This is a genomic window from Bacillus haynesii (assembly GCF_014042035.1).
GTDB classification, from domain to species: domain Bacteria; phylum Bacillota; class Bacilli; order Bacillales; family Bacillaceae; genus Bacillus; species Bacillus haynesii.
Window position 1 is genome coordinate 1,153,432 of the sequence record NZ_CP059494.1, and the last position, 115,343, is coordinate 1,268,774.

The following is a 115,343-nucleotide window of genomic DNA, read 5'->3' on the forward strand; positions in this document are numbered from 1 at the left end:
ATGAAGTTGAAGTGTTTACTGATTTGGTTAAATACCTTTAGGAAGATTGAATAAATGGAAAGAATTCTGTCTCAAGAAGAATCAGAACTGATTGAGACAGAATTTTAATATGACGATTTATTTACTTATACACATAGCAAGCACACGTACATGTCCTGTGATAAGATTTGCCTTGGCTGTCTCTAAAGAAAACAGTTACATTATTGTTCCCACTCCATTTTTACAGCATTTTACTTCCTCCGCTGTGCTCTTTCGCCTTCCGCTATAGTCTTTTCAATTTTAATATTGTTATCTTTCGTAATAATAAGCTTTGACCCAATAATAGTTTCTACCCTTATTTTCACACCATTCAACAAATCCCTTTGATCGTTCTTTTTTAAACGTCACCCAGTCATTCAAAAGCTCTTGATAATAGTTAAGTACTTCGTTATTGTTTTTCCTTGTTTGTTCACATCCTACTTTGTTGTTTAACAGCCGGGACTTAGCAAGAAGTGCTGTATCTTCTTTAATATCACCAAGATACAAATCTTCGGATATATGATGAAATGAATACCAAAGGGCGTTCAAGTTAATATCGATTAGCGTTAATAAGGATAGTTGTTCATTGCTGCCACCAAGTCTAAGTGCATTGTTTAAGTAATCGACACAGTTTTCAGTATTTAAAAACAAACCATACCACCTATGTGGTCTTGGATCTTCGGGATTATTCTTCATCCATCTCTCAAGTAAAGGCTTTAAAAGTTCCTTTTCCAATGGATGAACGAGTACATAGTGAATATCATCTGATGTTTCAAATAAAGCAAACAGCCAACAAGCAAAATTCTGTTGTGCATTATCACCCCACATCTTTGCTTCTTTAATAAAGGAAGATAATGCTTTAAAAGATTCCTTACGTAACCCTTTTTCTTTGAGGGAACAAAACTTTTTAAATAACGGATATACATCCAATCTGTCATTTTTCAAGATATTAGTTAAGACATTTACCATTTTTACATCTCTCTTTGCTCAGAATATATTCAAAAATCTCACTTTTTTGTTCGAAAATGAACAATAATTAATATTACACCTAAGATAATTAACAATACAGGATAAAATAACACAGATGATTGAAAATAAACTGAAGTCTCTTCATCACTAATCCCATCAATCACATAATTAGGAAAAGCAACAGATAACAACTGTACAGAAAATAACATTGATAGCCCCAGCAAACACGAAATAAATCCCGATATAAAGTACATAATAACCTCCAAAAAATTAGTTAATCTTATAACCAACAATTCCCATCACTAGAATGCTATCTTCCCCAAAGTATTCGTTAGTCTCTCCCCTGATACCGACTAGTGTTTCAAGTTCACGTTTAGCGCTATTAAATTCAGCATCAGAAGATCCTTTTTCATATTTATTTCCCTATTTTCTCGAAGATCGTGATTTATACTCTCTTCTAATAGATGATTTTTTCACCCGCCATTGAGTGCCCTTATCAGACCCGCTTAACACTTCTATTAATGCCAAGTTATCTTCTTCTAAAGTTTTTACAATTTTTATTCTCTGATGCTTTGATATAGTAATTGTATCCCCTCCAACGTTGAATATATTACCGGAGTTTTTCTCTAAATTCTCAATAGAATTAGCACCTGTAATAGACTCCCCAAGCCGTAGTTCATCTCCTGTTTTATAGTCTCCACCACTCCCAATCACGTATAGAGCTGCCATTACTCCAAAAACCAAAAGGACGCCAGCTATTCTATAAAACGCTTTTTTTATGAGTTCTATTAATTTATCCACGAATTTGATTATTGGATTATCTATATATTGGTGTTGTCTTCTTTTTACTCGTGATTGCCTTCTTGTGCATCTCTTTCTTATTTTAAATTTTCTTTATCGTGTCCTGGTGATTATTAGGGTACTCAATATAGCTTCCGTCATCCCAAATGTCTTTTCAACAATCATCTTCAGTTCCGCTTTAGTCTCATTTTCATCACCAAACCATGTAACCCGATTCCCTTTAAAAAACACCTCCAAGGCTTATTTCGGATAACAACTATCCGCTTTTAAACTTGAAGGTGTTTTTTATTTGTCTCATCTTATGAAGCGGTCCCTCGTTGTTTATTTAACAATAAGGGCACGTTTCGTTTTTTGAACGCGAGCGTGAATATCCGCGCGTTCTCCCTGTATTATATTTGGGCCCCTTATCTTATGTACGTGACATTCGTTTTTCTGCCTAGATGAGTATAGACGCCCCCTTTATTCCTTCTACACTGATATAACACAGAAAGGGAAAATTTAATTTCTTATCTTTTATTAGATTTAAAACCTTTTGACACCATGTTTTTTCTTCTTTAGCCAGTCTGAATTTGCGATCAATCAAGCTGCATCGGCCGTTTTTAAAAGTGAACATAACCGGTTTGCATTTTTATCAGGGATCATTTCAGCTTGTCTGACAGTGCCTATAACAGCAGGACTCAGCACGTATCTCTTGCCATATGGACTCCCTGTCCTAACAATGCCGTTTGTTCTTTGTTCATGGCTATTTTTAGGTGCAAGAAAGGTTCTGTCAAACTTATAGCATTGCCTATTGAAGATGTAAATCAGCCGACTTAGTGACAACATTGGTATGTAATAAGATTTGAGCTGGTAGAGCAGAAGAAATGCGAAAAGAGGTTATTCAAGAAATAAAAGTCATGGAAGAAAACCATGATGTCTTACTATACTAATCTACTCGCGTTTAGACATACATGAATGATAACTTGAGAAAAACGATGGTGAGCTAGAAGAGTACATAGGCCAAAAAATTTAACAGGAATGCCGGGATTTTTATAGGAATGTTCCATTTCATACAAAAAGAGTTGACACTCTCCCTTCCTCACAATAAACAAGCAGAGAAATATCCGGGCTCAATCGAGAGAGCAGAAGTGCATTACCACATGAAAAACAATAATGATGCCAGTCAGTCTGAAGATGTGCTGCGGGCGCTGCTCAGCTCTCCCCTGTTCCACTTTTATCTTCATGTTCTGTTACTGAACCAATTGTAATAATACGCAAACAGGGATAAACCCATAGCATACTGTTCCAGTTTTGCCTTCATTGATCATCAAGAGGAGCATAAATGAAAAAATAAAGAGGGATTGGACACAGGGAAGGCATCAAAAGTGAAGTTGAAAGTAACTGATTTGGTTAATGACCTTTTGAAGACATGAAAAAAATTCTGTCTCAGGAAGAATAAGAATACAAACCGATTGAGACAGAATTTTATATTACGGTTTACTTATACACGTAGCAAGTTCCTTGTATAACCGTAACACATGTATATGTTTCATGATAAGATTTACCTTGGCTGTCTCTAAAGAAAACAGTTACAGTATTGTTGCCATTCCATTGGAATTGGTAGGCATCTGGATACTTGTCTCTAATCGGAGTTAAATCCGGTGCAGCGCTTGCAGGTAATCCAGATACCAACAGAGCACCCGCAACTGCAACCGCTCCCGCTACTTTTTTGAGTTTGTTTTTAAACATAAACACATCCCCTTTTCGTTTTGTTTACCTATTAAATGCTTGTCCATTTAATAGACACCTTGACTTTAACACCTAAAGGATGAAAAAATTGTCAAACGGTGTAGAATTGAGAAATAATTCAAAAATAATACACATTTTTACAATTGATTAAACATAACTTTAATCACTTTTCACTCAAGATTCACTTTAATTCCATTCCTAGTATTTCAGATCTGTTTTATTTTAAGCTCCTTAAAAACATCGTTAGCTTCTTAAACCTTCCCATTTATACGCTTACCATATTGACCATTTAGCATCAATTTTTCCATTTTTTCGAGAGGCAAATCTGGTGCTGAAATGCTTGTGGGAATATATTTGAAAGTCGCTTCTTTACTGGCTTAAATATCTTGGTGAAATCCGGAAACCTTATCGATATTTCAGAAATGAAAAAGACCAGCCATAAACTCACGGAGAGTTTCACGACCTGGTCTCTAATAAAAGTTATTATATATGTTAATTTAGCAGTCTCAGATTTAAATTGCTACCCTGTCAGCAACATGATATGTTGTATTTGTTGATTGATCGTAGGAAGTGCCCACTAAACCAACTGCACCCAATAACAGAATAGAGCAAATTAGCACCTTAGCTTTCATGTACTGTCCCACTCCTTTGTATTTGTCTTCTTGCCTCAACTACTCTGCGGTAAAACTCAAGTGAATCATGTAGCATTTCTTTTCCTTGTAGAAGTTCGGCCACGATGACTCCATACTCTTCTATGTCTGCATACATACCTTTTTCACTGAAGAACTCAAAGGATTCTCGAACTGCGTCAAGGTCAAATGATAAATACAACCCGTAAATCATTTTCAGCTTTGTAAGGAATTCTTGGTCCTCAAACTTTTGAGCCCACTCCTTCCCCTCGAAGTACCGATCTTCTGCTTCAATCCATTTCTCTTGCTTCGCTTTAACGTGCGAAATATTAAAGAGGGCTTTTGGCAAAAAGCTGTGCTTTTCATTTTTATAAAGTTCAGCAGCCATTTGAAAATGATTCTCTGCTTTGTAAAGTTCTTCAAGTTGATTATAACATATTCCAATATTCAAGTGTGAAGAACCAATTAAATAATCAACTTGCAATTCCTTTGCATCTGACAGTGCTTTGCTGGTATGCTCCAGGGCTTTTTCAGGATTCATTTTATCCAGCCAGTTACCAGTCATTAAAAATTGGCATTGTACTCTACGCTGGCCGTATGTTGGCTGTTTTAAATAAATCTTATATGCATGATTAGCATAATACATAGAAAAATATGTTTGTTTCATATAGTAATAAATTTCTGACAATTTGAAATAAAATTCTGCCTTTTCAACATCATCGCTTTCAAATGAATTCAACTGATTTTCAGCATTCTGGTAGTAAGCCAAAGCATGAAGAAGTTCTTTTTGTCTAAAATGATACATTGCTGTGAAGAAATAGTAATAATATTCGAGCATACCATTCAAATTTTTCCCGCCTTTAGTCTTTTCCCTTAACTCTTCATAATGAACCTGTATATCTTTTGCTGCTTCTGGACAAAGGTAATCCAACATCAGCTTATGACGGAATTCAAGCAATGAAAAATATATAAGAACATCCTGATTTTCTTCCATTATAGCGATCTCTTGTTTAACCTCAGATTTCATTTTTTCAGCTTCATCAACCCAGTCATTTTTAAGGGCTACATACCAATAATTCATTTTCGTTGCAACTAGATCATAGGGTATTACGCTTTTATCCACCAAAATTAAAACCCCTTTCTTCTCTATTTTTTCTGATACTTGACTCTTGGAAGCTTATTTAATTGTGTTGAAATATTCAGTATTTAAACGTGTGAATTTTCTTACATTTTTAAGCTTTCTTCTTTACCCCTTATCATGTCTGAACGATTGGTTTTACTTAGTTTCGTAAGAGTTAATATCGCAATTCCAGCTAGAATTTCAATCAGTCCGCCGAAAGCGATAACTTTTCCTGCACCAAAGGCAGCAGCTGCATAGCCGCTAATTAAAGCCCCTAATGGTACCATCACATGAGAGATCATTCTAATAACAGCAAATACTTGTGGCTGATCTTCATCTGCAACTGAGGTTTGAATAATGGTGTGTTCAGGTACGTTTATGGCACTGATGGTAGCCCCCAAAACAAATGCTGCGAGAAGAAGTAGTAATAAAACTGAATTCATTCCTGTAATGAAAAGTGCAATTCCTTCTATAATTCCAGCGGAGACAAACAATAGTCCGTATCGGTTCACTCTCACTTTAGTTAAGATAAACCCCATTAAAAAGGCTCCGGTAGCTGTTGCTACTCTTATGAAAGAATGAATGACCGAACCGCCGCCTAAATCTTCTGAAAGATAGATCGCTGAAAGCGCCTCCCAAGGAGCTGAACCGATATTTAACAAAACGCAGTATACGGCTAGCGGAAGCAAAATATGATGATTTCGAACAAGTACAAAACCTCTTTTTAGCTTTTTGAAATATGCGCCTTTTGGTTTCTGTTCCTGAGACCCTTCTTCTTTCAAGCTATATTTAATACACAAAACTAAACAGGCTGAAGCGATGTAAAATGGAAATATAATAAGCATTGTATAAGCGGCACCTATTACGGCAATCAATATACCGCAAATCATTAACGAGACCAATTTTACAATTTGGGCTGAAGATTCTATGGTGGCATTAGCTTTTTGAATAAGTTCATTCTTAACAATTTGCGGAATCATGGAAATGGATGCAGGATCATAAGAAGCCCCAGTTGCCGAATGTATCAGCATTAGTGAAATAATGAACCATAATGGTGAAAATCCACTAAAATAAAAAATTGGGATGATCAGCATCAATGAAGCCCTTGTTATATCTGCGGAGAACATCCAGAACTTAAGAGTTTTTGGCTTCATAAAAGGTGAAATCAACGGTGCTATTAAAGCTTGTGGAAGAAGGGTGACAGCTATTAGCATACCCGTTCCGACAGCTCCTTTTCCATCTAAAATGAGAAACCACAAAATAGAAGTAAAAGCAAAGCTGTCTGCGGTTATTTTCACCATTTTAGAGACAAACAGAAAGGAAAAATTTCTTTGCCACACAGTGGAGCCACTATTCATTCCTCAAAAAATCCCCCTTGCAAAAATCCCTCATTTTTACAGACTCTCACCAAAGCATATCCTATATTTGGTTTCTTGGTCAATGTAGGAAAGGAATAATTTAAGAAACATTAAGGTAAAAAAGGGAAAGATTTCATCACCCTTCTAGCATTCTGTTCATATGGAGCTTTAAAGCTGCTTTCCAGTTCCAAGAGGTTCTTTCTTTTATTCCCCCTTCTTTGGTTTTTATATTAAGGATACTCAACAAACATGTCATCACATGTGACAGCTTGTTGATTGATTTCCTTTAAGGCTTTCTGACCCTGTTTGTGAAAATCACTATCATTCAAATCTGGAAAATCAACGATATGCCTGACTTTAGCAATGGTGGCGTTGGCTTTAGATACCAAATGTTTCGTTGTTCGACTGAAAGATTCAAAGAACTGTAGAAAAGGAATATGACATTCCTTTTAAATTCACGATTTGTGTCACCGACTTTCCCTTTTAAAGCATCACCAAGTGATGCAATGCCCTCAACATTTTTTTGACTTGAGCAAATTCGTCTGACTGCTGTTTTAATTGTGCCATCGTTTGATCAATGGCTTTGTGTAACGCCTGAACACCCAGAGTCTTCATGGCACTCTCCTCTAATACTAAAGTTGCAAACATTTTAGAGCTTATCAATAAATAGAAGAGGATTGGTGAATAAATCCTGCTTATCCAACAAAATGAATCCTTTGAATTGGAACAAATACCCTATTCGAATTCAAAAAAGACGACCAGAAATCCGGTCGTCAAGTTCTATAATAATTCTCCGCTGTGTAATATCTCCACTCCCAAAATGGCTGCCCATGACACATAACATATCGGTCTAAAAATATCTCAAAATTTAAATCAAGAGGCTTATACTCCAGACCATCCTCAAGTAAATAAAGGTAGTTGGGATCTCCTTCCTTGAGCCTTTCTCTGTCAATAATAAGGTCGCACTCTTCCAACAAATGGCCAACTGGAATACCGCTAACATCCTCATACAATTCTTCATCTTTCAGTTCTGTATCAATTTCCTTGAGGTTAAATAAATGCAGACCTCCGCCAATATTCACTCCATCTAAAAGAATATCAAAAATTCTAGCTCCATTATGTAGAGTTAAAAATTTTTTATAATCAGCAGGAAGAGATAATTGATGATGTGATTCGAAAGCGCGTATATCGCTTTGAGAGGCTCCGCTGTCAGAGAATGTGACAAGAGCAACTGTAATTTCACCTTCAGAGCCAAGGCTCCTAATGACTCCATTTTGATCTAATAAACTCTTTAAACCATTCACGGTATTCTGAACAAAACTTGTCAAGTGCATCCCCTCACATTTACAGATTATTTATTTCTCCACCAACGTGAGACTTTCTTATGTACATCTATTTGAAGAGGAAACAAATTGCTCAGGATTTCGTAATCATTTGTCTTTTAAGGATATCCTATTCCCGGGTTATCTCAGTTTGGAATAATTAAGGTGATTTTTATTTAAAGGTTTAGGGGTAAACTGCAGCAAATCCAATAGTGCATGAAATAGCCTCCTTGCAAATCTCGCACCGACTTTCACTTGAAAAGAAGGTGCAGTCTTCCCCCTAAATGTTTCCTTTGGGGTATAACTAAATCGCTCCCAGAAATTAATAACTTTTATTTTTGCTGTAAGTCTTTGCTTTTCACTTCCTTTAATATCTCCCTAAGCAACTGTTGGGTTTCCTCGTTTTGTTTACGATTCATCTGGTTTTCCTTTACCAATACGATCATGTAATATAAAAATAAAATGATAGCAGAAAATATAAGCAAATTAGGCAACAACACACTTAACATTTTATATGTAAACCTCCTATTTAAAAAAGATGCCCATCAAGCTCTATGAACATCTTTTTTCCATTCAATATCTCCAGTAAGTTTTTAACACCCTTTTTGCTTGAAGTGAACAGTTGCACTTTGCCGCATTTTAAAAACTTGTTTACATAAAACGACTTCTTCAAGCGGCTGTTACTGATCACATCAATTTTTAAAATGGGGGTTTTTTATTTCTTCAAATTTTGACAAAAACAAGGCAGGTCTTGTTGAAACCTGCGCTTTCCCGAGAAATAATTGTGCTGACAAACCAATGTTTTATCCCTGTTTGCCTTTTCGGTAGATCAGCCATCCGGCCAGAATGATCAAAAGGCCCGATGCGTCATAAGCAAGGTCGAATAAGAGGCGGTTCGGGCTTAGCGGGTTGACGTGGTGAATCTGAAGAAGATGATGATTGATGATGCCCTCAAGGAAATTAAACCAGCCCGCCCCAAGCAAAGAGGCTCCCCAAAAGATGTGCTGCGGCCGGCTGCTGCCCAGTTCACCTCTGTTCCACAGCAGGATTCCGCCGATGAAAAGGATGACGAGCGAAAACAGATGGAACAGTCCGTCACTCATAATTTGGTGAGAGCGATCTGTATCCATGTACACGCTGTGCCATTGAAGCAATTGATGAAAGATGATGCCGTCGATCATGGCGATGATGCCGACGCCGAACAGAAAAGGTCCCCAAAACGCTTTTTTGTTTTTCATATGATTTGGCCTCCTTCACATGCTAATCTGTTATGTACCCGCCGGTTAAAATGATAAAACCGGTTATGTTTACATTCTCTCCTGAAAGCGATTATCCTCTTTTTACCATGGATATATTGAAAAGAAAAAGCTGATCCGAAAAGGTTACTTAATTCCTTTCAGATCAGCTTTTTTATTTATGAAAGGCGGGAAGCCCGCACACGTTTTGTTTCCATTTCATTAATGGCAAGTGTCTCAGGGTCAATCACGACACCATAATCTTGCAATGCTGATTCAATGCTGACAAACTCGTTTAAGACGTCGTCCAGCACCTTTTCCGGTTCACGTTCCAGCGGATTCCCCCAGCCTCCGCCGCCTGCACGATAAAATTGGATGATGCCGCCCGCAGGCATTTTGACTTCAAAAGCCGTTTCATCGATTTCTCTGGCTTCGTCTGTTCCATACCCGACGATCACCTTATTGCTTGGTGCATCGCCAGCTCCGCAGAAGCCTTTTGTTGTATTTCGGACCCCTGCCATCATGACGCTTGTGCGGCTTTCCTTTAAGTGCTGGATCTGAACATCCAACCCGGGTGTGCCTCTCCATCGGCCTGCACCCGTAAAATCGCTCGTATATTCATGTTTTAATACACGGCTCGGGTATTGAACTTCAGTCATTTCAATAGATGGAAGAATGACTCCTGTCATAACAGGAGGATAAAGCCCCCATCCGTCCGTTTCGTATGCAGCCCCCGCGCCGCCGGTATAACCGTAAAAATTCAAATTCACCCACGGCTTGCCGTCATCGTATTTTCCGTGAGAATAGGCGAGAGGAAGCTTATGGGCGTTGACTCCGACGCGTTTTGGCGCACATTGGGAAATGGCCTGTAAAACAGCCTCGGCTATTTCTGCTCCTACGCATGCAGTCGCGTGTCCGCACGGTGCCGGCAGCTGCGGATTCACAACTGTTCCTAAAGGCGCGGTTACTGTTACCGGATTCATATATCCTTCATTGATCGGAATATCCTCATCACAGCAAGTCGAAATACCGACAAAAGCAAACGAAGTCGTATTTGAGAGCGGGCTGTTGATGAAGCCCTTTACTTGCGGGGATGAGCCGGTAAAGTCAATGTGAAGATCGCTGCCTTTCACGGTCACCGTTGCGCGAACCTTAATATCACGGTTGCCTTGAAAGTCGTGGTCAGCAAATGTTTCACCGACATAGGTGCCGTCCGGCCAGCTGCTGATTTCATCGCGAACCCTGTTTTCTGTATATTGAATCCGGTTGTCAATAGCTGTAATCACCTTCTCGGCACCATACTTATCCAGCATGGTCTGAATTCGGGAGGCAGCGACCTTGCATGCCCCGATCATCGCATTTAAGTCGCCTTCAAGCCAATGGGAAAGCCGGTTGTTTGCAACGATTAAATCGAATACATCCCTACGCTTTTCTCCCCGCTCATAGATTTTCAACGGCGGAATCCGCAACCCGTCATGCCAAATGTCTTTTGAGCGCGGATTGTACCCTCCGGCAACCGGACCTCCATTATCGGCCATATGGCTTCGGACAGCAGGGAGCAGGATCGGCTTGCGATTATAAAAAACCGGCATGACGATCGTCCAGTCAAGGCTGTGCGAGCCTCCATGATACGGATCATTGACAAGGAGAATATCTCCGGGGTGAAGATCATACCGAAAGGCGTCCAATAAATGGTCAACTGCGCCTACTACCGCATAAAGGTGAAGCGTACAGCCGGGGGCTTGCGCGACAAGGCGCGATTTTTTGCCGGAAAGGTCAAAGACGCCCGTCGTAAAATCATGTGCTTCGTTAAACAATGGTGAACGGGCCGTTCTCGTGACAGTGGCGCTCATTTCCCTGGCAACCGCATCAAGAGAACCGCCGACCACCTGTGATAGGATAAAGTCCTGATTGATCATAGCTGCTCCTCCTTTTGAGAGTACGTAAAGACGAGGAGGTCGCCTTTTTTCACATGTTGGTTTACCGCGCTTTCATAAAAGGTTGCATCATGGTCTCCCGTTCTTGACAGAGACCCGTATTCTCCCCTTTCGCTAAAAGGCAGAAGAAGGTTGAAATAAATATCGTCCTCCTGGTTAAGCAGAGACACTTTCATTTCTTCCCCATTATCCGTCCACTCCCGGGAAACCATTTTAAAACCGTGGTAAAGCTCCAATTCCTCTGCTGATACAAGCATCCGTTGACCAAATAAAGCAGGCGGTCCGAAGCCTTTTGAAGCTGAAGGATACCCGGGCGCCAGAACAATTGATTTCGTTTCAGCTTCCGTGCCAAGCTCCGGATAAAAAACGGCCTGCGGACCTGTCCCGTATATCGGCGGAAATTCTTCATTTGTGTCTTGTCCGCTTTGAATAGCTTTATATACCGCTTCAGCGATGAAATGTCCGGTAATGCTTGGAGCTAATGCTGTAGCTGCAGGAAATTCCGGATCCAAAATCGTTCCCAGTCTCGTCTTCGTTTGAAACGGTTGAAGCGTTCCTTCATTGATCGGTATTTCATCGGCAATCCTTGCCAGGAACGGCCAAACGGCAAACGCCTTCGTTAAAGCAGCAGGTGCATTAACCGGCTTTACGGACTGTGCCGACGATCTGCTCAAATCGATTTCAACCGAATCGTCCTTCTTTGAGATCTGCACATGAATTGTACTCTTGTTTCCTTTTGTAATTTCAAACTCCTGGACAGCGCTCATTTCCGTTTCAGGCAGGAGAGATACATGATGTTCAACTCTTTTTTGGCTGTATTCAAACATGCTTTCGATCGATTCGGTCACTGTTTTTTGGCCATAGCTGCCAAGAAACGTTTTCAATTGCTGTTTGGCGCCTTGTAAACATGTATACATGGCTTCCAAATCCGCTTTAAAGGAAGCGGGCACCCGGCTGTTTGATAATAAGAAACGAAGAATATCAGTCTGCAGAACGCCTTGCTTATAAAGCTTTACCGGCGTAATTCTGATATTTTCCTGCCATACTTCAAATGCATCGGGATGGAAGCCGCCCGGATACTCGCCGGCCAAATCGATCATCTGAGCGCGGATAGCGGGGAAGAGTACGAGCTCCCCTTCAAGGAATAACGGCGCCGCCATGGTGAGCGACTGTCCTTTCGTTCCGCCGCTGTATGGATCTGCGACCAGCAATACATCTCCATCTGCGATATCAAATGAAAAATAGTCGAACAGTTTTTCCACGCTTTCTTTTAAGGCAAACAAATGTTCAGGCTCATATTGATGTTGAACCGCGATTTTCAGCTCATTCGTAAAAAGCGCTGTAGCAAATGCCCGGTCTTGCGAAAGCAAAGGGGAACGGGAGATTCGCTGCAAATTATCCCCGACTTCTCTGCCGATCGATTGCAGCTTGCTATAAAGAATTTGAGCTTGGATCATGCATTTCCACCTCTTGTCGCCTGTTGAGAATGCTTTACTTCGATGACACAGTTGCGGTATGAATCGATTAGAGCCTCATGTCCCGGATAAACAACAATGGTCGTACCCCATTGCTCAATGATAGCCGGACCGACAATCAGGTTGCCCGGCTCAAGCATTGATCCGTTGAAAATAGGCGTTTTCGTCGGTTCGATCTCAAAATACATATCGCGTTCACCGGTTTTCGCTTTTGAAGGATCCTCCTGCTCAAACGGCTCCTCCTTAAGCTTTAACGGCTCTCTGACCCCAACCAGATCAAGACGGAGGTTTAAGAAGTCAATGTCATGCTCAGGGTCTTTATGGGCAAACATTCTTTCATGAAGGTCATGGAAATCTGCCACCGTTGCTTCAAGATTCAATTCTGTAATCCTCCGCGTCCTTGATTTCACCGGTACGGTTACTTCATGGACTTCCCCGGCGTAGCGCATATCGATAAAGCGGCGGGTTTCATATTGATTGGTGACCGATTGACCTCCAAGTTTTTCGCGGGCCGTCTGTTCCATCTTTTCAAAATCGGCGTTCATCGCTTGCAGATCAACGTTTTTCAAACTTTCAAAGTGCGTCCTGAGCTCCGTTACTTTAAGGTTTGCTGCTACATCGCCGAGCGCACAAAAGACCGGGGCAAGGGGCGGAACGATAACGGTTTTAATGCCGAGGTCTTCCGCCTGCTTACCTGCATGGATGGCTCCCGCACCGCCGACAGCCATTAGAGCGAAGTTCCTTGGATCATGGCCTCGCTGTGTCGTCACAAAGTGGACTGCATTTGACATATCGCTATTGACGATTTGTGAGATGGCAAGAGCGGCTTCCACTGTCGAAATCCCGAGCGGTTCAGCAATTCTTGTACGGATGGCCTTTTCAGCCAGTGAACGGTCAAGCTTCATTTCTCCGCCAAGGAAGTTATCAGGGTTAATATAGCCTAAGAAGACATTCACATCCGTAACAGTCGGTTCTTCTCCGCCTCTTCCGTAGCAGGCCGGCCCAGGATTTGAGCCTGCGCTTCGCGGACCGACTTGTAAAGCTCCGCCGTTGTCAATCCAGGCGATGCTTCCGCCGCCGGAGCCGATCGTGTGGATATCCATCATCGGCAGGGCAACCCGGTATCTGCTGATCCAGTTTTCCGTCGTGATCGCCGGATTTAATTTTTCGATAACCGAGACATCATAGCTTGTTCCGCCCATGTCTACGGTAATGACGTTCTCGTAGCCTGATTTTTCTCCGATAAAGGAAGCAGCTGTCACTCCTCCGGCTGGACCTGACAGAAGGCCTCCTGCGGCAAATTTTCCGCTTTGAATGACATTTTGCACCCCGCCGTTTGATTGCATGACAAACAGTTCTCCAGTAAATCCGTCTTCGCGAAGCCGTTCGTCAAGATGGTTCAAGTAGCTTTGCATGGAAGGGCCTGTGAACGCATTGACAATGGTCGTGCTTACCCGTTCAAATTCCCGAATCTGCGGCAGCACTTCATATGATAACGATACAAACATGCCTGGAGCTTCCTCATGAACAATCTCTTTAACACGGATTTCATGTGAAGGATTCATAAAGCTGAACAGAAAGCAAACAGCAACCGCCTCGATCCCCTCTTGGACAAAACCGCGGACTGCCCGGCGGACGGCTTCTTGATCAAGCTCAGTTACGACATTTCCTGTATGATCCAATCGTTCAGGAATCCCCACACGATACCTTCTTGGGACAATTTGATAAGGAGCTTCCAAGCGCGGAGAAAACACGCTTTCTTTGTACGCGCGGCGGAACTCGATTTCGTCCCGAAAGCCATCCGTCGTGAGGAGCCCCACCTTTGCTCCGTTATATTCCAGCAAGGCATTGGTGGCAACTGTTGTTCCATGGACAACCAATGGACTATTGGCTAACAGATCCTTTACGTCTATGCCGATGATTTCAGCCATTTTTTTAATCCCGTTCATCACACCATCAGACTGGTCAGGGGTTGAAGGCGTCTTCGTCGAAACCATTTGTCCTCCCTTGTTGACAGCCACTAAATCTGTAAACGTCCCGCCGACATCAATTCCAAATACCCATTGGTTTTTTTCATTCATCATTGAAAACCTTTCCTCCTTATCCGCTTAAAAACCAGACGATTCCTCTGTCGCTTCTCCGATTTCGTAACGGAGATTTAATTTTGTGAAAATAAACGTAAAGATGATATAAATCAAAAATGCAAGTACAGTAGAGTTAATCGGCCCGATACCGAACGTTATCTTTGAAGCGCTAAAACCTCCGATGATCACCGAGAGAATCGCCGCAACATTCAGCTTCGAATAAGTTGTTCCAGCCCCGAATTGATATTGTTTTTTCTTGATGACAGGTGCTGTGATCCAATGATCGGCGATCATGACTCCTGCGATCGGCGGAACATACAAACCTAAAAATGTTAAGAATGGCACAAACATATTTTGGACACCTAATAATGCAATGATAATTCCGATTACGCCCATGATCGCCACAAGTGCTTTCTTAGGAATGTTCACAACATTGCGAAGCCCCAGAGATCCGGTATACAAATTGTTATCATTCGTCGTCCACTGCGCAAAAACGATGATGAAAAATGCCAAGAATCCAAGCCCAAGCTTGCTCATAGCGGCTGGTATATTCGGTGTTGACCCGATATCCGGAACATTCGCAGCAATGGCCATTGCCGCTCCTGCAACAAGACAGAAAACACCTCCAAGGAAATAACCTACAGACGCGCCTATTCCTCCTGAAACCGCTCCTTTTGCATATCTCGTCACGTCAGGAAAAACAACCGCACCTAATGCAGCATTTCCAACTACAATTGTAATTCCGGCAAATATCGTCATAGGGTCCCCTGTCGGATGAAACGTCAGCAAGTTATGCCAGCTTCCAGAATAATTGACTGCACTCACAATGCCCCATATAGAAAAGATGACGACTAAAGGTACGGCGATAAAGCTTAAAGCGGCAAGCCCGCGATATCCTATAAAAGCGGTAAGGATCATTAAAATGCCGCCCCAAACGATGGCGACCTCAGGCTTTGCAAGCCAAACCCCCGGAAACATTTCAGAAATTGTCGTCCCAAAGAAAGCAACCTGCCAGCCAAACCAGCCGATTCCAAGCGTCAGTGCCAAGACAATTCCAAAAAGGCTCGATCCGTAGCGTCCAAAAGCCTGACGGGCAAGAACGGTTGTCGATATTCCGTATTTTGCACCCATTACACCTTGAAAAAAGCCATAGACCGCAAGAATCAGCATGCCTAAGACAGCAGCTAAAACCGCGTGTGCAAAATTCAATCCCTGGATTAGGGCTCCTCCAGTCACAATCGTCGACAATGAGATAATCCAGGCACAGCTTGTAATTGTAATGTTAAAAATCGATTTTCTCTTATTTTCAGGCACTGACGTAACAGCAAAATCATCAGCATTTGTAGAGGAAGGTTTTTTACTGTTGTTTTCCATTTTTATGCTCCTTCGTTTCATCGTGTAGGTTGTTACACCATATTCGTATCAATCGTTACCCCTCGTTTTAACGTATTGCCGATTGTACATGCCCTTTCAGCAGAGGTGATTAATTTCTTTTTATAATCGGTCGGAAGATGCTCAGGCAATTTGACGCTAACCGTACATTTCTCAACCCGGGACGGGCCTTCAGGTGCTTTAGCGGCGGAAACAGAAACTGAAAACTCATCCTCCTGCACTTCTATCCCATCCCTTTCAAACATCTTTCGCAGAGATATGGTGATACACATACCTAATGAAGCTTCCAACAGCTCTATCGGCGACAGTCCGTCTGAATTCGGAGTGAAAGACCCCTTCGCCTGCATACCGGCTTCATGAAAAATCCCAAACTCTCCATTTGATTTTTGAATAATAGTCAAATTTAATTCCTCCTTTGGCCAATCAGCCCGAAAAATTCAAAATGAACCAATTCTTCAGTCATTTCATCAACCGAAAACTTAGGAACATAATTCAGATCATGCTTTGGCCCAAACAGCCATTTTGATAGTGTGCCAAACACAAGACTAGTTAACATGGTGGCCTGCAGGTCAGTGTTATGGGAGGAATTTAGCATTCCAAGCTCTGTAGCCCTTTGGATGTTCTTTTTAAATGCCTGTTCAACACTGATCAGCGCCTCTTCAATTGCCTCCCTGATTTCCGGATCGGCGCCTTGTCCCTTGACTAATAAAAATGTCAATAAGTTTCTATTCTCCTGTGCAAATGTAAAAATTCTTTTCATAAGTGCTGTCGTGGATTGGATCATATCATCAGTAAGAGCAAACGTTTGCCTGTAGCCTTGATGAATAGCTGCAAGAAGGTTTTCTTTTCCTCTGTCTATGATTTCCTTGGCGATTTCTTCTTTGCTTTTGAAGTGCCAGTAAAAGGTTCCCTGTGCAACGCCAGCCTGTTTTACGATGTCTGAAATTTTTGTCGCGTGATATCCTTTCGTAGCAAAAATCTCAAGCGCGATATGTAGCAATTCCTCTCTTGTGTCCGTATTTCCCAAGCATTTCCCTCCTCACCCTGAATCTTGATTGACAAGTCAGTCAGTTTTAGGGCTGTAATTCCTATTGGATTTGTAAGAATAATCTTATACAATGTTCTTTTTCTAGTCAAGTTGCTAACCTTTCCATTTTTCGCGCAATTACAAAATATGAGCAAAGCAAAACCTCTATTTACTTCTTTAATCCCCCTCACGGCCACTGGATCAAACGGCTTTCGGTTTATTTTTTCAAGAGATTTGCAGTTTCATCGACTAATTGTAATAAAGTTTTTTTATGATGTGATGATGAAACTTTTTGACGATCTAATTCCCGCAGTCTGGAATAAATGTCTTTCCGCTCATTTTGGAGTTCGCGTATGGCTTGAATCTCGGCATTGTTCAGTTGTTCCAGTCTTAATCGGAGCGCCTCTCTTTCGTTGAACACATTCCCACCCCCTAACAAAATATTACTTGTAGTGTATAGGACTTTTTTCAGTTTAACAATTCTTCTTTCTTAAAAATTTGTGTATTCGATTTGGATGACCGGAATCTTGGCGGGATTTCAACCTACTTTTTATGGAGAGATTTTACGGCTTTGAACACGAGGAACCGGACTGGAATTCATGAGAAACCTTGAAAAAACCAAAGAGAACTCAGCCGGAGTCCTCTTTGATTTTTTTATCGCTATATAACCTTGTTGAATCTCAAAATCTTCTTGGAACATTATTTTCACAAAAGAAAAACATGATATAGATATAAAGCTGCAAATTTTGAATTCTTTTCATCAATCAGCACTTGCATCATGAACTCCTTTTCGCCAAAATACAAGGAGTCCTTCAAAACAGCAAGACTTTCCGCAGATTTGAAATAATCGTTCCAATCACCGCAAAAAGGAGTTTTTAGAAATGATGATCATTTTAATACTGATAGCCGGCATTTTGGCCGGAATGGCGATTCCCGTTCAAACCTCAATTAATTCACGGCTAGGCATGAAAATCGGGTCTCCTTACGGGGCGGCGGCCATTTCTTTTTTTGTCGGGACGCTTATCCTGCTCATTGTTGCCTTCGTGACAGAGCGCCATTTTTTGTCTATCATCGGACTTTTTCCTTCCATCCCATGGTGGATCCTCGTGGGGGGCGGATGTTTAGGCGTTTTTTATTTAACATCAAATATTTTGTTGCTTCCGCGTCTTGGATCAGCACTGACGGTTGTCGTCACTCTGCTTGGGCAGATGATAATGGCTTTGGCAATCGATCACTTCGGATGGTTTCATGTTCCTGTTCATGAATTAAACTTTCCTAGAGTCATCGGCATTCTGTTCATCATCTCCGGGGTTTTCATCATCAAAAAATATTAATAGCAAGGGAGTTCATCACCGATGAAAAACAGATCTATGTACGTTTTTCTTTACATGATGCTCGGGCTTTTTGCCGGAATGGCATCCCCGATTCAAACATCCATCAATTCAGAGCTGAGAAATGCTCTCCAATCACCTTTAATCGCTTCTCTGATTTCGTTTTTGGTGGGAATGATCGTTCTTCTTTTTCTCACAACGATCATTGAACATCGGCGGTTATTTCATATAAACAATTTACAAACAGCAAAAACCTTTGTCACAGGCAGCCCTTGGTGGCTTTGGACAGGCGGAATACTTGGCGTCATCTTTATTACGTCCAATATTTTGCTTTTGCCGATTGTCGGAGCATCTCTTACTGTTGTTTTGGCTTTAAGCGGCCAAATGATCATCGCCCTCATCATCGATCATTTTGGATGGTTCGGAATCCCCAAACACCGCTTGAACGTGCAGCGCCTTCTGGGAATTGTCCTGATGATCACGGGAATTATGATCATTCAGCATTTTTGATGCCAGTCCTTTTGCACCTTCTGCCGGCTGGAATTCACGTATTCGCTTTAAAATGAATAAAAGGGCGGTGTCCGCCCTTTATTTCAAATTTCTCAGCCATTTAGTTTACATAATATTTTTATAGTAAACTATTTTTTCACAAATAAAAAAAGCCATTTTGTTAAAATGACTTAAGTGCTGCAATTGCCGTATGCAAGTAAGAAAGTTTTAAACCACACTCCTCAAAGTGGGTGTCTGCAGAAACGTTCCTGTCGTCCTTTCGAGGAAGGCATGACATTCCGGTTCCGATATAAAACTCCCTATTACAGCTTAAAGGTTAAAACTTAATTATCATTACGTACAATGCAGCGTAATTTATTATATGATAAAAACATTAATCATGCAACCCCTTGCCTGAAGAGAATGATACGTTCTATAATAAGCTGAATATTTACAAAATTCTGCAATCCGATGGCAATCGTACAACCCTTCCCGTACATCTGTTCATAGACTGTCTATTGAGGTGATGTCTTGTGGTAAAATTTTTTATCGATCCCGGCCATGGCGGGACTGATCCAGGCGCTTCAGCCAATGGTTTGCAAGAAAAACAGTTAACATTGCAAATCGCCTTGGCTTTAAGAAACATTCTGCTGAATGAATATCAAAATGTTTCAGTCCAGCTGAGCAGGACAAGCGACCAAACCGTCAGTCTGACGCAACGCACGAACTCCGCGAACAGCTGGGGAGCAGACTACTTTCTATCGATTCACATCAATGCCGGGGGCGGGACAGGTTTCGAGGATTATATTTATCCCGGCGTCGGCGCACCTACCACCACCTATCGGGATCTCATGCATGAAGAGATTTTAAAAGTTGTCGATTTCAGGGATCGCGGCAAGAAAACGGCCAATTTTCACGTGTTAAGAGAAACGGTCATGCCCGCACTGCTTACGGAAAATGGCTTTGTAGACAATACAAGCGACGCCGAGAAACTGAAGTCATCCACGTTTATTCAATCCATTGCCAGAGGCCACGCCAACGGACTCGCAAGGGCATTTAACCTTTCAAAAAAATCCGCAGCTCTCTATAAAGTGCAGATCGGTGCTTTCAGGAACAAAGCCAACGCCGATTCGCTTGCCGCTCAAGCGGAAGCGAAAGGGTTTGATGCCATTGTGATTTACAGGGACAGCCTTTATAAAGTACAAATTGGCGCCTTTTCTTCGAAAGAAAATGCCGAAGCGCTCGTTCAGCAAGCCAAAAACGCCGGATTTGACGCTTTCATTTACCAGAAATAGGGACAACCATCATGAAAAGCCCGCGATCTGTCTCGTATAGATCGCAGGCTTTTTTTATGCTTTTGCAGCTTTACTTTGAACCGCCGGCTTTTGATTCGATGCATGGCTGTTCAACACCATTCCGATAATGACAAAAGCCATGCCGCTCCAAGAGATGGCACCTGGAAGCGGACTTGAAAGAAACAAAATTTCACCAGCAGCCGCAAACAGCACTTCAAACGATTGTGTGGCCTCGACAGCCGCTAATTTGCGCATATCCCCTTTTACAAGATCGGTAGCGGCAAAGAACAGCACAGTTGCACATATTCCGGAAAAGACAGCCACCAATCCTGACTGAATGACTTGTCCCCGGCTGGGCGCACCTGCCGATGCCAGCCCGTACAGCGAGAGGATCAGCCAAAACGGAAGGCTTGCCAACGTCATCCCCAATACCCGCTGATAAGCATCAAGGCGCCCGGCGCAAGCTTCCATCATTTTTCTGTTCCCAAGCGGATATGCAAATGAAGCCAAAATAACCGGCACGATGCACAGCAGCATCTCGTGCAAAGAAAGCTGTGCAGCATGCTCAGCTTGCATCAACGCCACCCCGATTAAAATGATAAACGACATCGTCAGCCCCTTATATGGAATTTTGCCTCTCATCTGTACCGGACCTGTTTTTGTTTGAATGGTTTCGTAAAAAAGCGGCGCCAAAAGGGAACCGGAAATGATCGTGATTTGCCATGTTCCTGCGATCAGCCAGCCCGGCCCGTAAGCCGCAGCAAAACAGAGCGGCGCATAAAAAAGGCCGAAGCCGATGATGCTCCATCTCAGCCATATGCCCGGCGCTTTTTTGATTTCCTGAAAAAGCTCTTTTACATTCCCCCTCAGCCAAACGATGACAAATAAAAGAGGCGCCATGAAGATAAATCTTAGCGAAGCGCTCCAGATCCAGCTTCCCCCTTCAAGCTCCATCGCCCTGTTTAAAACGAATGTAAAAGCAAAAAAGAAGGCTGCAAAAACGCCCAGTATAATCGGCCTCACAATCCCCTCACTCCTTTTCCTGATGTCCGGCCAACCGGTCTCCGAGACTGAGCCAGTTTTCCTCGGCAAGCCTGATGGCCGCATCCCGATCCCCCTGTCTGCAGGCATCGATGATACACTTATGCAGTTCGACAGACTTCAAGCTGCCGATCGAGGAAAACTGCGACATTTCAAGACGGTAAATTTTTGAAGAAATTCTCTCCAATGCCCGGGGAATTTCCGGGTTTTTTGATGCTTGTAAAAACACGTCATGAAAAGCAGCATCCGATTCGATTGCTTCGATAATGTCTTCTTTTTGAATCGCTTGCTGCAACGTTTTGTTATGCGCCTCCAGTTGATCAAAGTCGGAATCCGTTAAAAAAGGAAACGACAGCTTGACAGCCAGCGCATGCAGTGCCGCAGTGACTGTAAAAGCGTGTTCAGCCTCCTCGCGATTTAACGGTGCGACACGTGTTGCCGATCCCGGAACAGCTTCAACAAGGCCTTCATCTTCCAGTCGTTTGAGCGCCTCCCTGACAGGTGTGCGGCTGATGCCAAACTGCTCTGCAAGCTCCTGATCATGCAGGCGCTCCTCCGGCTTTAGTTCTAAATGTACAATGGCGCGCTTCAGTGTTTGATACACTTCTTCCCGAAGCGAAATTCGTTTGATTCGTTTAATGTTATTTTTCATCATAAAACCAATATATCGGATTTTGGTTTTATGCACAACTAAAAAGAGGTTAGATTTTACTAACCTCTCAGATTGTTGACAAAATCCCAAAACGGCTTATCGTTTTAGGATTTTGTCATCCTTTAACCTCTTTCTCTTTAGCGGCGTATTTTCTTTTCTCCTGGCAATCTTTGCAGATGCCGTACAGCTCCAATCGGTGATGTGTCACTTTAAATCCGGTCATCCGCGCCGCAATGTCTTTCACTTTATCAAGTTGCGGACAATGAAAATCGACGATCTTTCCGCATACTTCACATATGACATGATCATGTTCCTCGACAGCCCGATCAAAGCGAAGCGGATCTGTAAACCCCATTTCTTTTATAAGGCCCTCTTGTTTTAAAAAACGGATGGTGTTGTATATCGTCGCTGTACTGACAGCAGGATAGACTTCCCTTAATGATTGTTGGATTTCGGCTATTGTGGGATGGTTCCTGTTTGCTAAAAAACAATGGTAGATGACCAGCCGCTGCGGCGTCATTCGAATGCCTTTCCGTTTAAGCTGCGCCATCGCTTCCTGCTTTACCTTCGTTTCCTTTTCCATGCCCCCTTTTTTCCTTTGAATCTTTTGATATCTTTGCTCAGCAGCCTTAGAATCGGATTGCTTTATGATGCGTTGTTCATTTAATGAACGTTCTCTTTGATCCGATCGAAGGCCTGCCACGGCATAAGGGCACAGTTATGACGGGCTCGCAATGGATGGACACCCATCAGGGAAACGGCATCTCCCAGCAGATCATCTGCCGGTTCTTCTCCTTTTCTGATCATATCTTCCATCGCCTCCCGCATGAGTCCGGCTTCTTTTAACGTCTTTCCTTTTATCAGTTCAGTCATGATTGATGAGGAAGCCATGCTGATGCTGCATCCATCTCCGATAAAAGCTGCGTCTTCGATCTTTTCATCTTTAATGTCGATAAACAAAGTCATCACATCACCGCATGTTGGATTTTTATAATGGACGTAATACGCATCGCGTTTATCGATTTTTCGAAAATTTCGTCTGTATCTTGCATGATCCATAATGACGGACCGATACAGCTCTTCCAGTTTCGGCATGAAATCATGCTCCTTTCCTTTTGAACCGTTTATTTTGGTTGAAAGAATAAACGGATTCAGTTATACTTCCGTTATTAAATCGTAATTATTACGATTTAATCATAACCGATCAAGAATCTCATCGCAAATGAAAAGGCAGCGCGGTCAAACACAAGGGGGAAGGATTTATCATGAAGGAGCCATACCGCATGCAGCTCGATTCTTTTCAAATGACAATTTTATCTGATGGAGCATTTCGAGTTTCAAGGGATTTCTTTTTGGCGGGAGGAGCCCCTCAGGAAACAGAACGTTATCCTGAAGAATTTGAAGTAGCGCTGAACTTTGTCTGTCTGGAGACAAGCGGCAAACGGATACTGATTGATACGGGATTTGGCGAAACAGGCGGGCCAGAAAGCGGGCACTTGATTCATCACCTGAAGCAGGCGGGAATCAAGCCTGACTCGATAGACTATGTCATTTTGTCACACAGTCATTTAGATCATACGGGAGGTCTTCTGAAAAACGGGGCGCCCGCTTTTCCAAACGCTGTTCATCTGATCAGTGAAGCAGAATGGCTGTACGCAAAACAAACACCGGCTTCTCCACAGTTTCACATTCTCTCCGCTGTCCGGCCGCTACTGAAGCTACTGACCGAAGACACCGAACTGCTTCCCGGACTGAAGCTGATCCATACGTCCGGACATACACCTGGACACCTGACGATTGAATTGCAGACAAAAGACGGCGTCTGTCAGATCATCAATGATGTATTTCATATTCCAGAAAGCATTTCCAATCCGACGCTGCGGGTTTCGCTTGAGCATGATCCTATCGAGGGAGAAAAGACAAGGAGACTCCTGGCCCGGCAGGCTTATAATGAACGGGTTCTGCTCCACGGCTGTCATTTCCCATATCCCGGCTTCGGGTTGATCGAAAAGCAAGGCTCACTTTTTCAATGGAAACCGGTTCAATACGAAAAGAAAACTCGCTGAATCAGCGAGTTTTCCAATTTAAACTAAGATATCAACGACAAACTGTGACCAAGATTCAAGCCTGTCATAGACGCTTTTTTCTTTCAGATCACTGGCTTTCATCCAACGGCCGGCAATCTGCTCCTTTTCTTTCACCTCAACGTGTGCGCCCGGTTTTAATTCAAGCGCTGAAAGGATTCCGATATGTACTTTTCCGACGCTGTTTTCATCATCATTAATCAGTCCGAGCGTCACCATTTTTTCTTTATCTGACTCCTCGATTAGAAGCTCTTCATCAAGTTCGCGGTCTGTATTCAACTTCAGAATATCGGAAAAGTCAAGCCCTTCGGCAAAGTTCATGTGTCCGCCGAAACCGAGTGACAGCTTGTTGTGAAGCCGCGCTTCCCCTCCGCCTTCGAGCCGCTCATAGACAAATATTTCGTCTTCTCTTTTGATGACAACATAAGGGATCGGCTGTTTAAATGCAGGATCTTCCTCGGCGTCTCCCCTTCTCATTTCACTGAAGTGGCGTTCAATATGCGCCATGATCTCCCCGATCGTCTCGCCGTCGCTGTTGACGCCTTGGAAGGTCAGCGTTTCATTTGCAAATACGTTTTCCCGCGGGACCACGAGAATCATTTCGTCCATTTTTCCCATCGTATCCGTTTCCTCCTCAAAGTGAAAAGAGCAGATTCGTTCTGCTCTCATTTTGCCGTGTATCAATAAATGAAAGGCGGGGCTAGGGCGCGGGTGCGCCCTTTTAGCCCGGCTTACTTATCGTCAAAGTAAAAGTCGTCGTCTTTTAACGGTTCAACTGTTGCTTTTTTGTAGCCGTTCCCTTTCATTGAGAAGAAGTCGTGTGACTTCGTTTTCGTATTCAACCCGTTCAACACGATCGGATTGATCTCTTCTTCTTCAAAATAAGCTTCAAAGCCAAGGTTCATCAGCGCTTTGTTGGCATTGTAGCGGATGAACTTCTTCACGTCGTGTGAAAGGCCGACCTGATCGTACAGGTCTTCTGTATATTCAAGCTCATTTTCATAAAGCTCTTTCAACAGATCAATGGAAAACGCATACAGCTCTTCTTTTTTCTCCGCTGTCTGCTGATTGTAAATCTCCTGAGCGAGCAGGCCGACATAGACGCCGTGAATCGCTTCATCCCGCAAGATCAGGTTGATGATTTCGCCGCTTTGCATCAGCTTGCCTTGTCCGTAAAAATAAAGCGGGTAGTAGAAGCCGCTGTAGAACAGGAAGCTTTCTAAATAAACGGATGCGACCATCGCTTTAAACAGCGAAATCTTATCGCCCTGGCGGATTTTTTCATAGAGCCCGACAATGATCTGAGCTTTTTTCTGCAGGTATTTGTTTTGTTTGACCCATTCAAAAACTTCGTTGATCGTCTCTGTCGGGGCGAGCGTCATGAAAATGTTTGAATAGGACTTGGCGTGGACCGCGTTTTCCATCATCGCCATGAAATTCAGCACCGCTTTGCGCTGATGCCCTTCCACATGCTCAGCAACAAGGGGCATTCCCGTGTTCCCCTGCTCTGTGTCAAGAAGCGTCAGCCCTGCGAGCACCTTCATGTATGTGTCCTGTTCATTTTTACCCAAGTACTTCCATGTCAGAAGATCACCATTAAGCGCAATCTCTTCCGGAAGCCAAAACTGCTTCACATTTTGGTTGTAAAACATTTGGGTAAAATCATCTTCGTGCTTTGACCAGTTTGCTGCATCATATATTTTCGTCACTTTCGCATACTCTCCTTTAATCAAACGACACAAGAAAGGCAGCCTTCTTGCCCTGTATCCTTCGTTCTTGCATAGTAAAGTGTTTTGATTCCTTTATGGTGGGCATAAAGATCGATCCGGTTCAGATCGCGTGTCGTCATTGTATCTTTCAGGAACAATGTAAAGCTTATGCCTTGGTCAACGTGCTGCTGAATCGTCGAGATCATGTCGACAACCCTGAACATGTCCATATCATACGCTTCTTTATAGTAGAACCAGTTGCTCGGCGCAAGTCCAGGCATTGGATAGTACGTCTTGGAGTTGCCGTATGTTCTTTCTTCAATCCGCTCCATGATCGGCATGACTGATGCTGTGCTTGACTGCACATATGAAATGGACCCGGTCGGTGCGATGCACAGTCTGTAGCTGTGGTACAATCCGTGTTCTTTGACAAACTGTTTCAGCTGCTCCCAGTCTTCTTTTGTCGGAATGTGCATGCCTTCAAAAAGCTTGGCCACTTTTTCGAATTTAGGCGAGAAATCTTGTGTGACATACTTTTCGAAGTATTCGCCTGTTGCATAAGCCGAACCTTCATAGTTATGATACGTCTCACCTTTTTCTTTGGCGATCTCGGCAGACCGTTCAATCGAGTAGAAGTTCATCATCATAAAGAAAGTGTTCGCGAAGTCCCTCGCTTCCTCACTTTCATAGGCGATATTGTTCTGTGCCAAGAATCCGTGCAGGTTCATCGCTCCGAGCCCGATGGATTTCATCGCTTTGTTCGCTTTTTTGACCGCCGGTGCGTTTGTAATGTTTGTCGTTTCAGAAACGTGCGTCAGCGAATCGGTTGCAAGCTTAACCGTCTGCTCAAGCGATTTGTTTTTCATGACGTTCAAAATGTTCAATGAACCAAGGTTGCAGGAGATATCAAGGCCGATCTCATCTTCTTGACCGTAGTCTGTGTATGAAGAAACTTGTGAAGCCTGAAGAACCTCCGAGCAAAGGTTGGAAAATTTAACCTTGGAAATATGATTGTTCGCATGCGCGTTGTTGACATTGTCCTGGAACATAATGTACGGATACCCGGATTCCGATCTTAACATCGCAAGCTTTTCGAGCATCTTGCGCGGGTGGACTTTTTCTTTTTTGACGCGCGGATCTTCCACAAGCCGGTCGTACATCTCGTTCATGTCCATTTCATCGAGGTGTTCGCCGTACGCTTTATAAACGGTGTGCGGATAAAATACGTATGCCGCTTTATCCTCTCTTGCAAGCTCGATAAATTTATCTGGAATCACAACCCCGATGGACAATGTTTTCACCCGGACATCCTCGTCAGCCGAAATCTTCTTCGTATCGAGGAAATCGTTGATGTCGCGGTGGAAAATGTTTAAGTACGCAGCGCCTGAGCCTTGTCTTTGTCCCATCTGATCAGCGTAGCGGAATGCGTTGTCAAGAAGCTTCATTACGCCGACGACACCTTTTGTCGCGTTTTCGACGTCTTTGATTGCTTCGCCTTTCGCACGCAGTTTTGAAAGGTTTAAAGATACGCCTCCGCCGAGCTTTGACAGCTGCATCGAAATATCAATCGCTCTCGAAATGTCGTTCAAGGAATCATTGACTTCCAAGAGGAAACAGCTGACCAGCTCTCCGCGGCGTTTGCGGCCGGCATTTAAGAACGTCGGCGTGCTTGGCTGATACTCCTGGTTGATCATCATTCTGACGAATTCTTTCGCCTTCTCCTTATCCCCGTTTGCAAAAAATAAAGCTACGATAGAGATTCTGTCTTCATAGCGTTCAAGAATTTTTTTCTTGTCGTTTGTCTTCAGCGCATAGTCATTGTAAAACTTAAAAGCGCTCATAAAGGACGGGAATCTGAATTTTTTGGCGTAAGCCTCTTTGAACACTTCCTTGATTTCTTCGAACGTGTAGCGGCTTAAAAACTCTTCTTCATAGTAGTCATTCTTGATTAAGTAATCGATTTTCTCTTTCAGATCATGGAAAAATACCGTATTTTGGTTGATATAGTCTACAAAATAACTATGTACAGCTTCTTTATCTTTATCAAACTGGAATTTCCCGTCTTTTTGGATCATGATCTCATTGTTTAACTGGATCCATTTTGGCACTTGATTTTGTGACAATTCTTTCTACCTCCTGAGTAAACAGTTCAACGTCTTTGGCCGTCCCGCTGAGCTCAAATTTGCCGAGAATCGGAACCTGATATTGCTTCGAGATTTTTTCTGCGCTTTTCGCAAAATTATCTCCCCACACTCTGTTTCCGCTTGCCGCAACTCCCAAAAGAAGATGGGCGTTTTTCTCAAGAAACATCTCAGTCGTTTTCGGAACTTCCCCAAACCCTGTCGTGTACGTGATCAAAACAAACGGTTCATCTAGATACTCCTCTGTGTTGACTTTCCGTTTATTGCGAAAAGGCGTCTTATCCACAAAGCGCTGAACGTTTCCCGTTTTTGAATCAAATACGATCTGAATCATCATTATCACGACCTAGTAAAATTGTTTCCGAGTCTTCCACTCGAACCTTACACAATATATAGTATACTATCATTCAAGAAAACACAATATATTGTGCTCGAGTTGATGAAAGTTTACAATTCGCTTCAGCTTAGGAGGCCTAAGGCCAAAGAAATATGAGTAGAATGAGAGCCGTTCGCTCATCCTACTCACAAACCGAAATCTATCATAACACGAAAAAAATTGAGTTAGTAGACTAGACTTTTTCGCTTATTTTTTGTAAGCGTCACAGCACTTGTTCTCGCATACCTCTTTAATATCGGCTTCGATGCCGAGTTCCTTGAGAACCGACTGGACAGCCGTCATGATCGACGCTTCCCTGACAAGTTCTTTTCCGTTTACGAGAATACTTGTGCCGTATTCATAGCAGGAATCATCTTCACACGTCTCTTCCCAATGGTTGATGACGATCTTAGGTTTCATTGTTCGCTCATTCCTTTTCATTTTCAAACTGAATTGATGTAAACACTACTTAGTTTAGCGATTAGATGCCGCTTTGTAAATTTGAATGCCTCGGGCTTGCACAGGACGTGATGACGGCGGCGTTTTAGACAGGATGTCTGAGCAGTTAGCCGCCGTTCCTTTTATTCCTTAACTCCCTGCTCTCTAGGACCGGCAACGGCCGCAGATGATTGTAACGTCACCATGAAAAGACAAAATCCCAAAACAGTAACCTGTTTCAGGATTTTGTCAGGCAATCTGAAAAAACCATGCAAGGCATGGTCTTTTAGTCCGCGAATCGCTATTCGAGTTCGAGCTGAACGTTTTTTTGCGGTGCAAACGTGGAAATGGCGTGTTTGTATATAAGCTGCTGCTTTCCTTCCGATTCAATCAACACTGTAAAGTTGTCAAATCCTTTTACCTGTCCGCGCAGCTGAAATCCATTCAGTAAAAAGACCGTGACAAATGTATTTTCTTTCCGAATCTGATTCAAAAACTGATCTTGAATATTTATCGATTTCATGATTCTGGTCCTCCTTGTTTCTCTATATCATATTGTTTCGATTAAAGTTCGAGCTTTCCTGCTATGTAAGTGAAAATTTCCTGTTTTTTCTGCTCGATATTGACAGGGGGCGTCATGTCAAACCAGGCGACATCCATTTGATTTCTGAACCATGTCAGCTGCCTTTTGGCATAGCGTCTCGAATTCCGCTTCAGCGTCTCAACCGCCTCTTCCAAAGACGCTCTGCCTTCAAAATGCGCATAAAGCTCTTTGTAACCGATGGCTTGAACAGACTGGCAGTTTCTTACGTTTTCATCATAAAGCTGTTTCACTTCATCCAGCAGCCCTTCATCCATCATCTGGTCAACGCGGCAGTTGATCCTGTCATACAGCACTTCCCGCTCCATCGTCAAACCGATGAGAGCCGTGGTGTATAAAAGCTCTTTCCGCTGTCCTTCCATATGTTCGGACATCGTTTTTCCTGTCGTATGCAGGATTTCAAGCGCCCTGATGACCCTTCGTTTATTGTTTGGATGAATGGCTCTTGCCGCTTCGGGATCGCGCTCTTTCAAAAGACCGTGAACATATTCGGCCCCCCTCTTGGCAGAGAGCGCCTCCATCTCCGCCCGAAACTCAGGGTCGCCTGCTTCCTCTGTGAATGAATAGTCGTAAAGGACAGACTGGATATAGAGCCCGGTTCCCCCGACAATCATCGGAAGCTTCCCCCGCCTGGCGATCTCTGCGATTTTTTGTCTGACGATCTCCTGATATTCAGCAACCGAGAAAGATTCCGTCGGTTCTTTAATATCGATCAGGTGATGCGGAACCCCGTTCATTTCCTCTTCTCTGATTTTTGCTGTGCCGATATCCATTCTTTTGTAAATCTGCATCGAATCTCCGCTGATAATTTCCGCGTTCAAATGCTCGGCCAGCATGACGCTTAATTTTGTTTTACCGACAGCGGTCGGTCCGATCAAAACGATGACTGGCGGTTTCGTTTTATTCACTGCTGATCACTCTCTTTAAACAAGCTCCTCCCATTATACCATTTCACGTTCAAAAACACCCATTTCATTTTACCCGTTTTCACTGTTTTCCAAACATTCCCTCACCAGCCTATCGGCTCATTTCCCACGATTTCTCTTGTGTAACCCTTAAAATGATGCCGATGCCTCTCCTTCATTCCATCGGTTAAATACACAACTCCTCCATATCTGATCGGGGGAGCCGTAGAATATGCCAGATAGGTCGTGCCCCCGATTTCATGGTAGTGCGTGCCGTCCGCTCGCGGAATCGCGGGCCCTGTAATCGCGTAATACCTATGGTAATGACCATCATCAAAAGAAGTAATTCCGGAATAAAAATGTACGTGCCCATCTGTATTGCTTCCGTTTGCCGGCTGGGAAAAACCTTCAATTAGGTGGTAATGGCCGTCGGCAATCGATGTTTTCGCCCTGTAGGCGTGGGCATGGGCCGGCGACTTTGACCAATCCGACTGATACAGCGTCATGTTTCGTTCACTCCTTTTTGAGGGCGGCTTCACTAAAAAATCCGGCGGGCGCCCAAGCAAAAACGGCTGGGCAGAATACAGTGATGTTAGTCAGGTTTCATTTTATTATTGGAGGGATTTTTTTATGAATCATTTCGACCATGCTCCTGTCTATTACGACGACAACCAGCGAATCATCGGCAGGCCTTTCTTTGGCGGACCTTTTGGGCGCCCGTTTTTCGGCCCGCGTCCGTTTTTCGGTCCGGGTCCCTTCTTTGGAGGATTTTTGGGCGGCCTTACTGCCGGAGCGCTTCTCGGCCCTTGGGGATATCCGTATCCTTACTATCCTTATTACTGACAGATAAAGGCTCTTCCAGGGGCCTTTTTACATAACTTTTTTCTTGACTTAGAACTTTTGCATCAATTAAGATGGATTTTACTAACCGGTTAGTAAAGCGGGTTTTTTTTATGTCTAAAAAAGAGGAAATCTTTGAAGCGGCCTCATGATGATTGCGGAATTTAAAGGCTTTAACACTTTAAAATCGTTTATAGGCTGCGTTTTATGATATTCGAATGAAACTAACTTTGTACAAGCACTCATGCTGGGGCAGCACTTCTTAAACCGCAGCATGAATTCTGCGATGAGGGTGCTGGCGAAGTGGAACCCCGGCCTTGGTATATGGTCAAACTCGTATGCGGGGTCATCTTGTTTTCGGGAATGTTTCAATTGGAACTGCTTGCTTATCCTTTTGAATCATGCAATAAAATCGATAGAGGAGGATTTCGTATGATTGCAGGCTACATTTTTCTTCTGATCGCCATCTTGTCAGAAGCAGCGGCAGCCGCCATGCTGAAAATATCTGACGGGTTCGCGCGCTGGCAGCCGTCGGTTCTCGTAGTGATCGGCTACGGTCTCGCATTTTACATGATGTCGCTCACATTGCAGGTCATCCCATTAAGCCTCTCCTATGCGACTTGGAGCGGAGCGGGCACCGTTCTCACTGCAATCATCGGCGTCTTGTGGTTTCAAGAAAAGCTGAACCGGCGAAATATCGCCGGCATTATCTGTCTCGTGTCAGGCGTTGTACTGATCAATTTGTCATAAGGAGGAGAATCTCATGAAAGGCATGTTCTTTTTGGCGGCTGCCATTTTGTCCGAAGTATTCGGAAGCACGATGCTGAAGCTGTCAGAAGGCTTTAGCGCCCCCCTGCCAGCAGCCGGCGTCATGATCGGTTTTGCGGCTTCTTTTACGTTTCTGAGCTTTTCATTAAAAACACTGCCTTTATCTGCGGCATATGCGACTTGGGCCGGCACCGGGACGGCTTTGACAGCTGCGATCGGGTATTTTATATTTCAGGAGCCATTCAATCTCAAAACCCTTATTGGGCTTGTATTGATCATCGGCGGCGTCTTTTTGCTCAATTCAAAGCATACTGAAGCGGCAGATCAAAAGGCTCAGCTCACGATCGAAATCTAATCCGCTTTGGAGACGACAATCTTCGCCTCTAATTCAATGGCGACGTTACCCTGAACCGCCCTTGATATCATGCAGGATGTCTCCGCTTTTTCAGCCAGTCTTTCGGCAAGTTCGACCTCTTTTTCCGCCGCTTCTTTCGGAAGGCGGATCAAAGGTCTGTGAATGATTTTTTCGTACGTAAACACCCCTCCTGTCACATCGACTACGGCCTCGGATTCCATCGTCAGGCTCTCTTTTTCCAATCCGCTTCTTTCCATCATGGCTGCAAGCGTAATGATATAGCATGTCGCAGCAGCACCGAGCAGCATTTCGTCAGGGTTTGTCCCCGCTCCCGGGCCGTCCATTTCCTTTGGTATCGAAATTTCGGTTTTTAAATTCCCGCTTTCAATCCTTCCGATATCGTTCCGTTTTCCAGGCCAGTCTGCCTGAAGGTAAAAATGATGTTTAGCCATAAAAAATACCTCCTTTTTTATCTGCTTTATAGTCTACCGGTATTTGACCTTTCTGTCTTTTGATTTGCCTAAAAAACCGGTAAACCATGACAGCTGTCTAACACACAGGGCATAAGCGGAACATAGAATACAACGAAAATCCGCGCAAGAAAGGACGAAAAAAATGGAGAATGTAGAACAACATTTACAGCAGGCGGCAGTGCCCGAACAGCATATGCATATCCCCCAGTATCAGCACGCCGAAGCCGCCGTGCACCACATCAAATGTCCGTTGTTTCCACACTTGAAACATAAGACGTTGTGCACAGTTGCTCCCTTTGTTCATTACGGTTTAAATGAAGCGCAAGCCACTTCCTATCACCATGCCATGGAAGAAGTAGCGGCAATGGCTTATTTAATGGGCATGGGTATGAACCCTCACTTGGCCTACTGTACAGTTGAGTCATGGGAAATCAACGAAACATTTTATTAATTGGACTGAACGGTCAAAAATAAAGATAAAAGACCGTTCAGCCTCAGGAACGAGTTAAAGCAGACGCCAGCGTCCGGCGTGTTCATTAGCAAAATCAGCCAGTGAACGCGGCTTTTTCCCTGTGATGCGTTCCACTGTATCCGTGATGCGGTTTTCTTTGCCATTCTTGATTTTCTCGTCTAACTCCGACATGAAGCCGGCATAATCGGGAGATAATCCTGCTTTTATATACCTTTCCCTCAAAGCGGACACTTCAACATTGACATGCCTGATGTCGCGGCCTGCCGCTCTGCCGATGATTGCCGCTGCTTCGGCATAACTCAAGGCTTCCGGCCCGGTCAAGATATGGCTCGTATTATGCGGCTTTTGATCAAGCAATGCGCGCACAGCTACTTCAGCAATATCGTCTGCATCTATGAACCCGACTTTGCCGCCGCCTGACGCTGTGACGATTTCATTTTTCTCCCGAATCGAAGCGCCATGCTGACCGTCAAAATTTTGCATGAAATATGAAGGCTTTAGCACCGCCCATTCAGGAACATATTGTCTGACCGCGTGATGAAGCTTCCCGAATACCGGTCCGTCTTCATCAATAATTGCGGCGCTGAGCAAGACAATGCGGCGGACGCCGAATGCCGCTGCCATTTCCAAAAACGGCACAACGATCGGCGACGGTTCGTATACACCGACAGGCGCAACCAAATACAATGAGTCCGTGTTTTTTAATGCGTCTCTGTAAGTTTTTTGATCATTCCAGTCAAAATATACATGTTCTGCTCCGGCAATTGCAGGTATTCTCCGGCTTGCGATCCGGACGCCGGCACCCGAACGTACGAGCCGTTTAGCGATTCGGCTTCCTGTCGTACCGGTTCCGCCGGTAATCAATATTTTTTTTTCCACTTTCATCACTCCTTGTTAGATCATTAAAAATTTTGCAGCCGTCCCCCGAACGATTCGATGACAATCAAAGGATTCCAATAATCTTTGTAGTGGACAATTTTGCCCTCTTTCATGTTTACAAGGCTGATGTACTGTTGATTATAAGGAAGCCCCGTCTCACACACCGTGCCTTCACATTCAAATTCGACAGCCGAATAGCCCGATTTTGCCGTTTGATGAATAGCGGGCGCTGTAAAGCGGACAATATCGATCTTTTCGGGAAAATCCTTTATATAATCGTAAATCGCGGACTTTCCTTCTATTTTTTTAGGAAAACCGGGCGGTGCATATGGATGCTCAAACACCGCATCTTGATCCCAAAGCTGTATCCACTTCTCCATATCCTTTTCGAGCATCGACTGTAAAAATTGTTCCATCACATCGGTTATCGTACGCGTCATTTTCTTTTCCACATCCTTTTTTTGACCAATCGGTCTAAAATAGTGATAAAAACGGGCAGCAGCCCATCTTCCCATGACGAACAATATATCAATCAAGAACAGACAGGCTGACATCGATCAAATCCTGAAGGGCGTCAAAGTCCCCCGTTAACTTCGCCTGAAACGTGAGCGACAGCCGGGTTTGATTTAAAAAACGGGCAACTGCTGAAAGGTCCTGGCTGCCCTTTTTTAGTTCTCCCTGTGACTCGGCCCGGACAAGCGCTTTATAAAAGGCGGTTTCCAGCTGCTTTGTCTGCTTATCAAAGTATTCGGCAACCTCTGGATCGCGGGGAATTTGTTCAATTGCGCTGTTGATGATATAGCATGCCTTTGAACGTTCGGGGTCTTTCAGAGCGTTTAAGCTTTCCTGAAAGATCTGCCGAACCGATTGCTTCACTGATCCGGGGCTTTCAAGCATGGCGATCACTTGAGCATTTTTATCATCAAGATATCTTGTAAGGGCGGCTATAAACAGATCCCGTTTCGTGCCGAATGTATTGTACAGACTTTGCCTGGCAATTCCCAGGCGGCTGAGCAGCTCCTGCATCGATGCCCCCTCATAGCCGAATTGGCCAAAAACCTCCATTGCTTTATGAAGGACGAGGGCGGTATCAAATTCTTTGCTTCTTCCCAAGCCCCTTTCACCTCCTTTATTTAAAGAATACACTTTCTAGACTGATCAGTCAAGAATTATCCGCTTCACGGATCGATTCACCATTCCGACTGAGAAAATCGGCGCATGATCCTTCTGTACCGGTCATAGATATAGCATAAAACCCCCTGTCACATACAGAGGAACAAAAGGAAGTGTGCCAGTTGTTTATTTATACGGTTCAGCCGGGAGATTCATTATTTGTCATCGGCGCCAGGTTCGGGATTTCAATTGACCAGATCCGATTGACAAATGGGTTGATCGAAACAAACATTGTCCCCGGACAGGCTCTTTTATTACCGCTTTATACATATACCGTTCAGCCGGGAGACAGTTATGACTCGATCGCCCGCCGGACGTTTGTCTCCGCCGAAGCATTACAAATAGCAAATCCGTCTGTAGCGCCTGCCAATATGAGGCCGGGGATGAAAATGACAATTCCAGAATTGCCGAAAAAGCCGATCACTGCTTTAGGATATTACACATTGAGAAATCCCCGGTTAGACCAGGAATTGATTCATAATTTTGCCCCATACGCCACGTATCTGGCATTTTTTGAATACCACATTTCAAGCGACGGATCGTTAAGCGAGCTGAATGATTCGCCGGCCGTACAAACGGCCTGGAGGCGGCGCGTTCCTCCCCTCATGACAGTCACCAATCTAACAGAATCAGGCTTCAGTCCGTCTCTTGCACACCGCGTTTTAAATCAGCCTGCCGTAAGAAATCGCCTCATCGATAATATTGTCCAGACGATTTCCAGAAAAGGATATGCAGGTGTCAATATTGATTTCGAACAGATTTTGGAGGAAGACAGAGATTTATTTTCAGGTTTTCTCCGCCTGTTGAAAGAGCGGCTGAAGCCGTCCGGTTATGTGCTGACGGTTGCCGTTCCGCCGAAAACAAATGAAAATATCGCCTGGCTGAAAGGGTATGACTATGGCGGAATCGGTGCAGTGAGCGACCTTATCTTTATCATGGCATACGACTGGCACCACGGAACAAGCGAGCCGGGCCCTGTTGCTCCGATCAATGAAGTCCGGCAAACGATTCAATTTGCCCTGCGCCATATCCCAAAAGAAAAAATCATTCTCGGCTTTCCGCTTTACGGCTATAACTGGACGCTGCCCTATCAGCCCGGTGCCGTGTACCCGGCAATCGCCAACCAAGACGCCGTTCAGCTCGCCATGAAGCACCAGGTACCGATTCAATATGATACAAGATCTGAGTCCCCTTTTCTCAAATACACCGATGAACAAGGCAGAAGGCACGTCGTATGGTTTGAAGACGCACGCAGCATCGGAAAAAAACTGCAGCTGATCATCGAATACGGACTTGGCGGCGGCGGAGTATGGCAGCTCACACTCAGTTTTCCGCAAGGAACATGGCTCTTGACCAAATTCTTTCGCGTCCGAAAAGTCTAATATGTAATTTATTGTAAAATAGAAAGCAGAATAATCCCGCTAACAAACCTTGATACTAATGATGTGTCCTTCGCACAATAACAAATTTGAAAGGGAATGTTTACAATTGAACAATGCGATTCACGAAACTTTAGAGCTTCATGAGCTGTTAATGTTTAAAAACCTTTGCCTGACTAAGTCATCAACAATGACGGGAATGGTGCAGGATCAAGAACTTCGCGACATCTTGGAACGGGATGCGTCTCAAACAAAGCATCAGATCGAACATTTGCAAGGTCTGCTGTCAATGAGAGGTGAAAACATATGAATGAATTCATCCAAAACATGACAGGAATGGGCGCGATGACTGAACAAGTGATTGCCACCGACTTTTTAATCTCGGCGAAAACCGGTGTCAAAAACATTGCCACAGCTATCACGGAAACATCTTCTCCAGAAGTGCGCGAAACGCTTAAGCAGTATTTAAACGACGCGATTGACACTCATGAACAGATCGCAAACTATATGATGTCAAAAGGTTATTACCATCCTGCCAATTTATCTGAACAAATTCAGGTTGATACCAAAGCTGCTGAAACGGCTAAAGATCTTCCGCAACTGTAATGAAAACGCATAAATACCCCGCAGTCCATACAGCGGGGTATTCTTATTTAAACGGTTTCTTCTTTTTTCTCATCATAGTCAATGACTGCCTTTGGCAGTGCCGTATATTTCGCCCAGTAAAATACCGCAATCGATCCTGCCGCGATCAAGATTAAATCGACCGGCGTTCTCAATAGGCCCAGGCCGTTACCGAATGAGCCCAGATACGACAAAATCAGGAGCATGACATAATACCCGACGATCCACCAGCTTGATTTAAGCTGTTGTGCAAACGGAACATCGTCTTGGGGAACGTATTTTTTACACGCGCAATAAACGGCAAACATCACAAGCTGTGATCCGAGCAGCCATGACACGGTGTTCCAGCCTGACCAATAGACAATATACGACGCAAATACGAAGGAGACAGGAGCAATGACAGCCATCCCCTTGATCTGCAGAGGCTTGTTGAGCTGCTTGGCATTTACATTCAGCGCTGCGGCTGAAACCGGAGCAATCGCATAGGAAAGAATCAGGGCAACAGAGCAAACATTGACGAGCGCGTCCCAAGACGGAAACGGAAGCGTCCAAAAAACGGCGAGCGCAAACGACAGCCACAAAGACGGACGCGGAATTCCCGTCGGTTTATTCACCTTGGCAAACACTTTGAACAACGTGCCGTTCCGCGCCCATGCATAAACCAAGCGCGACGTCGTATTCATAAAAATATTGCCGTTTCCGCCGGGTGATAAGATCGCATCCAGGACGACAAGAGTGGCAAGCCAGCCCATCCCGAGAAGCACCGCGATGTCTTTAAACGGAAGAGAAAATTCCTTGCCGATTGCTTTCCAGCCGTCATTCAGCATATCAGTCGGGATAGCTCCGATAAACACCACTTGCAGTATCGTATAAACGCAAGCCGAAACAATGATGCAAATCAGTAGAGCGACCGGGATGTTCCGCTGCGGATTTTTCACTTCGCCGGCGACGGAAACGATCGGATGAAGCCCGAGGTATGCGAACATCACCCCGCCTGTCGAAATGGATGCCTGAACCCCGCCAAAGCCAAACGGCGCAAATTCTCCCGCGAAGTTGGCCGATTTAAAATGGAATATCAACACGACGATGATCGTTAAAGGAACAACATACTTAAAAACCGAAATGATTAAATTTGATTTCGCAAACGCTTTGACACTCCAATAATTCAGTAAAAAGAACAAACAAAGCAGCGCAAACTGCAAAAGCCAGCCGATAATCGTCGGCGATTCAGTACCTTTTATCGTCAAACCGGGAAACCAATAAGCTACGTATTGCCTGACAGCCGTCACTTCGATTGAAATCAGACTTGTATAGGCAACGATCGTGATAAATGAAATCAAGTATCCAACAAGGTGTCCGTGGGTATACACCGGATAGCGGATAATCCCGCCCGTCCGCGGCAAAGCAGCTCCCAGCTCAGCATAAACGAGGCCGATTAAAAGGATAATGACGCCGCCGATAATCCACGAAAAGCTTCCTGCGGGCCCGGCTTTTGAAGCGACATTGCTGACGGCAAACAGCCAAGCCGATCCGAATATCGCACCCATGCCGATCAAAATCAGGTCAAGCAGAGAGATCGTTTTTTTGAAATTGCCCTGATTTGACAAATCACTTCCTCCTTTTTTACACATTTAATAGAAGGTAGTATGTTCAAAAAGCGCCTCTGTATACTTTTCCCGCTTCCTTTCGGCTGCAACAAAAAACCCGGGGATCTCCCGGGTTCCTTCAAATGATTATTTCACTCCTGCCGGTGCTAAAAATGCCTCAATTTCATCTGCGGCTTTCTCGGCCCCTCCTGCTTGTTTAATGTGCTTTTGCATGTCCTGTACGCGCTTCAGGACATCCGGGTCACCGTCCGTCTGAGAGACGGCTTCCCGCAATGAAGCAACTGTTGTATCCTCCGGCTGCAAATGTTTTCCAAGCCTAAGCTCCTCGACGCGGCGGGCAGTGATTTCCTGTTCAGTCATTTGCGGGACGGCAACAAGCGGTACACCGGCATTCAATCCTTCCATCGTACTGTTCATACCCCCATGGGTGATGAAAAGCTTCGCTTTCTTCAGGATCTCCAGTTGGGGAACCCGTTGATGAATTGAAAAGTTATCAGGTATGTCGTCAAAGCTTTCAGGATCGATTGTCGTGCCAACAGACATGATCACCTGCCACTTCGTGTCCCTGAATGCTTCTATGCACATATGATAAAATTCCGGCCAGGCATTGAACGCCGTCCCTAAAGATATCAGCATGACAGGACGGCCGCTGTCCGAAATCATCGGCGTGTCTTTTTCTTGAAACTTGCGTTTGGCTAAAGAAGGACCGACAAAAGAGAACCGTTCATCAAACGTTTCGCCGTAAGGCTGAAAAGCACGGGGCATAAAGACAATGTTCAATTTTGCTGGTTCGAACATCTCCTCAAAATCAAATGACGGAAGATTCGCATTTTTCAAAGCGGCTTCTTGCTCAGGCGTAAGCTCGATCTTAAACTCTTCAGACATTGATTTGAATGTAAAATGTTCGTTCTGTGCATATGTAGAACAAAGACGAACCGCCTCTATTCCAAACTTCTCAGCCAGCATCTTTCCTGCCATAGCCATAAAGTCAAAAAGGATGAGGTCAGGCTTGTCATTCTCATAAAGCGCTTCAAGCTGAGGAAGAACCTCCTCCATTTCTTTGATAAACATCAGCGGAGCCTGCGACATATCTTTTTTGTTTTTCATCAGCTCCCGAATTTGCTGCGGATCGATATTTAAAGTTGAGCGGTAGTTGAGCGGCTCTGCCCCAGTTTCCTCAACAGCTTTCACAAACTCATCCGTCACCGGATATGTTACCCGATAACCGCGTTTGACAAGGCTTGCCGTTAAAGCAAGCGTCGGATTAATATGCCCGTGAGCCGGAATATTAAAAATCGCGATATGTTTTTGTCCCATTTTTTTACCTCCCGTTATGTTTCGCTTCATGACAGCACCGATGATTTAAAATCTCTTTCACTATGTTAAACAACATATTATAGATAATAAAGGAAAAACCCTTCAAAATTAAATTAAAATTAAAAAATACTAATATAGTCCTTTTTCTTGCAAAAAAACACAGAACTTTAGCCCTTATTTTAAGGCCGCACTCGACTTTATTCCCCTTTTCGTTACTGCCGACTTATATTTCAATCGTTTTATAACAAAAAACATCCGTCAAAACAGCACTCGTTTTAACGGATGTCATGAAATTGCCTTATTTTAAATTTAGTTTAAATTATTCTGTAAATGATGGTAAATACAAAAAAATTTTTATAATGTTATTTTGGTCGCGCTTCCTGCTCCATTTCCTTTCAAAACTATCGTTTATTGTTTTCTTCTTATCATAATTAGATATGAAAGGACTGTTGTAATTGGTATATACAGCGGAACATCTTGATGATTATTTAATGGAACAAGCATCCAACAATCATTTTCACGGCAGCATTTTGCTGGCAGACTCAAACGGTATTCTGTTATCGAAAGGATACGGTTATGCTAATTGTAAGGACAAGGTGAAGAATGAACCGTCTACACGCTACCAAATTGCTTCGCTGACAAAGCAATTCACAGCCATAGCGGTCATGCAGCTGCAAGAAAAGGGGCTGCTTCGTACAGATGATCCCGTACAAAACTATTTAGAAGGCTATCCGAACGGAGACAGCATTACCATCAAACATTTATTAAGCCATACGTCCGGAATTCCTGATTTTCTAGAGGAAGAATTGCTCGATATTGAGCTGGAGCGCGCACCGTTAGACCAATTTATCGGCCGTTTTATCGACAAGCCGCTCGAATTTCGCCCGGGACAAAGGTTTAATTACAGCAATTCAGGATACATACTGCTTACAAAAATCATTGAAACAATCACAAATGAAGCTTATGGAGACGTCATTCAAGAATTGATCTTTGACCCTTTAGGCATGAAAAACTCCGGTTTCTTCTCCTCTCCGGAAGATATTTCGCCTACAGTCGGATATTTATGCCTGAATCGTGAAATGATCAAAGCGCCTATCGTATACGGCTACGGGGAAAGCGGGCTGTATTCAACCGTTGAAGACTTGTACTTATGGGACAGGGCGCTTTACACTGAGAAGCTTGTCAAAAAAGACGCTTTGAAAGAAGCCCTTTACAGCCGTGTCAAAAAGCCGGCTTTTGCAGCCGAAGGCCCTTCTCCGGCGCTCATTCAAAACAATTCAATCGGATACGGATGGTTTATTAATCATCAAAATAAGTATAAAATATGGCATGATGGAGAAATTCACGGTTTTATCAGCTCGATTAACCGGTACATGGACGAGAAAAAAGTGCTTATTATGCTCAGCAATTGCAATCTGTCAAAAACAGACGAGATTTTGGCAAACTTAGAACAAGCTTTATTGCAAATGTAGAAGCTAAAAACAAAGAAAGGCAGCGGGAGCGGCATGATCAGAAAACTATTCACAATCATCATCATGGCGAGTATCATCGCAATCGGATTCATCTGCAAAGATTCCTGGCTAGACGTCATCAGAGACGGAGGCGTTTTTTCGGTGTTATTCAGCATGCTGCTTGTGGCGGCGTGTGTATTTTTCCCGATTGTCCCGTTTGCGCTCATTGCCGGATTAAACGGCGCCTTGTTCGGAATCGCAAACGGCGTGCTGATCACGCTGACAGGGTCAATGCTCGGCACCATGCTCTTGTTCTTCCTCTCGCGTTACGGATTCAGAGACTTGGCTCGCAAACACTTAACGAAATACCCGAAAATGAGCGAATATGAAGCGTATTTTAACCAAAATGCTTTTACAGCCGTACTCCTGGGCAGATTGATCCCTGTTATCCCCGCCGTTGTCATGAATATTGTCTGCGGTTTAAGCAAAGTGAAATGGGCTGTCTTTTTTGCGGCTTCAACGCTTGGAAAGGTCCCTAACGTTCTCGTCGTCTCTATCGCAGGTGCCAATTTCAGCGAAAACAAGCTGATCTCCATCGGTGTCTACGGCTTATACATGGCGATCATAGCGCTTGTCATATACAGAAAGTATCCCCATCTGACTCAAAAACATAAAGAGACGAAACAGACAGGGAAACCTTCTTGACCCGCTGAGGCGGCAACGATAACCGCCGCCTTCGTTTTCGATTGAAAGTCAGCCGATTACAACAGCCGTACCATACCCGATTAGTTCAGAGGTTCCCTGGCCTGCAGATAGTTCGAACTTTACACCGACGATCGCGTTTGCTCCGAGCTCTTCAGCTTGATTCACGAGCCGTTCCCTCACAGCTTTTTTCGAATCCTCAAGCATTTGGGTGTAATTTTTTAATTCTCCGCCAATGACTGACTTCAATCCTGACAGAATATCTTTTCCGATATTCCGCGACTGAACGATACTGCTGGTGACAAGCCCTTTGACTTCGACAATGTTTTGATTTGCGATTGTATCTGTTGTGACGATGATCATTAATATCCTCCCTTTTCCTAAACTTACTAGCTACCATAACACATCTGCCGGAAGCGTGCAGTTATTTATCCATCATATCGGCTGGATTTTTAAAATGTTAAGTTTTTTATGTAAAGTTTCACCATGCTGCACAGCCGCGCCGTTTCGATCACGAGTTTAGGAAGAGGCTGCCGCTTGCTGTAAGTCAAACTGCGCCATATCCATTCAGCAGGCCCAAATTGAAATATCCTCAGCCAAGGACGACTTCCCTATGGGCTAAAAGTATGCCAAGCCAAGCAAAGCAGACCCGCGGATGATATCAAGTTTACCAACTCTCTCCCCCCGGGAAATCGGAGTCAACGGTAATCGATAATTCATCCCGTACCTGTCCCCCTCTATCTGCATAGATTCTTATACATAAGTTTCCCTTGTGCTCCGAAAGCCGGCCAGGGAGGATTTCTCATTCATCTTATTTGCAAGTCTTGTACGACATTCATCAGTTCTGTTCGGAAAGATCGTTCTGCTCTTGATTAAAAAATTGCACTACATCATTTGCAGGTGGGCTGCGATCTAAAAATTTTATTCATCTTATGATCAAGATGATGTGGTTTTTAAAAAGCTGATGACCTTCTGCGAGACAGATTTACCCTCTGTTCCCAGCCAAATGAGATGACCCCAGCTGTCTGCCTGATAGACTTCTGAAAAAGGGATCAGTTTTTTTGCATGATAAGCATGCTCGGCTGGAACAAGACGATCATATCGGCAATGCATAATTAATACCTGACAAGAAATCTCCTTCAAATGATGGAAAGATAAATCGTCTATATTTTTTAAATCAAGCAAGAACCCTCGACTTGAACGCTGTCTGTTGTTCATTTTTCTCATTTCTTCAATATCTCCCTCCGTGACTTTCAGCATCGCCTGATCAGCAGGAAGTGTAGTAAAGGAGGATAGCATTTTCTTAAAGATCCATTCCGGAAATCGATTGTTAAGCGCCGATATCAGCTTCCATACGGCCTTTTCAACAGGCGGCCGAAAGATGATCTGACCAACTTTATATTCAATATCCTTCGCTGTCAGCCACTGCTTTGTGACAGCGCTTTGCAAAATTAAGGATTCTACTCTTTCCGAGTATTTGGATGCAAAACATATTCCGCTTGGCCCGCCGGCTGACACCGCAACCACATGAACTTTCTCGATATTTAAATGATCAAGCAGTTTCATATAGTAATAGCAGGCAAGTTCCAAACTGTCCCCGATTTCTTTCGATGTCCGGCCATACCCTGCACGGGAAGGCGTGATGATAGAGAATCGGCTCTCATAAAGATCTTGATACCCAAATTCCTCGCGGCCATTCGAATGACCTCCGTGCATCACAAGAATCGCCTTCCTTTCACCTACTCGCGAATATTCAATTGTCAGTCCGTCAATTTCAAAGTGCCGAAGCTTCTTTTCATCATTTTCATCCCCTCAGGAAGCTTTACATCAAATACGGTTTTCTTTTCATTATGTTTCAGAAAATCCAGTCAACATAAAAAACGGCTGGGCTTTCCCGCCCAACCATTCGAATATGTTAAGATTTTTTGCGTTTGCAAGTCAATAAATATAGCAATCCGCCAGCCAATACAAAGACTGTGAATATGGCAAACGAGCGGCTGAATACAGCACTCCAAGCATCGTTCATTGCCGGAAGCGCAGAATAGCCAAACCCGTGCACTGCCATCAAGCCTCCTGCAAATGCGACGCCTATTCCTTCAGATAAAAAACAGGCAAAGTTCAGCATCCCCATTCCAGCGCCTGCTGCCTCTTCTTCCAAGCTTTCTGCGGTACTGTTGGAAATCGCCGTTTTTACAAATGAAAGACCGCCAAATATAAACACGAGCATAATCGTCATCAACCATGGTGTCCGGTCACCGAGCTGTGAGGCGGCTGCCATGGTTGCCAAGATCAATAACCATCCAAGAGTAAAAACAAACCGGCTGCCGAAGCGATCTGTAAGGGCTCCCCCCGCAACGCCGAAAAAGATAATGCCTACAGTGCCCGGAAGTATAATGCCGCTCCCGATAATATCGGCATTTAAGCTAAACAAGACTCTCATCATATATGGAACGACAGAGACGATTCCCGCAATGCTTCCCAATACGATACATCCTGCCAAAACGACGCCTATATATCTGCGATTCTTCATTAAAGACCGGTCAATAAAAGGATGTTCTGCATATCGGGTATGAACTGCAGCTCCAAACAAGCAAAAAATGCCCGCTGCTAAATAAAAGACATGATACAGCGATATATATGCTGCGAACATCACAATGCCGAATGTCAGCAGTCCGATCCCAATGATATCCAGGCTCGCTTTTGCAGCGGCTTCATCAGGCATATTTCTGAGGAAGAAAGGAACCGACATCAGCGCTGCCATCGGCAGAAGGAAAAGAAACGACCAATGAATATGATGTACAATCATTCCGCCAATGGCCGGACCTATTCCCTCACCCATTGCCACTAGTGATCCGACAATGCCGAACGCTTTGCCCCGACCCTCCGGACGGACATAGCGCGTGATGATGACCAGGATAAGCGCGGGTACAGCGGATGCCCCGGCTCCTTGAACAAAGCGCGCAAGAATTACGGCTGGAAAACAAGCTTGAACCAACAGACCGATTAATGAGCCTCCGCCATAGATGATTAGTCCGGTCACAAACAGCTTTCTGACGCCGTACATATCAGAAAGCCTGCTGTAAACAACTGAGCCGGCAGCAAAGGAAATGATGAAACTCGTATTTACCCAATTTGTCGCGGCAGGCGACAAGCCAAATTGATTTTTTATATCCGGCAATGCAACATTAAATACGGTTTCGTTCATCACACTGAAGAAAGCGACAAAGCTAAGCCACCAAAATGCCTTCTTTTGATGCTGAAAGGACTGTGTTTTACTGTTTTTCAATTGAATGATACCCCCAAAATTATAGGGGAATCACGCAGTTTATAGGGTTAATGATGCGCTTTCCCCTCAAATGTTAACCCATTTATTTTTTTGCACTTCATCATTCATGCGCCTCCTCATATTTGATTTTTAAATTATAAATGGATATGAACAATTGATCAACAAAGTTACCAATGTATGGAACTCACCTTTCGTATGACTGAACTTCCACATTGCAAAAAAAGGCCAATGAAGAATACCGGTGCAGTACCCTTCATTGACCTTTATTCGTGACATACTGAGCAAGCCTGCCTTGTACTGTGCTTTTCCGACAGCTTAGTCAAACTCCCTGTTTAAATATTTTTTCAGTTCCTTCTTTTGTTTTTTCGATACGAGGATATACAAAATATCGCCTGATTTAATTTTCGTTTCACCGTGCGGCGTGACCAAATCCCCGTTTCGGATGATCGCATTGATCAGGGCATCTTTCGGAAAACTGATGTCTTTCAGCGCCTGCCCGGTAATGGCTGTTTGGTCATCGACTTCAAATTCGATAATTTCGGCGTTCGCCTTGCCGATGGAAACAAGCTCCAGCGAATGCGGCGCTTCGACTTTCTGCGGTCCGTTCAATTTCAATTTTTCTGCGACGACCGATATGGTTGACCCTTGGATCAAAGCCGATGTCAAAACGACGAAGAATACGACATTAAAGACCAATTGGCTGTTTTCAAGCCCCATCGTCATAGGAAATGTTGCGAGAACGATCGGAACTGCCCCTTTTAATCCGGCCCATGACAAGAAGATTTTTTCACTAAAATGAAAGCCCATTTTGATGGTCGACAGAAAAACGGCAACCGGCCGAGCGATAAAAATTAAAATCAGGGAAAGCAGGAAGCCTTTGAAAATGATGTCGAAGGATAAAAATTGGGCAGGAAAAACCAATAATCCGAGAATGATAAACATCAAAATCTGCATCATCCAGGCAAAGCCCTCATTAAATCTGAAAATAGAATGGCGGTATGTCAAATCTTGATTTCCGATGACAAGCGCGGCAATGTAAACGGCAAGCAAGCCGCTCGCTCCAATGACATCTGTAAGACTGTAGGTAAGAAGCGCAAAAGCAAGAGCAAAGATCGGATAAAGTCCGCTCGAATCCAAGTTGATTTTATTGATAGCAAAGCTGGCGAACCGTCCGAGTAAATATCCGAGCAAAAGCCCGATTCCCATCTGCCAGAAAAATGAAATAACAAGCATGACATAAGATGAATGGTCAGCTGTCAGCAGCTGGATGAGCGACAAAGTCAAAAACATCGCCATCGGATCATTTGTACCCGACTCTGCTTCTAGTGTGGAGCTCAATCTGTCTCTAATATTCTGACCTTTCAAAACGGCGAAAATCGCGGCCGCATCTGTAGAACCGACAATCGCTCCGAATAAAAAGCCTTCCATCCAAGAAACATTAAAAATCAGTTTGGCCGCAACCGCAACCACACAGGTGGTCAGCAAAACGCCAATCGTTGCGAGCGACAATGAGGGAACGGCGACCGCTTTGATTGAAGACCACTTTGTTTGCAGACCGCCTTCAAAAAGAATGACGACGAGTGCGATAACTCCGATCAGCTGGGCTAGCTCGGGATTATTAAAATAAATAATTCCGAGACCGTCGCTCCCCATGATCATCCCGACAACTAAGAACAATACGAGGGCGGGCACTCCGAGCCTAGTCGAAAATTTTGTTGTCAGTACACCGATAATCAGCAATAAGGCTGCTAATAAAATAAACTGCTCCATATTAATGTGTTCCAACCATTTATCCTCCTCCCAATCTTAACCGATACTGGTGCTGTTCCCCGTCCTTTTACCCGGACTGGCACCTTCATAAAACATATGTAACAATTGATGGTTCACGAATGCCTGCAACTGGAACCGTCCTTCATCCGGTCATCCCTCACTCTTCCCGTGAAACCTTGTACCTGCAACCGCAATAATACCGATAATGATAACGATCGGAATCCAAATCACAACAAACGGATGCTCAGGTTCAGCAAGTGCGGCAATGACTGCCCCCAGGCAATAGAGCACAATCGTCAAAGCCCGAAGCCATGCGTCCTTATGGATGACCTTTTGGTCGTTTTTGCTGAGGAATCGTTTTGTCACATCTTCGAAAAAGTTTGCGAGCGTCCCCGTTAGGACAGTAGTGGAAATCCCTGCAATGCCGAGCTTTCTGGCTGCTGTGGTCTGAAGCCCCATCGCCATGCTTAACAGCAAGATTAAAAGGTGTGGCGAACTTTCAAAGAAAGTCAGACAAGCAAATAGAAGCAATACGGCTGCTTCAACAGCAAGTGCAATCGTGACGCCTGACGGCCAGAACGATTTTTCCTGTTTTCCGACAATGGCTGCTGAAATAATCACACCGATGATAAATCCGAACAATGCGATCAGCGAGTACATGGCGGTCGCGTGAAGAGAATTGCCGATTGATAATCCTAACAGTACGATGTTCCCGGTCATATTAGCGGTAAATACGTGACCGATACTTAAGTACCCAATCACATCTACAATACCTGCTGTCAAACAGAGAAGCAAAAGCATGATGTTTCGATCATGAGCAGCATTCAATGTGATTCAATCCTTTCTTAGCTATTCTGCCCGGCGGAATGTTAAGCCATTCCATCCGGTATGTCATGAGCCTTTCCTTAGGGAAAACTCGTTTTGGGGGCTTTTTTGTTGTTAGAAAAAGGAGGGTTCTTAACGGAAAAATGCGGGCAATCCGATCATTCACCTCAGCAAAACACTTTTTTGCTCATCGTGTTACATCTGCAATTCAATTGTATCATAAGCATTAAAATTTTTTATAAATGAAGTTCTTAAAAACTTGTTTTTAATAAATGTGAACACATTTTCTATTGTTAAGAAGGTAAAAACAAATTCACCTCCTGTAACAAGCCATCGCAAAGATCCGTCTGAAACGAACAAGCCGCTTTTTAAAAGCGGCTCTTCCCCATCCCTTACAATCGGTTCTTTCTATTAAATTCATATACTTGCAAAGTTCATGTTACACGCGGGAAGCCTGATTCACTCCATATGCCGCCCGTATTCCCGATTCAATCGCTCCCTGCATCCACCCGTGAGTAAGGGAAGCGTGTTCCCCGGCAAAATGCACCCTTCCCTCAGGCATAGGAATATAAGGATACAGCTCCAATTCCTGACCTGGTTCGAAAGCTGTAAATGCCCCGGCTGAAAAAGGATTTTGCGTCCAGCTGAAAGAAGCGCCTGATACAAACTCAGAATACACGATATCTCCATATATTTTCGCTAAATTTTTCAGCGTATAGCGGATCCGCTCTTCTTCAGGCTGACTGTCCCATATCAGCGCTTCATCAGCCCACGTATAGCTCGCCAAAATGACTGCATGCCCGTGTGCTCCTATGCCGCTGCTTGGGTAGTATGAAAAACGAATCGGCAAGTCGGTAATGGATCTGCCGCCACGCTGCCCGGCTCTTTCCCAAAACCTGCTCTTAAATTCGATTGCTATTTTTGTCGCGGCAATATAGTTAAGCTCCCGAATCGCTCTCCGCTTATGATAGGAAAAGGAAGCGAACGGCTCAAATGCCACAAATCGCAATGCTGAAAAAGGAATTGTTACGATCGCGAAGTCACCTGTCACCGTTGAATGTTCTGCCGACTGTTGGTGAATGCAATGGGCTGTTACACTGTTTTCAGTTTGAGACATTTTCATCAATTTTTGACGGAATAAAATATCGCCCTTTAATTGCGGAAGAAAAGCTTGCGGCAACAAGTCCATGCCGCCTGTAATCTCATAGAAGCGAGTCGGCGATGTAAAAAAGATCGACTCCCGCAATACTTCGACAAGGGACAATCCCATGTACGCTTCCATGTCCAAAAGCACACCAATCATATCAATGGCGCCGTTTGAAAAGTGAGTGTTGAGAAAAGAGCCTAACGATTCGTTTCTGTATTGGTTTTCAACAATACGCCAATTTCTCGCCGGATCTTGGCTGATAAAATTGAGAATAGGCTGCAAAGCAGAAAGCATCAGCTGTTCCGCCGTTTTTCCCTGCTCATGGAGAACAACAGGGAACCTTAAAACGCCCGGATTTTTTTCAAACTCATGAAGACGGGTTTTCACGCCGTTGACGTAAAGAATATCCATGGGGGTTCGGTTGATAAACACATTGACAGGCAAATTAAATTTCTTAATGTATTCCATCGTTAAAGTATGGATATCGGGGATGCGCATCGGCCCGGCATTGAAATACAACCCTTCGCTAAAGGGCGCACGAGATGTAAAAACTCGCCCTCCCGCTCTGTCATTTGCTTCCACAATCGTCACTCTGTGCCCGGCATTCTTTAATAAAGACGCTGCGACAAGCCCGGACAGCCCGGCACCAACGATCATCATATGTTTAGGGTACTGTGTCGTTTGAAGACCATTCCTAATAATATGAAGCATGTCTTCCTCAGTTAATTGAAAATTCAATTTATTCAGCGCCCTTTTCGGTGGATTTATTGCATTATATTCCGTTTAAAGGACGCCAATCACCATTTTCATCCTCTCTGCACGAAGCCTCATATATTCGGCTCTTCCTCGAAGACTCGCATGAGGGCGAAGTGGCAAATGGTTCAACTATTTTTAAAAATGTAAATCAATATCCTATACCAAATTTTTAAAGTTACATAGGATAAACTATGTTTCTTTAGGGAGGTGAAACACATGAGCGGAGGTTACGGACACGGAAGCGGTTTTGCTTTGATTGTTGTTCTGTTCATTCTCTTAATCATCATTGGTGCCAGCTGGTTCGGCGGTGGTTATGGAGGCTATTAAGTTCTAAAATCGTTCCGTTTTAAAAGTCAGCAATAACCTATGACCTTCTCCTTATTTTACATGTTCTCCTCCTGCTTATCGTTATTGACTCCATGATGAAAGGCTCTTTTTAATAAGAGCCTTTTTTTAAATGCAATACAGGAAAACGCGCCTCTATTGAGCCTCACTTTGCTCCAAAGAAACTCTATTTCCCCTATGCTTTTGTTTCGCTTTTTGCTTTCTGAGTAAATACTTTTGTTCTTTTAGCTTTTCCCGCTGCTCTTTTGTCAGCCGCTGTTTCTTTCGTTTTCTTGCTTCCAGCTCTTGTTTTATCGCTTCTTGCGCCTTGTGAGATACACCGGCATTTTTCAATTCTTTAGAGACTTGCCGCTGCAGCCTTTTGGGATTGATTTTCCGCGGGCGGCGGGCGTCCAGCCTAACTCCTTCCTGTTCTGCTTGTGACAGTGCTTTGTAAAAGCTGATGATGAACAAAATGTAATACCTCGGAATCCTTCGGCTCGTTGCCAAACAAATGCCGGACGGCTCTCAGTTTACCTTCAATCACAACTCTATCCAAAACTGACCATCATAGTAAACCGTTAATTTCATAACGATTCCCTCCTCCATCAACATGTACTCCAGAGAAGGACATCCCGAGGAGGGGAAGGTTACTGGCATGATCAAACATGCATCCGGACTACCAACCGAATCGTGTTTTTTCATTCTCCGCTAAAAATTTTATCAATTTTTCCAGTTTAGGAAAAGGGGGTAAAGTTCTTTTATATTCAGTACAATAATATAAAGCAAACCCTCCCCTGAGCCAGATAGGCTCTCAGAACTTCTCACTGTAAAGATGCGGCTGGAAAAGAAGCTGCTCAGATCTCATTGGCATCGTTTAACCTCTTCTATTTGCGTTTGACTTGAAAAAGAGATAAAATGATTTTAAATCGTAATCATTACGTTTTGTTCCGCCATATTGAAAGAGACCATATAAATAAACAACTAAAGGCGGCAAGAGAAGGCTGAAATATAGAGAGCTTGCGAAAGGAGTGAAAAGCTCAAGGTGACGAAGAAAGACTGCGGAGCTTATCCCACCGTCTCCCCGGTTATCGGTATCACCTTTCGGGACAGTTATCGACCGGGGCTTGCTTAGTTTTTTATCATTTTACCGCTCTAAAATCGTAATAATTCTGTTTTACTCGGAGGGAAGATACATATGGCGACATGGGATTTAAGTAATATGAAACATCATATCTTTATCTGCAACGGCAGCAGCTGTAATCGAGCCGGAGCTGAGGAACTGACTCAAGTGATTCGGCAAGAAATCTCAGACCGGGAGCTTGACGATGTCATTCATACAACACGCACGCGGTGTAATGGTAGATGCCAAGATAAGTGCGTGGTCATCCACTACCCGAAAGGAACTTGGTATAAAGATTTAAAACCTGAGGATGTCCCCCTCCTGATTGACTCGCTTTGTACCAATGAAGATTATACAGAAAAAGCGAGCCATTTGTATGATGACCAACGTTTCGAGCGTTCATCCGGCGTCATCGCCGGAGTTCCAAAAGACAAAGAAAAAGTAATCAAAGTATCGAAAAAATTTTAAATGGAGTCGAATGATCATGCCTTTAACTAAAAAGAAAATTCCTGTCACGATTCTCACTGGATATTTAGGTGCCGGGAAAACCACACTTTTAAATCGAATACTTACAGAAAAACACAATCAAAAGATTGCGGTTATTGTTAATGAGTACGGAGAAGTCGGGATAGACAATCAGCTCGTCGTTGATTCTGAAGAAGAAATTTTAGAAATGAACAACGGCTGTATCTGTTGCACGGTCCGCGGAGATTTGATTCGTATTCTGAGAACTCTTGTATTCTCAATGGATCAAGGGAAAGTTGCATTTGATCGAGTTTTAATCGAAACAACGGGATTGGCTGACCCAGCACCTGTTGCCCAGACTTTTTTTATGGATGAACTGTTATCCGAAATATTTGAAGTTGACAGTATCGTCACGGTAGTAGACAGCAAGCATATCACCAGACATCTGGATGATCAGGATGAAGCTCAAGAGCAAATCGCATTTGCTGACGTCATCATCCTCAATAAAACAGATTTAGTAACGAATAACGATCTGAAATCCTTGGAGCAAAGACTTGTCAACATTAATCCTACGGCTAAAAGGCTGCATGCCAGAGATTGCAACATCAATTTAAGAGATGTACTGGGGATCAATACGTTTGACGTCAATCGAAAAATTGAAATCGATCCTCATTTTCTGGAGGATCATCATCACCACCATCATGATGATAAAGTGTCCTCTATTGCTTTTCGGGAAGAGAAGCCTCTTGATTTGGCAAAGGTGGATCATTGGATGAGTTATCTCGTACGGGAAAAAGGAGAAGAATTATTGCGTTATAAAGGAATCCTTTATATTAAAGGGGAAGCATATCGAATCGTATTCCAAGGGCTTCATATGCTGTTTTCAGGACGTCCGGACCGGAAGTGGAACGAAAACGAGAAAAAACAAAGCGAACTTGTTTTCATTGGAAAGGACTTGGACAAAGAGGAACTGGAGCGGCAATTTAAAAATTGCATAGCAAAGTGATATTTCTGGCTTTGTTGACCGTCTCTTTGCTTAAAATAGAAAGACCCGAGATTTGATTTTGCATGTGTTTTTAAGGGGCTAATAAATCTAAGCAGGCTATTGCCTGCTTTTCTTTTTGTTCTTATAAGGGCTTCCCTGCGTCCCCTGGATATCGCGCTGCATAGTTTACAGCCGCTCTTCCTGTGTATCTGACGATCCATTCGATACATCAGGGTACACTTAAGGGAAAGGTGCGTCTTCGGTTCTGGCCATTAAAAAAGCGGCTAATCAGCTGCACAACATCAGCGTGCAAAAGATCAACATCCGCAGGCTCTCGTATAGGACTCCGGTATTCATGTTCATTTTTCTTGCTTTGTATGTCAAAGGGGAAAGGATAAAAGCCCTCCATTTTGTCGGATTTCATTAAAAACCTTGAAAGATAGTTTACTTTCAAGGTTTTTGATTTATGGCTTATTCAGTTATTTCTATATAATGTTTCATATTTTGAAGTTCTTCATACCTGATCTGTAGACCGTCAGTTCCTTCAAGTAAAGTAGACACATATCCAGTTATATCTACCTCTATTTCATCGGCATCATCTGGTTCAATAATTTCTGGATGTGAACGAACTTCCAGGGTATAGCCTTTTTCTCCTCCAAACCCCTGAATCACTACCTGAAATCCTAAAATTGGATTTTCTATAAAAACGGCAGGCACTTCCTCATAAATTTGTTCCTCCATACCGCCAAAGGGTATTCCTCCAAATAATTTAACTGAAATTATTCTTGCTAAATCATCTATATCCTTATTCGAAGTAATTGGAATTAAACATTTAAAATACGGATATTTTTTTTCCACCTAACATTCTCCTATTCATCTTTTAATATTTTGCTTCCTTTTGTAAATTTACTATTATATTCTTCTTGAGTAAAGATTCTAAAGGTTAATTTATCAGGTCTCCCTTTCTTATCTGTTTTTCTTAATCCATCTAAAGAGTTTTTTAGAGTTTTATCTAACTCTTTTTGTATTTTCCTGATTTCCTTGATATCAGTACCAGCCCTCCATCTAGAACTTGACGGAAATTTTGATGCTAATTTATCACTAACAATGAAAGCATCAATATCGAAATCCGTAGGGTCAAATGGAGCGTTTCCCTTATGCGGTCCTTTCTGCCCTGTAGCCAATGAGCCTCTATAACCAACTTTAGCATTTGGATCAATTTCTTTAATTTTCTTCACTGCAGGACTCATTTTGCTTTGAACGGTATTCATAATTTCTTTTCTTGTTTGAACCTTCTCCGCGCCCTTAACACCTTTCTCAGCCTTTGCAACTTTCTTTGCCGCTTCTTCACCTTTAAATAACTTGTAAACGCGATTCCCGTACTTAAATGCCTTTCCGAAAGGAGTAACATTCAATCCGGCCATCAAACGGTCCCCGCTACCTTTAACGATTTCGCCTGTCGCAAGGTCGTATCCAAACGCTGCTCTTACTGCATCATACACACCTGTAAATTCCATCGCTGTATCGAAATATTTAGCAAAGTCGCTTTTTTCCACATTCTCTGGAAGGGTGTAGGCGGGTTCTATCTTAACGATTGTATCACCATCTATGTATGCCCGGTAAAGCGTATCGTTAAATACTCTATAATCTTTTTTCAGTTCATTCAATTCCTCTTGAGTGTACTCTTTCTTGGAAACCTTTTGTGTCGCCAATTTTTTTAATCGATCTGGATCGGCAAGAGTGTTAATGTCAGCATCTTCTTTGTCTCCGACTTTTTTCAACATCACACCCATCGCTGTTTCTTGATTTCCACTCAAGGTATCCATCTCATCCGGCTTTAAAATCGCGCCTTTTTGATAACCAGTGATCTCAATTTTGGGCCCGGTATACATCTTTTCGAGCCGTGCGATGTATTTCTGCATCGTCTCAAGATCGTTTTCAGCCGTCTTCAGGGCGTTGGTTTGCTCGCGGTCAAACGCATGCAGCTTTTCAAGAGTCGTGCTGATTTCCTTTAACGCTTTCTGATTCTGTTCATGAAAACCGCTGTCATTCAAATCTGGTAAATCAATGATATGGCTGACTTTTGCGATCGTCGCGTTGGTCTTAGAAACCAAATTTTTTGTTGTGCGATCAGCGGCATTTAAGCCATTCTCCAACTCGTGTTCGAGAAAGGACTGTGAAATAAATCCGTTATGGTTTGGTTCCAGGGAATTCAGCGCGCTTTTCATTTTCTTCAGCGTGGAATTGTATTCCTCTATGAAAGTATCATAGAACTGTAGAAAAGGGGTGTGACATTCCTCGTAAAAGGCGCGAATCGCGTCGCCGCCTTTTCCCTTTAATGCATCATCAAGTGATGTGATCCCCTCAACGGCTTTTTTGACTTTGGCGAATTCGTCTGATTGATGTTTTAATTGTTCCAGCGTTTGATCAAGAGCATTGTGTAACGCCTGAACATCCAGAGTCTTCATAACATTCTCCTCTAATACTAAAGTGACATATCATGAAATATCTTACCACTTTATAGAAAATAATTGGTGAATAAACCCTGTCAATCTATGAAAATGAATCTTTTATATTAGGCCTTAAAGCCTAAAAGAAGAAAAATAGCCCAATTTAAAATAAATGGGCTTTCAGTCTTCATCTACTCTTTTCATTTCACATCAGTAGAATTCTCATTAACCTAGCTTAAAACCTTAAATAGCCCTCAATTATCACAGTGGCCGCGATGCACATATTGTATCAATTACTGAATCCCATGCTGTTGAGGTAGGATCAATAATTTTAAAATGTTCCACATCTGGAAGCACAATTAATCTAACATTACTGCCGTGTTCGGTTGCCTTGAAATAGTAGTCTTTGCTTAACTTTATGGGAACATGACGATCCAACACTCCATGAATTAAAACATGATCGATTTTTATCGGCAACAACTCAATTGGAGAAACAACTTGATAGCGTTCAGCAACCTCATATGGTGACCCACCCATTAGTGCGGATACATGACTTTTCATACCTTTTTCTTCGTGAAATTCCCACATTTTTTTAAGTCTGTTACTCCAGCCAAACTTATTACTTTCTTGATAGACACAAACAGCTTATTAAACATTTGATCTGATTTTGCTTCAGTTCGAGAGGCTAGCCAAAGTGCTAAATGCGCTCCTGCCGAATGACCAATAACAATTACACTTGACAGGTCTAAATGATAAGATTCCTTTAACTGTGACAAATGATTTATAGCATCAATTACATCATTAAATGTCCCTTTCCAACCTCCTCCATTTTCCCCGACTCTACGATACTCAATGTTCCAAGTCGCATATCCCCTACCAGTTAAATCCTCAGCAATAGAATTATTTTCTTCTAAATCATATTTCGACTGCCAAAACCCTCCATGAATCATAACAACTACTGGGCAGGGCTCTTTCCTTTCAAGCATCCGTAATACACCATATTGCGAGTGATGTTGCCCATAAGATATTTTAACTTTATTAGACATCATTCCCCTCCCCTCTCACGTGAGAAGATCCGCCAACTACCCAACCGATATGGGAAATCGATCCGGGCTACAGCCGTAAATAAGCTCTTATACTAATGAGTTTCTATCTCCATCTCCAGTTAATTGCGCCATCTTCATAAACAGCAGGAACGATAATTCCTTTTTTAGTTAATCCTTATCTGTTATAAAACCATTCTGCGTCGTAAAGTTCTTCCTGGAAGTCGTGATCTTCATCAATCAAGGTATTAAAAAAACTATCTAAATTTTTCGTTTTTTTCATTTGAATGTCACCATTTAGCCTAAAACCATCGATTATGTAATCATCTTTTACTTCGACTAGATTTTCCTCCTTACAGTATCATCTCTACTTGGCCCTTTCTAGATTTGTTCATGAAATCCGCTTGGAACTTCGACTATAACTAAATATTCAATGTTGATTATAGGACTTTTAAAGCCATACGTCGGTGCACTTATTTAGCAAATATGTTCATTTCCAATCAAAAACTGGTATGGGAAAGGCCTTGAACATACAGACTCGAGTAACTTTGGGGAAGAACATAGGTTTCATGTTGCTGAAAAAGCAATCACCGGATAAAAAAGAAAATCTGTGTTACAGATTAATTACTGAAGCGGACTTCTAAAGAGTCTGCTTTTTTGTTCTTAACAGCCCTCAGATAAACCCGAGAGCTGTCGTGAGGTTGTAAATGACCCGCCGTTTGATTTGATAGTATTTATCCTTTTTCAGCCCATCTCCATAGCAATCTCAAGGAGCCTTTTAATCATTCACATTACTTTTCATTAACCATTCTACTTCCGTTAATTCTTGTTTTTGAACGTCTTTTGTGTGTTTTTTCGTGAAATGGACTTTAACAGCTTCTTCGTTTTCCCAAATCTCCCAAAGCATTATTTTGCGTTCTGATGGTTCAAGCGGATAAGCATGGAATTGAATACACCCTTCTTCTTTGTTCGTTTCTTCCTCAAGTTTTTTGAATTCCTTCATTATTTCATTAAGGTCTTTATCACTGATGATTTTTAAGCATGCCGTTATGTAATGCATCAAAATTCCCCCTCTTCAAATCATTTCATGGCTTTTCATTATAACATTTTCTCAAAAAATAAAAACAACTATGAAATTTGTCTAATGGTTGCCCTATGGGTTTCCACTTAAAAAAGGGCTTCATCTCAAAGAGAAGCCCTCTTTTATTTAAATCCCTTCGGTATCCGCAATTCTTAGATTTAAAGCGAATACCCAGACGATATACATGCCGCTTCCTAATTTTCTTCTCACAGACGGCAAGAATTAAAGCAACCCGTCCAGTGTTAATGTGGTCAAAATGTGGTCAATAAAATCAAAATCGCTCACAACCGTTGTTCTATCAAGGGTTATGAGCGATTAGAAATTACATCACGCGCTTAAACATCTTCTCCATCTCATATGTCGAGTAGTGGATGATGATCGGGCGGCCGTGCGGGCATGTGAATGGGTCGGATGTTCTGCGCAGCTCATCAAGCAGGGCGGTGATTTCGTCGTCCCGCAGGTGATGATTGGCTTTGATGGAGCCTTTGCAGCTCATCATGATTGCGGCTTCTTCGCGCAGTTTTTTGATGTCGATCGTCCGGTCATCAAGGACCTGCTGAATGATGTCTTCAATGATCGTCGTTTCTTCCCCTTTTGGAAACCAAGTCGGGTGGCATCGGACGATATAGCTGCCGGCGCCGAACGATTCGAGAAAGACGCCGACTTTGGCTAAGTCGTCCAAGTGCTGGTCGATCGTCAACGCTTCATTTTTTGAATAATGGAATGTCAGCGGCACAAGCATGTCCTGGACTTCCGGTTCGACTTCCCCGACTTTTTCACGGAAATATTCGTATTTGATCCGCTCCTGTGCGGCGTGCTGATCGATGATGTACAGCCCGTTTTCATTTTGGGCGAGAATGTATGTGCCGTGCATTTGGCCGATCGGATACATGATCGGCACCCTTTCTTTTGGCGTCTCTTCGTCTTGGACGTTTTCTCCTGTCTGTTCCGGTTCTGCTTGTGCGGCCGGCTCGGCATCAGGCGTATACTCTTCAGCTCCGGGCCATTCAGGCTCGGTGTCCTGCAGAATGCTTTCTTCGCGCTCTTTGGAAGCGGAAGAAGGCGGCGGGTCTTTGACAAGCGAGCTTAATTTCATCGCCGAAAACGAAGGCTCCGACTTATATTCTCTTTCAACATCAGGATCAGAAAGAGGTGCCGGCTCTCGTACCTGGTCGAAATCAAGCTTTTGCTGCTCCGGTTTATTGATCAGAGGTGCGGTTTTTTTCGGGACTTGCACGCTTGGAATGAGCTGTTGCTGTTTAAAGACGTCTTTGATGGCGTCGCGAATCAGTTCGTGAAGCTCCGTCTCTTTGCTCAGCCTGACCTCCAGCTTTGACGGATGCACGTTGACATCCACAAGCAGCGGATCCATATTGATTTCAATGAACGTGATCGGATGGCGGCCGATCGGAAGAAGCGTATGATAGCCCTCGTGGATCGCTTTCACGAGCGGAAAGTTTTTAATGTATCTGCCGTTGACGACAGATGACATGTAATTTCGCGATGCGCGCGTGATTTCAGGAAGGGCGATATAGCCCTTCACTTCAAAATCAAGAGATCTCGCTTCAAGCGGAAGCATTTTTTTGGCAACCGCCGTGCCGTAAATTGCCGCAAGCACGTGGCGGACATCGCCGTTTCCGTTTGTCTGCAGAAGCGTTTTCCCTTGATGACGCAGCCTGATCGAAACTTCCGGGTGTGCAAGGGCAATTCTGTTGACCACATCTGTGATATTGCCAAGCTCCGTATGGATCGTTTTCATATATTTCAGCCTTGCCGGCGTATTGAAAAACAGATTGGTAACCGTAATTTCAGTTCCTCTGCGACTTGACGCTTTTTGCTCGGAAATGATTCTTCCCCCTTGAAGCGTCAAATGGGTGCCTGCCCCTTCTCCGGTGCTCGTTTTAATGCTTAAGTGTGAGACAGACGCGATACTCGGCAAAGCTTCTCCGCGAAATCCGAGCGTTCTGACGCGAAACAGGTCGTTTTCGTCTTTGATTTTGCTTGTGGCATGACGCAAAAAAGCCGTTCTGCAGTCTTCTGGATCCATCCCTTCGCCGTCGTCAAGCACTTTAATCGAGGCGAGACCCGCTTCTTCAACATCGATTTCAATCACGGAGCTGTTCGCATCGATTGCATTTTCGACAAGCTCTTTGACGACCGACGCAGGCCTTTCCACTACTTCACCCGCCGCGATTTTATTCGATAAATCGTCAGGCAGCTGAACAATTTTTGCCAAGTTGGGTCACCTCTTTGTTACTTTAATTTTTTTTGCAGCCTGTACAGTTCATTCATGACTTGTATAGGTGTCATATCGAGCAGATCCATCGTTTTAAATTCGGCTAAAACAGCCTGCTCTTTTTTGGAGAGCTTCGTCTCTTTTTCTTTTGGCTTGTCCGTCTCAAAAAATGACAGCTGGGCCGGTTGATCTGCAACAGTTGCCGCGACTTCTCCCGCCGCCTCTTTTACCGTATTCGGAGCCGTTGATGGAGCCGCTTCTTTGACGCCGGATTCAAGCTCTTTCAGGATCGTTTTCGCCCTGCTGATCAAACCGTCGGGCAATTCGGCCAGCTGTGCGACATGGATACCGTAGCTTTTATCTGCTGCACCTTCTTTTATCTGGTGAAGGAAAACGACCTTCCCTTCGTATTCTTCCGCACGAACGTGGACGTTCTTCAAATCGGCCAGCTTTTCTTCTAGGGACGTCAGCTCGTGATAGTGAGTGGAAAACAAAGTCTTCGCGCCGATATGCTCGTGAACGTACTCGATGATCGCCTGTGCAAGCGCCATTCCGTCGTAAGTGGACGTACCCCGACCGATTTCGTCAAATAAAATCAAGCTGTTTTTCGTCGCATGAACGATCGCATTTTTGGCTTCAAGCATCTCCACCATAAACGTGCTCTGTCCGGATATAAGATCATCCGCTGCGCCAATTCTCGTAAAGATCTGATCAAAGATCGGCAGCACCGCTTTTTTGGCAGGAACAAAACAGCCGATCTGCGCCAAAATGGAGATCAGCGCCATCTGTCTCATATATGTGCTTTTCCCGGACATATTCGGCCCGGTGATTAAAAGCATCTGTCTGCCTTTCCCCATTTCACAGCTGTTCGGAACGTAAGACTGGTTGTCCATCACCTTTTCTACGACCGGATGCCGTCCGTCGATCACCTGAACGACGTCCTCGGAAAACTCCGGCTTAACATAGTGGCGGTTTTCGCTGATCGTCGCAAAACATTGGAGCACATCAAGCTCGCTCATCATTTTTGCCAGCTGCTGCAGGCGCGGGATATATTCCTTCACCTTGCTGCGAAGCTCGGAAAACAGCTCATACTCCAACTCGCAAATATTGTTTTCCGCTTCGAGAATCAGCGCTTCTTTTTCTTTCAGCTCCGGTGTGATGTAGCGTTCTGCATTGGTCAGCGTCTGCTTCCGTTCATAGCGACCTTCTTCAAGCAGATGGATGTTCGCTTTCGTCACTTCAATATAATAGCCGAACACCTTGTTAAAGCCGACTTTTAAAGAGCGGATTCCCGTGTACTCGCGTTCCTGCTGCTCAAGCCTTGCGATCCAGTCCTTTCCGTTCTTGCTTGCGTCCCTGTATTCATCAAGCCTCGCGTGATAGCCGTCTTTAATTAAGTTCCCCTCTTTTAATGAAAGCGGCGGATTCTCGTATAGCGCATCTTCCAAAAGATTCAAAAGATCACTGCACGGATCGATTTTCTCGGCGCGCGCTTTTGCTTTCGGATGGTCGAGGGAGCCGACAAGCAGTTTGATGGCCGGCACTTGTTTCAGCGATTCCTTCAGCTGGATCAAATCTCTGGCGTTGACGTTGCCGTATGCGACCCTTCCGGCGAGCCGCTCAAGGTCATATACTTCCTTCAGCCGTTCGCGCAAATCTTCCCGCTCAAACAAATGGGCGATCAGCGTTTCGACGATTTCCTGGCGCTCTTCGATCTGTCCCTTTCTGATCAGCGGCCTGTCGATCCATTGCTTTAACAGCCGCCCTCCCATTGCCGTTTTCGTTTCATCCAAAAGCCAAAGAAGCGAGCCTTTTTTGTTTTTCGAACGGATCGTTTCCGTCAGTTCAAGATTGCGTTTCGAGTACAAATCGATTTTCATTGCTTCTTCGAGCTCGTAAGCCTGAACATTTTGAAGGTGGTCAAGGCTTCTTTTCTGCGTCCGCTTCAAGTAGACGTAAAGCCTCATAAACGTATCGACAAGCTCTTTGGACGCCAGTCCGTTCGCAATGTCAGGCACTTCATCTGCTTGTTCATCCTCGAAAGAAATCGTGGCGCCGCAGCGCTCTTTTAACAGCGCGACGTCTTTCTCGTCAAGGTTGCGGCTGACGACGATTTCCTTTGCTCCGACAGAGTATATCTCGGAAATGACATCATCAAGCCTTTCGATAACCGTTACTAAATTCTCGCCCGTCGTCAAATCGGAAAAAGCGAGCCCGTATGTATGCTGAAATTCACTGACAGAGGCGATAAAGTTGTTTTCATTTTCATGAATCCCTTTGCCGTCCATCACGGTGCCGGGTGTGATCAGCTGCACGACTTCTCTTTTGACGACTCCTTTGGCCGATTTAGGGTCCTCCACCTGCTCACAGATCGCGACTTTATAGCCTTTTTTAATCAGCTGTTCGATATACGAAGAGCAAGAATGATAAGGAACCCCGCACATCGGGATTCTTTCGCTCGATCCACCGTCTCTGCTCGTCAGCGTAATTTCGAGTTCCTTAGACGCCTTTTTTGCATCCTCAAAAAACATTTCATAAAAGTCTCCAAGACGAAAAAATAAAAAGGCATCCTGATACTCTGCCTTAATCTTTAAATATTGCTGTATCATAGGCGTGTAGCCTGCCATATTTAATCCCTCACTATGTATAAACGTTTCTATTAATTCCAACTCTCATTATACCATAAAGATTCATGCTAAAAAAAAGAAACTAGGGCGGTGTTTCCCTAGCTTCCTTTTATTCTTCTGGATCTCCGACCAAAAACTCCGGGTTGATATCCTCAAGTTCTTCATCAAGTTCTTCTTCCCACGCTTCTTCTTCATCGCTTTCCGTCCAATCAGAATTGACCTCAACAACGACCTTCGTCTCGCCGACGACCTCTGATAAAAATTCCCTTTCCGCCTGTACAACCACTTTGTTTCCGTTCGGAGAAATGGTCACTTCAAGGCAGTTCGGCTGCTGAAGCACCTTCGCAATGACTTCGTGTTCATCATCTAAGTAATTTTTGTCGCGATACCGGAGCTTAATGACATCAACATAGGAAACGCGTTCTGTCACAACTTCGGTTTTGGTGTTGTCCGCATATGAATACCAGACGTTGATATCATATGTCCCTTCAATTTCCACGGTTTTTCCGATTTTTTCGGCGTCATACTTATGATTGATAATCCAACCGCCTAAAATACTGGTTGGCTTTTGCGAAGGGGAGATTGTATGAGTGGACTGGGTGAATTTCCGGCCTTTCGCGACCACCGCTTTAGTAATAATTTCCCTGTATTCAGACATTCGGTCATGCCTCCTTGTTTTTCCTCGTATTATCCTATGCTGGGCATTCGTCTAATGTGCGTTCCTTGAGAAATCAAAATAACATTCCCATATAATGAATCTGTTTAAGTGTATGCACATAAAAGGATAAACTTGACTTAAATCAGAAAAGAAAAAGACAGACCGAAAACCGAATCTTTTCAATAAGCCGTCACGGCGGGAAATTGAATAAAAAAATGGCGCCCACATTGTTGTCAACATCCATTTGAAAAAGTTTAGTTTACTTTATGATGTTGTGTCTACATTATTCTTAATCTAATAGCACTCTGCTACCAAGCGTATACTTCAGGCGTTTCCCCTCCGGGTCCGGGGAAGATGTCGCTCAGCTCGCTGAGTATGCCCTCATCCAGACTGATCTCAACAGCTCTGATTGCATTCCGAAGCTGTTCTGCGTTTCTCGGCCCTATAATGGGAGCGGTCAACGCCGGATTTGCCAGCACCCATGCCAAAGCAACGTTGGCTTCTTTCTCCCCAAGCTCCTTGCATAAAGACGAAAATCTTTCGAGCTGTGAGCGGTGTTTTTCAATGAGGTCTGCCCTTTTGGCTGTCCGGATTCCGACAGCACCTTTCAGCGCATGGCCTCCGAGCAGCCCTCCTCCAAGAGGACTCCACGCTACTACACCCAACCCGAGATCTCGTGCTGCCGGAAGCACTTCCATTTCCGCCGTTCGCTCTAATAAACTATACTTATGCTGTTCTGTCACAAGCCCCATGAAATTACGTTTCTCAGCTGCAGCCTGCGCCTTGACCAAATGCCACCCCGCGAAGTTGCTTGAGCCGATATAGTCAACCTTTCCTGATCGAACCTGGCTTTCAAAAGCTTCCCATATTTCATCCCACGGCGTCCGCCGATCGATATGGTGCATTTGATATAATTCTACATGGTCTGTCTGCAGCCGCTTCAGCGACCCTTCCAGATGGCGCCGGATTTTATAAAGAGACAGGCCCCTCGCATCGTTTGGACCGTCGTTCGGATCAGAAATTGGTTCATATACTTTCGTCGCCAGAACGACTTTCTCACGGCGCTGTCCCCCTTTTGCAAACCATTTTCCGATGATGCTCTCTGTCAATCCTGCATTCTCTCCCCAGCCGTAGATATTCGCAGTATCAAAAAAATTAATACCCGCATCAAGCGCTTCATCCATGATTCGGAACGCGGTTTTCTCGTCTGTATCGACCCCAAAATTCATCGTTCCCAGGCATAAGCGGCTGACGCGCATACCTGTTCTTCCTAAAAAGGTATATTTCAAAACAAACCTCTCCCCATTCATTTTTTGCAGCAGGGCTTACTGGAAAGCAAATGATTCAACAACCTTCCAGCTTCCTGTTACGATATAAAGGACGAAGCAGCTTTTAAAAGGACGCAAAAATAAAGAAAATGTTAAGCAGGAGGATTTTTCAATTGAATGTAGAGGAACTGTGGAATCAATATCACGAACCGTTAAAAAAATTTATTACGTATAGAGTACATGACCATTCGATGGTTGATGATCTATTGCAAATCGTTTTTATGAAAATCCAAATTCACCTCCCGAATGTACATGATGAACAAAAAATCCCCGGCTGGATCTATCGGATTACCCGAAATACCATTATTGATTTTTATCGCACAGAAAAATCAATTGAACAACTCACCGAGCATTTTGAATTCCCCGGCGATTTCGACGGGGAAAATTATACGAAGGAAGCGGCTGCGTGTATTCGCTCAAGCATAAATAGACTGCCCCAAAAGTATCGGCAGGCGCTTGAACTGACCGAAATCCAAGGATTATCACAAAAAGAGTTGTGTGAAAAAATGGGGATTACTTATTCCGGGGCAAAATCAAGAGTGCAACGGGGAAGGGCAAAATTAAAACAGCTGATGATGGGATGCTGTCATATTGAATCAGATCGATATGGAAATATCGTCGATTTTCGTATTTTAAAAGAATAGCTTGAGTGCATGATCGGCTCCGGAACCCGATTTAGTTGACAGGTTTAAAAAGCGAACAGACTTGGTAACAACTGCCATATAGAACTTCAGGGCATGATCGGCCTCACTCAGCACCAGCACGCCGGTGCGCGTCACTCTGTCCCCCGACAAGGCCGAGCTGAACAGCAGGCTCGAATTCGAGCCTCGCCTGTGCTTCCATAAAAAAAGCTTGTCAATCAAAAACGTTTTTTACGGCTTTGTCGACAAGCTAGGCGCCTTTAAAAGGCGCCGCCAAATTATAGAGAACAGCTCGGTGATGAATTTTTCACTTTTGAACCGGTCTCGCCTTTCAGCAGGTCTCCCCCGGTCGATGTGATGATCTCGTTTGTCACTTGGTTTGATATTGTATGCGCGACAAGCTGAAGAAGGTCGTTGACTTCCATTTGAGAGTCTCTGAACTCTTGAATGATCGGAATCTCGTCAAGCTCTTCCTGAAGCGCGTCAATCTTTGCTTCCGTTTGTTTAAGCGCTTCATGCTTTTCGTAATGTTTAAAGTTGACAGCTTGCTTTTGCAGGGCTTTGATTTGGTTGATAATGCCCGTTATTTTGGCATTCTCATTAATCTGTGCCTCCGCTTTTTTGAAAAAGTCGACTTCTTCCGTTTCGGCAATCATTTTTGCGAGTTCCCGCGCTTTTGCAACAATCTCTTTTTTCGTATAAAGCGTCACTTTATTTCACCTCGATTGCTTCTCCTACCATTTCCCCGTCAAGCGACCAAGTTTTCGCCTGGTGGATTTTCACGTTGACAAGCTGGCCGATCGCTTCTTTTGGTCCTTTGAAATTGACAAGCTTGTTTTTCCGTGTATAGCCGGCAAGGATATCAGGGTTGTTTTTACTTTCACCCTCTACTAACACTTCGACAACCTGCCCCTCATATTCCTTCATTTTCTTCGCGGAAATTTCGTTGACCACTTCATTTAATCGCTGAAGCCGTTCTTTTTTCACGCGCATCGGAACATTGTCTTTCATTTTTGCAGCAGGCGTTCCTTCGCGAGGCGAGTAGATGAACGTATAGGCGCTGTCAAATTCAACCTCTTTGTATAAAGAAAGCGTTTCTTCAAATTGCTCATCTGTTTCGTTCGGGAAGCCGACGATAATGTCCGTTGTTAAAGACGCGTTCGGCATCGCTTTTTTAATTTTGGCGACAAGATCAAGATAGCGTTCCCGGTCGTATTTGCGCGCCATCAGTTTCAAGACATCCGAGCTTCCGGACTGAACAGGCAGGTGGATGTGGTCCAGAAGGTTTCCGCCTTTTGCGAGCACCTCGATCAGATGATCGTCAAAATCACGCGGATGGCTTGTCGTGAAGCGGATACGCGGAATATTGATTTTGCGGAGCTCATCCATTAAGTGGCCGAGTCCGTATTCGATATCCTCGAAATCTTTGCCGTAAGCATTGACGTTCTGTCCGAGAAGCGTGATTTCTTTGTAGCCTTCAGCCGCAAGCCTTCTCACTTCCTGGATGATTTCTTCGGGACGTCTACTTCGTTCTTTTCCTCTTGTGTACGGCACGATGCAGTACGTACAGAACTTGTCGCAGCCGTACATGATGTTGACCCAGCCTTTGATTTTGCCGGTGCGGACTTTCGGAAGGTTTTCAATGACATCGCCTTCTTTAGACCACACTTCGATAACCATTTCTTTTGACAGATAAGCCTCTGACAAAAGTTCCGGCAAGCGGTGGATATTGTGTGTACCGAAAATCAGATCGACGAACGGATGTTTCTTTAAAATCCGGTTGACGACTGATTCTTCCTGGGACATACATCCGCAGACGCCGAGGATCAAATCCGGATTGTCTTTTTTCAAAGCTTTTAAATGGCCGATTTCACCAAATACTTTGTTTTCCGCATTTTCGCGAATGGCGCATGTGTTTAACAGAATCACATTGGCATCTTCAGTCGAATCGGTCGGCTCATAGCCGAGCGCCATGAAAATACCGGCCATGACTTCTGTATCGTGTTCATTCATCTGGCAGCCGTATGTGCGGATGTAGAACTTCCGTCCATCCCCCATCCCTTTGTACTGCTCGGAAATTTTAAAATCGTTATGGTATTTAACCTCTTCTTTGCCACGTTTTTTCGCATCTTTTAATGAAGGCGGAACATAAACAGCTTCGAAGTACTTGCTGTAATCCTTCTCGGATTTTTTGTCCGATGGATTGACCTGTCCGCTTTCAATGCGCTGTTTCTCATTCATGTTTTTGATCTCCTTTCAAACAAAGCTCCACTCTTCAGTATAAAGGTTCTCGGTTGTCAGCACAACCCAGAACCCATCATTGTACACTAACTGAAAATGATTATCAATGGTTATTTGCTTTGTTCAAAAAGAAATCGATGAGTTTAAAGCAGACCCGCTTTTTTGGCGCCGGTTTCAATGATTTCAAGCGCTTTATCGAGCTCTTCTTTCGAATGTTGGGCGGTCATGATCGTTCTGATCCGCGCTTTGCCTTTCGGGACGGTCGGAAAAACAATGGCCTGGGCAAATAAACCGAACTCAAAAAGCGTGTTTGAGAAGCGGCACGCCTCAGCTTCATCACCGATCAAAATCGGCGTGATCGGCGTTTCGCTCTTGATCAGCGGAAGGCCCATTTTTTCAAGCTCTTTTTTGAAGTACGCGGTATTGTCCCAAAGCTTTTTAATCAATGAAGGTTCCTCCATCAGCACATTGACCGCTTCAATGCATGCCGCAGTGACGGCCGGCGGATGGGAAGTACTGAAGAGAAATGGCCTTCCTTTATGCTTTAAATAGTCGATCAGCACCTTGGATCCGGCCGCATAGCCTCCTAAAACACCGATCGCCTTGCTGAGCGTGCCGACTTGAATGTGAACCTTCCCGTCCAGCCCGAAATGGTGAACCGTTCCGCGCCCGTTCTCGCCGAGAACGCCGGATGCATGCGCATCGTCGACCATGACAAATGCGTCATACTGTTCAGCGAGCCGGACGATTTCGGGCAGCGGCGCGATGTCCCCGTCCATCGAAAACACGCCGTCTGTAACGATAAGCCGCATTCTGTAATTCATTGATTTTTTCAAAATCTTTTCTAAATCTTCCATGTCCGCATGCTGATATACTTTTTTGCCCGCTTTGGTGAGCCTGATGCCGTCAATGATGGAAGCATGGTTTAATTCGTCTGAGATGACAATATCATCTTTGGTGAGGATGCTTGAAAGAATGCCTTGATTTGCGGTGAAACCGGACTGGAATACGAGTGCCGCTTCAGTGTTTTTAAATGAAGCGAGCTTCTTTTCGAGCTCATCATGCATGGTGAATGTTCCGGCTATTGTACGGACCGATCCGGTTCCAGCTCCGTACCGTTTGACTGCCTCTTCGGCCGCTTTTTGGAGGCGCGGATGAGACGTCAAACCGAGATAGTTATTGGATGAAAGCTGAATGATGTCTTTTCCTTTCATTTTGACGATTGATCCTTGCAGTGATTCGATGATCGGCAGTTCCTGAAAAGTTCCGTTTTCTTTCATTTTATCAAGCTCGGAAGCTAAAAAATTGAATTCTTTCATATTAATCTCTCCTTTCTACGGTATCAGTACGACTTTTCCGCATTGCCCTTTTCTCATCAGTTCAAAGCCTTTTTCAAACTCTTCCATCGGGAAACGGTGGGTGATGACAGGCTTGATTTGAATCGTACCGGACTGAAGGAGACCGCTGACCTGTCTCCACGTTTCAAACATTTTGCGGCCGGTAATTCCCTGGACTGTCAATCCTTTAAAGACGATATCATTTGTCATGTCGATGCATACGGGATGCTCAGGCAGGCTTAAGACATGAACCCGCCCTCCGTTTGCCGCCATTTTTAAACTTTGGCGGATTGCCGTCGGATGGCCTGACATTTCGCAAACCAAGTCCGCCCCTTCACCGCCTGTTAAAGCGCTTACATTTTTGAGCGGATCTTCTTTTTCAACGGAGATGATATCGGTTGCCCCCATTTGCAATGCAAGGTCGAGCCTGTATTCGTTTTTATCGATGGCGATCACCTGTGCCGCCCCTGACGCTTTTGCAACTGCCACGGCCATCAGTCCGATCGGTCCGCAGCCGACGACAGCGACTTTCACTCCAGCCGTCATTCCCGTCAGAACCGTATGCACGGCATTTCCGAGCGGTTCTTGAATAGAAGCGAGATCCTCAGGCATGCCGGCCGGGTTTTTCCAAATGTTTGCGGCGGGCACTTTGACATATTCGGCAAAACAGCCGTCTGTATCGACACCGAGAATCAGCGTTTTTCTGCAGACATGCTCTTTTCCGGTCAAACACGGCAGGCACTTTCCGCAAACGATGTGCGTTTCTGCCGAAACATACTCCCCTTCTTGTACCGTAGTCACATTTTCCCCCACTAGAACAACCTCGCCGGAAAATTCGTGGCCAAACACATAAGGCGGTTTAACCCTGCTTTTCGCCCATTCATCCCAATTATAAATATGGACATCGGTTCCGCAAATCGATGCAGCTTTGACTTTGATCAGCACCTCGTGTTTGTCGATCTTCGGAATCGGGACGAGCTCGAAGCTGGCGCCCGGCTCCCCCGGCTTCTTGATAAGCGCTTTCATATTTCCGTCCAAGATGAACAGACCCCCTTTGTAAAATCGCTTTACAAAAGGATTGTAGCATGATAATCGGTCTTGGTAAACACCAGTGTCCTCCTGATAAAAACAGATGAACACCCTCTAAAAAATGTATAATATTTTTTTAAAATGGGATGCGGCTGATGAAATTTTGAAAGAGAAATCCGTCGACTTGACTTGGTGTATATGAGCGCTGCAGCGCTTCGACCAGATTCCCGTAATCTTTGTGGGCTTCCAGACCCGGAATGACCCGGTCGATGCCGTCAAAGTCAGATCCGAATCCGATATGCCGCTCGCCTCCTAAAGAGCAGACATGGTCAATATGTGAGAGGATATCTTTGATCACAGGCGTTTTTCCGTTTCTCACGAATTCAGGGACAAATGTCAAGCCGATGACACCGTTCTTATTAATAAGCGCTTTGATTTGATCGTCTTTTAAATTTCTCGGATGAGGGCAAAGGCTGTGGGCATTCGAATGAGAGGCGATCGGATACGCCGCCGTTTCAATCGCACCCCAAAAGCTTTTTTCGGATAAATGGGAGAGATCTGTCCATGCCCGGTTTTTGTTCGCCTTACGAATCAGCCTTTCCCCGTAAGAAGTCAAGCCGGCGTTTCTTTCTTCTAAAGCGCCGTCTGCGAACGTATTGGCCCAGTTCCATGTCAGGCCGAAACTTCTGACTCCGAGCTGAAAAAAGATGTCAAACAGCCTTAAGTTTTTTGCGATCGGCTCACAGCCTTCCATCGTTAAAATGATGCCGGTTTCATCGCTTTTGAGCTTGTCGATATCGGCTTTATTTTTGATCAGTTTGATCCGTTTGTACTTTGCAATTTTTTCGTGAAACAGCTGGATTTGGACAAGCGCCATTTCAAGCCTTATTGTGTCGGGTACGGTTTCAGGCAGAAAAATCGCCAGACACTGCACTTTCGCCTTTCCGTTTAAAAGCGCCTGAACAGGCGTTTGAAGCGACGGGTCGCTGTATTCATTGAGCTTCGGATTTTTCCAGAGCTTCAGCAGCAAATCAGAATGGGCATCAAAAATCTTCACGTTCATCCTCTCCCGGCTGCATTTTTCAAAAACGGCTAAACCAAAAACAACCCGCTTACGTGAAAGTAAGCAGGTTGAAGCATTTGAAAAAGAGTAATTTTTCTATCAGCGAGGCTCTACGATTAGCTTAATCGCTGTTCGTTCTTCACCGTCAATTTGAATGTCCGTAAACGCCGGAATGCAAATCAGATCGACACCGCTCGGCGCTACAAATCCCCGCGCAATCGCTACCGCTTTAACAGCCTGATTTAATGCCCCGGCTCCGATTGCTTGAATTTCTGCAGCTCCTCGTTCCCTCAAGACTCCTGCGAGCGCACCTGCGACCGAGTTTGGATTTGATTTTGCTGAAACCTTTAATATTTCCATTCCTGCTCCCCCTTAAGTTTACAATGGATAAGTGAGTGTTCATTAGAACAATCATTATTAGATGTTGCTATTTTCAAAGCCATCCCCTTTTAATTGCTTTTCAAAAATAGCAGGGTACCTTCCATTTTTACTATATTCACTATAGGACCGGGATATTCCTGCTTTCCTTTTAATATTTTTCTAAAATGATTTTCTGTTCAGTTATTCAAAAAACATGTGGTCATCATTAATTAATATCCGGTCAATTTTAACTGCTTTCTTGCTCTGTTCGTCGATGTCAATAACAACTCCGCTCAGTGTTGTGCGGCCTTCGGCAATCTCAAAACGGACGGGCAGGCTCGTTTTAAAACGCTTGATAATCGTCTCGCGGTCGACGCCGAGAATGCCGTCGTAAGGACCAGTCATCCCCACGTCTGTTATATATGCCGTGCCTTTCGGAAGAATGCGGTTGTCGGCTGTCTGAACATGCGTGTGCGTTCCGACAACCGCTGAAACGCGGCCGTCCGTATACCAGCCGATCGCCTGCTTTTCGCTTGTCGCTTCGGCATGAAAATCGATAAAAATGAACGGCGTTCTTTTTGACGCTTCTTCTATTAATTCATCAGCTTTTCGAAATGGGCAATCGATCGCAGGCAGAAATGTGCGGCCTTGTAAATTGATCACAGCCAGTTCCTTCGAACCGTTTGTTTTTATGTATGTGATGCCTTTTCCAGGCGTGCCTTCGGGAAAATTGGCAGGTCTGACGATCTGCGGCGCGTCATCAATAAAATCAAATATTTCCCTTTTATCCCATGTGTGGTTTCCCATTGTGAGAACGTCGGCTCCCGCTTGGATGAGCTGGTGGTATATTTTTTCGGTAATGCCTTTTCCGTGTGCGGCGTTTTCTCCGTTGACGATGACGGCATTCGGTTTATATTTCAGCTTCAGCTTCGGCAAATAGGTTTTGATCATGTCTCTGCCGGGCGAACCGACGACATCTCCAATAAATAAAATTCTCATAATTTGACCCTTTCTTTTTTAAAATAGGTTTTAATCATAGTGTTACACAAGGAAACAAAAAAATAAAGTGGCGCATTCGCACCACTTTATTTTGCGTATTCAACGGCTCTCGTTTCCCTGATCACAGTTACCTTGATGTGTCCAGGGTAGTCAAGCTCGTCCTCAATTCGTTTTCGAATATCACGCGCCAAACGATGGGCTTCAAGATCATTGATTGAGTCAGGTTTGACCATGATCCGCACCTCTCGTCCCGCTTGTATCGCAAATGATTTTTCAACACCTTCGTACGATTCGGAGATTTCTTCCAGTTTTTCAAGCCTGCGAATATAGTTTTCGAGCGTTTCGCTTCTTGCGCCAGGTCTTGCGGCAGACAGCGCATCGGCTGCAGCCACGAGCACGGCGATGATGGAAGTCGGCTCCTGATCTCCGTGGTGAGATGCGATACTGTTGATGACAACTGGATGCTCTTTATACTTGGTGGCCAGTTCCACTCCGATTTCAACGTGGCTTCCTTCCACCTCATGGTCAATCGCTTTCCCGATATCATGAAGAAGTCCTGCTCTTTTTGCGAGCGTCACGTCTTCTCCGAGCTCTGAAGCCATCAAGCCTGTCAGAAACGCCACTTCCATTGAATGTTTCAGTACATTCTGTCCGTAGCTCGTTCTGAACTTCAAGCGGCCGAGGATTTTGATTAAATCGGGATGAAGCCCGTGAACTCCAACTTCAAACGTCGTCTGTTCACCCATTTCGCGGATGTAATCATCCACTTCACGGCGGGATTTCTCAACCATTTCTTCGATTCTGGCAGGATGAATGCGGCCATCCTGAACGAGTTTATCAAGAGCGATCCTGGCTGTTTCACGCCTGATCGGATCAAATCCTGAAAGGATAACGGCTTCCGGCGTATCGTCGATGATCAGATCGATCCCCGTCAATGTTTCCAATGTACGGATATTACGTCCTTCACGTCCGATAATGCGGCCTTTCATCTCATCATTTGGAAGGTTGACAACTGAAACCGTTGTCTCGGCCACATGATCTGCCGCACAGCGCTGTAAAGCCAATGAAAGAATATTTTTCGCTTTTTTATCAGCCTCTTCTTTCGCTCGATTTTCACTTTCTTTCATCATGATCGCGATGTCATGGGAAAGCTCGTTTTCAACCCGTTCCAGAATGATTTGCTTCGCTTCATCTCGCGTCAGACTTGAAATACGCTCCAACTCTGACTGCTGCATACGAATCATTTCATCCACTTTGCTTTCCATCTCTTCAATATGTTGTTGTCGTTCATTCAGAGAATGATCTTTCTTCTCCAACATCGCTTCCCGTTTATCTAATGATTCATCTTTTCGGTCAAGGTTCTCTTCCTTTTGAAGTAAACGGTTTTCTTGTTTTTGAAGCTCATTTCGTCTTTCACGAACTTCTTGTTCAGCTTCTATCCGAAGCGTATGAATCTCGTCCTTTGCTTCAAGAAGGGCTTCTTTTTTCAACGCTTCAGCATCCCGCTTTGCGTCTCCAAGAATTTGTTCGGCTGCATTTCGCGCACCTGAAATTTTTGCTTCGGCAATGATTTTACGAACATAGTAGCCAACAACTAAACAGAATAGGCTCAGCAAAATGGAGATGAGAATTGCTAAAGGATTCATAACTTTCACCTCCTCTTGCTATGAACTTGTCTTGCTAAAAGTAAGTGTCGGCATGTACATTGTACTTCTTCTCAACATACAGAACCTTCACAGGGAGTGAAGCGGCTTCACAGCCCTTGTCAAGTTTAAATGTTTATCAATCATGTTAAGAAAAACAAGTGATACAATTTCATTGTAATTGTGTGGGAAATACTTGTCAAGCTTACGGTCTTAACGTTTCTGGATTAAACGCCTTTTCAAACCGCCGGGATGAAGAGGGTGGATAGAGGAGCTGCGCCTAAATGCGCAGATTAAAGGAAAAGGCTGCCGTTCGGGCCGGCAGCCTTTCACATGTTTCATGATTAAAATTCGAGTTCTTCCTGAGCTTGGGCATCGTCTTCCTGAGCAGGAGCAACGCCTCCAGTATCCAAACCGTAGTGCTCCCGGATCTGCTCTTGAATCATCAAAAGGATGTCCTTGTTTTCTTTCAGGAACTGTTTGGCGTTTTCACGGCCTTGTCCAAGACGTTCCTCCTGATAAGAGTACCATGCACCGCTCTTTTGAACGATGTCAAGCTCTGTTCCGAGGTCGATGATTTCCCCTTCTTTTGAAATCCCTTCCCCGTACATAATGTCCACTTCGGCTGTCCGGAATGGAGGTGCCACTTTGTTTTTCACGACTTTGATTTTCGTCTTGTTCCCCATGACATCGTTGCCTTGTTTCAGCTGCTCTGCACGGCGCACTTCCAGGCGGACAGAAGAGTAGAATTTCAACGCTCTTCCGCCTGGTGTCGTCTCAGGATTTCCAAACATGACGCCGACTTTTTCACGAATCTGGTTAATAAAGATCGCGATGGTCTTCGATTTATTGATTGCTCCGGAAAGCTTACGAAGCGCCTGAGACATCAGTCTGGCCTGCAAACCGACGTGGGAATCCCCCATGTCTCCTTCGATTTCAGCTTTCGGCACAAGCGCTGCCACTGAGTCGATGACAACGATATCCACCGCTCCGCTTCTGACAAGGGCTTCGGCGATTTCGAGCGCCTGCTCGCCCGTATCAGGCTGTGACAGCAAAAGCTCATCAATGTCGACACCCAGCTTTTGCGCATAGACGGGGTCGAGCGCGTGTTCGGCGTCGATGAATGCCGCCTGTCCGCCCTGCTGCTGAACTTCGGCAATCGCATGAAGCGCCACCGTCGTTTTACCGGAGCTTTCAGGCCCGTATACTTCGATAATCCGGCCGCGCGGGTATCCGCCCACTCCAAGAGCCGTATCGAGCGCTAAAGAACCGCTCGGAACTGTTGAAATTCTCGTTTCAGTTTGTTCGCCGAGTTTCATAATCGAACCTTTACCAAACTGCTTTTCTATTTGTTTAAGCGCCATATCTAAGGCTGCCTGACGATCACTCATTCTATTTTCCTCCTTTATCACTTCCGCTATATCTACTATACCTTGTTTACGCGGATTTGCCAAGAAAAAAGCGAACGCATATTCGATTTTTTTAAGAGGAAAAAATCGATCTCCTAAAATGGAATGACCTTTTTCATAAGAAAGATATTCCGAAAATCCGTTTTTCGCTTATTTTTCCATCATTTTCAGCAACAGATGGCAGCCGTATTTGGCAGAACGTTTCCGCACCGCAGATCTGGATCCGGCGAACTGAAATTCGAACGCTTCTTCAGCCTGGTCCTTCACGGAGATGCCGATAAACACCTTTCCTGCCGGATGGCCTTCTTGCGTATTCGGCCCGGCTACTCCAGTGAAGCTGATGCCGATATCGCTTCCTGTTTTGACTCTGATGCCTGCGGCGAGTTCTTTTGCGCATTGCGCGCTGACCGCACCGTAGCGCTGCAGCGTGTCTTCCGAAACGCCGGCCGCTGACACTTTCAATTCGTTAGTGTAGCAGACGGCGCCGCCTTTGAAGTATTCAGAAGCGCCGCTCATTTCCGTCAGCCAGCTGGAAAAAAGCCCGCCTGTAAAGCTTTCCGCAGCAGCCAGGGTCATTCCCTTGCTCCTGCATGCTTTCGCAAGCTCTTCTGCGAGGGATGTATCATCATACCCGTAAAAGAACTCTCCGACCCGCTCCAGGATGCGGTCTTCCGTTTCTTTTAACAAGCGGTTTGTCTCCGCCGGATCCGCATGCTTTGCCGTGAGCCTGAGCGTGACTTCCCCGTCTGCCGCAAGCGGGGCGATTGTCGGATTAGTCTGCGCATCAATGAGATCTTCCAAATCGGTTTCAAGCTGGGATTCCCCGATGCCGAAGAACCGCAGCACCCTTGACACGATCTTTTCCCTCGAGCCGAGCTTTTCCAAAATGAGCGGCTTCGCTTCGTTTTCAAACATCGGCTCCAGCTCTTTCGGAGGTCCCGGCAGAAGCATATAAAAGCGCGCTTCATGCTCAAGCAGCATTCCCGGAGCCATCCCGAAGCGGTTCGGCAGAACGTCGGAGCCTTCGAGGATCAGCGCCTGTTTGCGGTTGTTCGGCGACATCTCCCGGTTCGTTTTTTTGAAGTAATCCTGAATCGATTCGAAGGCTTCATCGTCAAGCTTAAGAGGGCGCCCGACAACTTCAGCGATCGTTTCTTTTGTCAAATCGTCTTTCGTCGGTCCGAGGCCTCCTGAAAAAATGATGAAGTCAGACCTTTGCTGTGCTGTCTGAATAACTTGTTTAAGGCGTTCCGGATTGTCTCCCACCGCCGTGTGATAAAAGACGTTAATGCCGATTTCAGCCAAATGCCTGCTGATAAACTGAGCATTTGTATTAACGATTTGTCCGAGCAGAAGCTCAGAACCGACAGCGATAATTTCCGCTTTTCTTTCCAACTTCATTGTTTCCACTTCCCCACGTTTAGTTCGATGTTTTTAAAGCATCCCAGTTTTTAGCGAAATAATCCCATCCTGATACGACTGTGAAAAAGACAGCCACCCATAAAGCAAGAGAGCCGAACGGGAAGGATACAAGCTCAAATGGAAGATTGTGAAGCAACAGGGCAGAGATGGCGATAATTTGAGCCCATGTTTTCACTTTTCCAAGCATGTTGGCTGCGACGACTTCCCCCGTTCCCGCAAGGACGAGCCGCAATCCCGTTACGGCAAATTCCCGGCTGATAATGACAATGGCCATCCAGGCCGGAGCAAGATGGTAATGCACCAGAATAATCAAAGCGGAAGACACGAGCAGCTTGTCTGCAAGCGGGTCAAGGAATTTCCCAAAGTTTGTCACAAGGTTCAGTTTTCTTGCATAATAGCCGTCAACCCAATCTGTGACGGAAGCAAAAATAAACAGCAGTGCGCCGATCAAATGGGTGACCGGAATCGACTCGCTGCCGAAGGAGACAGCCCCCCACTGAAACGGCACAAGCATGATGACCATAAAAACAGGAATTAATGCGATTCTAGAAAGCGTGATTTTATTCGGTAAATTAAACATAAAGGTTCCTCCATATATGTATGTTTTACTAATGATGATGAACGCAAGAAAAAGTCATCTGTGCAATTAAGATGACTTTTCCTCCTTTTTATTTTGAATCGTTATGTTTTGTGTCATCACAGTCTTAGGATCGAGCTTGTAAGAAAGAACTTCTCCGTTGATTTTAATTTCAACGCCCGGCGCATATCCGATCCGTAAATCAATTTGCGATTGATCGGTGATATTCTTTTGAAAGGTTTCTCCTTTTTTCATCATTCCTTCTTTAAGAGAGCTCCCTTTCTCATCACGCACCCTGACCCATGAGTTTTCGTTTGCCTTTACTTCAAGCTCCAGCTTGTCGGATCCTGATACTTCATAGGTTGTGGAAGAGCCTTCGCTTGCGGTCGCTTTAATGGTCAGCTTGTCGTTCTCATCAGACTGCTGATCCTTTTTTTCTTTGTCGTCTTCAGCGCTGTCTTTCTGCGCATCCGTGTTCTGTTGATTTTCCTTTGTCAGAGGGGAATCTTTCGAGACGTCATACTTGCTTTGCGATTCCTCTGTCTTAGGCTCTTCAGCCTGCTGATTCCCTCCGCCGTTTACAGCCTGAACGATGACGTAAATGATCGCGATCACAACGATAACGCCGGCTGCCACAAGCAGAGTAGGCAAAAGTTCAAGCGCTTTTGAGGCGGACTTGGGCAGCTCCCTCTGCGGCTTGATTGAAGAAAGCTTCTCAGAAACCTCATCATTGTAAGAATTAGGGATATCTTTTTTAAACTCTTCAAACAAGAGCTCCGAGTCGAGGCCGACAGCTTCGGCATACTGCTTGATAAAAGCCCTCACATAAAATTTCCCCGGAATGATATCATAGTTTCCTTCTTCAAGGGCCGTTAAATACCTTTTTTGGATCTTTGTGGCCGCCTGAAGGTCGTCCAATGACATCCCTTTTTCCTCTCTGGCTTCTTTCAGCCGATTTCCTAGTTCAGTCACAACAAACACCTTCCATTTTAAAAATCAAAGCCGGAAAAACCCGAATGGTCAAACATCTGCGGTTCTTCAGCATGTTCATATGTAATCACCTCATCGGGGCTGTTACGCAATTCGATGATGTAATCAAAATCGTCCATCGTATATTCCGTATTTTGCACGAAAATGTCCGGATGCTCGACAACTTTGGTCGCCGGCAGCCGCATGATCTCACTGACGAGCTGCAAATGGCGTTCAGATCCCCTTCTCGTCGACACAATACCGTCCAAAATGAAAACATTCTCCGGACTGTATTCATCAGCAATCAGCTGGCTTCTGATCGTTTGCTTCAGCAGTGTAGAAGAAACAAAAAGCCACCTTTTGCTCGCACAGACGCTTGAAGCAACAATTGATTCCGTCTTGCCGACGCGGGGCATTCCCCTGATCCCGATCAGCTTGTGCCCGTCTTTTTTAAACAGTTCAGCCATAAAATCGACAAGCAGGCCGAGCTCGTCGCGTTCAAACCTAAACGTTTTTTTATCGTCTGCATCCCGCTGGATATAGCGGCCGTGCCTTACAGCGAGACGGTCGCGAAGCTTCGGCTCGCGGAGCTTCGTCACTTTAATCGTATCCATCGTGTTCAGAATCGATTCCAGTCGCTTGATCTGATCTATATGACGGCATTTTAACAAGAGGCCTCTTCTTTGAGTATCGACGCCGTTAATGGTCACAATATTTATTGAAAGCATCCCCAATAAAGAGGATATATCTCCCAGAAGTCCGGGACGGTTGACTTGGATTTCATATTCTAAGTACCATTCGAGCTTTGCCAAATGATAACCTCCCTACCCATCATCGTGGCAAAAATTTACCTTCCTTTATCATAAAGCATTTTGTCTCAATTAGAAAGCAGAATGTTGTGATTAAATAAGAAAAACGTCCGTTTCCCAAAATCGGGAAAAAACTGCTGTAACGGCGCCTGCATGCTGTTTACCCTGACGGGACGAAAAGCAAACAACAAAAGCGTTGCCGCTGACAAAGCCGCGCCTATAAAAAAGAGAGAGTGAACACACTCTCTCCTTAATGTGAGCTGTTGTTTTCAACAAGCTTAACCATCACGTTCGCAATGGCGCGCTGCTCTTCTTCGGAAGCCACGCTCCAAAGGTCTGCGAGCACTCGTTCTTGATGGTTTTTTGAATCAACCTCACCAGCCAAATAATCGCCGATCTCATATGCGAGATCTGAGATGGTTTCGTTTGACATTCCTTTTTCTTGGGCATAGTTCAAACGGTCGCCCAAAAAGTTTTTCCACTGATCCCAATTATCCAGTACGGACATATCAGGCCCCTCCATTCTCTTGAAGTTACAGCCTTATTATGAACTGGGGGACCGTAAACTATACATGTTTTTAACAATGCCAGCCGCCATTAACTGACAAAATTTGACCCGTGATATAAGATGCCTTTGCCGAGAGCAGAAACAGGACGGCGTCTGCAACCTCTTCGGCTTCGGCAAGCCTTCCCATTGGAATCTCATCGGCGATCTTCTCTTCTTCCTCTTTTGAAAACGAGCTCATCATCTTTGTTTTCACAGCGCCCGGAGAAACGGCGTTGACTCTGATGCCGCTAGGCGCAAGCTCTTTTGCAAGAGCTTTGACAAACACATTTTGTGCACCTTTTGTCATGCTGTATAAAACTTCGCACGACGCCCCTGTTTCACCCCAAATGGAGCTGACGGCTACAATGGCGCCGGATTTTTTCCTGATCATCGCCGGCAGCAGATTCCTCGTCAATAAAAACGGGCTTGAGACATGGAGCTGCACCATGTCCTGTACAGCCTCATCGGACATGTCTGTCACAAGCCCGCGGAAGCTTTGTCCGCTGTTTAAGACGATGCCGTCAAGCGCCCGCCCGCCGATTGAAGCGGAAACGGCTTTTGCGCCGCCGGGGTCGGACAGATCGCCGTGAATGATTTCGGCGTGAATGCCGTATGTATGTGCCAGCCTTTCTGCAAGTGCAGCGGCTGCCTTCTCATTTGTATGGTAATGGAGGAGAAGATCATACCCGTTTTGCGCCAGCTTTTCGCTGATGCTTTGCCCGATTCCGCCGCTTGCGCCGGTGATAAGAGCGAGTTTTGTCATACCATGTTTCCACCTTTCCGTTAAAAAGAAGAAAGGTTCAGCGTGCATCGGAAATGTCCTGACACGCTGAACTTTCAGGCCTTGCTTTATGATTTTGGAACGACTTTGCAGACGGTGATCCTGTCTTCCTCGATTTCTTCCTGGATGACGCGGTGAACGTCCTCAAGCGTAATTGATTCGAGTACGGTGACGATATCAAACAGACTCGTCTCCAGAAATGCGTACCGTGTAAACTGGTTGGCGATGTACTCAGGCGAATTCATTGATTTTAGGAAATTGCCGATTTTTTTCTTTCTTGCCAGTTCCAGCTTTTCGGCTGTTATCGTTTCTTTCGCTTTGAACAGCACTTGTTTCAGCTCCTCGGCAAGCTTGTCAGGCTCAGGCGTATCGCCGCCGACCGAGACGAAGCCAAATCCGTGTTCTTCAGTATAGTCATAGCTGAATGTCTCATCGATATACCCTTTTTCATAAATTCTTTCATAATCGCTGGAGCTTTTGCCGAACAGGCACTCGAGGATGAGATTGATGGTCAGCTCATGCTTCAGCAAGGCTTCTCCCGTGTTCATCGGATGAGCGCTTTTTAAACCGACGAGGCATTTTGAGCTTTGAACATTCATTTTAATTTCCTGTTCTTTTTTGAATACGGCCCCAGGCTCCTTAACTTCTTTGCGGACAATTTCAGGCTGGTCTGTATACGGTTTTTTCTGCTGGTTTTCGCGGACCTGGCGAATGATCGCTTCGGGATCGACCGGACCGACGACAAAGAGCAGCATATTGCTCGGGTGATAGAACGTCTCATAGCATTCGTACAAAAGGTCTTTTGTAATATGTGAGATGCTTTCGATCGTGCCCGCGATATCGATCCGGACAGGGTGCTCCTGGTACATGTTTTCGATCAGGCCGAAAAACAGGCGCCAGTCGGGGTTGTCGTCATACATGTTGATTTCCTGTCCGATGATGCCTTTTTCCTTCTCAACCGTTTTTTCCGTAAAGTAAGGGTCCTGCACAAAATCGACGAGCGTTTCCAAGTTTTCTTCCACATTTGACGTGCTCGAAAACAGGTAGGCCGTTCTTGTGAAGGAGGTAAACGCATTTGCTGAAGCTCCCTGCCTGCTGAATTGCTGAAAAACATCGCCGTCTTCTTTTTCGAAGAGCTTATGCTCCAAAAAGTGTGCGATTCCGTCAGGCACGCGGACCATTTCCTCTTTTCCGAGCGGGACAAACTGATTGTCAATCGATCCGTATTTTGTCGTAAAGACCGCATATGTCTTGTTAAATCCTTCTTTCGGAAGAACATAGACATCAAGGCCGCCAGGCATTTTTTCGTAATATAGTGTTTCCTTTAACTGTTCAAATTCGATCGTTTTCGTCAAGATGCTCCCTCCGTCCCTTTGAGAAAGTACGTTGTATCCAAATCGATTTTCTTCCCGACTTCGATGATGTCGTCTTTTGTGACATTGTCGATTCGTCCCAGCCAGTCTTCCAGGGAAAATTCGGTTTGGGCCGCAGCCTGCTGATAAATAAATTCGACTAAACCGTACGGTGTATCAAGCGTTTCAAGAATCTGGTTTTTAATGACGGCTTTCGTCTGGTCGATCGCCTCTACTGTGAAGCTGCCTTTTTTCATTTCCTGAAACTGCTCCTTGATGATGTCGACGGCTTTTTGATAATTGCCGACTTCAATTCCCGACATCACCATCAACAGCCCTTTAAAGCTTTCGATTCTGGAAGCCGCATAATAGGCAAGGCTGGCCTTTTCCCTGACATTAATAAACAGCTTTGAATGTGAAAATCCGCCAAACAAGCCGTTAAACAGCTGAAGCGCCGGATAATCATCATCCGTAAAATGCGTTCCCGTCCGAAATCCCATGTTCAGCTTACCTTGCTTGACATCAGCATCCTCGACGACTTCCTGAGGCTCCCTTGTGCGGGTTTGCTGAAGCTTGGGAACAGGTCTCAGCTCCCGCTCGTTTGCTTCGAAGTATTTGGAAATGTACGAATCCACCTGCTGCTCATCCACATCCCCAACGACATAAATGTCGAGCTGGTCTTCGCTGACCGCTTTTTGATAAGCTTCATACAGGCTTTGAGGCGTGATGCCGTCCACATCATCAAGCTCACCGTTGACGTGAAGCGCGTATGGCTCATCTTTGCACATCACCTGAATCAGCCTCAAATTTGAATAGCGCATTTTGTCGTTATATACCGCCTGTATTCTTTGCTTTAGTGTACGTTTTTCCTGAGATACGTACAGCGGCAGAAAGGCCCCGTCTTCAAGCGCCGGCGAAAAAATGATCTCTGACAAAAGCTCGAGCCCTTTTTCCAGAAGCGGTGTCTGATCCTTTAAAAATTTTTCGTTTGCGATATCGAGCCTGAATGTAATAACATGCATTTCCCCTTTTTTGGAGAGGTCGCATGATACGGAAGTGCCGTAAAGTTCATCAAGATACGTTCTGAGTTCGGCCGTTTTGGGACGGGTGCTCGTTCCCCGCAAAAGCACATGCGGAAAAAGCGCCCTCTCTGTCACATCTTCTTTTGTTAAAGGAGCAAGCATTTTAAAAATAATCGAGACGGTTTTGAATTTTTCCGTTTTGACAATGTGGCTTGTCAATCCGCGGTGCTTTCCTTTTATTTCGTTAAGGTATGTCATACTAGAACCTCCTTCGTCCTTGTTTATATTATGTATTATGACCACATTTCAGCATATGCGCTTGGGCTGTATGGTTGTAATTATATCAACTGGAGGAGATTTAAGGAAACTAAAAAACCTTATGAAAAAGACGGTGCAGATTTACACCGTCTTTGCCGCTTCATTTTCGTCTTCCTTCGGATCAATATTAAACAGCACAAGCGCTAAAGCGGCTAAACCGCACAAAAGCGATACGATGAAAATCAGCCACCCCGCATTTGTCATCATATAAGCGAAAACCGGCGGTCCGAGCGCAACACCGATGAACCGCATACTGTTGTAAAACGAAGATATCGTGCCGCGCTCTTCTTTTTCAATTCCCTCGGTAATCAGCGCATCCAAAGAAGGAAGCGCTATTCCGATGCCGATGCCGCCGATGGACATGAACAAAAATAACGGGTAAAAACTGTGGTTCCACCACAAACCGGCAAATGACAGAGACAGCAGGATCATGCCGATCAGCACGCAGGTCTTCATTCTGATCTTATCGTTTCCGATCAGCTTCCCGGCAAGGTAGGAACTGACGGAAAGGAAAAGCAGCGGAATGCTGAGAAGCGCTCCTTTTGCAACCCCGTCAATTTGATGCTTTTTCTCCAAAGTATCGGACAGGTAAAAGAGAACCCCGAATAAAAGAAACATAATGATCCCGCCGATGACAAAAATGGAAACAAGCCACCGTCCTTCCCGTTTAAAAATTTCCTGTACGCTTTTTGCAAAGTTTTTTAATGTTTGCTTTTCATCATCTTTGTCCTTCGGTTTGGGAACAAAAAACAAGACGAGAAAAAAGCTTGCAAGAGACACGATCGGGATAAACCAAAACGGCATGTACCAAACCCAAGATGCTAAAAAAGCCCCTAATATCGGGCTTAATACTTTACCGGCAGTATTGGCCGTCTCTATATCACCGAGTCCCGCGCTGATTTCTTCATCATTTTGGAACAGGTCACCGATAAACGGCATGACGATCGGCGCTGCGCCGGCTGAGCCGATTCCTTGAAGGACGCGCCCTGCTAAAATCATCGCAAACGGATCTTTGAAAAAAGTTGAAGCTAAACCTGCTAGAGCTCCTCCAGCTCCCGCAATTACAAGGCATGGGAGCATGATCTTTTTTCTTCCGAACCGGTCCGACATATAGCCGGTAATCGGGATGCATATTATCGCCACAATTGAGTATACCGTGATGATCAACGACACTTGAAACGAAGAAATGTTTAATTTTTTTTCGATCACCGGCAAAACCGGAATCAGCATCGAATTGCCGAGCGTCATCACAAGCGGGACCGAAGACAGCGCAAAAATGCTTTTCATGTCTTTTTTTCTGCTCAACTTTTTTCACCCAATTCATCAGTATTTCCATCTGTTATTGTTCCATGATGCGGGCTTATTTATGTATGGGCGCTAAGACGGGCAAAAAAAAACAGCCGCTCCTAATCGAGCGCCCGCATATCAAAAACGTTTTCTGACGACGTGAAATCTGAATTTATCGGCCCGAAAATAGTTTAAAGAATATAAAACGGGCTTATCGTTTTGGTCATAATGAGTCTGTTTGAGCAGCAGCAAAGACGTTTCAGGATCGCATTCAAGGATTTGGGAAATGGTGTCGTGATACCCGATTGGCACAATATCGGCAACAGCGTAGCTGATCACGGCGCCGGATTTGTTCTCAAGCCATTCAAACATCGATTCCTGCTCGTGTGAAAAGCCTTCCGGGAGAATATCCACAGGTATTTTATCAAGGCAGTAGACAACCGGCATTCCATTTGCCGTTCTCACCCGCTCAAGCAAAAAGATCTCCGTTTCTTCAGCATATTGAAACCGGAGCATATCTTCTTCGGTCGGAGCGGTAACCTGTGAGGACATAAAAATGGTTCCCGGCGTCATGCTTGCCTGCTCGATCATTTTTGTAACGCTGTTCAGCTGCTCAATACCTGATAGAAATAACGGTCTGGCATTTACAAAATGTCCGACCCCATGCCTTCTGATGATGACGTTTTCTTCTTCCAGTATTCTAAGCGCTTCACGCAAAGCCGTTCTGCTCACACCAAGCATCTTTGACAGCTCAAATTCAGACGGGAGCCGTTCATTCTCGCAAAAGACCCCATTTTGAATATCATCTTTTATCCGATCAATCACTTTTAAACATAACCGTTGATTGTCAGCTTTTATCGACATATTTTCCCTCCGTCTGACAGATCAGATTCAAATTACCTTTAATTGAGGATAACTATATCATGTTTTGTCAAATAAATAAACAGATGTTTTTAGTTTACATAATGAAATTATGTCAAACAAGAACTCTCTTCTCAAGAAGAGAGTTCTTCGTATTGCTCTTTTGACAAGAGGACTTCACGGGGTTTTGATCCTTCATAAGGGCCGACGATCCCCCGCTCTTCCATGGCATCGATAAGCCGCGCCGCTCTTGTATAGCCGACACGGAATCTCCTTTGCAGCATCGACACGGAAGCCGTCTGCATGCTGACGACAAGTGCGACCGCTTCGTCGTAAAGGTCGTCTGTCACTTCGCTGACCGTTTCCTGCGTCTCTTCTGGAATCATTTCTTCTTGGTATTGGGCCTTTTGCTGGCTGATGACGTGATCGACAACTTTTTCAACTTCTTCGTCTGACAGGAAGGCTCCTTGAACGCGGAGCGGTTTGTTGGCGCCGACAGGCAGAAACAGCATGTCCCCTCTGCCGAGAAGTTTTTCAGCGCCTCCCATATCTAGAATCGTCCTGGAGTCGGTCTGCGACGATACGCTGAAAGCGATCCTTGACGGAATATTGGCTTTAATGACCCCTGTAATGACATCGACTGAAGGCCGCTGCGTCGCGATGATCAGATGGATTCCCGCCGCCCTGGCCATTTGCGAAAGCCTTGTGATCGAGTCTTCTACATCAGAGGAAGCGACCATCATCAAGTCGGCAAGCTCGTCCACAATCACAATGATGTATGGAAGCTCCGGCTGCTTTGCTTCTTCTGCGGCATTCATCCGTTTAATATAGTCGTTGTACCCTTCGATATTTCTCGTTCCCGTGTGAGAAAACAATTCATAGCGCCGCTCCATTTCGTTGACGACTTTCTTCAAAGCTTGCGATGCTTTTTTCGGATCAGTCACGACGGGTGCGAGCAAATGCGGAATCCCGTTGTAAACGTTGAGCTCGACCATTTTCGGGTCAATCATCATCATCTTCACTTCATGGGGCTTTGCCCTCATCAAAATGCTTGTAATGATCCCATTGACACATACGCTTTTCCCGCTTCCTGTCGCTCCTGCAACAAGAAGATGGGGCATTTTGTTGAGTTCTGCCAATACCGCTTCTCCGGAAATGTTGCGGCCGAGGCCGATCATCAGCTTTGCATCCGGCCGGTCATTCAGTTTCGATTCGAGCACTTCTTTCAAGGAAACCATCGCGACTTCCGCATTCGGCACTTCGATTCCAATCGCCGATTTTCCGGGAATCGGAGCTTCGATGCGGATATCTTTGGCCGCGAGCGCAAGAGCCAAGTCGTCACTTAAGTTGACAATTTTGCTGACTTTGACGCCCACATCAGGATAGACTTCATATTTCGTTACGGCCGGACCGAGATGAACCTGGGTGACTTTCGCCTTAACTCCGAAGCTTTGAAACGTCTTTTCCAGCTTCCTGGCATTATCGTAAATATTCTTTTTATCCGCCTGCTGCCCTGTGTGCTTCGGATCATCAAGCAATTGAATCGACGGAAGCTGATAATCCTTATTTTCAAGCTCTGTAAACGTGATCTCGGGCGCGCCGGAGGCCTTCATCTCCTCACCGGTTTCAGGCTCAGAAGGATGCTCGGCAGGCGCCGGAGCTTCGTACGCTTGAACTTCGGGCTTTTCATCGCGGTCGGAAAAGCTTGAAATAATCGGTTCTGATTGAATAACCGGATCTGGATCAAGCTCCGCTTCTTGTAAAGGCTCTTCAGACACTTTCGGTTTTCTCTGCACCTTCTGTTTTTTTCCTGATTTCTTTTTAGGCGAGCTGCTTTTCATTTGTTTAAGGTCTGCTAAAAAGGCTTGCCACTGGTTTTTAATGAAGGACGCGACCGGGGTCATCCATTTGATCAGCGTCTCCTGAAGCGAACGGTCCGTAATCAAAAGAAGGCCGATCAAGATCAGGAAGACGGCGATGATTTTAGACCCTGCGGATGCAAACAGAAAGTATGAAGCCGCGAATAAAAGGGCTCCGATCATTCCGCCTCCAAGATCAGGTGATCCTGTCTCCCCTTTTACATCCATTAAAAACAGCTCCCACGTATTTTGAATCACGCTCGGAGACTGAACCATTCCTCTTTCAGTCAAATGCTGAAACAGCTGGACATGGGAAAGAAGCAGTATGCTTGCGATGATGCAGTAAAGGCCCGCTTTTCTCCTCGTCAAAAAACTTGGTGTTTTCTTCTTCCAAAATAAAGACAGGCCCGTTAAAAAGAGGCCGAGAAGGCAAAGGATGAACCATTCACCGGCGAAAAAGCGGAACATGTAAATGAACGTTTGTCCTGCTACGCCAAGCTGCAAAACCGCAATAATCGAGATGGCGATACAGATTAATCCGTACAATTCAAATTTAAGATGGATCCGTTTTTTTCCTTGTTTTTGCTTCTTTGTTGATTTTCGTTTTCTTTTTGCCATGTTCCATCACCTTACTGCGTGTTAAAAAATGTAAAAACAAAGAGAAAGCAGCCTTTTTTCGGCTGCGATTTTCCTCTGGATTCCCCTATTATAGCATATTTATCCTTGTGACACTTCAGCTATTTATAAAATGTCAGTTTAAGCGTCTGCCCCGGTGCTGTTTCTTGTTTTAAAAAATCCATCGGGTTCGTGCTGAGAACCTGAACGACCCTTGCTTCCTCTCCGTTCATTTCGACTAAAAGGGGCACGCCGTTTACATCGATCTGTTTTAAGTTCGAGTTTTCCGCCTGCCCTGCGAACACGATTTCCTGCGGCATTGTCGTATACAAAATCATTGGATCATCCCTTCCTGGGCGCCCTTGTTTTGTTCGATTAATTGATTCAGCTTTTGAATCGCCTGTCCGACTCCGCCGGTTTCATCGATTAATCCGTATTTCACCGCATCGTTTCCTACGACATTCGTCCCGATATCACGGGTCAAATTGCCTTTTGAAAACATCAGTTCTTTAAATTTTTCTTCCGATATGTTGGAATGACTTGTCACGAAATTGATGACCCTTTCCTGCATTTTATCGAGATACTCAAATGTCTGCGGCACACCGATGACAAGCCCTGTCAGTCTGACCGGATGGATCGTCATCGTAGCTGTTTCAGCGATATAGCTGTGGTCGCAGGACACTGCGATTGGAACTCCGATTGAATGTCCGCCGCCCAGAACGATAGAGACCGTCGGCTTTGACAGAGACGCCAGCATTTCCGCAATCGCAAGGCCCGCTTCAACGTCTCCTCCGACCGTGTTTAAGATGATGAGCAGCCCTTCGATTTTAGGATTCTGCTCTACGGCAACGATCTGGGGAATCACATGTTCATACTTTGTTGTTTTGTTTTGGGGAGGAAGCTGTACGTGACCTTCAATTTGGCCGATAATGGTCAGGCAGTGAATGTTGGTATCCTGCCCCATTTGCGGGAGTGTCGTTTCGCCTAGCTGCTGGATTTTGTTGACGAGACTGTCTTTTGCGTCTTGCTTAGCCGGCTGCTCCCCTTGGCTGTCCCCGTTTTGTATCCGGTTTGTGTCCATCTGGCTCACCTCTTTCTCGAGTTTCTTTTGTATTATGGACAATGGCGTTTTTTTCATTCAACGCAAAAGGCATGAAAAAAACCAAGAGGAGTCTCTTGGTTTTATACTTCCATGATGATTGGAATGATCATTGGTTTTCGTTTCGTTTTTTCGTATAGGAACTGGTTTAATGCGTCACGCATCGTCTGTTTTAGAGCGGACCATTCGACGACGGCGTTTTCTGTGCTTTCGGTGACGAGTTCCCTGACAAGCTCTGTCGCTTCAACGATCAGCTGCTCAGATTCTCTGACATAGACAAAACCTCTCGTGATAATTTCGGGTCCTGAAACAAGATGTTTTTTCTTTTTATCAAGGGTAATCACAACGATTAAGATTCCGTCCTGGGATAGAAGACGGCGGTCTCTGAGCACGATGTTGCCGATATCGCCGACACCGAGTCCGTCGATCAAAATATTGCCTGAATGTACTTTATCGCCGATTTTGACGTTTTGTCCGCGGAATTCCACGACGTCTCCTTTTTCAATCAGGAAAATGTCGCTCCGTTTCATGCCGATTTCTTCGGCAAGCTTGGCATGCGCTTTTTGCATTCTGTATTCACCGTTTACTGGGATTAAATACTTCGGCTTCAGCAGGTTGAGCATCAGCTTCAGCTCTTCCTGACAGCCGTGGCCTGATACATGGACGCGTTTTTGTGCGAATACGACCTGGGCGCCCGCTCTCGTTAAGAGGTCGACCGCTTTGGAGTAAATAAGCTCCTGACCCGGGATAGGGGAGGATGCGATTAGGACGGTATCCCCTTTCTCAATGTCAAGCTGCTTATGCCCTTGTTTAGCGATCCTCGTCAATGCGGCGAGCGGCTCTCCATGGTTGTCCCCTGTCAAAATCGCGACTTCTCTTTTCGGATACTTTTTGACTTCTTGAACAGGAATGAACAGATCTTCATCTGCCGTGACATACCCGAGTTTCATCGCCAGCTGGAGTATCGCCGAAATATTTTTTCCTGAAACCGCAAGCTTCCTGCCGTTTTGGAGCGCGGCATCAATGACCTGCTGAATCCGGTTAAAGTTAGACGCGAACACGGCAATTATCACGCGGTTTTCGGCATTGTACATCACATCTGATATCTCTCCGCCGACGAGTGCTTCTGAAGGCGTATAGCCCTGTTTCTCGGCATTGGCACTGTCGGAAAGCAGGCACAGCACACCGCTGTTGCCGATTTTCGCAATTTCGCCGATGTCGCTTGTCTGGTTTAAAACAGGTGTCTGGTCAAATTTAAAATCGCCTGTGCACACGATGGATCCGAGGGATGTTTTAAAGCTGACACCGACGGAATCCGGGATGCTGTGATTTGTATTGAAGAATGACACCTTTGTCGATTCAAATGTAATAACGGATTTTGAATGGATTTCTCTTAAATCGGGCTTCTTGTTTACACCGTACTGCTTCAGCGTTTCCTTTAAAAGGGCAAGCGTCAGCTTCGTTCCGTAAACAGGCACAGACAGTTTGTTCAGGCAGTAAAATACGCCGCCGATGTTTTCCTCATGCCCGTGTGTGAGAAAAATCGCCTTTACGCGGTCAGATCGTTCAATTAAATACGAAATGTCAGGGATGACCACATCGATACCCAGCATTTCATTTTCTGGATGCATGAGGCCGGCGTCAACCACGAATATGTCAGAATCGATTTCAATGACATAAAGGTTTTTTCCGATCTCTCCGACGCCTCCTAAGGCGATAATTCTAATATTTTCTGTATTTTTTTTCAAATTGTAATCCTCCTAATCTAAGTACCCGTCCATCATCACTTGTCCCTATTATACCTGAATCTAAATTTAGAAAACAAGAACCATTATGTATATGATAAACGGTCATCCCCTCCAAAAGAGAATGACCGTTTTCGTCCGTATTGTTTTTTACAGGCCGTTCATCAGGCTGCTTAAACGGAGTCGTTCATCTTCATTTAGCGGAATCAAAGGGAGCCGGACGGACCCGACGTCAAGACCCTTCAGCTGAAGAGCCGTCTTTAATGGAGACGGGTTCGGTGCGGCAAAAAGCCCTTTCATCAGCGGAAGCAGCTTTTGATGGATCAAAGCAGCCTGAGCCGTGTTCCCCTCCGTATAATGTTTGATCATTTCCTGCATTTCCGGTCCGACGATGTGTGATGCAACGGAAACAATTCCTCTCGCTCCCACGGACAGGGCCGGCAGTGTCAAGCTGTCATCTCCTGAATAAACTGCAAAGTCCTCAGGGGTTTCAGCTACGATTTTTGTAATCGCATCTAGGTCGCCGCTCGCTTCTTTAATGGCAATGATGTTCGGGATCTCCGCAAGGCGGATCGTCGTTTCCGGTGCGAGCGAAGCAGCCGTTCTTCCCGGCACATTATAAAGCATGACAGGCAGTGACGTTTCCTCGGCAATCGCTCTGAAATGGCGGTACATGCCTTCCTGAGAAGGCTTGTTGTAGTACGGAGTGACGAGCATGACGGCGTCAGCGCCGACTTCTTCAGCTTTTTTCGTCAGCTTGATCGATGCCTTCGTGTTGTTGCTTCCCGTGCCGGCGATGATCGGAGCACGGCCTGCCGCTTCCTTGACAGAGTACTGAATGAGCGCTATCTTTTCTTCTTCGGAAAGCGTCGGCGATTCTCCGGTTGTTCCGGCAACGACCAGGGAATCGGTCCCATTGTTTAGTAAATAATCGATCAGCTTTGACAGTTTTTGAAAATCGATATTTTCATTTTTGTCAAAGGGCGTAACCATTGCGGTTGCGATATTTCCGAAATTCATTTTTTTCACCTCATCATGATTCAATCATATTTATTTTGACAGTTCAAACACTTCATGCAGCGCATTCACGGCCGTCGCCATATTTTTCTCGTGCACGAGCACCCATATCGTCGTATGGCTGTCAGCAGACTGCAAGATCGGAATGCCTTTTTCTGATAAAGCGGTAACGATTTTTGAGGTGACGCCCGGAACGCCCATAATTCCCGCGCCAACCGCTGACACTTTCGCGCAATTTCTCGTCACGGCCGGTTCATAGCCCAATTCCTTCAGGATGCTGTGGGCGCGGTCTGTCATATTTCCAGCCACCGTGTAGACAATTTCACTTGGTGTAATATTGAAGAAATCGACGCTGATGCCGGCATTCGCCATCGCTTTAAACACTTCAGTCTGTACGTTATATTGTCCTTCTTTTGCCGGGACTTTAAACTGTGTCACGTCTTTCACATGGGCGATGCCTGTGATGAGCCGCTCAAAAACGTCGCTTCCGGCTTTTGAGTTGTGGTGGCTTGTGACGAGTGTACCTGTCTCGTTTGAATAGGTTGAACGCACGCGGATCGGCACTTTCGCCTGCATTGCAATTTCAACGGCTCTCGGGTGGATTACCTTTGCCCCCTGGTAGGCTAAATTACAGATTTCTGTATAGGTAATCACAGGCAGCGGCTTCGCTTTTTCAACGATGCGCGGATCAGCGGTCATGACGCCTTCGACATCTGTATAAATATCGATAAATTCCGCGTCCAGTGCCGCGCCAAGTGCAGCGGCCGATGTATCGCTTCCGCCGCGGCCGATCGTTGTGATGTCCCCTTTTGCAGTCGCGCCTTGGAAGCCTGCGACGACGACCGCATCATGGTCGGCCAGCATGCTGACAAGCCGCTCCGGCTTCATTTCGAGAATTTTTGCATTCGTATGGTTGTTGTCCGTTAAAAAGCCCGCTTGCGCACCGGTTAAAGCAGCTGCTTTAATCCCGTTTTCCAAAAGCATGCTGGCGAACACAACAGAGGAAATCGTTTCTCCGCATGATAAAAGCATATCCTGCTCGCGCTCGGTAATTGTATCCTGTCCGCCGTAAAGCAGATCAAGCAATGAATCAGTCGCATACGGATCGCCTTTCCGGCCCATGGCCGATACGACGACAACCGCTTTGTATCCTTCATTGACCGCTTCCTGAATATGGTTTAAGGCAAGCTTTCTGCCGCGGTCATCTTTTACAGACGTTCCGCCGAATTTTTGAACGATGATTTTCAATTTATTTCACTCCAAGTTGATTTCGGACGTAACAGAAGAGAGCAGGCTTTCATTTTTGCCTCACTCTCTTCTCACATCCCGTTAGAAATCTTAAACTAATTTTAAAGCTTTTAGGCTTTCTGCGATTTGTACGGAATTCCATGCCGCGCCTTTCAGCAGGTTGTCGGAAACGATCCACAGATGGAAACCGTTCGGGCGGTCAAGGTCTTTTCTCACCCGGCCGACAAACACGTCTCTTTTCCCTACTGCATCTGCAGGCATCGGATAGACCTGTTCAGCCGGATCATCCTGCAGAACGACGCCTGGAGCTTCTTTTAACAGGTTTTTAATATCTTCTGCTGTTACATCATCACGGTCTGTTTCGATGTAGACGGATTCTGAATGCCCTGTTGCAATCGGCAGTCTGACACATGTGGCTGAAACTTGAAGCTCAGGCATGTGCATGATTTTTTTCGTTTCATTTATCATTTTCATTTCCTCAAACGTAAAGCCGTTTTCCTGGAATTTATCGATTTGAGGAATAGCGTTAAATGCGATTTGGTAGTGTTTTTCATCACTCTTCACCGGCATGATCTCAGGCTCGAACGGTTTGTCGTTCAAAATGGCTTCGGTTTGCCCGTAGAGCTCTTTTACTGCTTCGTTTCCGGCTCCCGACACCGCCTGATAAGTCGACACGATGATTTTGTTTAAACCGAAAGCCTTGCGGATCGGTTCGAGCGCAACAACCATCTGGATTGTTGAACAGTTCGGATTTGCAATAATCCCGTTGTGCTTGTGCAAATCTTCCTCATTGACCTCAGGTACGACGAGCGGAGTGTTTTGGTCCATCCTGAACGCGCTCGTGTTGTCAATGACGATCGCCCCGCGTTTGACAGCCTCGTGAGCAAGCGCCTGCGAAACGCTTCCCCCGGCGCTGAAAAGCGCGATGTTGACGCCTTCAAAGCTCTCTGGACGAGCTTCTTCTACAGTGTACTCTTCGCCTTTGAAAGTCAGCTTCGTACCTGCTGAACGTTTTGAGGATAATAAAGTCAGTTTATCCAGTTCAAAATTCCTGTCTTCTAGTGTTTTTAACATTTGCTGTCCTACAGCGCCTGTCGCACCAACTACTGCTACATGTAATCCTCTGCCCAATTGTAAAACTCCTTCCACCCTAATCGTCGTAAACGATTGGTTGACTATGCATTTTACATTTTATTTTAACATAGATGTGTGCCGGGGTGATTGATATTTTTTAAGATTTATTGATCATTATGGACCAGGATGGGCTGCATTTGTTTATGGGAGAGGGCTTCTTCGACCGCCGGCACTAAAAGATCCATTTTGGCGACGAGCGAATTCGGCTTTTTGTAAGGATCATCCTGGCCGAACGGAATAAAGTAAACGTTTTTTGCCGCCATCAGCCTCATCAAGTTGACGCCGTTCAAGCCGAGCGCGTCATTCGTTGAAATGCCGAGAACGACGGGGCGGGAGTTTCTCATCGTCGCCTTGGCAGCCATGAGAACCGGACTGTCCGTCTGGGCGTTTGCGAGCTTGCTCATCGAATTTCCCGTCAGTGGCGCAACAACCATGCAGTCCAGCGGTGTTTTCGGTCCGAGAGGCTCCGCTTTCGGAATGGAATCAATGACTTTAAATCCAGTCAGTTCTTCTATTCTTCTGACCCATTCTTCCCCTTCTCCAAAGCGTGTGTCCGTCGACTTGACAGTATGCGTGACGACCGGTCTCACTTCAGCTCCTTTGTTGATCAGCGCTTCAATTTGCGGAAATACGGCATCATACGTGCAATGTGAACCCGTCAGGCCAAATCCGATTCTTTTTCCTTTGATCGACATTATGACAGCCCCTTTCGGTCAGTTGTTAATTCAGACAAAAGGTTGCACAAAACGTTGGCAATGATCTGTCCCGCCGTTTTAGGCGCGACGATCCCGGGAAGTCCTGGAGCAAGCAGCGCTTTAATGCCTTGCTTTTCGGCAAAATCAAAATCAGTGCCTCCTGGACGGGTTGCTAAATCGAGAATTAATGTTCTGGGTGTCATTCGTGAGAGGACATGTTTATTGAGAATCAGGCTTGGAATGGTATTGATGCAAATGTCGATATTTTCAACATGCTCTGCAAGTTCGTTTGTGTGGAAAGGAGTGAGGCCCATCTCCATGATTCTGGCGAGGTGGGCGGAGTCGCGCGCTCCGACTTTTACGCGTGCGCCGAGCGCCGAGAACGTCCGGCTGATACTCATTCCCGTCCGCCCGAGCCCGAGAACCATCACATTCGAGCCGTGAATCGTAAAGTCTGTATGCTGTATGGCCATCATAATGGCACCTTCGACTGTAGGTATCGAGTTGTAAATCGCAATATCGTCTCTTTCAAAGAGCTTGACAAGGCGACGGTTCGCCCCTTTGGCCATCCCGTCTAAATACTGGTTTGAAATCCCTGAATAAATCGCACAGTGAGGCTGGGTTTTTTCTAAATGTTCCTGTTTTAACACCACTTTTTCGTTGGAAAAAACAGTCGCAACCGTTCCTTCCATCGATGTGCCTGATACAGGCAGAATAATGCTGTCTATTGTGCCAAAGTCAAGTTCGTTCAGCTTTAGTTTTGTAGCTCCGGTAAACCCGTGATCAAGCTGGTCAAAACCGATTAAAAAGACCTTTGCATCCTGTTCTGTCAGCTTGCGGATGATCTCGAGCTGCCTTGCATCGCCGCCGATGATTGCAATCGTCAATCCGGTTAACATGGCTCTAACATTCACCTTCTTTTTTGACAAGGATCTAATTCATAAGCTAATTTCATCATATGACAAAAAGGAAATAGCGGTGAATTGAAATCCAGAAAAACAAAAAGCCCGCCCCATGGGACGGGCGGGTGTTCCAGCCTTTCTTACTCATCTTTTGTCACGCTGCTTTCCGGAACATCCAAAATGATCATATCCGATCCGATTTTTTGAATCTGCGACCAGGGCACCTTGATGTCATTCCCCTGCTTTCTGCCAAGTCCGAACCATTTAACAGAAGGGATGATAAGAGCCGTAATCTGTCCGTCCTGCTCATTGATCTCAAGATCTGTCTGACCCAGTACGCCGAGCCGTTCGGCCCGCTTGACATCGACGATTTCTTTTCCCGAAAGTTCACTCAGCCTCATGAAAAAACCCCCTTTTGTTATGATGTATGAACCGATAACAAAAAACATGCCTGCCTAAAAAGACAAGCATGTGTAAAGGAGACGTTATTTCGGCAGCTCACCCGACGGGCTGATTAATGCAGATGAGTAATCATCTGTGAAAATCCGGTTGGCAAGATTGTTCACACGCTCTAGGCTGACGGCATTCAACTTTTCGATGATTTCATCAAGCGTCCGGTGTTTACCGAGCAAAAGCTCATTTTTGCCGTTGCGGCTCATTTTGCTGTTTGTGCTTTCGAGACTGAGCATCAGGCTGCCTTTCATTTGCTCTTTGCTGTTTTCAAGCTCTTTCGGTGTAATACCGTCGCTTTTCAGCACGCGCAGTGTTTCATGAATCGTTTCTGACAGGAGCTGAAGCTGATTTGCGCCGGTTCCGGCGTAGATGGTCATCATGCCGCTGTCTTCATAGGAAGTGTGGTAGCTGAACACGGAATATGCAAGACCTTTATCTTCGCGGACATCCTGAAAGAGGCGGCTGCTCATGCTTCCTCCCAAAATATTATTGAGAACGATCAAATCGTAGATTTCCGGGTGGCCTGCTTCCAGCCCGTTGAAGCCGAGGCAGAGGTGAGCCTGTTCGGTTTCTTTTTTGCGCGTCATTTTCTCATGGTGAAAATCCGGTTTTGTCATGCCGGTTCTTTTGCCTTTGGCTTCATATGAGCCGAAATGCTTTTCAGCTTCTTTTATAAAAGCTTCCGGCACATTTCCGGCTATCGAAATGACGACGCGGTCAGGCGTGTAATATTCGTCCATATACTTTCTGAGCGAATCTCCGTCAAATTCAGCAAGCGTGTCCTCTGTGCCGAGGATCGGATAACCGAGGGAATGGCTGCCGTATGACGCTTTGCTCAAGAGATCGTGGACGATGTCATCAGGCGTGTCCTCATACATTTTAATCTCTTCATAGACGACATTTTTCTCTTTTTTCAATTCTTCTTCGTCAAATGATGAATGAAAGAACATGTCAGAAAGCACTTCCAGAGCATAGCTTGCATGCTCATCGAGAACTTTGGCGTAGTAGCACGTATATTCCTTTGAGGTAAACGCGTTGACCTGTCCGCCGATTCTGTCAAAAGACTCTGCGATGTCCCTTGCAGTGCGCGTTTTTGTCCCCTTGAAAAACATGTGCTCAAGAAAGTGCGAAATACCGTTAATTTCAGGTGTTTCATGTCTTGATCCGGTTCCAATCCAAACTCCGATGGCCACAGACCTGACAGTGGGATTGTTTTCGAATACGATTCTTACCCCATTTTGACAAGTATACCGTTTAATCAAATTTGTTCCTCCTATTCAAAGAACGGGCCGCACATCCTATTCTTCAACAAGCCTTTTTTCATTCATCAGCTGTGAAACAGTTCCGATTTGATAGCCTTTTTCATGCAGGTTCTGTATCAAAACGGCAAGACTTTTTGCAGTTGGATCTGTCGGATGCATTAATATCATGGCGCCGTTATGTACTTTGCTTAATACCCGTTGCTGTAAGACGGCCGGCTGCGGTTTCTGCCAATCGATCGTATCAACTGTCCACATGATCGTTCCCATCCCCATCTTGTGAGCCTGATCCACAACCTCTTTGCGGAAGCTGCCGCTCGGCGGGGCGAACCACTTCGGCTTGACGCCGAGCGTTTCATCGATTTGTTCATTTGTCATCCGCAGCTGTTCTGAAATACGTTCTCTCGTCAGTTTGCTCATATCCGGATGATTGTATGAATGGTTTCCGATTTCATGCCCGCCGTTTTGTATGGCCTTTGCCAGATCGGGGTGCTGTTTCACCCATCTGCCCTCTAAAAAAAAGGTGGCTTTGACACGATGCTTTTGCAAAACGGGAAGCATCTCTTCTAAATATTCATTACCCCAAGCGACATTGATAATAAACGATACCATCGGTTTATCCGGATGTCCGCGGTAGATCGGCTCAGGCTTTAAGGATTCCAAATGAACGTCAGGTTTCACTTGGTCATAAACGAGCAGCTTCTCATCAAATGCACCTGCCCGTTTCATTTTTTTGTACGATTTTTCGATGTTTACTTTTAAGCCGTTATAGCCGGGCATCGCTTTCCATATGTGATCAATTTTCGCATTCTGGGCCTTCACTTCATATTCAGGCGCTTTTTGCAAAAGCTCCTGGTACAATTCATCCTTTTGAGCGGCAACCGTGACCGCGTCTTTTTTCATCGCATCTATGTAATGTTGTGAATACGGACGGTTCATCATCTGATAGGACATCAGCAAAAGAAAGAAAAAAACGGAAACACGAACAATCGTTCTTTTCAATTGTATTCCTCCCTTCCCCACAAAATATGTGAGAAAAGGACAAGATAGAACCGGACCGTTTTCACGGCTTAAAACAAAGAAGCCGGGTTACCCAGGCTTCCTTTTGCTTTGAAGACGAAGACAGAAGCAAGATAGACACCGTTTTTACGATTTTTGTTCTTCTTTTTCCTTCTGTTCCCGCAGTACAGCTTTTCTTGATAAGTTGACGCGTCCTTGTTTATCGATTTCGGTAACCTTAACAAGGAGCTCGTCGCCGATTTTGACGACATCTTCGACTTTTCCTACACGTTCGAGCGCAAGCTCTGAAATATGGACCAGACCGTCTTTTCCGCTGAATAGTTCAACGAAAGCTCCGAATTTTTCAATCCGCTTTACTTTACCTAAGTAAAGCTGTCCGACCTCAACTTCTCTGACAAGGTCTTCGATGATTTTCTTCGCTTTTTGGTTCATGCTTTCATCGGTAGAAGAAATGAAGATTGTGCCGTCTTGTTCAATATCGATTTTAACGCCTGTATCTTCAATGATCTTATTGATTTGTTTTCCGCTTGGTCCGATGACATCGCGGATTTTATCCGGATTGATCGACATCGTCAAGATTTTCGGCGCATAAGGAGAAAGCTCTTTTCTTGATTCAGCCAATGTGCTCAGCATGCTTTCAAGGATCTCCATTCTGCCTTTTTTCGCCTGTTGAAGAGCCTCTTCCAAAATCTCTCTCGATAAGCCTGCAATCTTAATATCCATTTGCAGAGCTGTGACGCCTTTGGACGTTCCTGCTACTTTAAAGTCCATATCCCCGAGATGGTCTTCCATACCTTGAATATCGGTTAAGACCGTGTAATTGTCACCTGATTTGACAAGACCCATCGCGATTCCGGCAACCGGGGCTTTAATCGGCACCCCTGCATCCATCATCGCAAGCGTGCTTGCACAAATGCTCGCCTGGGAAGTGGAACCGTTTGATTCAAGCACTTCAGAGACGAGGCGGATCGTGTACGGGAAGTCTTTTTCAGACGGAACAATCGGTTCAAGCGCACGTTCCCCGAGGGCTCCGTGTCCGATTTCGCGTCGTCCCGGCCCGCGCATCGGCCCTGTTTCCCCGACGCTGAACTGCGGGAAGTTGTAATGGTGCATAAAGCGTTTTGATTCTTCGACACCGAGACCGTCTAAAATCTGCACATCGCCAAGCGCACCGAGCGTACAAATGCTGAGCGCCTGAGTCTGACCCCTTGTAAAAAGTCCTGAACCGTGTGTTCTCGGAAGGAGGCCGACTTCTGAAGAAAGCGGGCGGATCTCATCGACAGCCCGGCCGTCAGGACGAACTTTTTCCTCCGTGATCAGACGGCGCACTTCATTTTTAACAAGCTGCGACAAAATGTCTTTCACTTGTTTCAGCGTTTCTTCATCGTGTTCCTCTTCTTCAAACTTGGCCAAAACCTCATTTTTCACTTCGCTGATCGCGTTCTCGCGCGCGTGCTTTTCATGAACCTGAATGGCTTTTAAGAGGCTTGATTCGGCCATTCCCCGCACTTTTTCTTTCAGATCGGAATCGATCTCATACAGGGTAATTTCTGATTTTTCTTTACCGACAGCGGCGACGATTTCCTCCTGGAACGCAATAAGCCGCTTGATCTCCTCGTGACCGAACATGATCGCTTCAAGCATGATCTCTTCCGGAACTTCGTCTGCTCCTGCTTCAACCATGTTGATTGCATCCTTCGTTCCCGCTACGACGAGGTGAATGTCGCTTTTTTCAAGCTGTTCAAGTGTCGGATTGATAATGAATTCGTTGTCAACCCGGCCTACCGTCACTCCAGCGATCGGGCCTTCAAACGGGATGTCCGATACGCACAGCGCAAGAGATGATCCAAACATTGCCGCCATTTCCGACGAACAATCCTGGTCAACGCTCATGACGATGCTGACGACTTGAACTTCATTCCGGAAGCCGTCTGCGAACAGCGGACGGATCGGTCGGTCGATTAACCGGCTGGCGAGAATCGCTTTTTCGCTCGGTCTTCCCTCTCTTTTAATAAACCCGCCCGGAATCTTTCCGACGGCGTAAAGTCTTTCTTCATAATTCACAGTTAACGGGAAAAAGTCTACGGTTTTAGGTTCTTTTGAAGCCGTTGCGGTGCTGAGCACTGCAGTGTCTCCATAACGCACCATGACAGCTCCGTTTGCTTGTTTTGCAAGCTGGCCGGTTTCTACTGTCAGCTTGCGGCCGGCCCAATCTATGGAAAAGACATGTTTCTCTTGTCCCATTCTTATATGAACTCCTCTCTTCGGATAGTTTTTAGGTTACTCCTATTATGAACGAAATGAATTGAACATATCAATGGCAAAGTGCTATGTAAAGAATGAATCGGTGTCATTTAAAATCATTTATATGAACAACGCGTTTTGGAGTTGCCGGATATTCTTTCTTATACGATAAAAAAGCGGGAATCCTCCCGCTTTTTACGATTATCGACGTAATCCTAGTTTGTTGATCAACTCACGGTAACGAGTTACGTCTTTGTTACGAAGATACGTAAGAAGATTACGACGTTTACCTACCATTTTAAGAAGACCGCGACGTGAGTGATGGTCTTTCTTGTGAGTGCGTAAATGCTCGTTCAAGTTGTTGATTTGATCTGTTAGGATAGCGATCTGAACTTCCGGTGATCCCGTGTCAGATTCGTGGGTTTTGAACTCATTGATGAGTTGTGTTTTACGCTCTTGAGTAATTGCCATCCTGTTTCACCTCCATATAATATTAGCCCCGATTACCTAGCAAACGCCGGTGATTCGATTTGCCAAGTGAACGGTTTTAAAGCTACAGACAATATGATACTAGAAAGACGGGCCTAATGCAACCATTTATGATGAAGTTTAGCTTTTATCACCATTGTTGACGCAGATTGCCGTTTCCATACATCTAGATTCCGGCCGGCTTCCGCTCTCTGAAGAAGCGGATCGCTTCTTCTTTGTCTCTGGAAATCTGTTCGACAAGCTCGTCAACGCTGCCGAATTTTTTTTCGCTCCTCAACCGCTTATACCATTCAACCTTGATTTCGGACCCGTATATGTCACGGTCAAAATCGAATAAATTGACTTCGATTGAAGGCTGTCCCGGCCGTTTTTCGTAAAACGTCGGCTTGTATCCGACATTGCAGACGCCGTTGTAGACAGCGCCGCCGATTTCGGCTTTAACGGCATACACACCTGTCGGCGGGACGATGTATGTGTCTTTAAGGCCGATATTGGCAGTCGGAAATCCGATCGTGCGGCCCCTTTTATCGCCGTGGATCACAAAGCCTTTCACATGGTACGGCCTGCCGAGCAGTTCAGCGGCATACTCGACGTCGCCGGCTCCCAGGACGCTGCGGATTCTCGTGGAGCTTACCTTTTGATCCTGGTTGGAATATTTTGCGACAGACGTGCTTTTGACACGGCCTTTCGCATACTCCTGGAAGTTTTCCATTGTGCCTTTGCCGAATTTCCCGAAGGTAAAGTCAAATCCGGCTACAACATGAGTAACGTGAAAGCCGAGTATATATTGATCGATAAATTCCTCAGGTGATAGAGAAGCGAATTCAGGGGTAAATGTGACAACGTATAAAAAATCGACCCCTAAGTCTTCAATGATGCTGATTTTGTCTTGCAAAGGCGTGATTAAATCTTTTGGCTCCCGGCCTTTTTTGAGCACGGCAGAAGGGTGGGGATGAAAGGTCATCACGGACGTTTTGACTCCTTCTCTTGCCGCGGTGTTTTTTGCTGTAAGAATCACTTGCTGATGTCCCAGGTGAACACCGTCAAAATAGCCTAATGCCATAACTGATGTCGGAAAATCCTCACGTTTTAAGTCGTGTGGGTGGGAAATATGTATCGTCTTCAAGAACGGTCACCTTTTCTATTGTTCGCTTTTTTGCACGAGTACTTTTGCCGGCTTCAACAGGCCGGTTTTGGTCGGATGCGGATAATAGACGGCTGTGCACCGGCCTGCTTCCGTAAAGACCGCAATGCGGTCTTCGCTCGTCAAATGAGAAAAGCTGCCGGGCGTTTCAAGCACCGCTCCATTTTCCACTTTCTTAGCTAATGTATCACTAATTATCCATTTCGGCAAATGATCAAGCGCGCGTTCGATGGGGACGAGCTTTTCAGACAATGTTCCGTCAGCGATCAAGCCTTCGACGTCTTCAAAGGTCAAGCATTCATCAAGGGTGAAAGGGCCTGACGCGGTCCTGACCAGATGGGACATATGCGCTGGATATCCGAGCTTCTCCCCGATTGTTACCGCCAAGGTCCTAACATATGTGCCTTTTGAACATGTCACAACAAACCGGAAGCGGGCTTTATCCTGCTCATGGCGAATCTCGGATGTCAGTTCGATATGGTGGATGGTGATGGTCCGCTTCGGCCGTTCAATCTCAATTCCAGCCCGCGCGTACTCATACAGCTTTTTGCCGCCTACCTTGACAGCGGAATACATCGGCGGGACTTGCTCAATCGTTCCTTCAAGAGATCGCAGGACGCTCTGCACGGTCTGTTCATCAGGCGGCACTGAGACGAGTTTCTTTTCTGTCACTTCCCCCGTCTGGTCTTCTGTCGCAGTTGAAAAGCCAAGCGTGACCTCTGCATCATATGTTTTGGACTTTTCGGTTAAATACTCGACGATTTTGGTTGCCCTCCCGACGCAGATCGGGAGAACGCCCGACACCTCGGGATCCAGTGTACCGGTATGGCCGACCTTTTTTGTTTTCAGCAGTTTGCGGATCTTCATGACGCAGTCGTGCGAAGTCATGCCGGCCGGTTTATGTAATAGAAGGACTCCGTTATACATCCGTGTTTCTTCGCCCCTTTCTCATTTGGAGCTAAAAAGGACAGGCAGTCGCCCGCCTATCCTTTTTCAGCTTATGATTCTTCTTTGTTTTCGTTCAGCTCGTGAATCAATGTTTCGATACGGTTTCCGTAATCGATCGATTCATCGAACTCAAAATGGATTTCAGGTGTTTTGCGAAGCCTGATTCGGTTTCCAAGTTCGGAACGAATAAAGCCCTTTGCTTTTGCCAGGCCTTTGAGCGTTTCTTCCCGTTTCTTTTCATCGCCTAAAACGGAAATATACACTTTGGCAATTTGCAGATCACCTGAGACCCTGACATCGGTGACTGTTAAAAACCCGATTCGCGGATCTTTCAACTTTCTTCCGATAATGTCACCAAGTTCTTTTTTCATCTGCTCACCCACACGGGTAGCTCTCATCGTCATGACCATACCACCTCTACGTTAAAACCACTCTGTTCTCGTGATCGTCCGTTCAATTTCCGGAAAAGAGTCGATAAAGCTTAGAACCCGCTGCAGCTCTTTTTCCGTTTGCACGCGAGAGGAAGAAACGGCGGCAATACCAAAGCTTGTGCGCTGCCATGTGTCCTGATAGTCAATTTCTGAAACAGAAACGTTGAACTTGGCGCGGATTCTTGTGATAATCCGCTTCAGCACCGCCCGTTTTTCCTTGAGTGATGATGCATCGTAAATGATGCATTCGCATTCAACGAAACCGATCACTTTCTTTCAATTTCTTGCATGACATACGCTTCGATCATATCGCCTTCGCGTATGTCGTTGTATTTCTTAATGGTGATACCACATTCATATCCTTGTGAAACTTCTTTCACGTCATCTTTAAAGCGTTTCAGCACATCGACTTCCCCTTCATAGATGACGACGCCGTCGCGGATCAAGCGGATTCCGCTGTCACGTGTGATCGTACCTTCCGTTACATAGCCTCCGGCAATCGTTCCGATTTTAGAGACTTTGAATGTTTGACGGACTTCAACCATGCCGATCACTTTTTCTTCATACTCAGGATCAAGCATGCCTTTCATGGCTGCTTCGATCTCATCAATGACTTTATAAATGATGCGGTGAAGGCGGATATCCACATTTTCGGCTTCGGCGGTACTCTTAGCATTTCCGTCAGGTCTGACATTAAACCCGATCACGATTGCATTTGATGCAGAAGCTAAAATAATGTCTGATTCGGTAATCGCACCTACGCCTGTGTGGATGATTTTGACTCTGACGCCTTCGACTTCTATTTTTTGCAGTGCTGCAACGAGAGCTTCAGCAGAGCCTTGAACATCGGCTTTGACAACGAGATTAATGTCTTTGACATCGCCTTGTTTAATCTGTTCAAACAAGTCATCAAGGCTGAGCTTCGCTTTATCACTGCGCTGTTCTTCAAGCTGTTTGGTAGCGCGCGCTTCGCCGACTGAACGGGCTGTTTTTTCATCTTTGAACACAAGGAACTGATCCCCTGCGTTCGGAACTTCGTTCAATCCGGTGATTTCCACAGGTGTTGACGGTCCCGCCGATTTAACGCGTCTGCCGACATCATTGACCATCGCGCGAACGCGGCCGAATGTGTTCCCGACGACGATCGGATCTCCGACGTGAAGCGTTCCGTTTTGAACGAGCAATGTTGCGACAGAACCTTTTCCTTTATCAAGCTCGGCTTCGATGACCGTACCTTTTGCCCTGCGGTTCGGATTTGCTTTGAGCTCCTCGACCTCGCTGACGAGAAGGATCATTTCGATCAGCTCATCGATTCCCTCTCCTGACAGTGCGGAAAGAGGAACGAAAATCGTCTCGCCTCCCCATGCTTCAGGAACAAGACCGTGCTCTGTCAGCTCCTGCATCACCCGGTCAGGGTTTGCCGTCGGTTTGTCGATTTTGTTGACAGCGACGATGATAGGCACTTCAGCCGCTTTCGCATGGTTGATCGCTTCGATCGTCTGCGGCATGACCCCGTCATCTGCAGCTACGACGAGAATCGTAATATCCGTAACTTCCGCACCGCGTGCGCGCATCGTTGTGAATGCGGCGTGGCCCGGAGTGTCAAGGAAGGTGATCTTCTTGCCGTTTTCCTCGATCTGATAAGCGCCGATATGCTGAGTGATGCCTCCGGCTTCGCCTTCGACGACCTTCGTTTTTCTGATGCTGTCGAGAAGCGTTGTTTTTCCGTGGTCGACGTGACCCATGATCGTTACGACAGGAGGACGGATTTCGAGGTCTTTTTCGTTATCCGGCTCTTCGTATTTTTCGAATTCGGTTTCTTCATGGACGATCACTTCTTCGACTTCGACGCCGTATTCTGAAGCGATCAGCTCCACGGTATCTTTGTCAAGATCTTGGTTGATCGTTGCCATAGTGCCGAGAAGCATTAATTTTTTAATGATTTCTGACGGCTCTTTTCCGAGCTCTTCTGCAAGCTGCCCGACCGACATTGAGTTGGTGAATTCGATTTTTTCAGGCAGCTCTTTTTTCGGCTTGAACTGCTTCTCCTGAGGAGATTGATGATTTTTACCGCGCTTGTTCTTTTTGTTATTGTTGTTGTTTTTCTTCTTGTTTTTATTGTTAAATTGAGTATTCTGCACGTTATTCTTCTTTCCGTCTCGATTTTTGTTTGGCTTACTTCCGGCATTCTGTTTTGCGGCTTCTTGCTGCGGCTTTTGTCCGCCTGTACCGGCATCCTTTTTATTTCCCGCAGGTTTAGCGCCCTTCTTGAATTTTTGATCGAGCTGTTTGATCGCATTTTCTTCGATCATCGCCATATGGTTATTGACTTCGATATTCATATCTTTCAATGCCGCGATAATATCCTTACTTGAAACATTTATGGCTTTTGCATATTCATAAACTCTCATTTTAGCCATTCGTTCACCCCCAAAAAAATTAATCGAGCTTTCGGAGCAACGTATTCGCAAAACCTTGATCAGTGACAGCAACAACCACACGGGATTCTTTGCCGATTGAACGGCCCAAAAGCATACGATCTCCGACTTTTTTCACCGGTACATCGTAGTGTCTGCATTTGTCGGTTACTTTTTTCTCCGTGTTAGCCGATGCGTCGTCTGCAAGCAAAACAAGCTTTGCGCGCGAATGCCTGATTTCTTTCACAACCAGGTCTTCTCCGGACACGACCTTTCGAGCTCGATTCGCCAGACCCAGCAAGGAAAACCATTCTGATTCCGACATTTATCTGTTCTCCTTTTCCGCCAGTTCCAGCAGTTCATCAAAAATCTGATCATCAATCTGTGCTTGAAGCTGATTTGCTAAGCTGTTTTTCTTTTTTGCAGTTAAAATGACGTCTTTATCAAGTGTCAGGTAGGCTCCCCGGCCGTTCTTCTTACCGGTCGGGTCTACGGAAACTTCCCCTTCCTTCGAACGGACGACGCGGATGAGCTCCTTTTTAGGCTTCATTTCCCCTGTTACGACGCATTTTCTAAGCGGGATCTTCTTTCGGCTTTTCACCAAAGGTCACCTCTTATTCATCCGATTCTGGAGTTTCGCTTTCCAAGAAAAGCTCTTCCGGCTCCTCTTCTTCAAGCTCCCTTGGATAAATTCCAAGCTCTCTTGCATCTGTTTCGCTTTTAATATCGATCTTCCAGCTTGTCAACTTGGCTGCCAGGCGGGCGTTTTGACCTCTTTTTCCGATGGCGAGCGACAGCTGGTAATCAGGAACGACAACCGTTGTCGCCTTATCCTCTTCATTGACGATGACGTCGAGCACTTTTGAAGGGCTCAGCGCATTGGCGACGAATTCAACCGGGTCGTTTGACCAGTGAACAATATCAATTTTCTCGCCTTTCAATTCATTGACGATCGCCTGAACGCGCTGACCCTTCGGTCCGACGCAGGCACCGACGGGATCGATGTCGGGATTATCCGTGCGGACGGAAATCTTCGAGCGGTCTCCCGCTTCTCTCGCCACGGATTTAAGCTCGACCGTTCCATCGTAAATTTCCGGGACTTCGATTTCAAAGAGCCGTTTTAATAAACCTGGATGAGTTCTTGAAACGTAAATCTGCGGACCCTTCGTCGTTTTTTCGACTTTTGTAATGAACACTTTGATCCGGTCATGAGGCTTGTAGACTTCATTCGGCATCTGTTCTGAAACCGGCAGAAGCGCCTCGATTTTTCCTAAAGAGACATAGATGAACTTATTGTCGATCCGCTGGACGATGCCTGTCATGATATCTTCTTCGCGATCGATGAATTCAGAATAGATAACGCCGCGCTCCGCTTCGCGGACGCGTTGAGTCACGACCTGCTTTGCCGTCTGGGCAGCGATGCGGCCGAAATCCTTCGGCGTCACTTCGATTTCCACGACATCCCCGACAATGTAGTTCGGATTGATGTTTACGGCATCTTCAATCGAGATTTCAAGGCGCGGATCATACACTTCATCCACGACATCTTTGCGGGCGAAAACGCGGATTGAACCGGTGTCGCGATTCAAATCTACCCTGACGTTCTGCGCCTGGTTGAAGTTCCGCTTATAAGCGGAAATGAGCGCAGCTTCAATTGCTTCAATAATAATGTCCTTACTGATTCCCTTTTCTTTTTCAAGAACAGTCAGGGCATCTAACAACTCACTACTCATGTTTATGGTTTCCCCCTTAAACAGTCAAAAATTAATTGAACGAAACAGCCAGCCTCGCTTTGGCTACTTTATCATATGGAATATTGATCGTTTTCCGGCGCGTTTTGATCATCACCGCGACCTCCACGTTTTCACCGTCAAATGCGGAAAGCTCGCCTTCAAACTCTTTATTGCCTTCAATAGGTTCGTACGTTTTAATATATACGTTTTTTCCGAGCGCTTTCATGAAATCGGCTTCTTTCTTTAAAGGCCTCTCAGCTCCCGGGGACGATACTTCAAGAAAATAGTTTTGCTTGATCGGATCAGCCTCGTCGAGCTTTTCACTAAGAGCTTCGCTAACCTTGGCACATTCCTCGATGTCTACGCCGTCATCTGAATCAATAAACACGCGAAGAAACCAGCTCTGACCTTCCTTGACAAATTCGATGTCAACGAGTTCAAGCTGAAGATTGTCTAGTATAGGCTGGACCATTTCGCTGACGGTATCGATCACTTTGTTACTCATACTTTTCCTCCTTGTGCAGGGTCCCATTCATCAGCTCCCTCGTAAAAACCCTGCTTCAAAAGCAGGGGATTTAGAAAAAACGATGAACATGTCGAGACAAAATTGCCTGTTCAATACAAAAGAGCGGGTTTCCCCACTCTTCGCCTCGGCTATCGTTAGCATTTCCAATAAAACTATACCATAACCATATTTTTATTGCAAATCATGACAGCGTTCAGTCTGAAGCATTTCGGAAGCGGATGATTTTTCATTCATCCGCTTCGCATGTTCTGAAATGACAGAAGCGGCAGAGCTCGGATAAACGATCCGAAAACCATCATAGTCCGGATAAAGGGTCCCGTCATCCTGAATGCCGGTCAAAATCCAAAATTGGCTGCCCGCCCCGCCCTGCTTTTCTATGAGTTCAAGCCATGTTCTGTAGACGTCGTCCCTTCTGGACTTATCCTGATAGCCGTACTCTTCTAAAACGACCGGTTTGCCGATTTCTTTTCCATCGCAAATATGGTCTGTGATCCACTGGTTCCCCCATTCGGCCGTCTTGCCCCAATGATCCGGATAGAGGTGAAATGTGCCGTAATCAATATGCATAAGAGCGGTCAGCCTTTTCCAATCCACACCTTCTCCGCCGTTGTAATGCCAATCAGGGTGCCCTTCTATATGATAAAACCCTTCATCTCCAACCGCTACAAGATGGTGCTGATCAATGGATTTAATAAATTCGCTCATCTCATCCGCCCATTCGACAAGTGTATTTCCTGTCCTGTCAGACTGGACCCTCGGTTCATTGGCAAGCTCCCATGCCATAATCGCGGGATCATCTTTATATTTGACGCCATTATATGTGTTGACTCGGTTCAGCATATAGGATACATAGTTCTTATACGCCTCTTTGATGTCCGGATGAGTGTAAAAGGCGTCATGTCCATCCGCCTGAAACCACCTGACATATTGATTCATTCCGCCAAAATCATCCCAGTTGTTCACAAAAGGAATGACAAGTTTTATCCCTGACTGTCCCGCTTTATAAATGGCATAGTCAAGCTTTGAAAAGCCTGATTCATCATATATGCCCGGCCTTGGCTGCATGACGGTATTTTCCTGCGGCTGGCCGTCAAGAAATCCCCAGATGCGGATCACTTTCAAATTCATCGCTTTCATATCTTCGAACACATCATCGACCATTTTTTTAGATTTATAATGAAAATAATAGTTATTCGTCCCGGCAAAATAAAAGTCTTTTCCATTTAAAGTGAACGATGTTCCGGATGTCTCAACAAAAGGAGACGCGGCTAGTGCAGGCCGGGGATTGCCAAACTGGATAGCCGAGAGTGCAAGCAAAAACGGCATTAGCACTGTCAATAAACCCTTTTTCGTCATCATTATTTTTCCCTGCTTTCATAAAGAGGATGCATGGACGGCGTCATTGAGAGGATAGCCGGCAGTTCAAGGCGTGACTTTCACCTTCACGACCGTTTCGACGCCTTTCGGCCACAGTTCAAATGTAAAGGTGGAATCGCTTTTCAAATACTTTAAAACCCGCTCTCTCAAATACAAATCCCCGTCTTTTTCGTAAAAATCTTCGTCATAGTTCAAGTAGGGCGTCCATGACCATACTTCTTCAAGAACCGGCCTTCCGGTAGAGTCGACGACTCCTTTAACCGTAGCCAGCTTCGTTCCGTTCAATGACGCCGGGATTTTGAGATCACCGCTAATTGCCGATTGACTGATGGTGAATTCGCTTTTTTCAAGCTTCGGGTCATCATAAAGGATAATATCCATAACCTGGCTGGCTCCTTTATGAAACGTAAAAGTGAGCTGCGCTTTTACCCCCGGCTGCTCAGACCCTTTTATCAGCTTTGCCAAGCAGGATGCTTTAATAGAGACCGTTTTTCCGGCATTGCCGATTGTATAATCGCTGCCTTCCTTTAATAGTTCTGATTTCTGATAGATGCCAGTCAGCGTATTGCCGTTCAGCTGAATATCCACCGTCTGATCGCTGATGCTTTGACCTTTTTTGATAAAAAGATCTGCCGGTTTGATGATCGCATTGGGAACACCGCGTCCCGCCTGAATGACAATGTCTTTTACAACAGGATCGCGCCACTGTCTCATATTCCGGTCAAACTGGTCATTCCCATTGTCCCACCACATCGGGATCATTTGATATTTGTGGGCAAGGCTGACAAACGTATCATGATAGAGCCGCTTTGAATGATTTTCATTGGCGCCGAGGGTACCATATTCGCCGATGATAACCGGATATCCTTTGCTAACAAATTTTTCATAAACCGGTCTGATGTCCAGCTCCATCTCGGAGATTTCGGCTGCCGACCCCCAAGTCGTCCGGCCCCACCAGTTTGATACATAATCCCAAGGAGAATAGTAGTGATATGTGAGGACAATCCGGTCATCATCAGGCGGTTCAAATGAATGAAGCAATTCATCTTTGTTATCTTCAAGCCCCCCGACGATCACAAGCCGCTGGTTGTTTTTGCCGCCGGTCGATCGGATGATGTTCAGCATCTCTCGGTTAAGCAGATTCATTTGATATGCGCTCATTCCGGTCGGTTCATTGACGATTTCAAACAGGAGGCGTTCACTTTTGTTTTTAAAGCGCTCGGCAATCTGCTTCCAGACTTTCCCCAGCTTATCTAATGTCTCCTGCTGGCTGTTTCCCATCCGGCTGATCCATAGCCAAGAATCGTGGTGAATATTTAACACGACGTAAAACTCTCTTTCCAAAGCCCAATCTGTCACTTCTTCCACCCGGTTCATCCAAGCGGTGTCGATCGGATAATCGGGAGCGCTGCCGATGTGGGAATCCCATGTCACCGGAATCCGGACGCTTTTAAACCCCGCATCGAGAATATCATCAAAAGTATGTTCGCGAACCGGCGGGTTGTTCCAAGAGCCTTCTGTCGGAACAGCATCCAGCGTGTTGCCAAGGTTCCATCCTGGGCTCATGTTTTCCAAAAGATCAGGCGGGGTGATGATGCTCTCCTTTTCTTGCTTTGCTGGCCCGCTTGTTCCCGAAGCTTTCGGAACTGCGGATAAAAGAACGGTTCCCATGATCAAAACGAACAGAATGATCGACTTTAAACATAAGGCTAACCATTTTTCTCTCAAACTTTTGATCTCCTTTTTAGATAATCGTGTAAAACACTCGCTAAAATCCTAAAGCCTGCCTTTTAAAAAAGAAGGCGGCTGAACGCCGCCTTTGCCCAAACGGTCGAGCGCATCTCAATCTAACATTCTCCTATTGATCGTTATGCATTTCCGATTAAACGGTCATACTCAGCATAAGCTGTCGCCATATCGACCTGAGACCAGAAACGGTGATATACAAAAGTCGGCAGTCCGTTTTCCCATTTGCCCGTATTCGGATTCCACGAGGTCTGATATTTATTTTCCAAATAAGGCCACTTCGGATCGTTTTTAATTTTCGGCCGGAGCTCCGCATGACTGATATAGACGCCGTTACCGCCTTTTGCCGGATCAGACGGCACAGTGTTGGGGCCAGGGATGGTATTGCCCTGCCCGTTTCTGCCGCTCCAGCCATTCGGAAAGTAGATTTCCTTCGTAAAGTAGCGGATATAATCTTCATGTTCTTCCTCTGCTGCGATACCGATTCCGTCATTTTTACTCCATGCTGCATCAAGCAGTTCTTTTGCCAGATTTTTGGCTTTGTTTCCAAGGGCGGTAAAGCCGCCGGTTTCGGCTTTTGTTCCGGCTGCAAAGAAGACAAGCGTTTTAATATAGCTGCCGAGAACGCCGACATCTTGAGAAGGATTCTTCGTCGTGACATGCAGTCCCGGATTTCCGGTAAATGAATCAAATCCCTTCCACGGATCAGGCTGGCCGCTCCATTCAAGGTTTGCCGGAATCCAAAACTCGCCTGGGTCGGATTGTACGGCGATCTGCGGGTTTTGGCCGCCAAGGACGCGTTCGCCCGCATCATTTAAATAATAGCCTTCTTCATCAGTAACAGGCCGTTTGCCCACAAACACATAATCAAGTGAATATGCGATCCATTTTTCAATCACATGCTTTGCCATTTGGAAGTTTTCAGACGATTTGTCACCTTTCTCTGCGAAAATATAATACAGTTCCGCCACCCTTTCCAGCGGCCAGACTTGCATTCCGAACCAATTGTTAGAAGGCGGATCGTGATATACAGGCGCTTCTGTGTAGGCCATTCCGTAAAATGTGCTGACATTCTGCGGATATGCGCTGTAGCTGCCGTTCCAGCTGTTCGTGGCGCCGCCGGCAACAGCACCTTCAGAAGATAAAAGCCACGTATACAGCTCAAGCTGCCTTTTCAGCGCCGTCTCCCAGTCGCTGCGTGCTGAAGGCGAGTTCGGAATCAGACCGCCTTCAGGTGCAGAGAGCGCATAAGATGCGACTGGGTTTTGATAGCCTTGATGCACATGACTTGCACCGATCCGCCATGCCCAGTTCGCATATTGCCCTAATCCGCCTCCCCAAGCGGTATACCATGCCATTAAAAAATGGCACGAGTTTTTTCCGGAGCCGCGGGAAGGCGATCCGCCGGCGGCGCTTCCAATCTGCTGAAAGTATTTGTCGTACATGCCGTAGCGGAGAAAATCCCCCATCTTTTTGGCTTTCTCCAAGTACTTTGTGTTGCTGTAGCCCCATCGTCTGGCCCAGAACATCGCCTGAACGGCGCGGGCATCTGCATCCGTTGCATTCGTATAACGCCATTGCGGTGCTGGAGCTTGATTTTCTTTTGTAAACAGGCTCATGAAACCTTCATTCGGTTTTCCAAACGTCTGATTATCCTGAGACGGATGCGGAACCGTTTCCCAAACGGATTCCTGTTCGCCCCGCTGGTAAGTGTTTACATAAGCGGCGGTGTGCGATGGGTTCAGCAGGTTCCCGAATCCATACCAGTTGTCGACGTCAAGCAGCCAGTGCATTAAATACGTTTCATTGCTTCCGTATGTGGATCTAAGTTCTCCGTCAAGCGGATCGTTTCCGGCCGGATATTGTCCGGTCAGAGCCGAAGGATAAAGATCAGGGTAACGGTGTTCTGCGGCATATGTGGCAGGGCTTGAGGGGTTATAGTAGCTCATTGTAGGCTGTTCTTCGTTTCCATCGCCTTCATTGACCGGGATAATATATTTCTCCATATTGTCCCAGGCGGCTTCTAGCTTTGACCAGTCCTGTGTGTACCGGCCATACATCGCTTCAAGCCACAGCCAATAGCTGTATGCTTCAGATGTCGTCATATGACCGTAGTCGGGGGCCTCACATATGAGCGTTTCAACAGAATGATAGGGAATTCCTTCGGGTGAGAAATACCCGTTGTTCGGATTTTTAATTTGCTCATACAGCTGCATAAAACGTGTTTTATTGTCCATGATGTGTCCTCCTCTTGAAGTTGAATATCTAGTTAACCGGGCTCATGTCCGAAAACGTGCCGTCCATCATCATAAACAGGAATATACCGTGTCTTCAGAAGCGCATGTGACAGCCCTTGATAAGAGTGGTCATTTTCCGGGTTCCAAAAAGACGTTCCGTCTGGTGCCGAAAGGCGGAACTGCACTTCTTTTTTATGGGCGGATTGACCGCCTGGATAAATCAAAACCCCGGTGAAGCTGACTTCTGTATAGTAAATGTGCTTTGATGCATCATACGGCTTCAGCTGTGATACCGAGGCCCCTTCGTTATAGCCGGCTGTGACTTTTATATCTTCGGCGGAATACCCCGCTCCCACAGCTTCCGTCAAGTCAACGTAGTAGCGGAAAGACAATTGATCGGTTTTCTTTGCCGGCCATCCCGAACGGTTGTTGAGCTGCGCCCGGATTTCGGTATAGCTGTTTCCGGAGCTGTTGATTGATGCCTCTGCAAAATATTCGTCCTCAGGTATTTCCTTCTCCGGAAAGTCAGGCAACGGAACATGGCCTTTCCCGAACAGCTGAAACATTTTCGCTACGTTGCCGGTAAAAGCGGCATTATAATCGATCGCAACTTCGTTTGACACATAATTTGTTATATCATCTCGGTAGGAATCGTCCCTTCCCGGACCGCCGACTAATGCGCCATATAGGGTATGGCGATGGTTTTCAGGCACATTCATCTGATCGGCCCATGAACCGTGTGCTGTACGGTGATGCGGATGCTTCGGCGGATTTTTTCCGTATCCGACGACAAAGCTTCTCTGCTGCGGATTATCCCCGAGCATATACTGCATTTGCCGGACAGCAAAATCCCGATATCTATTTGCTTTTTCTGTATCGTCCACCCAATCGGAATAAACGAAAGCGAGAAAAGCGGCATTCGAAGCGTATCGCAATGCTCCCCACTGCTCAAGCCATGCCAGCCCACCTGGTGTATAAGTGATCCGCTCTGTGCTTCCATTACTTTTGTAACCTGTCGACCAATAATCAAGATTGCGTTCGACAGATGCGGTAAAACGGGAATCGTTCGTCAGACGAGCGAGCAGCAGCTGTGCTCCGTAAGTGACGTCATCCCACGAAAGCGTCCAGCGGTAAGGCCAGCTTGCGGGATCACCCCAATCCGAGACCGAAGCAAGCGCTTTATCCAAATATTGTTGTTCGTCTGTTGCCAAGTAGAGCCAGACAGCTCCCCATGTCAGTTCATCTTTATACCCGCTCCACGAATTATAATATTGCTGTGCGTCTGTAATGCAGTCTGAATATTTGCCGCGGTAGCGGTCGGCAAAATCATACAATTGCTTGGCATGGGCCAGTAATTTTTCAGAGTAAGAAGAATCTGTCGGCTTGAAAATGATTGATGCGGATGCTAGCGCTGCTGCTGTACCACCGGCAAGGTCTGACCCCGGACAGCTGGCATCGATCTTATAGGCAGGGCGCTCCATCGGCATTACTTCGGCCGGCCCCCACCATGCATGGTCTTGAGCGCCATTTCCGACTTGGCCCCACAATTCATAAGGAGCTGTATGGGCTTTAAGAAAGTAGTCTGTCGCCCATTTAATATTGCCCAGCGCCGCATCAAGCTGACCCGATTCTTTGTAGGCATCTCGGTACTCATAGACCGACCATGACAAGATTGCGGCAGAATAAGCCATCGGCAGACCGAACTTCACATGGTCGCCGGCATCATACCACCCTCCCGTTAAATCGAGCCCGACGTCTTTTCCGTCCTCAAGCCCGGAGTCTCCTCTCCAATTCAGCCGGCTGTTTTCCGGAAGTCTTCCCGAGCGCTGTGCTTCATAAAATAACAAAGACTTTTGCACCAGTTCAGCATAATTATGAGGATATTCTTCAGCAGAAGCCGCACGGGTCTTTTCTGAAAACGACGCTATGCTCATGGAGAAGATCACTAAAAAAGCCAAACAAAGCGCTTTCATTTTAAAAAAAGCTTTCTGTTTCACGTACTGCTTCCTCCCCATCATGTTCTTTAAGATCAAGCAA

113 protein-coding genes, 1 other RNA gene and 3 pseudogenes are annotated in these 115,343 nt (G+C 45.2%); 20 read left to right on the forward strand and 97 right to left on the reverse strand.

Going from position 1 to position 115,343, the window contains the following annotated elements:
* Nucleotides 1-288: 288 nt before the first annotated feature.
* The gene (locus H2R00_RS05650; protein WP_182070638.1) at nucleotides 289-987 is read right to left on the reverse strand and encodes a hypothetical protein; all 699 of its coding nucleotides are present in this window, start codon (nucleotides 985-987) and stop codon (nucleotides 289-291) included.
* A 423-nt stretch (nucleotides 988-1,410) separates the two neighbouring features.
* Nucleotides 1,411-1,731, reverse strand: a complete 321-nt coding sequence (locus tag H2R00_RS05655) for a hypothetical protein (RefSeq protein WP_182070639.1) — start codon at nucleotides 1,729-1,731, stop codon at nucleotides 1,411-1,413.
* 715 nt (nucleotides 1,732-2,446) lie between these two features.
* On the opposite strand from H2R00_RS05655, the gene H2R00_RS21595 reads away from it, so the two are divergent.
* From H2R00_RS21595 to H2R00_RS21165, 3 genes are all read left to right on the forward strand, one after another.
* Nucleotides 2,447-2,569, forward strand: coding sequence for an urea transporter (locus H2R00_RS21595; protein ID WP_244958317.1), 123 nt, complete (start codon nucleotides 2,447-2,449; stop codon nucleotides 2,567-2,569).
* A gap of 82 nt (nucleotides 2,570-2,651) precedes the next feature.
* Nucleotides 2,652-2,717, forward strand: coding sequence for a hypothetical protein (locus tag H2R00_RS21160; protein ID WP_244958318.1), 66 nt, complete (start codon nucleotides 2,652-2,654; stop codon nucleotides 2,715-2,717).
* 108 nt (nucleotides 2,718-2,825) lie between these two features.
* Nucleotides 2,826-3,035: a hypothetical protein gene (locus tag H2R00_RS21165; RefSeq protein WP_244958288.1), complete on the forward strand. Its 210-nt coding sequence runs from the start codon at nucleotides 2,826-2,828 to the stop codon at nucleotides 3,033-3,035.
* A gap of 229 nt (nucleotides 3,036-3,264) precedes the next feature.
* On the opposite strand, the gene H2R00_RS05670 is transcribed toward H2R00_RS21165, so the two are convergent.
* The 13 genes and pseudogenes from H2R00_RS05670 to H2R00_RS21495 all read right to left on the reverse strand — a co-directional run.
* Nucleotides 3,265-3,516, reverse strand: coding sequence for a hypothetical protein (locus tag H2R00_RS05670; RefSeq protein WP_020451531.1), 252 nt, complete (start codon nucleotides 3,514-3,516; stop codon nucleotides 3,265-3,267).
* A gap of 621 nt (nucleotides 3,517-4,137) precedes the next feature.
* A complete protein-coding gene (locus tag H2R00_RS05675) occupies nucleotides 4,138-5,271 on the reverse strand; it encodes a response regulator aspartate phosphatase (RefSeq protein ID WP_182070641.1) in 1,134 nt (377 codons plus the stop codon).
* A 98-nt stretch (nucleotides 5,272-5,369) separates the two neighbouring features.
* The gene (locus H2R00_RS05680; protein WP_154998796.1) at nucleotides 5,370-6,623 is read right to left on the reverse strand and encodes an MFS transporter; all 1,254 of its coding nucleotides are present in this window, start codon (nucleotides 6,621-6,623) and stop codon (nucleotides 5,370-5,372) included.
* A 275-nt stretch (nucleotides 6,624-6,898) separates the two neighbouring features.
* Nucleotides 6,899-7,238, reverse strand: a pseudogene (locus H2R00_RS05685) (T7SS effector LXG polymorphic toxin); the annotation flags it as partial.
* Nucleotides 7,239-7,396: 158 nt separating this feature from the next.
* Nucleotides 7,397-7,957 (reverse strand): SMI1/KNR4 family protein, encoded by a 561-nt coding sequence (locus H2R00_RS05690; RefSeq protein WP_244958289.1) that lies wholly within the window; start codon nucleotides 7,955-7,957, stop codon nucleotides 7,397-7,399.
* A 791-nt stretch (nucleotides 7,958-8,748) separates the two neighbouring features.
* A complete protein-coding gene (locus H2R00_RS05695) occupies nucleotides 8,749-9,183 on the reverse strand; it encodes a DUF2243 domain-containing protein (RefSeq protein WP_176275532.1) in 435 nt (144 codons plus the stop codon).
* A gap of 176 nt (nucleotides 9,184-9,359) precedes the next feature.
* Nucleotides 9,360-11,099: a hydantoinase B/oxoprolinase family protein gene (locus H2R00_RS05700; protein WP_182070642.1), complete on the reverse strand. Its 1,740-nt coding sequence runs from the start codon at nucleotides 11,097-11,099 to the stop codon at nucleotides 9,360-9,362.
* Nucleotides 11,096-12,574 (reverse strand): hydantoinase B/oxoprolinase family protein, encoded by a 1,479-nt coding sequence (locus H2R00_RS05705; protein WP_182070643.1) that lies wholly within the window; start codon nucleotides 12,572-12,574, stop codon nucleotides 11,096-11,098. Before H2R00_RS05705 ends, H2R00_RS05700 begins: the two co-directional genes overlap by 4 nt.
* Nucleotides 12,571-14,676: a hydantoinase/oxoprolinase family protein gene (locus H2R00_RS05710; RefSeq protein WP_182070644.1), complete on the reverse strand. Its 2,106-nt coding sequence runs from the start codon at nucleotides 14,674-14,676 to the stop codon at nucleotides 12,571-12,573. Before H2R00_RS05710 ends, H2R00_RS05705 begins: the two co-directional genes overlap by 4 nt.
* A 24-nt stretch (nucleotides 14,677-14,700) precedes the next feature.
* A complete protein-coding gene (locus H2R00_RS05715) occupies nucleotides 14,701-16,050 on the reverse strand; it encodes a cytosine permease (protein ID WP_182070645.1) in 1,350 nt (449 codons plus the stop codon).
* A 32-nt stretch (nucleotides 16,051-16,082) separates the two neighbouring features.
* Nucleotides 16,083-16,469: an OsmC family protein gene (locus H2R00_RS05720; protein ID WP_182070646.1), complete on the reverse strand. Its 387-nt coding sequence runs from the start codon at nucleotides 16,467-16,469 to the stop codon at nucleotides 16,083-16,085.
* A gap of 2 nt (nucleotides 16,470-16,471) precedes the next feature.
* A complete protein-coding gene (locus H2R00_RS05725; RefSeq protein WP_182070647.1) occupies nucleotides 16,472-17,095 on the reverse strand; it encodes a TetR/AcrR family transcriptional regulator in 624 nt (207 codons plus the stop codon).
* A gap of 295 nt (nucleotides 17,096-17,390) precedes the next feature.
* Nucleotides 17,391-17,516, reverse strand: a pseudogene (locus H2R00_RS21495) (hypothetical protein); the annotation flags it as partial.
* Nucleotides 17,517-17,976: 460 nt separating this feature from the next.
* Here H2R00_RS21495 and H2R00_RS05735 point away from each other — a divergent pair.
* Both H2R00_RS05735 and H2R00_RS05740 read left to right on the forward strand, forming a co-directional pair.
* The gene (locus tag H2R00_RS05735; RefSeq protein WP_154998777.1) at nucleotides 17,977-18,429 is read left to right on the forward strand and encodes a DMT family transporter; all 453 of its coding nucleotides are present in this window, start codon (nucleotides 17,977-17,979) and stop codon (nucleotides 18,427-18,429) included.
* Nucleotides 18,430-18,450: 21 nt separating this feature from the next.
* Nucleotides 18,451-18,936, forward strand: coding sequence for a DMT family transporter (locus H2R00_RS05740; protein WP_154998775.1), 486 nt, complete (start codon nucleotides 18,451-18,453; stop codon nucleotides 18,934-18,936).
* A gap of 170 nt (nucleotides 18,937-19,106) precedes the next feature.
* On the opposite strand, the gene ssrS is transcribed toward H2R00_RS05740, so the two are convergent.
* A non-coding RNA gene (gene ssrS, locus H2R00_RS05745) (6S RNA) lies at nucleotides 19,107-19,290 on the reverse strand.
* 158 nt (nucleotides 19,291-19,448) lie between these two features.
* Here ssrS and H2R00_RS05750 point away from each other — a divergent pair.
* On the forward strand, nucleotides 19,449-20,210 hold the full coding sequence (locus tag H2R00_RS05750; RefSeq protein ID WP_182070648.1) for an N-acetylmuramoyl-L-alanine amidase: 762 nt from the start codon (nucleotides 19,449-19,451) through the stop codon (nucleotides 20,208-20,210).
* 54 nt (nucleotides 20,211-20,264) lie between these two features.
* Here H2R00_RS05750 and H2R00_RS05755 read toward each other — a convergent pair whose 3' ends face one another.
* The 4 genes from H2R00_RS05755 to sufU form a co-directional block, all read right to left on the reverse strand.
* Nucleotides 20,265-21,233, reverse strand: a complete 969-nt coding sequence (locus tag H2R00_RS05755; RefSeq protein WP_154998771.1) for a DMT family transporter — start codon at nucleotides 21,231-21,233, stop codon at nucleotides 20,265-20,267.
* Nucleotides 21,234-21,240: 7 nt separating this feature from the next.
* Nucleotides 21,241-21,906, reverse strand: a complete 666-nt coding sequence (locus tag H2R00_RS05760) for a GntR family transcriptional regulator (protein WP_182070649.1) — start codon at nucleotides 21,904-21,906, stop codon at nucleotides 21,241-21,243.
* Between the two features lie 112 nt (nucleotides 21,907-22,018).
* The gene (locus tag H2R00_RS05765) at nucleotides 22,019-22,486 is read right to left on the reverse strand and encodes a Fur family transcriptional regulator (RefSeq protein ID WP_182070650.1); all 468 of its coding nucleotides are present in this window, start codon (nucleotides 22,484-22,486) and stop codon (nucleotides 22,019-22,021) included.
* A gap of 80 nt (nucleotides 22,487-22,566) precedes the next feature.
* Nucleotides 22,567-22,998, reverse strand: a complete 432-nt coding sequence (gene sufU / locus H2R00_RS05770) for a Fe-S cluster assembly sulfur transfer protein SufU (RefSeq protein WP_182070651.1) — start codon at nucleotides 22,996-22,998, stop codon at nucleotides 22,567-22,569.
* 170 nt (nucleotides 22,999-23,168) lie between these two features.
* Between sufU and H2R00_RS05775 the strand changes: the two genes are divergently transcribed.
* Nucleotides 23,169-23,969, forward strand: a complete 801-nt coding sequence (locus tag H2R00_RS05775) for an MBL fold metallo-hydrolase (RefSeq protein ID WP_182070652.1) — start codon at nucleotides 23,169-23,171, stop codon at nucleotides 23,967-23,969.
* A gap of 18 nt (nucleotides 23,970-23,987) precedes the next feature.
* Here the strand turns inward: H2R00_RS05775 and H2R00_RS05780 are convergent, their stop codons facing one another.
* The 8 genes from H2R00_RS05780 to H2R00_RS05815 form a co-directional block, all read right to left on the reverse strand.
* Nucleotides 23,988-24,605, reverse strand: a complete 618-nt coding sequence (locus H2R00_RS05780) for a hypothetical protein (protein ID WP_154998765.1) — start codon at nucleotides 24,603-24,605, stop codon at nucleotides 23,988-23,990.
* A gap of 113 nt (nucleotides 24,606-24,718) precedes the next feature.
* Entirely contained in the window at nucleotides 24,719-25,696 is a 978-nt protein-coding gene (gene nrdF / locus H2R00_RS05785) for a class 1b ribonucleoside-diphosphate reductase subunit beta (protein WP_154998852.1), read from the reverse strand.
* A 20-nt stretch (nucleotides 25,697-25,716) separates the two neighbouring features.
* On the reverse strand, nucleotides 25,717-27,819 hold the full coding sequence (nrdE, locus tag H2R00_RS05790; protein ID WP_154998763.1) for a class 1b ribonucleoside-diphosphate reductase subunit alpha: 2,103 nt from the start codon (nucleotides 27,817-27,819) through the stop codon (nucleotides 25,717-25,719).
* Complete coding sequence (nrdI, locus tag H2R00_RS05795; protein WP_154998850.1) at nucleotides 27,776-28,171, reverse strand: class Ib ribonucleoside-diphosphate reductase assembly flavoprotein NrdI; 396 nt, start codon at nucleotides 28,169-28,171, stop codon at nucleotides 27,776-27,778. The genes nrdE and nrdI overlap by 44 nt, the downstream gene beginning before the upstream one ends.
* Before the next feature lie 249 nt (nucleotides 28,172-28,420).
* A complete protein-coding gene (locus tag H2R00_RS05800) occupies nucleotides 28,421-28,633 on the reverse strand; it encodes a hypothetical protein (RefSeq protein WP_003182049.1) in 213 nt (70 codons plus the stop codon).
* 319 nt (nucleotides 28,634-28,952) lie between these two features.
* Entirely contained in the window at nucleotides 28,953-29,174 is a 222-nt protein-coding gene (gene hfq / locus H2R00_RS05805) for an RNA chaperone Hfq (protein ID WP_003182047.1), read from the reverse strand.
* A gap of 41 nt (nucleotides 29,175-29,215) precedes the next feature.
* Nucleotides 29,216-30,160 (reverse strand): tRNA (adenosine(37)-N6)-dimethylallyltransferase MiaA, encoded by a 945-nt coding sequence (gene miaA, locus H2R00_RS05810; RefSeq protein ID WP_182070653.1) that lies wholly within the window; start codon nucleotides 30,158-30,160, stop codon nucleotides 29,216-29,218.
* Between the two features lie 101 nt (nucleotides 30,161-30,261).
* Nucleotides 30,262-30,663: a YmaF family protein gene (locus H2R00_RS05815; RefSeq protein ID WP_154998759.1), complete on the reverse strand. Its 402-nt coding sequence runs from the start codon at nucleotides 30,661-30,663 to the stop codon at nucleotides 30,262-30,264.
* 124 nt (nucleotides 30,664-30,787) lie between these two features.
* Between H2R00_RS05815 and H2R00_RS05820 the strand changes: the two genes are divergently transcribed.
* The 3 genes from H2R00_RS05820 to erbB all read left to right on the forward strand — a co-directional run bounded on the left by H2R00_RS05820 (nucleotide 30,788) and on the right by erbB (nucleotide 32,120).
* A complete protein-coding gene (locus H2R00_RS05820; protein ID WP_154998757.1) occupies nucleotides 30,788-31,000 on the forward strand; it encodes an inner spore coat protein YmaG in 213 nt (70 codons plus the stop codon).
* Between the two features lie 429 nt (nucleotides 31,001-31,429).
* Nucleotides 31,430-31,747: an SMR family multidrug efflux transporter EbrA gene (gene erbA / locus H2R00_RS05825; protein WP_003182039.1), complete on the forward strand. Its 318-nt coding sequence runs from the start codon at nucleotides 31,430-31,432 to the stop codon at nucleotides 31,745-31,747.
* Between the two features lie 13 nt (nucleotides 31,748-31,760).
* Nucleotides 31,761-32,120, forward strand: coding sequence for an SMR family multidrug efflux transporter EbrB (erbB, locus tag H2R00_RS05830; protein ID WP_154998755.1), 360 nt, complete (start codon nucleotides 31,761-31,763; stop codon nucleotides 32,118-32,120).
* Here the strand turns inward: erbB and H2R00_RS05835 are convergent.
* A complete protein-coding gene (locus H2R00_RS05835; protein ID WP_076791302.1) occupies nucleotides 32,117-32,572 on the reverse strand; it encodes an OsmC family protein in 456 nt (151 codons plus the stop codon). The two genes, erbB and H2R00_RS05835, sit on opposite strands and share 4 nt — an antisense overlap.
* A 163-nt stretch (nucleotides 32,573-32,735) precedes the next feature.
* On the opposite strand from H2R00_RS05835, the gene H2R00_RS05840 reads away from it, so the two are divergent.
* The gene (locus H2R00_RS05840; RefSeq protein WP_182070654.1) at nucleotides 32,736-33,044 is read left to right on the forward strand and encodes a hypothetical protein; all 309 of its coding nucleotides are present in this window, start codon (nucleotides 32,736-32,738) and stop codon (nucleotides 33,042-33,044) included.
* A 54-nt stretch (nucleotides 33,045-33,098) separates the two neighbouring features.
* Here the strand turns inward: H2R00_RS05840 and H2R00_RS05845 are convergent, their stop codons facing one another.
* The 3 genes from H2R00_RS05845 to H2R00_RS05855 form a co-directional block, all read right to left on the reverse strand.
* On the reverse strand, nucleotides 33,099-33,950 hold the full coding sequence (locus H2R00_RS05845) for an NmrA family NAD(P)-binding protein (protein WP_154998751.1): 852 nt from the start codon (nucleotides 33,948-33,950) through the stop codon (nucleotides 33,099-33,101).
* Between the two features lie 17 nt (nucleotides 33,951-33,967).
* Entirely contained in the window at nucleotides 33,968-34,384 is a 417-nt protein-coding gene (locus H2R00_RS05850) for a nuclear transport factor 2 family protein (protein WP_182071028.1), read from the reverse strand.
* 88 nt (nucleotides 34,385-34,472) lie between these two features.
* Complete coding sequence (locus H2R00_RS05855) at nucleotides 34,473-35,057, reverse strand: TetR/AcrR family transcriptional regulator (RefSeq protein WP_182070655.1); 585 nt, start codon at nucleotides 35,055-35,057, stop codon at nucleotides 34,473-34,475.
* A gap of 182 nt (nucleotides 35,058-35,239) precedes the next feature.
* Between H2R00_RS05855 and H2R00_RS05860 the strand changes: the two genes are divergently transcribed.
* The 3 genes from H2R00_RS05860 to H2R00_RS05870 all read left to right on the forward strand — a co-directional run bounded on the left by H2R00_RS05860 (nucleotide 35,240) and on the right by H2R00_RS05870 (nucleotide 37,102).
* Nucleotides 35,240-36,499 carry a glycoside hydrolase family 18 protein gene (locus tag H2R00_RS05860; protein WP_182070656.1) on the forward strand — a complete coding sequence of 420 codons (1,260 nt, stop codon included), beginning with the start codon at nucleotides 35,240-35,242 and terminating at the stop codon, nucleotides 36,497-36,499.
* Nucleotides 36,500-36,605: 106 nt separating this feature from the next.
* Nucleotides 36,606-36,806, forward strand: coding sequence for a hypothetical protein (locus H2R00_RS05865; RefSeq protein WP_154997924.1), 201 nt, complete (start codon nucleotides 36,606-36,608; stop codon nucleotides 36,804-36,806).
* Entirely contained in the window at nucleotides 36,803-37,102 is a 300-nt protein-coding gene (locus H2R00_RS05870; protein ID WP_154997922.1) for a spore coat protein, read from the forward strand. The genes H2R00_RS05865 and H2R00_RS05870 overlap by 4 nt, the downstream gene beginning before the upstream one ends.
* 47 nt (nucleotides 37,103-37,149) lie before the next feature.
* Here H2R00_RS05870 and H2R00_RS05875 read toward each other — a convergent pair whose 3' ends face one another.
* Nucleotides 37,150-38,727: an APC family permease gene (locus tag H2R00_RS05875; RefSeq protein WP_154997920.1), complete on the reverse strand. Its 1,578-nt coding sequence runs from the start codon at nucleotides 38,725-38,727 to the stop codon at nucleotides 37,150-37,152.
* 126 nt (nucleotides 38,728-38,853) lie between these two features.
* The gene (yjiC, locus tag H2R00_RS05880; RefSeq protein ID WP_182070657.1) at nucleotides 38,854-40,044 is read right to left on the reverse strand and encodes a UDP-glycosyltransferase YjiC; all 1,191 of its coding nucleotides are present in this window, start codon (nucleotides 40,042-40,044) and stop codon (nucleotides 38,854-38,856) included.
* A 455-nt stretch (nucleotides 40,045-40,499) separates the two neighbouring features.
* Between yjiC and H2R00_RS05885 the strand changes: the two genes are divergently transcribed.
* Entirely contained in the window at nucleotides 40,500-41,516 is a 1,017-nt protein-coding gene (locus tag H2R00_RS05885) for a serine hydrolase domain-containing protein (RefSeq protein WP_154997917.1), read from the forward strand.
* Nucleotides 41,517-41,549: 33 nt separating this feature from the next.
* On the forward strand, nucleotides 41,550-42,200 hold the full coding sequence (locus H2R00_RS05890) for a TVP38/TMEM64 family protein (protein ID WP_182070658.1): 651 nt from the start codon (nucleotides 41,550-41,552) through the stop codon (nucleotides 42,198-42,200).
* A gap of 48 nt (nucleotides 42,201-42,248) precedes the next feature.
* Here H2R00_RS05890 and H2R00_RS05895 read toward each other — a convergent pair whose 3' ends face one another.
* From H2R00_RS05895 to H2R00_RS05925, 7 genes are all read right to left on the reverse strand, one after another.
* A complete protein-coding gene (locus tag H2R00_RS05895) occupies nucleotides 42,249-42,560 on the reverse strand; it encodes a YbjQ family protein (RefSeq protein WP_043928748.1) in 312 nt (103 codons plus the stop codon).
* A gap of 89 nt (nucleotides 42,561-42,649) precedes the next feature.
* Entirely contained in the window at nucleotides 42,650-42,793 is a 144-nt protein-coding gene (locus H2R00_RS05900; RefSeq protein ID WP_154997934.1) for a DUF418 domain-containing protein, read from the reverse strand.
* Between the two features lie 340 nt (nucleotides 42,794-43,133).
* Nucleotides 43,134-43,916 (reverse strand): alpha/beta fold hydrolase, encoded by a 783-nt coding sequence (locus H2R00_RS05905; RefSeq protein WP_411810441.1) that lies wholly within the window; start codon nucleotides 43,914-43,916, stop codon nucleotides 43,134-43,136.
* A gap of 196 nt (nucleotides 43,917-44,112) precedes the next feature.
* Complete coding sequence (locus H2R00_RS05910) at nucleotides 44,113-45,483, reverse strand: MFS transporter (protein WP_244958290.1); 1,371 nt, start codon at nucleotides 45,481-45,483, stop codon at nucleotides 44,113-44,115.
* A 315-nt stretch (nucleotides 45,484-45,798) separates the two neighbouring features.
* Nucleotides 45,799-47,268: a potassium/proton antiporter gene (locus tag H2R00_RS05915; RefSeq protein ID WP_154997914.1), complete on the reverse strand. Its 1,470-nt coding sequence runs from the start codon at nucleotides 47,266-47,268 to the stop codon at nucleotides 45,799-45,801.
* Between the two features lie 135 nt (nucleotides 47,269-47,403).
* Nucleotides 47,404-48,081, reverse strand: coding sequence for a YoaK family protein (locus H2R00_RS05920; protein WP_154997913.1), 678 nt, complete (start codon nucleotides 48,079-48,081; stop codon nucleotides 47,404-47,406).
* 436 nt (nucleotides 48,082-48,517) lie between these two features.
* Nucleotides 48,518-49,936, reverse strand: coding sequence for a flavin monoamine oxidase family protein (locus H2R00_RS05925; RefSeq protein ID WP_182071031.1), 1,419 nt, complete (start codon nucleotides 49,934-49,936; stop codon nucleotides 48,518-48,520).
* A 261-nt stretch (nucleotides 49,937-50,197) separates the two neighbouring features.
* Here H2R00_RS05925 and H2R00_RS05930 point away from each other — a divergent pair, with 261 nt between their 5' ends.
* Entirely contained in the window at nucleotides 50,198-50,308 is a 111-nt protein-coding gene (locus H2R00_RS05930; RefSeq protein ID WP_011197990.1) for a YjcZ family sporulation protein, read from the forward strand.
* 153 nt (nucleotides 50,309-50,461) lie between these two features.
* Here the strand turns inward: H2R00_RS05930 and H2R00_RS05935 are convergent.
* A pseudogene (locus tag H2R00_RS05935) lies at nucleotides 50,462-50,896 on the reverse strand (YjdF family protein).
* A 607-nt stretch (nucleotides 50,897-51,503) separates the two neighbouring features.
* On the opposite strand from H2R00_RS05935, the gene H2R00_RS05940 reads away from it, so the two are divergent.
* Both H2R00_RS05940 and H2R00_RS05945 read left to right on the forward strand, forming a co-directional pair.
* A complete protein-coding gene (locus H2R00_RS05940; protein ID WP_154997911.1) occupies nucleotides 51,504-51,896 on the forward strand; it encodes a (2Fe-2S) ferredoxin domain-containing protein in 393 nt (130 codons plus the stop codon).
* A 10-nt stretch (nucleotides 51,897-51,906) separates the two neighbouring features.
* A complete protein-coding gene (locus H2R00_RS05945) occupies nucleotides 51,907-52,899 on the forward strand; it encodes a CobW family GTP-binding protein (protein ID WP_182070659.1) in 993 nt (330 codons plus the stop codon).
* A 450-nt stretch (nucleotides 52,900-53,349) separates the two neighbouring features.
* Here H2R00_RS05945 and H2R00_RS05950 read toward each other — a convergent pair whose 3' ends face one another.
* The 9 genes from H2R00_RS05950 to H2R00_RS05985 form a co-directional block, all read right to left on the reverse strand.
* Entirely contained in the window at nucleotides 53,350-53,736 is a 387-nt protein-coding gene (locus H2R00_RS05950) for a hypothetical protein (protein ID WP_182070660.1), read from the reverse strand.
* 11 nt (nucleotides 53,737-53,747) lie between these two features.
* A complete protein-coding gene (locus H2R00_RS05955) occupies nucleotides 53,748-55,346 on the reverse strand; it encodes a T7SS effector LXG polymorphic toxin (RefSeq protein WP_244958291.1) in 1,599 nt (532 codons plus the stop codon).
* Nucleotides 55,347-55,589: 243 nt separating this feature from the next.
* The gene (locus H2R00_RS21170) at nucleotides 55,590-55,889 is read right to left on the reverse strand and encodes an alpha/beta hydrolase family protein (RefSeq protein ID WP_244958292.1); all 300 of its coding nucleotides are present in this window, start codon (nucleotides 55,887-55,889) and stop codon (nucleotides 55,590-55,592) included.
* Nucleotides 55,886-56,377 carry an alpha/beta hydrolase gene (locus H2R00_RS21175; RefSeq protein ID WP_244958293.1) on the reverse strand — a complete coding sequence of 164 codons (492 nt, stop codon included), beginning with the start codon at nucleotides 56,375-56,377 and terminating at the stop codon, nucleotides 55,886-55,888. Before H2R00_RS21175 ends, H2R00_RS21170 begins: the two co-directional genes overlap by 4 nt.
* A 772-nt stretch (nucleotides 56,378-57,149) precedes the next feature.
* Nucleotides 57,150-57,431 (reverse strand): putative quinol monooxygenase, encoded by a 282-nt coding sequence (locus H2R00_RS05965; RefSeq protein ID WP_154997902.1) that lies wholly within the window; start codon nucleotides 57,429-57,431, stop codon nucleotides 57,150-57,152.
* A gap of 343 nt (nucleotides 57,432-57,774) precedes the next feature.
* A complete protein-coding gene (gene mutL, locus H2R00_RS05970; protein WP_182070661.1) occupies nucleotides 57,775-59,688 on the reverse strand; it encodes a DNA mismatch repair endonuclease MutL in 1,914 nt (637 codons plus the stop codon).
* Between the two features lie 17 nt (nucleotides 59,689-59,705).
* On the reverse strand, nucleotides 59,706-62,315 hold the full coding sequence (gene mutS, locus H2R00_RS05975) for a DNA mismatch repair protein MutS (RefSeq protein ID WP_182070662.1): 2,610 nt from the start codon (nucleotides 62,313-62,315) through the stop codon (nucleotides 59,706-59,708).
* Nucleotides 62,316-62,424: 109 nt separating this feature from the next.
* On the reverse strand, nucleotides 62,425-62,973 hold the full coding sequence (cotE, locus tag H2R00_RS05980; RefSeq protein ID WP_020451464.1) for an outer spore coat protein CotE: 549 nt from the start codon (nucleotides 62,971-62,973) through the stop codon (nucleotides 62,425-62,427).
* Nucleotides 62,974-63,281: 308 nt separating this feature from the next.
* Complete coding sequence (locus tag H2R00_RS05985; protein ID WP_154997371.1) at nucleotides 63,282-64,262, reverse strand: aldo/keto reductase; 981 nt, start codon at nucleotides 64,260-64,262, stop codon at nucleotides 63,282-63,284.
* A gap of 152 nt (nucleotides 64,263-64,414) precedes the next feature.
* Here H2R00_RS05985 and sigZ point away from each other — a divergent pair, with 152 nt between their 5' ends.
* Nucleotides 64,415-64,945, forward strand: coding sequence for an RNA polymerase sigma factor SigZ (gene sigZ, locus H2R00_RS05990; protein ID WP_154997374.1), 531 nt, complete (start codon nucleotides 64,415-64,417; stop codon nucleotides 64,943-64,945).
* A gap of 275 nt (nucleotides 64,946-65,220) precedes the next feature.
* Here the strand turns inward: sigZ and ricA are convergent, their stop codons facing one another.
* The 46 genes from ricA to H2R00_RS06220 all read right to left on the reverse strand — a co-directional run bounded on the left by ricA (nucleotide 65,221) and on the right by H2R00_RS06220 (nucleotide 115,303).
* Nucleotides 65,221-65,652 carry a regulatory iron-sulfur-containing complex subunit RicA gene (gene ricA, locus H2R00_RS05995; protein ID WP_003181967.1) on the reverse strand — a complete coding sequence of 144 codons (432 nt, stop codon included), beginning with the start codon at nucleotides 65,650-65,652 and terminating at the stop codon, nucleotides 65,221-65,223.
* Between the two features lies 1 nt (nucleotide 65,653).
* Nucleotides 65,654-67,183 (reverse strand): tRNA (N6-isopentenyl adenosine(37)-C2)-methylthiotransferase MiaB, encoded by a 1,530-nt coding sequence (gene miaB, locus H2R00_RS06000; protein ID WP_154997380.1) that lies wholly within the window; start codon nucleotides 67,181-67,183, stop codon nucleotides 65,654-65,656.
* A 143-nt stretch (nucleotides 67,184-67,326) separates the two neighbouring features.
* A complete protein-coding gene (locus H2R00_RS06005; protein ID WP_182070663.1) occupies nucleotides 67,327-68,502 on the reverse strand; it encodes a glycine C-acetyltransferase in 1,176 nt (391 codons plus the stop codon).
* A gap of 15 nt (nucleotides 68,503-68,517) precedes the next feature.
* Nucleotides 68,518-69,561: an L-threonine 3-dehydrogenase gene (gene tdh / locus H2R00_RS06010; RefSeq protein WP_154997448.1), complete on the reverse strand. Its 1,044-nt coding sequence runs from the start codon at nucleotides 69,559-69,561 to the stop codon at nucleotides 68,518-68,520.
* Between the two features lie 124 nt (nucleotides 69,562-69,685).
* Entirely contained in the window at nucleotides 69,686-70,606 is a 921-nt protein-coding gene (locus H2R00_RS06015) for a dipeptidase (RefSeq protein ID WP_154997386.1), read from the reverse strand.
* A gap of 105 nt (nucleotides 70,607-70,711) precedes the next feature.
* A complete protein-coding gene (spoVS, locus tag H2R00_RS06020) occupies nucleotides 70,712-70,972 on the reverse strand; it encodes a stage V sporulation protein SpoVS (protein ID WP_003181955.1) in 261 nt (86 codons plus the stop codon).
* A gap of 201 nt (nucleotides 70,973-71,173) precedes the next feature.
* Complete coding sequence (locus H2R00_RS06025) at nucleotides 71,174-71,971, reverse strand: 2',3'-cyclic-nucleotide 2'-phosphodiesterase (protein WP_003181930.1); 798 nt, start codon at nucleotides 71,969-71,971, stop codon at nucleotides 71,174-71,176.
* 86 nt (nucleotides 71,972-72,057) lie between these two features.
* Entirely contained in the window at nucleotides 72,058-73,617 is a 1,560-nt protein-coding gene (gene rny, locus H2R00_RS06030; RefSeq protein ID WP_075752751.1) for a ribonuclease Y, read from the reverse strand.
* Nucleotides 73,618-73,958: 341 nt separating this feature from the next.
* Complete coding sequence (gene recA, locus H2R00_RS06035) at nucleotides 73,959-75,005, reverse strand: recombinase RecA (protein ID WP_043926427.1); 1,047 nt, start codon at nucleotides 75,003-75,005, stop codon at nucleotides 73,959-73,961.
* Between the two features lie 168 nt (nucleotides 75,006-75,173).
* Complete coding sequence (locus H2R00_RS06040; RefSeq protein WP_182070664.1) at nucleotides 75,174-76,424, reverse strand: competence/damage-inducible protein A; 1,251 nt, start codon at nucleotides 76,422-76,424, stop codon at nucleotides 75,174-75,176.
* 19 nt (nucleotides 76,425-76,443) lie between these two features.
* On the reverse strand, nucleotides 76,444-77,025 hold the full coding sequence (gene pgsA, locus H2R00_RS06045) for a CDP-diacylglycerol--glycerol-3-phosphate 3-phosphatidyltransferase (RefSeq protein ID WP_003181921.1): 582 nt from the start codon (nucleotides 77,023-77,025) through the stop codon (nucleotides 76,444-76,446).
* Between the two features lie 66 nt (nucleotides 77,026-77,091).
* Nucleotides 77,092-77,994 carry a helix-turn-helix domain-containing protein gene (locus H2R00_RS06050; protein WP_043926424.1) on the reverse strand — a complete coding sequence of 301 codons (903 nt, stop codon included), beginning with the start codon at nucleotides 77,992-77,994 and terminating at the stop codon, nucleotides 77,092-77,094.
* Between the two features lie 17 nt (nucleotides 77,995-78,011).
* The gene (locus H2R00_RS06055) at nucleotides 78,012-78,803 is read right to left on the reverse strand and encodes a YmfK family protein (RefSeq protein WP_003181917.1); all 792 of its coding nucleotides are present in this window, start codon (nucleotides 78,801-78,803) and stop codon (nucleotides 78,012-78,014) included.
* A gap of 247 nt (nucleotides 78,804-79,050) precedes the next feature.
* Entirely contained in the window at nucleotides 79,051-79,308 is a 258-nt protein-coding gene (locus H2R00_RS06060; RefSeq protein WP_006638104.1) for a DUF3243 domain-containing protein, read from the reverse strand.
* Between the two features lie 70 nt (nucleotides 79,309-79,378).
* Nucleotides 79,379-80,110: an elongation factor P 5-aminopentanone reductase gene (gene ymfI / locus H2R00_RS06065; protein ID WP_182070665.1), complete on the reverse strand. Its 732-nt coding sequence runs from the start codon at nucleotides 80,108-80,110 to the stop codon at nucleotides 79,379-79,381.
* Nucleotides 80,111-80,196: 86 nt separating this feature from the next.
* Nucleotides 80,197-81,483 carry an EF-P 5-aminopentanol modification-associated protein YfmH gene (gene yfmH, locus H2R00_RS06070; protein ID WP_154997395.1) on the reverse strand — a complete coding sequence of 429 codons (1,287 nt, stop codon included), beginning with the start codon at nucleotides 81,481-81,483 and terminating at the stop codon, nucleotides 80,197-80,199.
* A complete protein-coding gene (gene yfmF, locus H2R00_RS06075; RefSeq protein WP_182070666.1) occupies nucleotides 81,480-82,760 on the reverse strand; it encodes an EF-P 5-aminopentanol modification-associated protein YfmF in 1,281 nt (426 codons plus the stop codon). Before yfmF ends, yfmH begins: the two co-directional genes overlap by 4 nt.
* 141 nt (nucleotides 82,761-82,901) lie before the next feature.
* The gene (gene bcbE / locus H2R00_RS06080; RefSeq protein WP_182071032.1) at nucleotides 82,902-84,107 is read right to left on the reverse strand and encodes a bacillibactin exporter BcbE; all 1,206 of its coding nucleotides are present in this window, start codon (nucleotides 84,105-84,107) and stop codon (nucleotides 82,902-82,904) included.
* 138 nt (nucleotides 84,108-84,245) lie between these two features.
* Nucleotides 84,246-84,971 (reverse strand): GntR family transcriptional regulator, encoded by a 726-nt coding sequence (locus tag H2R00_RS06085; protein WP_003181905.1) that lies wholly within the window; start codon nucleotides 84,969-84,971, stop codon nucleotides 84,246-84,248.
* A gap of 131 nt (nucleotides 84,972-85,102) precedes the next feature.
* Nucleotides 85,103-87,445, reverse strand: coding sequence for a DNA translocase FtsK (locus H2R00_RS06090; protein WP_182070667.1), 2,343 nt, complete (start codon nucleotides 87,443-87,445; stop codon nucleotides 85,103-85,105).
* A 119-nt stretch (nucleotides 87,446-87,564) separates the two neighbouring features.
* The gene (locus H2R00_RS06095) at nucleotides 87,565-87,780 is read right to left on the reverse strand and encodes a YlzJ-like family protein (protein WP_003181904.1); all 216 of its coding nucleotides are present in this window, start codon (nucleotides 87,778-87,780) and stop codon (nucleotides 87,565-87,567) included.
* Entirely contained in the window at nucleotides 87,777-88,523 is a 747-nt protein-coding gene (locus H2R00_RS06100) for a ClpP family protease (RefSeq protein WP_154997406.1), read from the reverse strand. Before H2R00_RS06100 ends, H2R00_RS06095 begins: the two co-directional genes overlap by 4 nt.
* A gap of 101 nt (nucleotides 88,524-88,624) precedes the next feature.
* Nucleotides 88,625-90,289 carry a ribonuclease J2 gene (rnjB, locus tag H2R00_RS06105; RefSeq protein ID WP_154997410.1) on the reverse strand — a complete coding sequence of 555 codons (1,665 nt, stop codon included), beginning with the start codon at nucleotides 90,287-90,289 and terminating at the stop codon, nucleotides 88,625-88,627.
* Nucleotides 90,290-90,436: 147 nt separating this feature from the next.
* Nucleotides 90,437-91,306, reverse strand: a complete 870-nt coding sequence (gene dapA, locus H2R00_RS06110; RefSeq protein WP_182070668.1) for a 4-hydroxy-tetrahydrodipicolinate synthase — start codon at nucleotides 91,304-91,306, stop codon at nucleotides 90,437-90,439.
* A 30-nt stretch (nucleotides 91,307-91,336) separates the two neighbouring features.
* On the reverse strand, nucleotides 91,337-92,551 hold the full coding sequence (gene dapG, locus H2R00_RS06115) for an aspartate kinase (protein WP_154997416.1): 1,215 nt from the start codon (nucleotides 92,549-92,551) through the stop codon (nucleotides 91,337-91,339).
* A gap of 90 nt (nucleotides 92,552-92,641) precedes the next feature.
* Entirely contained in the window at nucleotides 92,642-93,682 is a 1,041-nt protein-coding gene (gene asd / locus H2R00_RS06120) for an aspartate-semialdehyde dehydrogenase (RefSeq protein ID WP_182070669.1), read from the reverse strand.
* A gap of 107 nt (nucleotides 93,683-93,789) precedes the next feature.
* Nucleotides 93,790-94,383 carry a dipicolinate synthase subunit B gene (dpaB, locus tag H2R00_RS06125; RefSeq protein ID WP_094777404.1) on the reverse strand — a complete coding sequence of 198 codons (594 nt, stop codon included), beginning with the start codon at nucleotides 94,381-94,383 and terminating at the stop codon, nucleotides 93,790-93,792.
* Entirely contained in the window at nucleotides 94,380-95,279 is a 900-nt protein-coding gene (gene dpaA, locus H2R00_RS06130) for a dipicolinic acid synthetase subunit A (RefSeq protein ID WP_154997422.1), read from the reverse strand. The genes dpaB and dpaA overlap by 4 nt, the downstream gene beginning before the upstream one ends.
* Before the next feature lie 143 nt (nucleotides 95,280-95,422).
* Nucleotides 95,423-95,683: a YlmC/YmxH family sporulation protein gene (locus H2R00_RS06135; protein ID WP_043926410.1), complete on the reverse strand. Its 261-nt coding sequence runs from the start codon at nucleotides 95,681-95,683 to the stop codon at nucleotides 95,423-95,425.
* Between the two features lie 84 nt (nucleotides 95,684-95,767).
* Nucleotides 95,768-96,997 (reverse strand): M16 family metallopeptidase, encoded by a 1,230-nt coding sequence (locus tag H2R00_RS06140; protein WP_154997426.1) that lies wholly within the window; start codon nucleotides 96,995-96,997, stop codon nucleotides 95,768-95,770.
* Between the two features lie 36 nt (nucleotides 96,998-97,033).
* Nucleotides 97,034-97,996 (reverse strand): polysaccharide deacetylase family protein, encoded by a 963-nt coding sequence (locus H2R00_RS06145; RefSeq protein WP_154997429.1) that lies wholly within the window; start codon nucleotides 97,994-97,996, stop codon nucleotides 97,034-97,036.
* Nucleotides 97,997-98,140: 144 nt separating this feature from the next.
* Nucleotides 98,141-100,258 carry a polyribonucleotide nucleotidyltransferase gene (pnp, locus tag H2R00_RS06150; RefSeq protein ID WP_154997432.1) on the reverse strand — a complete coding sequence of 706 codons (2,118 nt, stop codon included), beginning with the start codon at nucleotides 100,256-100,258 and terminating at the stop codon, nucleotides 98,141-98,143.
* A gap of 201 nt (nucleotides 100,259-100,459) precedes the next feature.
* A complete protein-coding gene (rpsO, locus tag H2R00_RS06155) occupies nucleotides 100,460-100,729 on the reverse strand; it encodes a 30S ribosomal protein S15 (RefSeq protein ID WP_003181879.1) in 270 nt (89 codons plus the stop codon).
* 184 nt (nucleotides 100,730-100,913) lie between these two features.
* The gene (gene ribF, locus H2R00_RS06160) at nucleotides 100,914-101,873 is read right to left on the reverse strand and encodes a bifunctional riboflavin kinase/FAD synthetase (protein WP_003181877.1); all 960 of its coding nucleotides are present in this window, start codon (nucleotides 101,871-101,873) and stop codon (nucleotides 100,914-100,916) included.
* A 15-nt stretch (nucleotides 101,874-101,888) separates the two neighbouring features.
* Complete coding sequence (gene truB, locus H2R00_RS06165; RefSeq protein WP_154997435.1) at nucleotides 101,889-102,818, reverse strand: tRNA pseudouridine(55) synthase TruB; 930 nt, start codon at nucleotides 102,816-102,818, stop codon at nucleotides 101,889-101,891.
* A gap of 71 nt (nucleotides 102,819-102,889) precedes the next feature.
* Entirely contained in the window at nucleotides 102,890-103,243 is a 354-nt protein-coding gene (rbfA, locus tag H2R00_RS06170) for a 30S ribosome-binding factor RbfA (protein ID WP_154997438.1), read from the reverse strand.
* Between the two features lie 18 nt (nucleotides 103,244-103,261).
* The gene (locus H2R00_RS06175; protein WP_154997441.1) at nucleotides 103,262-103,540 is read right to left on the reverse strand and encodes a DUF503 domain-containing protein; all 279 of its coding nucleotides are present in this window, start codon (nucleotides 103,538-103,540) and stop codon (nucleotides 103,262-103,264) included.
* The gene (infB, locus tag H2R00_RS06180; protein WP_154997444.1) at nucleotides 103,537-105,690 is read right to left on the reverse strand and encodes a translation initiation factor IF-2; all 2,154 of its coding nucleotides are present in this window, start codon (nucleotides 105,688-105,690) and stop codon (nucleotides 103,537-103,539) included. The genes H2R00_RS06175 and infB overlap by 4 nt, the downstream gene beginning before the upstream one ends.
* A gap of 19 nt (nucleotides 105,691-105,709) precedes the next feature.
* Nucleotides 105,710-106,012 (reverse strand): YlxQ family RNA-binding protein, encoded by a 303-nt coding sequence (locus H2R00_RS06185; protein WP_020451431.1) that lies wholly within the window; start codon nucleotides 106,010-106,012, stop codon nucleotides 105,710-105,712.
* On the reverse strand, nucleotides 106,013-106,288 hold the full coding sequence (rnpM, locus tag H2R00_RS06190; protein ID WP_029327011.1) for an RNase P modulator RnpM: 276 nt from the start codon (nucleotides 106,286-106,288) through the stop codon (nucleotides 106,013-106,015).
* 13 nt (nucleotides 106,289-106,301) lie between these two features.
* Nucleotides 106,302-107,420 carry a transcription termination factor NusA gene (gene nusA / locus H2R00_RS06195; RefSeq protein ID WP_152847968.1) on the reverse strand — a complete coding sequence of 373 codons (1,119 nt, stop codon included), beginning with the start codon at nucleotides 107,418-107,420 and terminating at the stop codon, nucleotides 106,302-106,304.
* A 31-nt stretch (nucleotides 107,421-107,451) separates the two neighbouring features.
* Nucleotides 107,452-107,925, reverse strand: coding sequence for a ribosome maturation factor RimP (gene rimP / locus H2R00_RS06200; RefSeq protein ID WP_152847969.1), 474 nt, complete (start codon nucleotides 107,923-107,925; stop codon nucleotides 107,452-107,454).
* 192 nt (nucleotides 107,926-108,117) lie between these two features.
* A complete protein-coding gene (locus tag H2R00_RS06205; protein WP_182070670.1) occupies nucleotides 108,118-109,305 on the reverse strand; it encodes a glycoside hydrolase 5 family protein in 1,188 nt (395 codons plus the stop codon).
* 63 nt (nucleotides 109,306-109,368) lie between these two features.
* Complete coding sequence (locus tag H2R00_RS06210) at nucleotides 109,369-111,051, reverse strand: cellulase family glycosylhydrolase (protein WP_182070671.1); 1,683 nt, start codon at nucleotides 111,049-111,051, stop codon at nucleotides 109,369-109,371.
* Between the two features lie 140 nt (nucleotides 111,052-111,191).
* A complete protein-coding gene (locus tag H2R00_RS06215) occupies nucleotides 111,192-113,306 on the reverse strand; it encodes a glycoside hydrolase family 48 protein (RefSeq protein WP_154999848.1) in 2,115 nt (704 codons plus the stop codon).
* Between the two features lie 32 nt (nucleotides 113,307-113,338).
* Complete coding sequence (locus H2R00_RS06220; protein ID WP_182070672.1) at nucleotides 113,339-115,303, reverse strand: glycoside hydrolase family 9 protein; 1,965 nt, start codon at nucleotides 115,301-115,303, stop codon at nucleotides 113,339-113,341.
* Between the last annotated feature and the right edge of the window lie 40 nt (nucleotides 115,304-115,343).

Excerpts from the sequence above, each read along its gene's own strand:
- H2R00_RS06005 (WP_182070663.1), bottom strand. The coding sequence starts at position 68,502 with ATGAAAGAATTCAATTTTTTAGCTTCCGAGCTTGATAAAATGAAAGAA.
- H2R00_RS05735 (WP_154998777.1), top strand. The coding sequence starts at position 17,977 with ATGATGATCATTTTAATACTGATAGCCGGCATTTTGGCCGGAATGGCG.
- H2R00_RS21165 (WP_244958288.1), top strand. The coding sequence starts at position 2,826 with ATGTTCCATTTCATACAAAAAGAGTTGACACTCTCCCTTCCTCACAAT.
- H2R00_RS05820 (WP_154998757.1), top strand. The coding sequence starts at position 30,788 with ATGAATCATTTCGACCATGCTCCTGTCTATTACGACGACAACCAGCGA.
- erbB (WP_154998755.1), top strand. The coding sequence starts at position 31,761 with ATGAAAGGCATGTTCTTTTTGGCGGCTGCCATTTTGTCCGAAGTATTC.
- H2R00_RS05705 (WP_182070643.1), bottom strand. The coding sequence starts at position 12,574 with ATGATCCAAGCTCAAATTCTTTATAGCAAGCTGCAATCGATCGGCAGA.
- H2R00_RS06185 (WP_020451431.1), bottom strand. The coding sequence starts at position 106,012 with ATGTCGGAATCAGAATGGTTTTCCTTGCTGGGTCTGGCGAATCGAGCT.
- H2R00_RS05670 (WP_020451531.1), bottom strand. The coding sequence starts at position 3,516 with ATGTTTAAAAACAAACTCAAAAAAGTAGCGGGAGCGGTTGCAGTTGCG.
- cotE (WP_020451464.1), bottom strand. The coding sequence starts at position 62,973 with ATGTCTGAATACAGGGAAATTATTACTAAAGCGGTGGTCGCGAAAGGC.
- H2R00_RS21175 (WP_244958293.1), bottom strand. The coding sequence starts at position 56,377 with ATGATGTCTAATAAAGTTAAAATATCTTATGGGCAACATCACTCGCAA.
- H2R00_RS05870 (WP_154997922.1), top strand. The coding sequence starts at position 36,803 with ATGAATGAATTCATCCAAAACATGACAGGAATGGGCGCGATGACTGAA.
- hfq (WP_003182047.1), bottom strand. The coding sequence starts at position 29,174 with ATGAAATCGATAAATATTCAAGATCAGTTTTTGAATCAGATTCGGAAA.
- H2R00_RS05775 (WP_182070652.1), top strand. The coding sequence starts at position 23,169 with ATGAAGGAGCCATACCGCATGCAGCTCGATTCTTTTCAAATGACAATT.
- erbA (WP_003182039.1), top strand. The coding sequence starts at position 31,430 with ATGATTGCAGGCTACATTTTTCTTCTGATCGCCATCTTGTCAGAAGCA.
- H2R00_RS05800 (WP_003182049.1), bottom strand. The coding sequence starts at position 28,633 with ATGAAACCTAAGATCGTCATCAACCATTGGGAAGAGACGTGTGAAGAT.
- nrdI (WP_154998850.1), bottom strand. The coding sequence starts at position 28,171 with ATGATTCAGATCGTATTTGATTCAAAAACGGGAAACGTTCAGCGCTTT.
- H2R00_RS06095 (WP_003181904.1), bottom strand. The coding sequence starts at position 87,780 with ATGATTTTGTATACGACAATGCCGCAGGAAATCGTGTTCGCAGGGCAG.
- rbfA (WP_154997438.1), bottom strand. The coding sequence starts at position 103,243 with ATGACGATGAGAGCTACCCGTGTGGGTGAGCAGATGAAAAAAGAACTT.
- H2R00_RS05850 (WP_182071028.1), bottom strand. The coding sequence starts at position 34,384 with ATGACGCGTACGATAACCGATGTGATGGAACAATTTTTACAGTCGATG.
- H2R00_RS05690 (WP_244958289.1), bottom strand. The coding sequence starts at position 7,957 with ATGCACTTGACAAGTTTTGTTCAGAATACCGTGAATGGTTTAAAGAGT.
- pnp (WP_154997432.1), bottom strand. The coding sequence starts at position 100,258 with ATGGGACAAGAGAAACATGTCTTTTCCATAGATTGGGCCGGCCGCAAG.
- H2R00_RS05925 (WP_182071031.1), bottom strand. The coding sequence starts at position 49,936 with ATGCTTCATATTATTAGGAATGGTCTTCAAACGACACAGTACCCTAAA.
- H2R00_RS05815 (WP_154998759.1), bottom strand. The coding sequence starts at position 30,663 with ATGACGCTGTATCAGTCGGATTGGTCAAAGTCGCCGGCCCATGCCCAC.
- H2R00_RS06025 (WP_003181930.1), bottom strand. The coding sequence starts at position 71,971 with ATGAGAATTTTATTTATTGGAGATGTCGTCGGTTCGCCCGGCAGAGAC.
- yfmF (WP_182070666.1), bottom strand. The coding sequence starts at position 82,760 with ATGACATACCTTAACGAAATAAAAGGAAAGCACCGCGGATTGACAAGC.
- truB (WP_154997435.1), bottom strand. The coding sequence starts at position 102,818 with ATGTATAACGGAGTCCTTCTATTACATAAACCGGCCGGCATGACTTCG.
- H2R00_RS06215 (WP_154999848.1), bottom strand. The coding sequence starts at position 113,306 with ATGGACAATAAAACACGTTTTATGCAGCTGTATGAGCAAATTAAAAAT.
- H2R00_RS21170 (WP_244958292.1), bottom strand. The coding sequence starts at position 55,889 with ATGAAAAGTCATGTATCCGCACTAATGGGTGGGTCACCATATGAGGTT.
- H2R00_RS05845 (WP_154998751.1), bottom strand. The coding sequence starts at position 33,950 with ATGAAAGTGGAAAAAAAAATATTGATTACCGGCGGAACCGGTACGACA.
- bcbE (WP_182071032.1), bottom strand. The coding sequence starts at position 84,107 with ATGAAAAGCATTTTTGCGCTGTCTTCGGTCCCGCTTGTGATGACGCTC.
- nusA (WP_152847968.1), bottom strand. The coding sequence starts at position 107,420 with ATGAGTAGTGAGTTGTTAGATGCCCTGACTGTTCTTGAAAAAGAAAAG.
- H2R00_RS05780 (WP_154998765.1), bottom strand. The coding sequence starts at position 24,605 with ATGGGAAAAATGGACGAAATGATTCTCGTGGTCCCGCGGGAAAACGTA.
- mutS (WP_182070662.1), bottom strand. The coding sequence starts at position 62,315 with ATGGCAGGCTACACGCCTATGATACAGCAATATTTAAAGATTAAGGCA.
- ymfI (WP_182070665.1), bottom strand. The coding sequence starts at position 80,110 with ATGACAAAACTCGCTCTTATCACCGGCGCAAGCGGCGGAATCGGGCAA.
- dapA (WP_182070668.1), bottom strand. The coding sequence starts at position 91,306 with ATGAATTTCGGAAATATCGCAACCGCAATGGTTACGCCCTTTGACAAA.
- H2R00_RS05840 (WP_182070654.1), top strand. The coding sequence starts at position 32,736 with ATGGAGAATGTAGAACAACATTTACAGCAGGCGGCAGTGCCCGAACAG.
- H2R00_RS05890 (WP_182070658.1), top strand. The coding sequence starts at position 41,550 with ATGATCAGAAAACTATTCACAATCATCATCATGGCGAGTATCATCGCA.
- H2R00_RS05760 (WP_182070649.1), bottom strand. The coding sequence starts at position 21,906 with ATGATGAAAAATAACATTAAACGAATCAAACGAATTTCGCTTCGGGAA.
- H2R00_RS05650 (WP_182070638.1), bottom strand. The coding sequence starts at position 987 with ATGGTAAATGTCTTAACTAATATCTTGAAAAATGACAGATTGGATGTA.
- H2R00_RS05765 (WP_182070650.1), bottom strand. The coding sequence starts at position 22,486 with ATGGAAAAGGAAACGAAGGTAAAGCAGGAAGCGATGGCGCAGCTTAAA.
- H2R00_RS05965 (WP_154997902.1), bottom strand. The coding sequence starts at position 57,431 with ATGCATTACATAACGGCATGCTTAAAAATCATCAGTGATAAAGACCTT.
- recA (WP_043926427.1), bottom strand. The coding sequence starts at position 75,005 with ATGAGTGATCGTCAGGCAGCCTTAGATATGGCGCTTAAACAAATAGAA.
- H2R00_RS05740 (WP_154998775.1), top strand. The coding sequence starts at position 18,451 with ATGAAAAACAGATCTATGTACGTTTTTCTTTACATGATGCTCGGGCTT.
- H2R00_RS05945 (WP_182070659.1), top strand. The coding sequence starts at position 51,907 with ATGATCATGCCTTTAACTAAAAAGAAAATTCCTGTCACGATTCTCACT.
- pgsA (WP_003181921.1), bottom strand. The coding sequence starts at position 77,025 with ATGTTTAATTTACCGAATAAAATCACGCTTTCTAGAATCGCATTAATT.
- H2R00_RS05955 (WP_244958291.1), bottom strand. The coding sequence starts at position 55,346 with ATGAAGACTCTGGATGTTCAGGCGTTACACAATGCTCTTGATCAAACG.
- H2R00_RS05680 (WP_154998796.1), bottom strand. The coding sequence starts at position 6,623 with ATGAATAGTGGCTCCACTGTGTGGCAAAGAAATTTTTCCTTTCTGTTT.
- H2R00_RS05695 (WP_176275532.1), bottom strand. The coding sequence starts at position 9,183 with ATGAAAAACAAAAAAGCGTTTTGGGGACCTTTTCTGTTCGGCGTCGGC.
- rpsO (WP_003181879.1), bottom strand. The coding sequence starts at position 100,729 with ATGGCAATTACTCAAGAGCGTAAAACACAACTCATCAATGAGTTCAAA.
- dpaA (WP_154997422.1), bottom strand. The coding sequence starts at position 95,279 with ATGTTAACCGGATTGACGATTGCAATCATCGGCGGCGATGCAAGGCAG.
- infB (WP_154997444.1), bottom strand. The coding sequence starts at position 105,690 with ATGGCTAAAATGAGAGTTTATGAATATGCAAAAGCCATAAATGTTTCA.
- H2R00_RS06085 (WP_003181905.1), bottom strand. The coding sequence starts at position 84,971 with ATGTCGATAAAAGCTGACAATCAACGGTTATGTTTAAAAGTGATTGAT.
- H2R00_RS06040 (WP_182070664.1), bottom strand. The coding sequence starts at position 76,424 with ATGAAGTTGGAAAGAAAAGCGGAAATTATCGCTGTCGGTTCTGAGCTT.
- spoVS (WP_003181955.1), bottom strand. The coding sequence starts at position 70,972 with ATGGAAATATTAAAGGTTTCAGCAAAATCAAATCCAAACTCGGTCGCA.
- sufU (WP_182070651.1), bottom strand. The coding sequence starts at position 22,998 with ATGCCGAAACTGGAAGAGCTGTATCGGTCCGTCATTATGGATCATGCA.
- H2R00_RS06100 (WP_154997406.1), bottom strand. The coding sequence starts at position 88,523 with ATGGACACAAACCGGATACAAAACGGGGACAGCCAAGGGGAGCAGCCG.
- rimP (WP_152847969.1), bottom strand. The coding sequence starts at position 107,925 with ATGAGTAACAAAGTGATCGATACCGTCAGCGAAATGGTCCAGCCTATA.
- H2R00_RS05715 (WP_182070645.1), bottom strand. The coding sequence starts at position 16,050 with ATGGAAAACAACAGTAAAAAACCTTCCTCTACAAATGCTGATGATTTT.
- H2R00_RS06060 (WP_006638104.1), bottom strand. The coding sequence starts at position 79,308 with ATGTCCGTACTGGATAATTGGGATCAGTGGAAAAACTTTTTGGGCGAC.
- H2R00_RS05700 (WP_182070642.1), bottom strand. The coding sequence starts at position 11,099 with ATGATCAATCAGGACTTTATCCTATCACAGGTGGTCGGCGGTTCTCTT.
- H2R00_RS05710 (WP_182070644.1), bottom strand. The coding sequence starts at position 14,676 with ATGATGAATGAAAAAAACCAATGGGTATTTGGAATTGATGTCGGCGGG.
- H2R00_RS06090 (WP_182070667.1), bottom strand. The coding sequence starts at position 87,445 with ATGGCAAAAAGAAAACGAAAATCAACAAAGAAGCAAAAACAAGGAAAA.
- H2R00_RS05895 (WP_043928748.1), bottom strand. The coding sequence starts at position 42,560 with ATGATCATCGTCACAACAGATACAATCGCAAATCAAAACATTGTCGAA.
- H2R00_RS06205 (WP_182070670.1), bottom strand. The coding sequence starts at position 109,305 with ATGATGACGAAAAAGGGTTTATTGACAGTGCTAATGCCGTTTTTGCTT.
- H2R00_RS05940 (WP_154997911.1), top strand. The coding sequence starts at position 51,504 with ATGGCGACATGGGATTTAAGTAATATGAAACATCATATCTTTATCTGC.
- miaB (WP_154997380.1), bottom strand. The coding sequence starts at position 67,183 with ATGAATGAGAAACAGCGCATTGAAAGCGGACAGGTCAATCCATCGGAC.
- rny (WP_075752751.1), bottom strand. The coding sequence starts at position 73,617 with ATGAATCCTTTAGCAATTCTCATCTCCATTTTGCTGAGCCTATTCTGT.
- H2R00_RS06135 (WP_043926410.1), bottom strand. The coding sequence starts at position 95,683 with ATGAGGCTGAGTGAACTTTCGGGAAAAGAAATCGTCGATGTCAAGCGG.
- H2R00_RS05930 (WP_011197990.1), top strand. The coding sequence starts at position 50,198 with ATGAGCGGAGGTTACGGACACGGAAGCGGTTTTGCTTTGATTGTTGTT.
- yjiC (WP_182070657.1), bottom strand. The coding sequence starts at position 40,044 with ATGGGACAAAAACATATCGCGATTTTTAATATTCCGGCTCACGGGCAT.
- H2R00_RS05835 (WP_076791302.1), bottom strand. The coding sequence starts at position 32,572 with ATGGCTAAACATCATTTTTACCTTCAGGCAGACTGGCCTGGAAAACGG.